Source organism: Sphingobacterium sp. UBA2480 (assembly GCF_002341965.1).
GTDB classification, from domain to species: domain Bacteria; phylum Bacteroidota; class Bacteroidia; order Sphingobacteriales; family Sphingobacteriaceae; genus Sphingobacterium; species Sphingobacterium multivorum.
The window spans coordinates 168,050-283,392 of the sequence record NZ_DDPA01000004.1 but is presented as its reverse complement, the minus strand read 5'-3'; the positions used below and the strand labels follow the sequence as shown (position 1 = coordinate 283,392).

General features: G+C 40.6%; 85 protein-coding genes (1 of these 85 cut by a window edge). 40 read left to right on the top strand and 45 right to left on the bottom strand.

The window, feature by feature from the left end; translation table 11 throughout:
* Nucleotides 1-730: the 3' portion of a hypothetical protein gene (locus B3600_RS08635; protein ID WP_046673687.1), read on the top strand. It extends 326 nt beyond the left edge of the window; only the last 730 of its 1,056 coding nucleotides appear in the window; its start codon lies beyond the left edge, outside the window; its stop codon occupies nt 728-730.
* A gap of 3 nt (nt 731-733) precedes the next feature.
* On the opposite strand, the gene B3600_RS08630 is transcribed toward B3600_RS08635, so the two are convergent.
* Both B3600_RS08630 and B3600_RS08625 read right to left on the bottom strand, forming a co-directional pair.
* On the bottom strand, nt 734-1,408 hold the full coding sequence (locus B3600_RS08630) for a response regulator transcription factor (RefSeq protein WP_046673688.1): 675 nt from the start codon (nt 1,406-1,408) through the stop codon (nt 734-736).
* A gap of 73 nt (nt 1,409-1,481) precedes the next feature.
* Nucleotides 1,482-2,825, bottom strand: a complete 1,344-nt coding sequence (locus tag B3600_RS08625; protein WP_286752703.1) for a sensor histidine kinase — start codon at nt 2,823-2,825, stop codon at nt 1,482-1,484.
* 239 nt (nt 2,826-3,064) lie between these two features.
* Between B3600_RS08625 and B3600_RS08620 the strand changes: the two genes are divergently transcribed.
* On the top strand, nt 3,065-5,437 hold the full coding sequence (locus B3600_RS08620; RefSeq protein WP_286752702.1) for an outer membrane beta-barrel family protein: 2,373 nt from the start codon (nt 3,065-3,067) through the stop codon (nt 5,435-5,437).
* Between the two features lie 355 nt (nt 5,438-5,792).
* Here B3600_RS08620 and B3600_RS08615 read toward each other — a convergent pair whose 3' ends face one another.
* The 4 genes from B3600_RS08615 to B3600_RS08600 form a co-directional block, all read right to left on the bottom strand.
* A complete protein-coding gene (locus tag B3600_RS08615) occupies nt 5,793-6,458 on the bottom strand; it encodes a hypothetical protein (protein ID WP_286752701.1) in 666 nt (221 codons plus the stop codon).
* Nucleotides 6,459-6,709: 251 nt separating this feature from the next.
* Nucleotides 6,710-7,126: an OsmC family protein gene (locus B3600_RS08610; RefSeq protein WP_046673691.1), complete on the bottom strand. Its 417-nt coding sequence runs from the start codon at nt 7,124-7,126 to the stop codon at nt 6,710-6,712.
* A 244-nt stretch (nt 7,127-7,370) separates the two neighbouring features.
* A complete protein-coding gene (locus tag B3600_RS08605; RefSeq protein ID WP_286752700.1) occupies nt 7,371-8,675 on the bottom strand; it encodes an SGNH/GDSL hydrolase family protein in 1,305 nt (434 codons plus the stop codon).
* Between the two features lie 22 nt (nt 8,676-8,697).
* Nucleotides 8,698-9,924, bottom strand: a complete 1,227-nt coding sequence (locus tag B3600_RS08600) for an OmpP1/FadL family transporter (protein ID WP_286752699.1) — start codon at nt 9,922-9,924, stop codon at nt 8,698-8,700.
* A gap of 148 nt (nt 9,925-10,072) precedes the next feature.
* Here B3600_RS08600 and tpx point away from each other — a divergent pair, with 148 nt between their 5' ends.
* Nucleotides 10,073-10,573, top strand: a complete 501-nt coding sequence (gene tpx / locus B3600_RS08595; RefSeq protein ID WP_046673694.1) for a thiol peroxidase — start codon at nt 10,073-10,075, stop codon at nt 10,571-10,573.
* Between the two features lie 89 nt (nt 10,574-10,662).
* Here tpx and B3600_RS08590 read toward each other — a convergent pair whose 3' ends face one another.
* Both B3600_RS08590 and B3600_RS08585 read right to left on the bottom strand, forming a co-directional pair.
* Nucleotides 10,663-11,835 (bottom strand): trans-sulfuration enzyme family protein, encoded by a 1,173-nt coding sequence (locus B3600_RS08590; protein WP_286752698.1) that lies wholly within the window; start codon nt 11,833-11,835, stop codon nt 10,663-10,665.
* Between the two features lie 225 nt (nt 11,836-12,060).
* Nucleotides 12,061-12,549, bottom strand: coding sequence for an META domain-containing protein (locus B3600_RS08585; RefSeq protein WP_046673701.1), 489 nt, complete (start codon nt 12,547-12,549; stop codon nt 12,061-12,063).
* A gap of 558 nt (nt 12,550-13,107) precedes the next feature.
* Between B3600_RS08585 and B3600_RS08580 the strand changes: the two genes are divergently transcribed.
* The 6 genes from B3600_RS08580 (at nt 13,108) to B3600_RS08555 (ending at nt 22,843) form a co-directional block, all read left to right on the top strand.
* Complete coding sequence (locus B3600_RS08580; RefSeq protein ID WP_286752697.1) at nt 13,108-14,991, top strand: alpha-L-fucosidase; 1,884 nt, start codon at nt 13,108-13,110, stop codon at nt 14,989-14,991.
* Nucleotides 14,981-17,320, top strand: a complete 2,340-nt coding sequence (locus tag B3600_RS08575) for a glycoside hydrolase family 95 protein (RefSeq protein ID WP_286752696.1) — start codon at nt 14,981-14,983, stop codon at nt 17,318-17,320. Before B3600_RS08580 ends, B3600_RS08575 begins: the two co-directional genes overlap by 11 nt.
* Nucleotides 17,307-18,509, top strand: a complete 1,203-nt coding sequence (locus tag B3600_RS08570; RefSeq protein ID WP_286752695.1) for a DUF4369 domain-containing protein — start codon at nt 17,307-17,309, stop codon at nt 18,507-18,509. Before B3600_RS08575 ends, B3600_RS08570 begins: the two co-directional genes overlap by 14 nt.
* A 65-nt stretch (nt 18,510-18,574) precedes the next feature.
* Entirely contained in the window at nt 18,575-19,435 is an 861-nt protein-coding gene (locus B3600_RS08565; RefSeq protein ID WP_112374998.1) for a helix-turn-helix domain-containing protein, read from the top strand.
* A 173-nt stretch (nt 19,436-19,608) separates the two neighbouring features.
* Nucleotides 19,609-21,327 carry a M64 family metallopeptidase gene (locus B3600_RS08560; RefSeq protein ID WP_286752694.1) on the top strand — a complete coding sequence of 573 codons (1,719 nt, stop codon included), beginning with the start codon at nt 19,609-19,611 and terminating at the stop codon, nt 21,325-21,327.
* A 76-nt stretch (nt 21,328-21,403) separates the two neighbouring features.
* Nucleotides 21,404-22,843: a hypothetical protein gene (locus tag B3600_RS08555; RefSeq protein ID WP_286752693.1), complete on the top strand. Its 1,440-nt coding sequence runs from the start codon at nt 21,404-21,406 to the stop codon at nt 22,841-22,843.
* Nucleotides 22,844-22,936: 93 nt separating this feature from the next.
* On the opposite strand, the gene B3600_RS08550 is transcribed toward B3600_RS08555, so the two are convergent.
* From B3600_RS08550 to B3600_RS08535, 4 genes are all read right to left on the bottom strand, one after another.
* A complete protein-coding gene (locus tag B3600_RS08550) occupies nt 22,937-24,406 on the bottom strand; it encodes a glycine--tRNA ligase (protein ID WP_201640057.1) in 1,470 nt (489 codons plus the stop codon).
* Nucleotides 24,407-24,470: 64 nt separating this feature from the next.
* Nucleotides 24,471-24,932: a thioredoxin-dependent thiol peroxidase gene (gene bcp, locus B3600_RS08545; protein WP_046673708.1), complete on the bottom strand. Its 462-nt coding sequence runs from the start codon at nt 24,930-24,932 to the stop codon at nt 24,471-24,473.
* Nucleotides 24,933-25,006: 74 nt separating this feature from the next.
* On the bottom strand, nt 25,007-26,731 hold the full coding sequence (locus tag B3600_RS08540; RefSeq protein WP_286752692.1) for a M23 family metallopeptidase: 1,725 nt from the start codon (nt 26,729-26,731) through the stop codon (nt 25,007-25,009).
* Between the two features lie 13 nt (nt 26,732-26,744).
* Nucleotides 26,745-27,356 (bottom strand): fumarylacetoacetate hydrolase family protein, encoded by a 612-nt coding sequence (locus tag B3600_RS08535; RefSeq protein ID WP_286752691.1) that lies wholly within the window; start codon nt 27,354-27,356, stop codon nt 26,745-26,747.
* Nucleotides 27,357-27,734: 378 nt separating this feature from the next.
* Between B3600_RS08535 and B3600_RS08530 the strand changes: the two genes are divergently transcribed.
* From B3600_RS08530 to B3600_RS08485, 10 genes are all read left to right on the top strand, one after another.
* Complete coding sequence (locus tag B3600_RS08530) at nt 27,735-28,052, top strand: hypothetical protein (RefSeq protein ID WP_286752690.1); 318 nt, start codon at nt 27,735-27,737, stop codon at nt 28,050-28,052.
* Between the two features lie 36 nt (nt 28,053-28,088).
* Nucleotides 28,089-28,748 carry an HAD family hydrolase gene (locus B3600_RS08525; RefSeq protein WP_046673710.1) on the top strand — a complete coding sequence of 220 codons (660 nt, stop codon included), beginning with the start codon at nt 28,089-28,091 and terminating at the stop codon, nt 28,746-28,748.
* 87 nt (nt 28,749-28,835) lie between these two features.
* A complete protein-coding gene (locus B3600_RS08520; protein ID WP_046673711.1) occupies nt 28,836-29,324 on the top strand; it encodes a gluconate 2-dehydrogenase subunit 3 family protein in 489 nt (162 codons plus the stop codon).
* Between the two features lie 7 nt (nt 29,325-29,331).
* On the top strand, nt 29,332-31,047 hold the full coding sequence (locus B3600_RS08515; protein ID WP_286752689.1) for a GMC oxidoreductase: 1,716 nt from the start codon (nt 29,332-29,334) through the stop codon (nt 31,045-31,047).
* A 410-nt stretch (nt 31,048-31,457) separates the two neighbouring features.
* Nucleotides 31,458-34,604: a SusC/RagA family TonB-linked outer membrane protein gene (locus tag B3600_RS08510; RefSeq protein ID WP_286752688.1), complete on the top strand. Its 3,147-nt coding sequence runs from the start codon at nt 31,458-31,460 to the stop codon at nt 34,602-34,604.
* Between the two features lie 18 nt (nt 34,605-34,622).
* Nucleotides 34,623-36,188 (top strand): RagB/SusD family nutrient uptake outer membrane protein, encoded by a 1,566-nt coding sequence (locus B3600_RS08505; RefSeq protein WP_286752687.1) that lies wholly within the window; start codon nt 34,623-34,625, stop codon nt 36,186-36,188.
* A 482-nt stretch (nt 36,189-36,670) separates the two neighbouring features.
* Nucleotides 36,671-39,727, top strand: a complete 3,057-nt coding sequence (locus B3600_RS08500) for a SusC/RagA family TonB-linked outer membrane protein (RefSeq protein WP_286752686.1) — start codon at nt 36,671-36,673, stop codon at nt 39,725-39,727.
* An 11-nt stretch (nt 39,728-39,738) separates the two neighbouring features.
* Nucleotides 39,739-41,385: a RagB/SusD family nutrient uptake outer membrane protein gene (locus B3600_RS08495; protein ID WP_286752685.1), complete on the top strand. Its 1,647-nt coding sequence runs from the start codon at nt 39,739-39,741 to the stop codon at nt 41,383-41,385.
* 56 nt (nt 41,386-41,441) lie between these two features.
* Entirely contained in the window at nt 41,442-42,608 is a 1,167-nt protein-coding gene (locus B3600_RS08490) for a glycoside hydrolase family 76 protein (RefSeq protein ID WP_286752684.1), read from the top strand.
* A 384-nt stretch (nt 42,609-42,992) separates the two neighbouring features.
* A complete protein-coding gene (locus B3600_RS08485; RefSeq protein WP_286752683.1) occupies nt 42,993-43,886 on the top strand; it encodes an alkaline phosphatase in 894 nt (297 codons plus the stop codon).
* Nucleotides 43,887-43,949: 63 nt separating this feature from the next.
* Here B3600_RS08485 and nrdF read toward each other — a convergent pair whose 3' ends face one another.
* From nrdF to B3600_RS08465, 4 genes are all read right to left on the bottom strand, one after another.
* Nucleotides 43,950-44,936: a class 1b ribonucleoside-diphosphate reductase subunit beta gene (gene nrdF / locus B3600_RS08480; protein WP_070570180.1), complete on the bottom strand. Its 987-nt coding sequence runs from the start codon at nt 44,934-44,936 to the stop codon at nt 43,950-43,952.
* Between the two features lie 132 nt (nt 44,937-45,068).
* Nucleotides 45,069-47,123 (bottom strand): class 1b ribonucleoside-diphosphate reductase subunit alpha, encoded by a 2,055-nt coding sequence (gene nrdE, locus B3600_RS08475; RefSeq protein WP_286752682.1) that lies wholly within the window; start codon nt 47,121-47,123, stop codon nt 45,069-45,071.
* A 10-nt stretch (nt 47,124-47,133) separates the two neighbouring features.
* Nucleotides 47,134-47,541 (bottom strand): class Ib ribonucleoside-diphosphate reductase assembly flavoprotein NrdI, encoded by a 408-nt coding sequence (nrdI, locus tag B3600_RS08470; RefSeq protein ID WP_053003630.1) that lies wholly within the window; start codon nt 47,539-47,541, stop codon nt 47,134-47,136.
* A 34-nt stretch (nt 47,542-47,575) separates the two neighbouring features.
* On the bottom strand, nt 47,576-47,809 hold the full coding sequence (locus B3600_RS08465) for a thioredoxin family protein (protein ID WP_046673718.1): 234 nt from the start codon (nt 47,807-47,809) through the stop codon (nt 47,576-47,578).
* Between the two features lie 461 nt (nt 47,810-48,270).
* Between B3600_RS08465 and B3600_RS08460 the strand changes: the two genes are divergently transcribed.
* The 9 genes from B3600_RS08460 (at nt 48,271) to B3600_RS08420 (ending at nt 63,698) form a co-directional block, all read left to right on the top strand.
* On the top strand, nt 48,271-50,673 hold the full coding sequence (locus B3600_RS08460) for a S9 family peptidase (protein WP_286752681.1): 2,403 nt from the start codon (nt 48,271-48,273) through the stop codon (nt 50,671-50,673).
* A gap of 293 nt (nt 50,674-50,966) precedes the next feature.
* Nucleotides 50,967-51,836 carry an AraC family transcriptional regulator gene (locus tag B3600_RS08455; RefSeq protein WP_286752680.1) on the top strand — a complete coding sequence of 290 codons (870 nt, stop codon included), beginning with the start codon at nt 50,967-50,969 and terminating at the stop codon, nt 51,834-51,836.
* A gap of 531 nt (nt 51,837-52,367) precedes the next feature.
* Entirely contained in the window at nt 52,368-55,385 is a 3,018-nt protein-coding gene (locus B3600_RS08450; RefSeq protein WP_286752679.1) for a SusC/RagA family TonB-linked outer membrane protein, read from the top strand.
* A gap of 42 nt (nt 55,386-55,427) precedes the next feature.
* Nucleotides 55,428-57,050: a RagB/SusD family nutrient uptake outer membrane protein gene (locus B3600_RS08445; protein WP_286752678.1), complete on the top strand. Its 1,623-nt coding sequence runs from the start codon at nt 55,428-55,430 to the stop codon at nt 57,048-57,050.
* Nucleotides 57,051-57,091: 41 nt separating this feature from the next.
* Nucleotides 57,092-57,565 (top strand): hypothetical protein, encoded by a 474-nt coding sequence (locus B3600_RS08440; protein ID WP_286752677.1) that lies wholly within the window; start codon nt 57,092-57,094, stop codon nt 57,563-57,565.
* A 122-nt stretch (nt 57,566-57,687) separates the two neighbouring features.
* Complete coding sequence (locus B3600_RS08435) at nt 57,688-59,508, top strand: aryl-sulfate sulfotransferase (RefSeq protein ID WP_286752676.1); 1,821 nt, start codon at nt 57,688-57,690, stop codon at nt 59,506-59,508.
* 31 nt (nt 59,509-59,539) lie between these two features.
* The gene (locus tag B3600_RS08430) at nt 59,540-60,754 is read left to right on the top strand and encodes a glycosidase (protein ID WP_286752675.1); all 1,215 of its coding nucleotides are present in this window, start codon (nt 59,540-59,542) and stop codon (nt 60,752-60,754) included.
* A 115-nt stretch (nt 60,755-60,869) separates the two neighbouring features.
* Nucleotides 60,870-61,769, top strand: coding sequence for an endonuclease/exonuclease/phosphatase family protein (locus B3600_RS08425; protein ID WP_286752674.1), 900 nt, complete (start codon nt 60,870-60,872; stop codon nt 61,767-61,769).
* 42 nt (nt 61,770-61,811) lie between these two features.
* Complete coding sequence (locus tag B3600_RS08420; RefSeq protein WP_286752673.1) at nt 61,812-63,698, top strand: sodium:solute symporter family protein; 1,887 nt, start codon at nt 61,812-61,814, stop codon at nt 63,696-63,698.
* 118 nt (nt 63,699-63,816) lie between these two features.
* On the opposite strand, the gene B3600_RS08415 is transcribed toward B3600_RS08420, so the two are convergent.
* The 17 genes from B3600_RS08415 to B3600_RS08335 form a co-directional block, all read right to left on the bottom strand.
* Entirely contained in the window at nt 63,817-64,332 is a 516-nt protein-coding gene (locus B3600_RS08415) for a DUF2911 domain-containing protein (protein ID WP_286752672.1), read from the bottom strand.
* Nucleotides 64,333-64,582: 250 nt separating this feature from the next.
* The gene (gene ilvA, locus B3600_RS08410) at nt 64,583-65,830 is read right to left on the bottom strand and encodes a threonine ammonia-lyase IlvA (protein ID WP_070570170.1); all 1,248 of its coding nucleotides are present in this window, start codon (nt 65,828-65,830) and stop codon (nt 64,583-64,585) included.
* Nucleotides 65,831-66,043: 213 nt separating this feature from the next.
* Nucleotides 66,044-67,207, bottom strand: coding sequence for a 2-isopropylmalate synthase (locus tag B3600_RS08405; RefSeq protein ID WP_083296124.1), 1,164 nt, complete (start codon nt 67,205-67,207; stop codon nt 66,044-66,046).
* 41 nt (nt 67,208-67,248) lie between these two features.
* Nucleotides 67,249-68,322 carry a 3-isopropylmalate dehydrogenase gene (leuB, locus tag B3600_RS08400; RefSeq protein WP_088163110.1) on the bottom strand — a complete coding sequence of 358 codons (1,074 nt, stop codon included), beginning with the start codon at nt 68,320-68,322 and terminating at the stop codon, nt 67,249-67,251.
* 172 nt (nt 68,323-68,494) lie between these two features.
* Nucleotides 68,495-69,973 carry an ATP-binding cassette domain-containing protein gene (locus B3600_RS08395; protein WP_286752671.1) on the bottom strand — a complete coding sequence of 493 codons (1,479 nt, stop codon included), beginning with the start codon at nt 69,971-69,973 and terminating at the stop codon, nt 68,495-68,497.
* Nucleotides 69,967-70,557 carry a 3-isopropylmalate dehydratase small subunit gene (gene leuD / locus B3600_RS08390; RefSeq protein WP_286752670.1) on the bottom strand — a complete coding sequence of 197 codons (591 nt, stop codon included), beginning with the start codon at nt 70,555-70,557 and terminating at the stop codon, nt 69,967-69,969. Before leuD ends, B3600_RS08395 begins: the two co-directional genes overlap by 7 nt.
* A 10-nt stretch (nt 70,558-70,567) precedes the next feature.
* Nucleotides 70,568-71,965 carry a 3-isopropylmalate dehydratase large subunit gene (gene leuC, locus B3600_RS08385; protein WP_104383784.1) on the bottom strand — a complete coding sequence of 466 codons (1,398 nt, stop codon included), beginning with the start codon at nt 71,963-71,965 and terminating at the stop codon, nt 70,568-70,570.
* 134 nt (nt 71,966-72,099) lie between these two features.
* Nucleotides 72,100-73,581, bottom strand: coding sequence for a ketol-acid reductoisomerase (gene ilvC / locus B3600_RS08380; RefSeq protein ID WP_075994367.1), 1,482 nt, complete (start codon nt 73,579-73,581; stop codon nt 72,100-72,102).
* A 45-nt stretch (nt 73,582-73,626) separates the two neighbouring features.
* A complete protein-coding gene (locus B3600_RS08375; RefSeq protein ID WP_286752669.1) occupies nt 73,627-74,091 on the bottom strand; it encodes a DinB family protein in 465 nt (154 codons plus the stop codon).
* A gap of 14 nt (nt 74,092-74,105) precedes the next feature.
* Nucleotides 74,106-74,696 (bottom strand): acetolactate synthase small subunit, encoded by a 591-nt coding sequence (gene ilvN / locus B3600_RS08370; RefSeq protein ID WP_070570155.1) that lies wholly within the window; start codon nt 74,694-74,696, stop codon nt 74,106-74,108.
* Between the two features lie 8 nt (nt 74,697-74,704).
* Nucleotides 74,705-76,447, bottom strand: coding sequence for a biosynthetic-type acetolactate synthase large subunit (gene ilvB, locus B3600_RS08365; protein WP_070570153.1), 1,743 nt, complete (start codon nt 76,445-76,447; stop codon nt 74,705-74,707).
* A 117-nt stretch (nt 76,448-76,564) separates the two neighbouring features.
* Nucleotides 76,565-78,265, bottom strand: coding sequence for a dihydroxy-acid dehydratase (ilvD, locus tag B3600_RS08360; protein WP_070570151.1), 1,701 nt, complete (start codon nt 78,263-78,265; stop codon nt 76,565-76,567).
* A complete protein-coding gene (locus tag B3600_RS08355; RefSeq protein WP_112374967.1) occupies nt 78,249-79,139 on the bottom strand; it encodes a branched-chain amino acid transaminase in 891 nt (296 codons plus the stop codon). Before B3600_RS08355 ends, ilvD begins: the two co-directional genes overlap by 17 nt.
* Nucleotides 79,140-79,537: 398 nt before the next feature.
* The gene (gene atpC / locus B3600_RS08350; RefSeq protein WP_145327530.1) at nt 79,538-79,786 is read right to left on the bottom strand and encodes an ATP synthase F1 subunit epsilon; all 249 of its coding nucleotides are present in this window, start codon (nt 79,784-79,786) and stop codon (nt 79,538-79,540) included.
* A gap of 21 nt (nt 79,787-79,807) precedes the next feature.
* Nucleotides 79,808-81,310: a F0F1 ATP synthase subunit beta gene (gene atpD, locus B3600_RS08345; protein ID WP_070570146.1), complete on the bottom strand. Its 1,503-nt coding sequence runs from the start codon at nt 81,308-81,310 to the stop codon at nt 79,808-79,810.
* A gap of 368 nt (nt 81,311-81,678) precedes the next feature.
* Nucleotides 81,679-82,329, bottom strand: coding sequence for a hypothetical protein (locus tag B3600_RS08340; RefSeq protein ID WP_070570144.1), 651 nt, complete (start codon nt 82,327-82,329; stop codon nt 81,679-81,681).
* A 145-nt stretch (nt 82,330-82,474) separates the two neighbouring features.
* Nucleotides 82,475-83,179: an NUDIX hydrolase gene (locus tag B3600_RS08335; RefSeq protein ID WP_070570142.1), complete on the bottom strand. Its 705-nt coding sequence runs from the start codon at nt 83,177-83,179 to the stop codon at nt 82,475-82,477.
* Nucleotides 83,180-83,508: 329 nt separating this feature from the next.
* Here B3600_RS08335 and B3600_RS08330 point away from each other — a divergent pair, with 329 nt between their 5' ends.
* The 8 genes from B3600_RS08330 (at nt 83,509) to B3600_RS08295 (ending at nt 95,136) form a co-directional block, all read left to right on the top strand.
* Nucleotides 83,509-85,197 (top strand): ribulokinase, encoded by a 1,689-nt coding sequence (locus B3600_RS08330; protein ID WP_286752847.1) that lies wholly within the window; start codon nt 83,509-83,511, stop codon nt 85,195-85,197.
* A 17-nt stretch (nt 85,198-85,214) separates the two neighbouring features.
* Nucleotides 85,215-85,907 (top strand): L-ribulose-5-phosphate 4-epimerase, encoded by a 693-nt coding sequence (locus B3600_RS08325; RefSeq protein WP_070570140.1) that lies wholly within the window; start codon nt 85,215-85,217, stop codon nt 85,905-85,907.
* Between the two features lie 37 nt (nt 85,908-85,944).
* Nucleotides 85,945-87,447 carry an L-arabinose isomerase gene (araA, locus tag B3600_RS08320; RefSeq protein ID WP_286752668.1) on the top strand — a complete coding sequence of 501 codons (1,503 nt, stop codon included), beginning with the start codon at nt 85,945-85,947 and terminating at the stop codon, nt 87,445-87,447.
* 69 nt (nt 87,448-87,516) lie between these two features.
* A complete protein-coding gene (locus B3600_RS08315) occupies nt 87,517-89,217 on the top strand; it encodes a sodium:solute symporter family transporter (RefSeq protein WP_112374965.1) in 1,701 nt (566 codons plus the stop codon).
* A 94-nt stretch (nt 89,218-89,311) separates the two neighbouring features.
* Nucleotides 89,312-90,460: an aldose epimerase family protein gene (locus B3600_RS08310; RefSeq protein ID WP_112374964.1), complete on the top strand. Its 1,149-nt coding sequence runs from the start codon at nt 89,312-89,314 to the stop codon at nt 90,458-90,460.
* Between the two features lie 10 nt (nt 90,461-90,470).
* Entirely contained in the window at nt 90,471-92,015 is a 1,545-nt protein-coding gene (locus B3600_RS08305) for an alpha-N-arabinofuranosidase (protein WP_236560294.1), read from the top strand.
* Nucleotides 92,016-92,120: 105 nt separating this feature from the next.
* Nucleotides 92,121-94,082, top strand: a complete 1,962-nt coding sequence (locus B3600_RS08300) for an alpha-L-arabinofuranosidase C-terminal domain-containing protein (protein WP_286752667.1) — start codon at nt 92,121-92,123, stop codon at nt 94,080-94,082.
* A 1-nt stretch (nt 94,083) separates the two neighbouring features.
* On the top strand, nt 94,084-95,136 hold the full coding sequence (locus tag B3600_RS08295) for a glycoside hydrolase family 43 protein (RefSeq protein ID WP_286752666.1): 1,053 nt from the start codon (nt 94,084-94,086) through the stop codon (nt 95,134-95,136).
* A 55-nt stretch (nt 95,137-95,191) separates the two neighbouring features.
* Here the strand turns inward: B3600_RS08295 and B3600_RS08290 are convergent, their stop codons facing one another.
* The 11 genes from B3600_RS08290 to panC form a co-directional block, all read right to left on the bottom strand.
* The gene (locus B3600_RS08290) at nt 95,192-97,105 is read right to left on the bottom strand and encodes a DUF294 nucleotidyltransferase-like domain-containing protein (protein WP_112375437.1); all 1,914 of its coding nucleotides are present in this window, start codon (nt 97,103-97,105) and stop codon (nt 95,192-95,194) included.
* A gap of 10 nt (nt 97,106-97,115) precedes the next feature.
* Nucleotides 97,116-97,736, bottom strand: a complete 621-nt coding sequence (locus B3600_RS08285; protein ID WP_172462409.1) for a 3'-5' exonuclease — start codon at nt 97,734-97,736, stop codon at nt 97,116-97,118.
* Nucleotides 97,737-97,915: 179 nt separating this feature from the next.
* Nucleotides 97,916-98,488, bottom strand: a complete 573-nt coding sequence (locus B3600_RS08280) for a DUF4136 domain-containing protein (RefSeq protein WP_112374943.1) — start codon at nt 98,486-98,488, stop codon at nt 97,916-97,918.
* Nucleotides 98,489-98,772: 284 nt separating this feature from the next.
* Nucleotides 98,773-100,416 carry an NAD+ synthase gene (locus tag B3600_RS08275; RefSeq protein WP_286752665.1) on the bottom strand — a complete coding sequence of 548 codons (1,644 nt, stop codon included), beginning with the start codon at nt 100,414-100,416 and terminating at the stop codon, nt 98,773-98,775.
* A gap of 1,150 nt (nt 100,417-101,566) precedes the next feature.
* Nucleotides 101,567-102,160 carry an FKBP-type peptidyl-prolyl cis-trans isomerase gene (locus B3600_RS08270; protein ID WP_286752664.1) on the bottom strand — a complete coding sequence of 198 codons (594 nt, stop codon included), beginning with the start codon at nt 102,158-102,160 and terminating at the stop codon, nt 101,567-101,569.
* A gap of 203 nt (nt 102,161-102,363) precedes the next feature.
* Nucleotides 102,364-103,035: a hypothetical protein gene (locus B3600_RS08265; RefSeq protein ID WP_286752663.1), complete on the bottom strand. Its 672-nt coding sequence runs from the start codon at nt 103,033-103,035 to the stop codon at nt 102,364-102,366.
* Nucleotides 103,036-103,110: 75 nt separating this feature from the next.
* The gene (locus B3600_RS08260) at nt 103,111-103,578 is read right to left on the bottom strand and encodes a thioredoxin family protein (RefSeq protein WP_286752662.1); all 468 of its coding nucleotides are present in this window, start codon (nt 103,576-103,578) and stop codon (nt 103,111-103,113) included.
* A 14-nt stretch (nt 103,579-103,592) separates the two neighbouring features.
* Nucleotides 103,593-105,929, bottom strand: coding sequence for a TonB-dependent receptor (locus B3600_RS08255; RefSeq protein WP_286752661.1), 2,337 nt, complete (start codon nt 105,927-105,929; stop codon nt 103,593-103,595).
* Between the two features lie 371 nt (nt 105,930-106,300).
* Nucleotides 106,301-106,663, bottom strand: a complete 363-nt coding sequence (locus tag B3600_RS08250; RefSeq protein WP_115046549.1) for a hypothetical protein — start codon at nt 106,661-106,663, stop codon at nt 106,301-106,303.
* Between the two features lie 120 nt (nt 106,664-106,783).
* Nucleotides 106,784-107,134: an aspartate 1-decarboxylase gene (gene panD / locus B3600_RS08245; protein ID WP_115046550.1), complete on the bottom strand. Its 351-nt coding sequence runs from the start codon at nt 107,132-107,134 to the stop codon at nt 106,784-106,786.
* A 44-nt stretch (nt 107,135-107,178) separates the two neighbouring features.
* Nucleotides 107,179-108,072, bottom strand: coding sequence for a pantoate--beta-alanine ligase (gene panC / locus B3600_RS08240; protein WP_312523616.1), 894 nt, complete (start codon nt 108,070-108,072; stop codon nt 107,179-107,181).
* Nucleotides 108,073-108,186: 114 nt separating this feature from the next.
* Here panC and B3600_RS08235 point away from each other — a divergent pair, with 114 nt between their 5' ends.
* The 4 genes from B3600_RS08235 (at nt 108,187) to uvrC (ending at nt 114,257) form a co-directional block, all read left to right on the top strand.
* Nucleotides 108,187-109,005, top strand: coding sequence for a glycogen/starch synthase (locus B3600_RS08235; protein WP_070570107.1), 819 nt, complete (start codon nt 108,187-108,189; stop codon nt 109,003-109,005).
* Between the two features lie 368 nt (nt 109,006-109,373).
* Complete coding sequence (gene ispF / locus B3600_RS08230) at nt 109,374-109,853, top strand: 2-C-methyl-D-erythritol 2,4-cyclodiphosphate synthase (protein WP_070570337.1); 480 nt, start codon at nt 109,374-109,376, stop codon at nt 109,851-109,853.
* Between the two features lie 240 nt (nt 109,854-110,093).
* Entirely contained in the window at nt 110,094-112,364 is a 2,271-nt protein-coding gene (locus tag B3600_RS08225; RefSeq protein WP_112374936.1) for a penicillin-binding protein 1A, read from the top strand.
* A gap of 93 nt (nt 112,365-112,457) precedes the next feature.
* Nucleotides 112,458-114,257, top strand: a complete 1,800-nt coding sequence (gene uvrC / locus B3600_RS08220; RefSeq protein ID WP_115046553.1) for an excinuclease ABC subunit UvrC — start codon at nt 112,458-112,460, stop codon at nt 114,255-114,257.
* A gap of 73 nt (nt 114,258-114,330) precedes the next feature.
* Here the strand turns inward: uvrC and era are convergent, their stop codons facing one another.
* On the bottom strand, nt 114,331-115,209 hold the full coding sequence (gene era, locus B3600_RS08215; RefSeq protein WP_070570335.1) for a GTPase Era: 879 nt from the start codon (nt 115,207-115,209) through the stop codon (nt 114,331-114,333).
* Nucleotides 115,210-115,343: the final 134 nt, after the last annotated feature.

The window sequence follows — 115,343 nt, the reverse complement described above, 5'->3', positions numbered from 1 at the left end:
ACGATATCCTTATAAAAATCTATCCACTGAAACGATGATGCTGATTGGGGTTTTTGGAACAGCAGCCTGCATCGGATTTATGGGTAAAGTATTGGATAAAGATACGATGCATTATTCCTTGTTATTTTTACTCTCTGTTGCAATTTATGGCTTTCTTGCTGTTAAGCTTGACAGTAAACTGATTTGGACCTTTATGCTTTTGGCTTTGGGGGTATGGTTTGCGACCGAGACGGCCTACCATAGCAATTGGGGCTTTAAGTTTTGGGGAATGAATTACCCACTTCGTTTTACCATCTTCGGAGCGCTGCTCACCGCTTTGGCCGTTTGGGTTCAACCGCGGTTCGAACGCCTGCAAATCTTTCAGCCTATCAGTTATATTGTAGGGTTGATCTACCTGATGGTCTCCTTGTGGACCCTATCTATTTTTGGGAATTATGCTGATTTCTATGAATGGACGACAGTACGTCAATACCATATGTTCTATTGGGGTATTTTATCCACTGCCGTGTCGGCATTCTTGGTTGTCTACGGCTTAAAGGCTAAAGATAATGTAAGCAGGGAAGTGGGATTTGTATTTTTAGTACTTAATATCTATACCCGATATGTGGAGTATCTCTGGGATAATATCAATAGAGCCGTATTCTTTTTAATTTTAGCGGTGTCCTTTTGGTTTGTCGGTCGTTGGGCAGAGAAATTATGGAACAAGCGGAAAGAAGAGATTGCCGGATAATCCTTAAAATTGAATCGTAAATCCGACTGCTCTATGTGAACTGATACTAAGCTTGGGATCCAGGCTTAAGTATTTTCGGATTCGGGTAATAAAGACATCCATACTCCTTCCGGTAAAGAAATCTGCGTTTCCCCAGACCTTTTCAAGAATTTCTTCGCGTGTGACAAGTTGACCATTGTGTTGCGACAGAAATAGGAGAAGTTGCGATTCACGTTCAGTAAGCTTATATTGTTTCGAAGCATGGCTTAATAATAACTGTTCGGGATAGAAAATATACGTACCTATGGCAATCGATTTTGGGGTACTATTTTTCTGATTTCGCTTTAATATATTCTGTATGCGAAGTAACAGTTCTTCAGGATCACAAGGTTTGGTGATATAATCATCGGCACCGATTTTTAGTCCCGTGAGCTTATCTATTTTTTGCTCCTTGGCTGTTAAAAAGATAAATGGCAACGTGGGGTATAGGGCGTTGATTTCTTTGGCAAGGCTAAAACCACTAATTTGAGGCAGCATAACATCCAGTATAACCAGATCATAATCGGCTAGCTGCTGGAAATTTTCCGTAAGATCATTGGGCTGCGCTATCCAGTCTATGTTAAATGTGGATAGCTCAAGGTATTGCTTGAGCATAAAACCAAAATCTGGGTCATCTTCCACGAGTAGTATTTTGTTCATATGCTATTTTCAGTCGTTAATGTATTGATTGTCTATTCCCTATTTTTTTTTCGCTGATCATCCCTGCTGCTGATTATGATGTCTGTGATTGAATAGCAACGAGGGGCAGCTGAATTTTAAACGTAGTGCCTACATCGGGCTTGCTGGTTACGGTAAGCTGTCCGTGATAACGATCCACGATTGTCTTAACAAGAAAAAGACCGATTCCCAAACCTTTGCTGTCGTGAATATTGTCTTTCTGGATGCGGTAAAACTTGTCGAAAATATAAGGTAACTCGGACTCCGCCATGCCGTAACCATTATCCTGTATATAAATCGAGAGTTTACCTTTCTGATCCTCAAAAGAGATATTAATCCAAGTTGCACCATATTTTACGGCATTGTTCATCAGGTTTTGAAATAGTGTTGTCGCATCATTTAGGCTCAGGCATAATTTACCGTCAGGCAAGGAGCTTAATTGGAATGCGATAGCCGGATTGGTCAATTGAAAGTCTTCGAAAATAGCGTGTAGTTCTCTGTTGGTAATAGGGCGCTGATCCCTTGTCTGAAGATTCTCGCTCAGTGGGTTGAGGGTTTGTTCGAGACGGTTTGCCTGACGTTCAATGACCGTTATGATATTGTCGTCTGTTGATTTCCGTAGTGTTTTAGCTGCAATCTTCAAGGTTGCGATTGGCGTTTTGAGCTCATGAGAAATATTGTCAACGACATCGTGTAGCACGCTGATCTGTTTCTGCTGTTTTCTGAGATTCTGAATGGTTCTATAAAAAAGCCAAAGGAAGGCGACAAGAATAAAAAGGGTGCTCAACAGAAGCGAAGTAAGTTCTTTGAATAATATCCAGTTGAGATTCGTCACCTCAAACGATGTCTTCCTATGTACAAGAAAGGTATATAAGACTTCTTTGCTCTGGATGCTGTTTTCGATTTTCTGTGTTTCTGTTTTTTCTGTTATCCACTCGCTTGAGGAAAGTTCAACGGGCTGCCGAAAAGCTCCAGACGTTGTGTAGATGGTAATGGGACCCGCTGCGATCTGTTTTTCTAAGCTCTTGAAATAGATGCCCAAAATTTCTTTTTTCAGGATGACATCCATTCCAAGTGGCTGAAATAGACTGTCGACATATTGCGTTAGCCTCTGGGATGTTTTATGTGCATTTGCACTGTAAAGTCCTTTCAGTTTTTCAGCCGTAATCTCATTTTTAACCAATTTGATATAATAGTCTCTGGCAATGTCCTTACTCATTAAATCATCATCAAAAAGCTTGTCATTGTCATGAAGCTTGCCAAGCTTACTCTTCACAGTGGCAAAAATATCACGCTGTTTGAGCTGATAGGTATTATACAATTGATACCCCTGTATGCCGATAAGTACAGCAAAAAACAGCGTAAAGAGGACGATATAACTTTTGGGCTTCAATTCCATACACAAATATAACTGCTGACGGCTAAGATAATATACCTTAACGCAGCATTAACCCTTTGTTAACTATCATTTGCTTCAACTATAGGCACTTTTGAAGCATAGAATATCAGCGTATTAAATGGCCGCGGTTGTCAAATACGGATGACCACAAACTGGCCTATGTGTTACAAAACATAAATTCTAACAAATAGAATAATGCGGATAAGCTATACTAGAATTAAAAGACTAATTATTTGTACATGAAATTGATCCTATTTTTTCTGGCTTTCCCCTTGTTGCTTTCGGCACAGACCAAACAAATCGGGGGGCAAGTACAGGATGCAAACAAAATTGTGCTGGCGGGAGCGACCGTTATGCTATTGGATAGCAACTATCAGGAGATCCGGAAAGTAAAGACGGACCATTTTGGAAAATTTATACTTCTGCTGGATCATCCTAGTGGCTACTATCTACGAACAACCTATCTAAACTTCAAGTCTCAGGAACTTTTTTTTCACAGCGATACCATTTCACGCCCTTTCTTGCTTGAACTTCTTCCCGAAGCAAAGGTACTCGAAGAAGCACAAGTCGTCGGTCGCGCTCCTAGATTGATCCGCAAGTTGGACCGCTTGGAATTTAACGTTCAGAATTCAAATCTTTCAGCGCTCAACAGCTGGGACATTTTGAAGCGTACGCCATTGGTGATGGTGAATGGTGCGGATTTAATGGTTCGTGGAAGCAAAAATATTGTTGTCCTCATTAATGAGCGAAAAGTGATGCTCACGGGGGATGAACTGAAAACCTATCTGGAGAATACAGCAGGTAGCGACGTGCAATCGATAGAGGTTATTACCAATCCACCAGCAAAATATGAGGCTGAGGGAAGTACGATTATCAATATTAAACTTTCTAAATCGAACCTATATGGCTACAGAGGCTCAGCGGTTGCATTGGCCGAAAAAAGCAGTACTTGGAAGCAACTGCTTGGACTGACCCAGTATTATAAAAATGAAAAAATCAATCTTCGTGGTACCTATAATTTCGGAAGAGGGACTTACGCCCGCTATGAAACGAATTATGTGTATTATCCGAACGAGCAAACCTCATGGGAAGGTGTAATGGATCGATTTGATACCAACAACAGTCAGAACAGTTATGTGTTTTCGATAGATTATACACCCGATACAACCTGGACAGTCAACGCCGGACTAAATGGATATTACGGACCGAAAACCTATGGTATCTATGAGGTACCCACGATCATATACGATAAAAATCATGTGCAGGAATCCTCTTATCTCACAACTAATGATCATCAACGATCGGCAAAAACGAATAACCTCTATCTTCAGGTAACTAAGAAAATTAATCCCAAATGGAGCATAAACTGGTCATCCTATTTTACAGATAACCATTCTACCAACGATCAGGATGTTTTGACGGCACTGCGATTTAAGGGGGAGGAACCTACAGACACTCGATTTATCAGTAATAATGAAAATAAAAACCGGCTTTTTTCTTCACAGATAGATTTCACCGGGAAAATAAAGAAACTGGGGCTGGAGTTTGGTGGAAAATTTAGTGATGTGAAAACAACAAGCACCCTTGCTTTTTCCGATGATGAATCCGGTACTCTTCAGCACCGGCCCGACAAGAGCAGTGTGTTTGATTACAAAGAACGGAATATAGCTGTATATACCTCATTCGATTATGCTTGGAAGAAATGGAGCTGGAAAGCTGGTTTAAGGGGTGAATATACCAATTTGGAAGGTATTATGTCCGAACCAGCTGATATCAATAAGCGTGATTATTTTGTGCTCTTCCCGACATTTTACATGCAATATGCCTTGGCTGACGATCAGCAGTTCGGCTTTTCTTATGGAAAGCGTATTAGTCGCCCAGCATACTCTTGGCTTAATCCGGCTAAGTCCTACTATAATCGCTTTTCCTATTTTCAGGGAGATCCACGTTTAAGGGCGACGATCGTCCATAACCTCAATCTGACCTGGACCAAAAACAACTGGAATATCGATCTATTTTACCGATTTGAGAAGTGGCCGAATATGGAAATTTCCCGTCAAGATAACAACAATCACCAGTTGATTTTCCAATATACCAATATCAAGAAAGGACAAGGGGCGGGTATAGACCTGGGTAAGAGTTTTCAGCTGACAGGACGCTGGGGATTGAACCTCCAGTTGGAAGGAATGTATAACGAGAATTACTTTGTAGGGACTGATGACGTATTGCACAAGAATGATGTGTATATCGGCAACGGAAACGTAAGTACCAACTATGTACTGCATAAAGATGCTGGCTGGAACCTTGAACTGGGTAACACATTTACATCCCCGACGATACAAGGGCCATTTAAAATAACAGGATATTCAAGTACCTATGTGACGACAAATCGAAAATTCTTTAAGAAGAAATTTGAAGTGAATCTATCATTTATGGACATTTTCAAAACGGAAAAAATGACGATATCATCCAAGTATGGCGACCAAAACAACTTTTATAAAGATTACCGCGATACTAGAAAGGTGAATCTGACGCTGCGGTATCATTTTGGAAACCAGAAGGTCAAGAGCAGCAATCAGCCAACAAGAACAGAAGAGCAGAATCGCTTGTAAATCAGTTGATCTATAAAAAAGGTCATTTAAAAGATTATTTCTACTTCTGTGAAACTCTTAGTTGCGAGAGTTATTTCTTCGATAAAGGTTAGATTGTTGCTGTAAACGATCTAACCTTTATTAAGCTTTTATTCTAAAGATAATTTTTCTCTAAACACGTTTAAAGCGATTACTTGATAAGAGATAGACTAAGCATCCCCAAAAAGGGATAAAGACTATTAATAACAATTTCCAAAGTTGAATCCTTTCTGAAGATTTACTTATCCTATATATTGTAAATATATATGTAAAGAGAATGAGTATGCCAGCGATTAAAAATAATATTTCCATAACATTTTTCTTTTGATTAAATTTTCTAATTGTAAATTGCGCACGCTGCCGCCGCTGCTGCTAACATACACCCTTCACAAGACGGTCCTGTTATATAACAAAGCAAATTACATTTGGGGTCTGCTTCACAAGCAGCCTTTGCTTGTTGAAATACTCTAGCAACGCAAGTTAAATAATCTTCATCTTTAGCTTTATTATTGGATGCAGAATATATCATTGAAAGATCTTTGGGTTTATACATAGATTCATTTGTACTATATACGTATTGGCTCTTTTCTGACCATATTATGAATCCTTGTGCAACCCCCTCATTGTTATATTTTATTTCTTGATAAAAAGATCTATAGCTTTTGTCTTTTTCAAAAACATAAAGATATCCCTTTCTCGTATTTTCTGAAATTACGGGAATAACTTCATATGAGATATTATCAGAAACTTCGGAACAGGCGGGTGTTTCTGCTGTTATATTGTATGAAGTCGTGATATTTAAGCCTTCTTGTATGGACTTTATTCTGTTTGTAATGAATAAGTCTCGTTCCTTATCTAAATGGTGCTTTGGCGAATTCGATGATTTTTTTACATCTATTGATAGTATTTGATTGTTTGGTTCGTTTTTGTGTAGTTCTTTTGAGCACGCGAAAAATAAGGCCAAGGTGATACTTAAGATAAGTAATTTTATTGTTTTTTTCATAATTAAGTAATATATTTTCTGTAAATATAGAATATTTTACTGAAATCGTAAAGGTTAATTATGTTAATTCTTTAATTAAGTGGGTTTTTATGAAACTAATATTCTTGTAAGTTATGGTAGTGGAATGAGTCAATAGTTATCATAAATGATGAAATTAGATTATATGATAAACTGGCGATATTTATTAAACTAAGTGAACTAATAATCCCCATACTAAATAGGGGCTTATTAGATCAAGTAAAGCCTATTTCTTAGTTTATTTTTAGTGAATACGTGATATTGATACCGCCAGCGGCAAGCATATCATGTACTGAGCAATATTTTTTAACGGCCAGTTCAGCCGCTTTAGCTGCTTTTAGCTCATCAATTTCGCCTTTTAGGAAAAAATTGATGTGGATATCTGTAAATACCTGCGGGATTTCTTCGCGTCGTTTCCCTTCCACTTCGACCTGGATATCGTCAATTTGCTGGCGTTGTTTTACCAGTATGCTATGGAGGTCAAAGACGCTACAAGAACCCAGTGCCATTAAAACCAATTCCATTGGACGAACACCTTTTCCTTCGCCGCCGATAGCTTCCGAGCCATCGATGTTGACTTTGACAGGAGATAATTCACTGCTGGCTTCGAAATGCACAGCTTGGTTGACACGGTTTAATTTGATTTTCATCTTATTTTATTTTATTCTTTTTTGCTCGTTTAGACTCCTTTTTCAATCCATACGAGGGTTTTGTTGTTCAATCTATACTAAACAAACTTAGATAAATTACCTTTTATATGCAATATAATTGCGTAGTATATAAAAGTAATTTATCGATCTCTCCTCTGCCTATTGAGGAACTTATTTATAGAGGAAATATACAAAAAAGGCAGACGATTATTCGTCTGCCTTTTGTCAGTATGTAGATCACTCTTTATTTTGTGACGGTATCGGGTAGTTTGACACCGCGATATTTCGCTACATCAACCTGTGGAATCTTTGAGCCATATTTAGAATTGATGGCGCTGATAAAGATGTTCGCCATTAGGGCGTTTCCAATTGGTGTTAAGTGAATACCATCTAAAGAGAATGCATTTCCGGTAATGTATTTTGCACTCACCGCTAGTCCGTTGATACGAACACCTCCCTTTACATTATTCAAGAATTCATGCACATCAGCTAAAGCTAGACCTTTTGAATTTGCAGCAGCTTTGATAGCAGCATTATACTCGTTGATACGTTGTACGACCGTTGCTGTTTCGCTTACATCAAGTACGTATTTGTCTTCGACGGGATTCAGCGGGTGTAAGCCGTATGGAATTTGTGCAGCATTTGGTTTTCCCAATAATCCTGTTGAGGAGAAAGGAAGGACAAAATAATCTTGATCGGTAGCTGCACGGGGGCCTGACTTGGTTGCTATGTAGATATTTGTTACCGGTGTCGGCGGATTTGTTGCATTGACAGCTGCCAATAACGCAGCACGGGTTACCGTTGTAAAATAGGGTGTTGCTGTTACATCTGGAATTGTTGCTAGTACTCCTTTTTGTCCGCCAGCGGTTAATGTCGTCACATAGTTGCCCAATAATGATGTGAATAGCGCAGTGGAGGTTAATGTTGATGTAGGTCCATCTTCTACGCCACCATTTGTAGCCCAGCCTAAGGCATCGTTGTTACCTAGGGCGAAACTAAAAAATGTGTGATTTTGCGCTGTGGAATAAGCAAAATACGTTTTCATCGCATCAGCATCAGGCAGCAAGCGTTCGAAATACATATTTCCAGCCTGTGATCCGATTCCAGCTACAAAAGCCATATCCATACGCATACCCGGTACACCAAGGTTGTTGATCGGGTCGGTGTATTTTGTCAATAATTTTGGTGAAGCTGAGCGGTAGGCCAGTTTATCCGTTACCTGTGCCGTTACAGGCTGGCCATTGACTAGCGCTGTAAGTGTAATATAACCAGACCCATTGGCTTGATCTTCACTGAAAAATGGCGATTTGAATTCACCACCACCGACTTGCTTTAACTGTTCGGCAATTAAATTGGGATAGGCTACCCTTTGACCTTCCAGATACAGTCCGCCATCCGCATACCCAGCAGTCAATGAATTACCGATGGCAACATATTTTGAAAAATTGAGCGATCCTGCCGAAGGCGTATATTCGTCCAATGTAGGTTTACATGAGGAGATCGCAAAAAGTGCTAACGCCGCAGCTATATAAAGTTTGTTTTTTTTCATCTTAGTCAAATTTGGCTGTTAATTACCATTTATAGCTTACACCAATACCGGGAGCAAAAATATTTGTCACATATGTACCTGAAAGATGGCTCTCCACATTAGTTGACGGACGAGCCACAATGCGTTGGTAAGCAAACGAACCTGTGACATCAATTTTTGGTGATGGTTTTACCGTAAAACCTCCAGATATCAAATATCTCGTGTTATCGGGTGTCTCAGGATAGACATAGGCGCTCTGTTGTACCGGTGTCGCTATCACACCGCCACCTATACGCAATTGCAGGCAGTCAGAAGCAATGTACTCCAATCCTGCTTTAATAGATCCTGCTTTATCGTATTTTTTTGGTGAATGGGTATCTTGCAATACAGGTGTGTTTTCTTTGTAATCGAAATCTAGGGCTTTATATATGTCGTAGTTGATGAGCGTTGCATCAAGAGCCATCTTTAATTTCTCCGAAATAGGGAAGGCGATGCCTGCGGCAAATGTCGAAGGAAGCGGTAGCTCAGCACTGAATTTGTTACCTGCAGGGAAATTGCTAGCCACCGATTCAGGCACGTCAAAAGTTGCATCACCATTTTTAAGTTTAGTGACAACTTTAGAACGGTAGCTTACCGATATTGCAAATTCGTCTTCTAGGTTATAATGGATACCAACGTTATAACCCGTACCAGTTCCGGTTCCTTTTAGGGTCGCCAATCCGGCGTGACCATCTGGGTAAAATACTGGAACAGAATTCTCGAGGTCTACCGTACCAATGTTGTATACAAAACCGCCACCGACACTAAAATTTTCAGTCAGTTTGAAACTTAATGTAGGCTGAATATAGATTGCACGAAGCGAAAGGCTAACCAAACTGAATTTACCTACCCAATCTTTTCCCCAATCGACGGCTCCACCATAAGGTGTGTAGACGCCAATACCCGCTTTCCACCAGGAGTTTTTAGGACCGAACGCGGCAAATAATGAAAAAGGAGTTGAAATCTGATTTCTAGTATGATAAACAACTGTACTCCCAACCTCTTGAAATGCAGATTTATACATGACGGCATTACCAGCAATCGAAATGGCATTATGATCCATTTTTGCTAAGGCGCCCGGACTATAGAAAATGGAAGATTCATCTAAAAAGTAAGCAGAGCCTGCTCCCCCCATTCCCACTGCCTTGGGACTTTGTAGATTCACTTGTGATCCTTGTGCAAACAGGAGTGACGGACTTGCACAAAGTATTGAGAATAGTAGTTTCTTCATACTAGTGTTTATTGTTTGGTTAACATTCCTCTATCAAATACAATGCTAACATAATAAATGTTTGACTAAAATTAATAAATGTTGTGTAATATTTTTTTTGCTCGTACCTTTAAGTGCAAGGATACTAAAAATTAAACGATCATATTATATGGCTACAATCACTTTTAAAGGCAATCCAGTAAACACAAAAGGCAGTTTACCACAAGTTGGCGAGCAAGCTCCTGATTTTAAATTAACTGCAGGCGATCTTTCCGATAAATCTCTAGCGGATTTCAAAGGAAAAAAAATTGTATTAAATATTTTCCCTAGTGTAGACACCGGAACTTGTGCCGCTTCCGTACGTGCATTTAATAAAGAAGCATCGCAGTTAGATAATACTGTTGTGTTATGTATATCGAAAGATCTACCTTTTGCACAAGGTCGTTTTTGTGCAGCAGAAGGTCTAAATAATGTGGTGACATTATCGGAGTATAAAGATTCAAACTTTTCAGATGCTTATCAACTGGCTATCGCCGATGGACCGTTGGCAGGTTTGTTGAGCCGTGTTGTCATTACATTGGATGAAACTGGAAAAGTGTTGTATGAAGAGCAAGTTGCAGAAATTGCTGACGAGCCAAACTATGCGGCAGCGATCGCATCTTTGAATTAAGAATAACTTTGGAATAATCTAAAAAGCCTTTGCTTATGCAAAGGCTTTTTTAGTTGATCTATATTCGCTAACTATAACAAAGCGAATGTTTATCTTGTTTTTTCTAATGCTTGTAAGATGTCGTTAATGATATCTTGTTGATCTTCCAAACCTACAGAGAGGCGGATGCTGCCCGGTTTGATGCCTAAGTTCAAGCGTTCATCTTCTGACAATTTTGAGTGGGTAGTAGAGGCTGGATGCGTCGCGATTGATCTTGAATCTCCTAGATTAGAGGTGTATAAAATCATTTCCAAATGATCCACAAAGGCTTTTGCTCGCTCAAAACCACCTTTGACAACAAAGGTTACAATACCGCCACCAGCTTTCATTTGTTTCTTGGCCAGCTCATATTGTGGGTGGCTTGGTAAAAATGGATATTTTACATCCTCAATTTCCGCATGATTTTCTAAGGCTTCGGCCAAAGCCAATGCGTTGGAACAATGGCGGTCCATACGAATGCCCAGCGTGTCTAAACTTTTTGATATGATCCATGCATTGAATGGGGAGAGTGCTGGACCTGTATGACGAATGAAGAACATCAATTTGTCGATTAGCTCTTGTTTTCCAACCACAATTCCACCTAAGACACGACCTTGCCCATCCATATATTTGGTGGCCGAATGGATAACTAGGTCAAATCCATATTGAATCGGTTTCTGAAGATAAGGCGTAGCAAAGCAGTTGTCGATCGACAGAATGATATGGGGATATTTCTCCTTGAATTTACCCAACCATTCCAAATCAACCAGTTCCAAACCAGGATTGGATGGCGATTCCAAAAAGATGATTTTTGTATTGGGTTGAATCGCTTTTTCCCATTCTTCAGGATTAGCAGCGTCTACGTAAGTTGTGGTAACACCCCAACGTGGGAAGAGTTCCGTAAATAACTGATGCGTAGAACCGAATATCGCGCGTGAAGAAACGATATGGTCTCCACTTTCGATAATGCCCGCAAAGGAGGCAAATACTGCTGCCATACCTGATGCAAAAGACAACCCTGCCTCTGCGCCTTCAAGAATACAAACTTTGTTGATGAATTCTGAAGTATTTGGATTGGCATAGCGGGAATAAATCATTGCATCCTCTTCGCCAGCAAAGACCGCCCGACCTTGTTCAGCGCTGTCGAAGATAAAACTTGATGTAAGGTATAAAGGAGTCGAATGTTCGCGAAGTGCTGAACGATCGACCTGTTCACGTATGATTTTAGATTGATCTTGTTTCATGATGTGTAAAGGTACGAGATGAAAATTTTATATTCATATAATTAGCAATGAAATAACCCCTTTTTATAAAAAAAAAGACTATCGCCCTCTATTATATTCCTTTTGCCTTATTTTTCCTATTCAAAGGACGTAGACACGATGCGAAGAGGAGGTGAAGAAGATAACAGGCTCTTGAACAAAAAAGGCCGGTACATGTACCGGCCTCCTCTTTTACCTTAAACTAACCTATTTTTTAACAAACTGCATGACGACGATGTCGCCAGAAATAAATGTTAATTCATTATCCCGTACATCGAAGTTTGTCGTAGACTTCAAACCATTCATAAATTCGTTGTAAGCTGCATTCTCACAGTGCATCATAGTTGAAACCAATTTATCACCAATTTTGATCGAATTGCCTTTTTCACTTTCGTAGGTTCCACCAATACCATTACAACCATTGTTACCATCTACTTTGTGGTCTTTCGTATTGAAAGTCAATGTTGGAATTTTGTCCTTAAATAAATCCTTAAGTTGTTTTCCTGCTGTCTCTGCTGTGGTCAGGGATTTAAGTTCCCAGGTGCCTTCCAAAGATGCATTGTCCACTGTGCTCGGTTTTTGGACGGTAGTAGCCGTGTCGCCGGAACCTGTTGCCTCAGCTTTTTTTCCAGTTGTGTTACATGCGATTGTTGAAAACGCCAATGCAACCGCTAAAATCATTAAATTTCCTCTCATAATCATTTTTAATAATATAAAACTTTTGTTATTTCGTCAGTATCTATATCCATGAAAGCAATCCGAAACTCCTTTCTGGTCAATACGCTAGCGTAGCAAGCTCATTGATACCTTAATGAAAAAATACAAATCCGTAAAGACAGATACGTTCAGAAAAAACATTCCTTTTTCTGCCCTATACTTATAATTATCATGCCAATCTCAAGGATAGCCTAAGCGAGCATCTAGTCGAACCCTGCTAACTACCTTATCCTCTATTAATAAAGGATGAATGATTTTTGTTTGATCAATAAGCGAAAGAATCCGATTTTTCAGGGAATTAGCGTGAAAAAAGGACGAAAAATTAAAAGATTGGCTGTAAAAAGCAGCATGGATAGATTGGAAGACTTATTTTAATCAATCGATTGATTTGATCAAAAAATACGATTTGCCCCAGGAATACATCCTAATGGAGCTGAGCATCGCTCGGTTTTGTACGCAAATGTTACATACAGCATTTTGCAAAACTTCTTATCTTAGGGCTTTACAACCTAATTTTCTAGCACATAAATATAGACTATGTTGACAATCTTGTTATCCTCCATTTTACTTTCCAGCGGGCCTGTAGCCAAATCAGATACTTTAAAAGCTTACGGGGCCTTGCCAACCGAGCGTCAATTAAAGTGGCAGGAGATGGAAACGTATTGTTTGATTCATTATACGCCGACGACTTTCCAAAATAAGGAGTGGGGCTATGGTGATGCACAACCCTCATTGTTTAACCCTTCGGCTTTTGATGCAAATCAAATTGCTAAGGCAGCTGCAGCAGGTGGTTTCAGGGGTTTAATTAGTGTAGCAAAGCACCATGACGGATTCTGTTTGTGGCCAACCAAGACAACATCCTATAGTATCGCTTCTTCACCGTGGGAAAACGGGAAAGGTGATATGGTCAAAGATTTTATGCAAGCGACCCATCGCAATGGGATGAAATTTGGTGTATATCTTTCTGCTTGGGACCGTCACGATGAGCGTTACGGCACACCGGCCTATGCCGATGCCTACAGACAGCAGCTGACCGAACTGATGAGCAATTATGGCCCATTGTTTACGTCATGGCACGACGGAGCAAATGGCGGTGATGGCTTTTATGGCGGACATGAAGGGAAGCGTATCATCGATCGAACAACATACTATGAGTGGCATGAGAAAACATGGCCTATTGTAAGAAAATTACAGCCTGAAGCCGTTATTTTCTCAGATATAGGTCCGGATATGCGTTGGGTGGGCAATGAAAAAGGATTTGCTGCTGAAACATCATGGGCAACATTTACGCCGATTGGCTTAAATGGAAAAATCGCTGTACCTGGAGCGACAGAATCACACAATGCCGAAACGGGCGACCGTAATGGTAAATATTGGATACCTGCTGAATGTGACGTACCACAACGTCCGGGATGGTTTTATCATGAAGAACAAGATAGCCGTGTAAAAACACCCAATCAGCTTTTTGAGATCTATTTAAAATCAGTGGGAAGGGGAGCATGTATGAATCTTGGCTTAGCACCGATGCCTCCTGGTACATTACATGAGAATGATGTGAAGTCGCTGCAGGCTTTTGGAAAAAAAGTGAAGGAAACTTTCCGTACCAATTTAGCCAAAGGAGCGACCATCACGGCATCCAATACCCGTAATAGTGATTCGAAATCCTATGGTACTTCCTTTATTACAGATAACGACCGCTATAGCTATTGGGCAACAGACGATTCCAAAACATCGGCTACATTGGAAATAAAATTAAAATCCCCTGCGAAATTTGATCTTATTCAGTTAAGAGAGAATATTAAGTTGGGACAACGTATAGATAGTGTCTCCATTGAACGTTGGGAAAATAACAGCTGGAAACCTTTGGCCAAAGCAACAAGTATCGGCGCAAACCGCCTCATCAAACTCGAGCAACCTCAAACTGCAAGTAAACTACGTCTTCATGTTTATGCTCCGGTAGCAATCACGCTCAGTGATTTTGGACTGTTCAAGGAGTACAACGAACCCTTTGCATTTAATACCAAAGAGGTGAAAAAGCTGACAGGGTTTAAGATTTCGACGGGAAGATCCAATAATAATGCTTATTTATCTGACGGAAAACCAAGTACTTTTGCGACTGTTGCCGATCAAGGTGTAATCGTTGTCGCTACAGATAAACCTGTTTCTGGTATCGGCTTCCTTCCTCGTCAGGATGGAAAGAACGTAGGGACACCAACACATTATAAAATATCAACTAGTACTGACGGGAAAACATGGACCCTTGTCAAAGAAGGTGAGTTTTCCAATATTAAGGCGAATCCGATTTTGCAACAGGTGTTTTTCGATACGAACAGCACAACCAAGTTTATCAAATTTGAACCAAAACAATTTATCGATGGCAATGAATTAGCCATAGCGGAATTTGAATTGTATGGTAAATAGATTTTTAATGCTTATCGTGGTATGTATATGTCATACCACGATACTTTTTGCTCAACAAAATCCACTCGTACTTTGGTATAATAAGCCCGCGAAGGTTTGGGAAGAGACCTTGCCATTAGGAAACGGACTTATCGGCATGATGCCAGATGGAAATCCTAGTCATGAAAAGATCGTACTCAACGAGATTAGTATGTGGTCGGGCAGTCCAGAGGATCCCAATAATTATGAAGCCTATAAAAATGTTGAAGCTATTCAGGCGCTGCTTAAGGCCGGTAAAAATGATGAAGCCGAAAAATTGGTCAATGAAACTTTTGTGACCAAAGGCAAGGGGTCGGGTTTTGGTAATGGGGCAACGGTTCCCTACGGCTGTTATCAGCTATTCGGCGACCTTATACTCGATTATAAATTGCCTGCTGGAACGATCGAAGGTTACAAGCGTTCCCTGGACTTAGCGACGGCCTCTGCACAAACTTCATTCAAGATCAATGGACAGCAAGTCCAACGCCGTTATTATACTTCTTTTGACAACAATGTCGGTGTTATCCAATTAAGCCAAGGCAAAGATGTGGTACAGCAGTTAGGCATATCATTCCAGCGCCAGGAAAATATTGACCGTTATACCTTGTTGGACGATGGGATTCTGGTTGAGGGATCTTTGCCTGATGGAAAAGGTGGTAAAAATCTGAAATTCGTTGGATTTATTCAGGTTAAAGGTAAAAGTCTGCAGATCAACAAAAAGGATAAAACCTTAGAGGTGTCGGCAAATGGTGGTCTTACGATCTATTTCTCAGCAAGTACTTCCTATTATGGAAAGGACCCCTTACCTGTTGTCAAAGCAGCGGTTACAGCAGCAAAAACTGCTGACGAACAAAAGGTATATCGGAATCATCTCGCTGCGTATCAAAAGGTCTTCGATCGGGTAAGTCTTAATCTGTATGGAAATACAGCGAATAACGCTATTCCGACCAATGAACGCATTGCTAATTTTTATAAAAATCCGGTTGCTGATCCCGATTTGGCAACGGTTTATTACCAATATGGAAGGTATTTGAATATTTCAAGTGCTGCCCCGAAAAATACAAAAGCGCTCCCGCCAAACCTTCAGGGACTATGGGCTAATCAGATCAATACGCCTTGGAATGGTGATTATCATCTCAACATCAATGCACAGATGAATCATTGGGGCGTGGAGGTTAATAATCTGAGCGAGTATCATAAGCCTTTCATCGAAATGATAAAACGGATTGCAAAGACAGGTGAGCAGACTGCAAAGGCATACTATAATGCACCGGGGTGGGTGGTCTATATGATGACGAATATCTGGGGCTATTCCGCTCCGGGTGAGCAGGCTTCCTGGGGAGCGAGTACGGCATCGGGCTGGCTATGTAATCATCTCTGGGAACATTATCAGTTTACTGAGGATAAAAATTATCTCAAGGAGATTTACCCGATACTCAAAGGAGCAGCAGAGTTTTACGATCATACGCTCGTGCAGGACCCTAAGACAGGATGGTGGGTCACTTCACCGTCGGTGTCGCCGGAAAATGCTTTCCGAATGGCCAATGGAAAAGTTGCTGCGGTTGTGATGGGACCTACCATTGACAATCAGATCGTACGGGAGTTGTATCAGGCAGTAATTCAAGCAGATTCTATCCTGGCGATGAACGATAGTTTTGCCGGTACCTTGAAAACAAAGCTGAAGGATATCCCTCCGCCTGTAGTCGTTAGCCCATCGGGGCGCGTGATGGAATGGCTCGAGGACTATCAGGAAGTTGAACCTAAACACCGACATGTATCACATTTATATGGTCTGTATCCCGCAGCATTTATCTCGCCACAGACCACACCTGAATGGGCTGACGCAGCACGTAAGACTTTAGCTGTACGTGGCGATGAAGGAACGGGCTGGTCTAGAGCCTGGAAAATATTGTTTTGGGCGAGATTACAGGACGGTGATCATGCACTCGAAATTCTAAGGCAGTTGCTTAAACCTGCTTTTACCAATGAAACAACCTATCAGGGAATCGGGGCAGGTACCTACCCTAATTTATTCTGTGCGCATCCGCCTTTTCAGATTGATGGAAACTTTGGCGGTGCAGCCGGGATTGCCGAGATGCTGATACAGAGCCACAATGGTTATATCCATCTATTACCTGCTCTACCCAAAGCTTGGTCAAAGGGTGAAGTTAAGGGACTTAAAACCCGTGGAAACTATACCGTAGACATCAAATGGGAAAATGGAAAGGTTTCCGCCTTGCAGATTAAAGGTAAAAAAGGAAAGCTTCGTCTATTTGAAAACGGAAACTATAAAGATTATGAAGTTCGTTAAATATTTTTGTTTGGTGTCTGTGCTGGCCTTGGGGACGACAGCTTGTACCCAAAAGTCCGAATCGGCGAGGACAGCCGCCTTGTTGAATAGCTTTAGCTATAAAATAACCGGAAAAACTACCGCCGGGGACGGGACTCAGGTGAGCCTCGTCGATCACGATAATAAATTGCAGCAATTTGTAAAAACACAGGTTGCCAATGGGCAATTTGTTCTGGAAGGTGAATTGGCTATGGCCGGATTTTATGATATTCAGATAAAGGGTATGGAGCCCTATACGTTATTTGTCGAAGGCGGGAGTGAATATGATTTGAGTGAAAATCAGGGCAAGTTTACCTTGACAACCTCTTCACAGAATGCGAACGATTTTGTGCAGTTCAATGCAGCCTACCAAAAGCGTGAACAGGAGGAAAAAAATAAAACGGCAAATAAAAGTCAAAGGGTAAGGCAACTGGAGAGCCAGTTGCCTTCGATGGCTGCAAGAAATGACGGTTCCTATGAAAAAACAGTAGATGAAATACAGCGCTTAAGTGGCAATACAGCATTTAATCCACGCACACTATACGCCGATTTTATTCTCGATAGTACCCATCGTTCATCCTTGGTATTGCCTTATTTTTTTAAATACATCTCCTTGGATCAGACGAACTATAAAAAATTCGATGCCGCATTGCTGAGTTTTAATGCAGATTTACAGAAACATCCTTATTTTAAGTTTGCACGTGAAAAGGTCGATAAGGTGAAAGACTTCTATGAAAATATGCCTGTATTTCCTGCTATTAGCCCCATGAATGTAGAACGGGATAGTTTGAATTTGAAGGATTTTTCAAAAGCTAAAATGCTGATTGCCGCGTTTTGGAGAACTTCCAATACAAATAGTAAGGCGGATATAGAGATGTTACGGAAAAAAGAATCTCAGTTGAACGCTATGGGGGTAAGGGTTATCTATTTTTCGCTGGATAAGGATCTGGATAAATGGATCAAATCAAGTAAAGAGCTTGCCCTGGGCAAGCAGAGCTATTTTTTGAATTATAACGACCAAGCAACGATGGAAAATGATTTTGGTATAGATCGTACGCCAAGTTATCTATGGATAAATCCACGGACTTTCCAAATTTTATCCTTGAGTGGTGAGGACCCAGCGATGCCACAGTTTTTAGGGAAGGTAAAGGAATTTCTTGCTAAAAATTAACGATTATTGTCTTAAAAAATCTTACATTTGAATTAACTGTTTAATATTTGTTATTTCAATACGTAATGAAAGTCGTTCAATTTACAGTTCCGGTAGTTTACCAAGGATCTATTTGTGTGCAGGAAGATATTCTGCCTTCATTCTATAGCAACTACCACCGACACAAGGAAATCCAGCTGACCTATATTTTGAAGGGGCGGGGAACCTTTATGATTGGCAACTTTACCCACAATTTTGAAGAGGACGAGATCTATATCGTTGATGCGGATGAACCGCATATGTTCAAAACAGGGGAGGATATAAAGGATGGCATTCATGCCATCCATATTTTTTTCGACTACGAGCATTTTAAACCTTTTCTGGATTTCCCTGAATTTGATGATGTTAAATATTTTCTGGAACACATCAACGTCAGTAAAAAATTGGATGCGGAGCACTCCGTTGCGTTGAAAGAGAAGTTTGTACAGATTAACGTGAGTGCGGGCATAGATCGCCTCCTCTCGTTTGTGAAGCTGATTAATTTTTTAAGTAAAAAAGTAGATCAATGGACTTCGCTGTATACAGGTATTCCACAAAAGAAGTTCTCCGATGCCGAAGGATTGCGAATCAATGAAATATTCCAATATACTTTCCAGCATTTTGGAGACAAGATTTCTTTAGAAGATATAGCAGCGGTGGCACACATGACCCCACACGCGTTTTGCAAGTATTTTAAGAAGCATACACGTAAAACCTATGTGACCTTCCTCAATGAAATCCGGATTGAACGCGCCTGTAAAATGTTGATTGACGAATCTTCAGAAAGTGTTTCTAATATCGCTTTTAAAACAGGGTTTAACAATGTTGTCAATTTCAATCGGGTGTTCAAAAAAATAACCAAGCTTTCGCCGAGTGAATATGTACAGGAACATCGTATGCGTGACTAAGCTGTTGGTCGGATGTTACGATGCGGGAACCTTATCCCATTGATTTTTGGTAGGCTCCCTGCGGAGATCTGAAGAAGGATTTTATTGACAATATCGGAGAAAGACTCGTCAATAAAATTTAAAGATAGCAGGTGCTAAAATGTTATTTTTGAGTTCTAACGATAACCATTCCGATGAATAAAAATCTATTTATTGCACTTATAGTTTTATGTATATCTGTGCTGCAGCTGCGGGCCCAAAATTCTCTTTTTAAGATCGATACACTGCAATACCAAGGGACGGATAAGCATATTGTCAATCTGGTGATTTTGGGGGACGGTTATACGAAAGCGCAACTGGATGATTACGCTGCCGATGCCAAGCAGTTTACCAACTATTTTTTCTCGATCGAACCCTTCAAACAATACAGCAGTTTTTTTAATGTGTTTGCAATCCGTACGATTTCCGAGGATTCTGGTGCAGCGCACGATTGCAAAGCGGGTGATTGTGTGCATGGTGAGACCGATTTAAGTAAATATCCACCACGTTACAACAAGTTTACACGAGATCATGCTGTTCCGGTTGCCCATCCAAACACGATTTTTGGAAGCAGCTTTGACAATGGTGGTTTACATCGTTTGGTTGTACCGCAAAAAAATGATCGTATTGAAGAGGTATTGAAAATGCATACCCCAAATTATACACAGGTCGTTGTATTGGTGAATTCCCCGTTTTATGGTGGTTCAGGAGGAAAATGGGCAACTTCTACGGTTAATTTTAAGAGCAATGATATCGCGGTACACGAAATTGGACATTCTTTTGCCCAGCTTGCTGATGAATATTGGGCTGGAAATCAATATGCCATTGAATCTGTAAACCGCTCACAATCGGCAGATGCAAAGCAGGTCCCCTGGAAATACTGGCTTGGAAAAGACGGAGTTGGTATTTACTCTTATGGTGGTAAAGGTTCGCCCTCTAACTGGTTTAGACCACATGAATATTGTAAAATGCAATATCTAGTAGCTCCATTTTGTCCCGTTTGTCAAGAGCAATTTGTTGCTTCCATCAAGAAAAAGTCAAGTCCATTTATTCAGGTAAAACCTGCACTCGATAAGCCGATTACTTTAGATAGTGTTCAGAAGTTTTCGCTACGTTTGGCAAAACCTTCTCCGAACACCTTTAAAATGTCCTGGTTGTTGAATGATCAAACAATTGCGACCGACATTGATTCGATTTACCTTGATCCAGGAATGCTAAGCGTTGGAGCAAATACGTTGAAGGTCATGATTCAAGATACGACAAATCTAGTGCGTAATCCATCCTATGTCAACCACCGGGACTCGGTTGTGTGGACCTTTAATCAGGTAAAATTGATTGATTTAGCGAAACCATCTACCACATGGGGCGATACATTGGAAACCTGTTATGGTGGTGCTCAGGTGCTCACGGTAAAGCATCCTGTTGCCGGACTTGAATATCGTTGGTATGATGCCGCTACAGGATTTTGGGAAGAGACAGGCAATAATATTGTGTTACAAAATATTGTGGAATCAAAAGTATACTTCGTCCGTGGTATTTGGGATGACCGCACCTCCGAGACGACAAAAATTCATATCCATACACTGGGTAAAATCGATAAACCAAAGCGTATTGAGGTAAAAATCGATAAGAAGAAGAATACAGTACAGTTGACGGTAAAGGATAAAGTCGATGGGCGTTATAACTACATCTGGTCGAATGAAGATGGCAGTCCGATCTATGAATGGGATGAATTTAATGGGGAGTATGTACGCCCAACGGGGGTAAATAATGTGCTCACAATGAAATTACCAACCTCCTCTGGAAAGATATATGTTCAAAAAATAGATAAAGAGACAACGTGTAAAAGCGAGAAAACAATTGTAACTTTTTAGTTGTATTCTTGGAATGAAATGATTTATAAGTTAATTTTAATCTGCCGGTTAATTAACTTATAAATCATTTATATTTATGAAACGAAAATCCAAGTCAACTTGGGGAATTCTTTCATGTGTATTCATCTTGGTTTTAGCCGCGATGCCTTCGTGCAAAAAGCATGCAAAACTTCCCGATGAAAACGATGAAACAATTCATGCTGTAAAATTCAAAGTCAAGGATTTTGAAGCGATTGTTACTCCGCTAAAAAAACAATCAACCAAAGCAAAACGGGCTGCGCTAAGCGGAGCTGCTTCCGAAAACGAATTGCTGTACCACTGGACATTTGATAACAGCAACACTATTCCTGATATGGCACTCGATGCTGCTGTTTTGATCGATTACAACAATGAAAAGACAGACTATGATTTCCTGGCCGGTTGGCCCGCAACGGGAAAAGCCTTAAGTTTTAAAGGCGGGAAAGAGATCCTAATCAAAATCCCCACCAAGGGTATTCAATCCTTAGGCAACTGGACGTTTGATGGCAATAGTTCGAGTTCAGGGCCAAGGGCGTTATTGTTGAGTTATTCTCTGGATAAAGGAAATAGCTTTTCGGTGCTCTCAGACACCATTAGGTATCCTCCAAATGTGTCAATTTCTGCTAAAATTCCCATGAGTACACCGCTAGCAGATATTTCTCTTGGCAACAGCAAAGAGTTATGGTTGAAAATCTCATTATTTGCCGGGAGCAGAGACGGTGGGATGGGCTACAGCCCAACGACAGGTACGTTTAAGATGGATAACTTGATGATTTATGGGCAAGTAAAGCCAGAGGCTTTACCCAGCAAGTTTTACTACCATGTGTTTGATGCGAAAACGAAGGCCATGATCAAATCGGGAGTGCTTAATTCGCAGGAAACTTTCGATGTTGAATTGCCGATTGGAACCTATTACCTGAGTCTGATTGCTAAAAATTCAACATTGCCGCTGATTATGGCAGAGGCTGTGGATTTTGAACACTTTTATGCTACGAATGCTTTTTCTGAACAATCTGCGGAGTTGTTTGCAGGTCGGGATACCTTTGAGGTTAAGGGCGCACTAGAACGGGTCCTAAACTTAAACCGGATCTACAGCGAGGTCAAGTTGACTTTTACAGACAGCGAAGATCTGAGCGCAATTGATAGTATTCAGGTGGAGCAACTTCATCCTGTATTTCATTATTATCCTTTTATGACGCGAAGTAGCGATCAGTTCGATAAAAGTGTGTTGACGGTTGTCCCACATTTTACGGTAGCTGATCAAAGTTTTTCGTTCAACCAATTTATGGGCTATTATCGCGATAACAAGGTTATTAGATATCAGTTCCGAGTTTTCAAAGGCGGCCAACTGTTGCGTACATTTGAACTGGGAAGCGAAATCCGAAATAATGTTCAAATACAGTTTAAGGGCAAATTGCTGGAGACCGCCAATGGGAATCTGGGATTTCAGGTCGTGAAGAACGAACAGTGGGACGACAATATTGTGATAGAATACTAGCACAGTTGTTGTACTTAGCATCTAGCCGCCCTACATCTATTAAAAACAAAAAGGTGTCCAGCAATGGACACCTTTTCTGTTATAGCGATTTGACTATATTAATTTTTTAAGTAGGGTGTTCCAACCAGCCAAGTCATTCAATATTTTTTCAAGATCGGCAATGGCAACACGTTCCTGTGCCATCGTATCACGGTGACGGATGGTAACGGTGTTGTCTTCTAGCGAATCGTAATCGACTGTGATACAGATTGGTGTTCCGATTGCGTCCTGACGACGGTAACGTTTTCCAATGGCATCTTTTTCGTCATATTGGACGTTGTAATCCAATTTTAGCGTATTTAGGATCTCGCGAGCTTTTTCTGGTAAACCATCTTTTTTGGTCAATGGTAAAATTGCCGCTTTTACCGGTGCCAACGCTGGTGGAAATTTCAATACAACACGAGAATCTTGTTTTTCTGCTGTAGAAAGATCTTCCGTTACCAGAGCGTTACATAATACAGTCAAGAAAAGTCGGTCCAATCCAATTGAAGTTTCAATTACATACGGAATATAGTTTTGATTGATTTCAGGATCAAAATATTGCATTTTCTTTTTAGAAAATTCCTGATGTTGTTTCAAGTCAAAATCTGTACGCGAGTGGATACCTTCAACTTCTTTGAATCCGAATGGAAAGTTGAATTCAATATCAACTGCAGCATTTGCGTAATGTGCTAATTTATCGTGGTCGTGGTAACGGTAGTTTGAAGGATCGAAACCCAATGCTAAATGCCATTTCAAGCGTGTCTCTTTCCATTTGTTATACCATTCCAATTCAGTACCCGGGCGGCAGAAAAATTGCATTTCCATTTGCTCGAATTCGCGCATACGCATGATAAACTGACGGGCAATTACTTCGTTACGGAAAGCTTTACCAATTTGGGCTATACCAAAAGGTATTTTCATGCGTCCTGTCTTTTGAACATTCAGAAAGTTGACGAAAATACCTTGTGCCGTTTCAGGACGAAGGTAAACCTGATCTGCTCCATCTGCCATAGCGCCCATCTGAGTGGCAAACATCAAATTAAATTGACGTACTTCAGTCCAATTTTTGGTACCTGAAACCGGACACACGATATTATGTTCTTCAATGATGGTTTTTAGGCCAGCTAAATCGTCAGCATTCAATGCGGTATTCAAAGCGTCTAATAGGGCAGCAGCTTCTGCTGTCTTACCGTCTGCTTCATAACGTGCAATCTTGTCTTCGATCAATTGATCGGCACGGTAACGTTTTTTTGAATCCTTATTGTCGATCATTGGATCATTAAAACCATCAACGTGACCCGATGCTTTCCATGTTGTCGGGTGCATGAAAATTGCTGCATCAATACCAACAATGTTTTCGTGCAATTGCACCATGGATTTCCACCAATAAGTCTTTAGGTTGTTTTTTAATTCCGAACCTAATTGACCGTAATCGTAGACGGCACTTAATCCGTCATATATTTCGCTCGATTGAAATACAAAACCGTATTCCTTCGCGTGTGATACTACACTTTTGAAAAAGTCGTCTGTCTGTTTGCTCATAAGTGGCAAATATAGATATTAGTATTTAGATTTTAGATATAAGATTCTTGATAAGAGGTATTCTTTAAATGCCTAAATCACGGATCTGCTGGGACGCATTTTTGTTATCTACTTTTTTGATGATATGTTGGATAATGCCATCTGCATCAATCACAAAAGTGGTGCGTGCTGTGCCCATATACTTTTTGCCATACATGTTTTTCTCAACCCATACGCCATAGGCCTCGACAAGGCTCTTGTCTTCATCTACAAGCAATTGAAAAGGTAGCTCATGCTTACTGATGAATTTTTGATGCGACGCCTCCCCATCTATACTTACACCGATGATTTCAAAACCATCTTTTTTCAAAGACTGATAGTTGTCCCTGAAATTGCAGGCCTCCGTGGTGCAGCCTGGTGTATTGTCTTTTGGATAAAAATATAAAATAACTTTTTTCCCTTTAAAATCTGAAAGATGGACTGTTTCACCATGTTGATTTTTTGCACTGAAATCCGGTGCTTTCTGTCCTATTTCTAGTGTTGCCATATTATCTTGTATTTAGTCGATTAAGATACGATTAATCTCTTGAAACCGCTGATTTATTGCCCAAAATCAGGTGTTTACCTTGTAAAAGAAGCTTCGTATGTCTTTAAATTTCCTTTGTTGTCTTTCACTTCGAGTTTAAACTCATGTCGGCCACTGCTTAAGTCGGGTTCGAAGTCATGCCAAATATGTCTTGTTTTCGGGTCATATTTCATCAAAGCCCATTTCCCATCAATGTAAGCATTAAAAGTATCTATTCCAGAGAGATTGTCGCTGATTGTAAAGTCAATGGATTGCTGTCCGCTCACATTCTTTCCGTCGGTCAGGTTACGTGCTACAATATTCGGTGCAATGGTGTCAACAGCAACATAAAAACCGCCAAATTCGCGTACATTGGCCACCACCCAACCGTTCTCATATTTACCGCCCTGTGCTCCACCATCGGAAGAAACAATCAAAGCTTTGTCATAAAGATTTTCAGATAAGCTGTAGTCTGGTTTGATCATGAGCTTGTAGTATCCGAAGACCGGTGTATAAGCATTGTGGATATAGTGCATTGCCGAGTAGCCTTTTGCAGGTTTTGCTCCTTGTGAATAATTGAAGTAAAGATCGTCGTACAATACATTTTTACCCATATAAACACGCGCATTCTCTGCTTCGTATTTGTTCTCGTCTGCGTAGTGGAACATTTTTAAGCCGGCAGCATTGGCGCGACTGATCGAAAGCGAAGGGTTATTTTGCACCTTAAAATTCAATTCGCTCGTATTCCCTTGAACATCCTTGACGACATATTTTACCTCATGGACCTCATTGTCTTTCAATTCGATTTTCCCCAGGTTGTCCAGGTGTTTATAGATGTTGATCGGATTGTTTGGATCTTTAAAACTTTTCTGAACCCGTACACCGGATTTTTTTAAGTAGGGGTAGTCTACGTAAGACTGGATCGCACGGGTCTGATCAAAAGGGATTGATTCAAACAGCACCGTACTGATGTTTTTGTTGTCCAAAAAAAGTTCGATCGAGTAGACACCATACGTAAATGAGATACCACTGCGTTTATCTACCGTGTTAATGCCTAATCCGAAGGTGCCGTTCACAGAGATAGGGGCGTTTGTTGCTAAACTATAATTGCCGCTACCAACGGACTTAATAGTTTGATGCCTGCGGGGTGTATTTTCATCAAACAGTTCGGAGCCTAAATCATAGACTGTCATGCCGCGAATGATCGGCTTGACACCATCCGGAAAGAGTAGTCCAAACAATTGGGGATTGAGTGGCAGTTGTGCCTTTGTATCACGGATTTCAAAATGAAGATGCGGACCGGCAGAGCCGCCGGTATTGCCCGAATTTGCAATAAACTCACCTTTTTTTACAGGAACCTGATTTGGTTTCAGGAATACATCTACATCAAAACGTTTTTGCTTGTACTGCTCATCTTTGACGATTTTAGCAAGGTCCGAATTGAAACTTTCCAAGTGCATGTACACCGAGGTGTAACCATTGGGGTGATCAATATAAGCATAATTACCACCACCGCCTATTTGTACCCTGACACGGGATACAAAACCTTCCGCGGCTGCATGCACCGGAATATTGATGCGTTGTTGTGTCCGATAATCGTCCCCACCATGGAAATGTGTTGCCCGCAATTCGCCGAATGATCCCGAAGCCTGTGGAGCAATGTCCATCGGACGTACAAAATAGTTTTGTGGATAACTGCGGCTTTTGATAATATCTTGTCCCTGGCTTAGACCTGTTATGCAGGTTAGCAGAGAGAGCAATGCTGTCGTTTTTTTTATCATGCTATTTCCCCTACTATTTAATTTTACAGCTAAACATTTTCTGGTCGCCGATGAAACCTTGCAATAAATCGCCGATGGCTACAGAGCCAACGCCAACAGGCGTGCCCGTGTAAATAAGATCCCCTTTGCGGAGGGTAATAAATTTGGAGGTATACACAATCAGATCTTCGTAGGAGAAAATCATGTCCTTGGTATTTCCCTGCTGAACTGTTTGCCCATTTTGCTGCAGGGAGAAATCAATCGAATTCACATCTGTTAGCTCCTCTTTAGGGATCAAGTTGCTGATTACTGCGGAATGGTCAAATGCTTTTGCCAATTCCCAGGGAAGGCTTTTTGCTTTTAGTTCTTGCTGTACATCCCGCGCTGTGAAATCAATTCCCAAACCGACGGCATCAAAGTATGTTGATGCAAATTTTGGTGTGACATGTTTTCCCTCTTTACAGATCCGGAGGACAACTTCGGTTTCGAACTGAATATTTTTGGAGAATTCCGGGTAGTAGAAATCTTTGTTATCCTTTAATACCGCAGTATCGGGTTTTAAAAATATAATGGGGTTTTCAGGGACTGGATTATTGAGTTCTTTCGCGTGGTCGATGTAATTGCGACCGATTGCAATTATTTTCATGATATAAATTTTTTAGGCAATGAAGCTTCCAGATTTCTTGCGAATTCATGAGCTCGGTTTTCATTGCGTGTACGTTTGAGGCGGTATTCGAAAGTACTATATGCTATTCGTGAGGGACCTACACTAGGCCGGAATGCGCTATCCTAACGAACGTCATGTGAGGAACGATATGGCTATCTTCTAAAAGCTTGTCGTGCATCCCTACTCGGTATACCCTAGTTTTCCTTTACCACAACAAACTTAATAAATGTCCAAGGCTTATCCAAAAATGAAGGAAAACAACAACATCTGTACCTACTACCAAAGCAAGCTTTTATATAGGGTTTAGTTTTCAAAAATGCCATTGATGTGGATGTCGAAAATAAACCAGTTATTAGTATGGAAAAAGTGCAGGTATTTGTCGGGGATCTCGTGTCTCCCGAAGGTGTTCAGGCTCGTTGGGAAGACGGTCTGCTGAAATTATCCTGGATACCGAATCCAAAATACAGGGATAGCATGTTTAAATTAAATCTGGCCTTAGTCAGTTTAGATAGGGAGGGCGACCTCAAAATGGCCGTAGCGGATGCGGCGCAAGGGGAATGTACGGTTGATATCGCGACATTTAGAAAGGATAAATTTGAATATCATGTCTACATCGGTTTTTGGGATACCTATCATGGTGCATTCTCAAATTCGACCTATTGCGGTGTCATTTAATAGGATAATTCAGTCTACTTGTGTATCTTTAACACTATGAATAAAATACAGGCGGTATTGTTCGATCTGGATGGTACGTTAATTGATTCGGAATATTTCTATTTCAAAAATTGGGCACCTATATTAAAACAGGAATTTAACCTTCTGATCAACTATGAAGATTGGATTCGCGATTTTGCTGGACATACTTTAGCACATAATGTTAAGCGTCTTACCGAGGACTATGGCTACGACGTGACGGAAGAACATATGTGGAAGCGTACACGTGCGGCTTATGCCGATTCTAACATGAGCGATATTGAATTAATGCCTGGAGCGCGAGAAATTTTAGCTTTTTTGAAAGCAGAAGATATCCGTATTGGGCTTGTGACCTCGAGTTATAGAAGCACAGTCGATACTGTTTTGGGCAAGCACGAGCTCTTGGATTATTTTGAGTTTTTTGTCACGCGAGAGTGTGTGGAGTTGCCAAAACCCAATCCGGAACCTTATCGTTTGGCATTGACAAATCTGGATCTACCAGCTGATTGCTGTGTGGCTATTGAGGATACATCGACAGGAAGTACATCGGCGTTGGGAGCAGGGACGCAGTTGATTGCAGTTACGAAACAGGAGGTGGAACGTGCTAGACTAACAGCTGTTGATAACATTGTGGAAAACTTGTCTGAGGCAAAAGCCCTGTTGGCGCAATGGATTTAAGGGTTGTAAAATAATTTAATCGTTTTAGCATTTGTATTTTTATTCGGATATATGTAATATTACCGAATTGTAAAGGGAACTCTGATTATGAACCGTAGAACCGCAATAAAGCAATTTTTCATAATAGCTGGCGGACTGACAATTTTGTCGTCCTGTCTGAATGATGGAGGTGCATCAATTGTATTGAATAAGCTGAAGATTTCGGCAGAAGATGAGCAATTTTTGGGCGATCTGGCTGACATCCTGATTCCGAAATCGGATACACCAGGAGGGAAGGATCTGAACTTACATCTTTTCGTCATTAAAATGGTCGATGACTGTGAGTCGCCAGAAAATCAGGCTAAATTTGTCGCTGGTTTCAATAAATTGAGAAAACAGTTGAATTTAAAAAATAGCAAAGAGACGGAGACCACTTTGGCGGGGTTAAAAGACAAAACCGACGAGAAGGCTTTTTTTGAGACCTTCAAATCGCGTGCAATTCAGGGGTATATGAACTCAGAATACGTGATGAAGAATAAGGTGATCTATAAACTTATTCCGGGTCCGTACAATGGTGCGGTAAAAGTTAAGGCATAAATAGCACATGGCAAATCTAAATATTGACAGTGAAAAAAACAGAACCTACGATGCAATCGTGATCGGTTCGGGAATTAGTGGCGGTTGGTCCGCAAAAGAGTTGTGCGAGAAGGGATTGAAAACATTGGTTTTGGAACGTGGACGTGATGTACAACATATCAAGGATTACCCGACCACCAATATGATGCCTTGGGAGTTTGAACATCGGAACGAAATGCCTTTCAAAGTAAAAGAAGAGAATCCGATTGTCAGCAAATGTTATGCATTCCATGAAGATGCGGCCCATTTTTTCGTAAAAGACAAGGAACATCCTTATATTCAGGAGAAACCTTTTGACTGGATCAGAGGCTATCAGGTTGGCGGCAAGTCGTTATTATGGGCGAGACAAACGCAACGTTGGTCTGACTTTGATTTCGAAGGGCCGGCTAGAGATGGTTTTGCAGTAGATTGGCCCATCCGTTATGCTGATTTAGCCCCTTGGTACGCTTATGTCGAAAAATTTGCCGGTATTGCAGGAAATCACGATGGACTTCCTGAATTGCCGGACGGCGAGTTTTTGCCAGGCTACCCATTAAATATTGTCGAGAAGTATTTTAAAGAAAGCGTCCAAAAGAAATTTCCGGAGCGGAAAGTTATTTCAGCACGTTGTGCCCACTTATCCAAACCAAATCAGATTCACATCGAACAAGGACGTGTACAGTGTCAGAATCGCGTACTTTGTCAACGAGGATGTCCTTTTGGTGGATATTTCAGTTCCAATGCAACGACAATCCCTTGGGCTGCGAAGACTGGGAATATGACCTTACGTCCATTTTCGGTTGTTCATTCAATCCTCTATGATGAACAAAAAGGAAAGGCAGTGGGTGTACGTGTTATTGATACCAATACAAAAGAGGAAATTGATTTTTATGCCAAGTTGATTTTTGTCAATGCGGCGGCAATCAATACGAATTTAATCTTATTGAATTCTAAATCCAACCGTTTTCCAAATGGTTTGGGCAATGATAGTGGTGTGTTAGGAAAATATGTTGCCTTTCACAACTATAGTGCACGCATTTACGCGGAGTATGAAGGGATGTTGGATTTTACGGCCGAAGGGCGGAATCCCGCAGGTGGAGGGTATATTCCACGCTTCAGAAACTTGCACAAACAGGAAACGGACTTTTTAAGAGGTTATGCCGCCGGTTTCGGTGCTTCACGTAGTAAAGAATCTGATCGTTCGGGTTTAGGGTTAGATCTGAAGAACAATTTGTTAAATCCTAAATTAGGTGTTTGGCAGGTTGGATCTCACATGATGGGTGAAACAATACCAAAAGAATCGGGAATGGTTTCATTGGATAGCAGTAAGGAAGATGACTGGGGTATTCCGTTGTTAAAAATTGCTGTCGATTATGATGAGAACGATGAAAAAATGAAAAAGGATTACATTGCCGTCATGACGGAGATGTTTACAGATGCTGGTTTCACAAACATTCGCCCGGATACACACTGGCAGGCTCCAGGTTTGGATATCCATGAAATGGGTGGTGCACGTATGGGCCACGATCCGAAAACTTCGGTATTGAATAAATGGAATCAGATGCATGCTGTGAAAAATGTTTTTGTCACAGATGGTGCAAGTATGACCTCCACATCAACACAAAATCCTTCATTGACCTATATGGCATTTTCGGCTCGGTCTGTCGATTATGCGATTAGCGAGATGAAGAAAGGAAATATTTAGTTTATTGGGGAAAGGTTTTGAAAATAAATCTTTCCCCAGTAAAATTAAAGTGCTATCTTTCCAAAGAATAGCACGTTAAAACCAAGAAATAATAACCGAAAAGGAAAGATAAAAAGTAATAAACAATTAAAAAACCAAAATAGGGAAACCAAAAAATTTTACAAAAAAAGCAAAAGCGATTTAGCTCAATTTATTATGAACCCTTTGGGTTAATGAGCCCGGAGGTAGTCTAAACCTACTGTTTTCTCTTTTATGTTAAATGAACGAATGAAAACAAAAAAGGAATTGGATGTACAAATTTTTAAGAGAGCGGATCGATTTTAAAAACATCAATTAAGGGAAACTAAATTAAACTAGACGTTTTAAGCATCTTTTGCTAAAACGTTTTTATAAACCAAATCACTATTAATATGAGCAAAGTTGACGTAAAATCATTTGCGCAGCTTGGGAAAAAATCAAAGTTATTTTTCTCATTGGCTGTCATTGCTGGTACTTTCCAACAAGTCAATGCCGCTGTCGGAACTTCAGTCAATTACGAAGGAAAATCCTTTGTAAAAGAAGTAAACCATGTGCAGCAGCAAGTTAAAGGAAAAGTATTGGATGCTGCTGGAAAACCAATTTCAGGAGTTAACATCGCTGTAAAAGGAACTTCGAAGGGCACACAATCTGATGCCTTGGGTAATTTTACTTTGGATGCTAAATCGGGGGATGTATTGGTGGTTTCTTCCATTGGTTACAAAGCCAAAGAAGTCACTGTTTCCGGTGCAACTGTTTCTGTACAATTGGACGATGATCAAAGCCAATTGGACGAAGTTGTCGTTGTTGGTTACGGTACCATGCGTAAATCGGATGTAACAGGTTCTATTGCGATGGTTAAAGGAGCCGACATGATCAAAGATCAGAATTTTAGTCCGCTGGATAACTTAAGAGGTAAGGCTTCTGGGGTGAATATCTTTTCCAACTCGAGCCAACCAGGTGCTTATGCGAACCGTGTGGTCATTCGTGGTGTGGCTACGATCAATTCATCATCCAATCCACTCTATGTTGTGGACGGGGTTGTGATGGAAGACTTTCAGTTGTTGAATCCGAATGATATCGAGAATATTGAGGTATTGAAAGACGCATCTTCGGCAGCGATCTACGGTGCACGTGGTGCAAACGGGGTTATCTTAGTAACGACAAAACGCGGAAATAAAGATGGGTCCAGAACAATTAACTACCAAGGTTCAGCGGGTGTAAGCTCCGTTCAACGTTATATGGATCTATTGAATGGGCAGGAATGGGTAGATGCCTTTATGATCGGCTTGGAAAACGAAAATAAATACCAGGGAAAATCTTGGTCCTTGGATAAAAAGACCTGGTTTAATGACCCCAACTATTTTGATGCCAGTGGTAACCCTTTGTATAATACAGATTGGCAGCGTGAAGCAACACGTACAGCTATTTCGCATAATCATCAGTTAAGTGTGCAACAAGGCGATGACAAATCATCTGTTGGGGCTTTCTTAAATTATACCGATCAGCAAGGTGTCGTTAATAATACCTGGAATAAACGGGTAAATGCAAAAATGGCCTACGACGCCAAACCAACTTCATGGCTTTCTACAGCAATTAACTTAACCGTTAATCATACTTGGGGACGTTATACACCAGAAGATGGTGGCGGACAGGAAGCACGTCGTACCATGATTGAAATGCTTCCTTGGTATCCTGTGTACGATAAAAATGGACAATATACATTTTCATCATCTTCGAATGTTTCGGACAAATTAGGGTTTGAAGGAATGGCAAATCCTGTGTCTATATTGGATTTACAAAAGAGGATGCGTTATAATACACAGATATTTGGTAATGCGGCCTTAACATTCCATTTGGCCGATGGTTTGGATCTTAAGACACAATTGGGTATAGATAATCATAAAAAAGCGTATAAAGGATATTCTTCCATTACCTTGAATAATATTTCTAGACCAAATGGCTGGGCTGAAATGAACAATACCAATACCCTGTATTGGCAAGAGGAGACTTATCTGACCTATAATAAGCAATTTGATAAACACCGCATTAATGCTATGGCAGGTTTATCATGGCAAGAAAGAACTTACGACTTCAATAGTTCTAGAACCGAAGGCTTTTTCGACGATGCTTATGAGTACAATAATATGGGAATTGGAATTACACCATCGACACCAGGATCTAGCTGGAACAAATGGGCCATGAATTCCTATTTCTTAAGAGCAGCTTACTCCTATAATGATCGTTACTCGGCGACAATTACAGGACGTTATGATGGATCATCCAAATTCGGTAAGAATAATAAATATGCTTTCTTCCCATCAGCAGGTTTTGCGTGGAATGTGTCGAATGAGGACTTTTTGAAAGATAATGCCACAGTTAGCAATTTAAAGGTGCATACTAGTTACGGATTAACAGGTAACTCGGAGATTGATCCATACAGGTCCTTGGCAATCGTAGATGCCGGAACGATATTGCTCAACAATTCAAGAGCTCCATATTCCTTTGTGAATTCTATTTCGAATCCAAATTTAAAATGGGAAAAAACCGCTCAGGTTGATGCTGGAGTTGAATTGGGCTTATTTCAAAATCGTTTAAATTTTGATGTGTCTTTCTATCATAAGAAAACGACAGACTTGCTCCTAGATGCGCCAATTCCAACTGCCTCAGGATTTAGTACTGTGATGAAAAATATCGGATCCGTGCAAAATCAAGGTTTGGACATTATGGTTAAGGGAACCATTATCAATAAAGAAGACTTTAGCTGGAATGCCTCACTTAATGCCAATTATAATAAAAATAAGGTGTTAAAATTAGGCGAGAACAATGCCGATATCCAAATGAATAGCTGGGTAGGCGGTGCTAATAGTGTTATCCGCGTTGGTGAGAACTTAAATAGTTTTTATGGTTACAGAAGATTAGGGGTATATACTCAAGCTGATGTGGATGCCGGAAATGCGACGGTAAGTCAAATCGGACGTGCAAAAAGAACGACTGAGAAAGAGATTATTGGTAAAGGATTGCCCGACTGGACAGGTAGTTTTATCAACAATTTGAAATATAAGAACTTCGATTTTACCTTGGATCTGCAATTTGTTAAAGGTGTCGATGTGATGCAACAATTTTTCCATTCGACTTATGACCGTTTTGGTATCACCAATGGTTTGAAAAATATCTTAACCGACGCGTATAATGGATCAAATCCGAATACCATGCAACAGGCTATATATTTGACAAATGGTGGGCATGCTGGACAAGATACCAATGTGGATGATGCTTGGGTAGCTGATGGTTCCTATTTACGGGTTAACTTAATTCAGCTGGGGTATACATTCAACCCAGAAGCTTTAAAGGGTATCGGTCTAAAACGTGTTAGAATCTACGCAAATGCAAATAATCCGTTTTTATTCACTTCAAAAGAATTTTTAGGATATGATCCTGAAAGTACTTCTCAAGGTGAAAGTAAGTTTGGACAAAACATGACGTTTTTCTCGTATCCAAGAGCGAAGACTTTTTCGTTGGGTCTGAATGTAACATTTTAAAAATTAGAAAATAAGGAAATGAAAAATAGATTTTTTATGTTGTTAATTCTTGGATTAGGTTTGACGACATCATGTAACAAATTTTTGGAAGAAGATCCGAAGTCTAATTTGTCTCTGGACGGATATTATCAAAATTCTGCTCAAGCACAGGCTACGGTGAATTCATTATATAGAAGGGGAGCTCCACAACGCTATTCGCTAGCAGGAAGTGCATATGTCGGGCCAGCTGCGTCGGTCAATACCATGTTGACAGGATATTTTTCAAATAGTTATGAGGGGCAGGAACGTGTTTGTTTATTCGCTAGGCAGTTAACTAGACAACAGAATACCAATTTGATCACCGGACAGATGAATACAATTTGGGATGAAAGCTACAAGGCTATTAATATTGCAAATGCCGGAGTAAAGTATATCCCTACCATTTCATTTGTTTCTCAAGATCAGCAAAAAGCGCTATTGGCCGAAGCAAAATTCTTTAGAGCTTATAATTATTTCTATCTGGTAAAAACCTTTGGTGCTATTCCTTTGAGTACAACACCAGTTGAAACGCTTGAAGATAACCTATATCTAGAAAGAACTGAGGTTGCAAAGGTGTATCAGTTAATTGAAACTGACCTGAAAGATGCAGTACAAGACCTGCCGGCAAAAACTTTTGCAGATAATGGACACAGAATTACCAAATATGTGGCTGCAATGACATTGGCTAACGTTTATTTACAAGAAGGTAAATATAGCGAAGCCGCTGAGATTGCTAAAATCGTTGTTAATTCTCCGCATCGAATGACAGACAATGTCGATCTTAAATTTAATAGTGCTTATAATAAATTGCGTACAACAGATGATTTAAGTGAAGTGATTTATGCACAGGAATATGATGCAACGATTAGTACCAGCAATTGGTGGACAACGTATGCATTTAATTCTTCAGCAACCACCGTTTTCGATAAATATTCTATTTTTGAGCGTGTTTTTGGTCCTACCAAGCAATTTCTTAATGTCTATGATACTAAAGATTTGCGTATTCAGCCAAATCAATTCTTTCATTGGAAATATACCAATCCAGTGAATAATAAGACTTGGGAATCTACAGACGCTGGAATATGGTATTATTTTGATGAGCAGGCAGCTACGGTTACTGGCCGAGGAACCAAAGACTGGAACTTCTACCGTTACCCTGAGGCGTTGCTTATCGCTGCAGAAGGAATTGCCAAAACATCTGGCGTGAGTGCCGAGGCTGCAGGTTATTTAGCACAGGTAAAAGCACGGGCAAATACCGAAGGGAAATCAGTTGCTGCTTATACGGCCGAATTACTAACATTATCAGCGGACAATTTTGTGAAAGAATGCTGGAAAGAGCGGCTACGTGAATTCCCATTGGAATTTAAAATGTGGGACGATATTGTTAGAACTAAAATGTTCCCTGTAATTTCAACGACTGAGGCTGGTAAAGTAGATTTCGTACCATTGATTGGAGCTAAGAACGGATCCGGTGCAACATTCAAAGAAACAGACTTATTATGGCCGATTTCTCCGGATGAAATTCAGCGAAACAACAAACTGACTCAGAATCCAGGATATCAATAGGCATACCTTATATAAGATAAAGGGTATTCAATCTACCCTTTATCTTGTCAATGTATAAAATAGGGCTTGTGAATATTCATGAGCTCTTTTTATGGGGTATAAGTTGCTTTTTAACTGAATTCCATAAAAGCAATAATTCTAAATTATTTTTGATTTAAAATTAAAAATACCTATCTTAACGATTGAATCATACACTTGAACTAAATAATAAACCAAGAAAGAAATCAACAACGTATATTTCTAAAATAGCTTCCATTTTTTTTAATTTTTTAGCAAAACCGATTTTGCTGATATAGGATGGCGATTTTGAATCACGTGCCGATACTCAATTAATATTTAATACTAAATGTTTCCGATAGAATGATGTGTATTGAATAAAACAATAATCACTGTTTTCGGCAACTATTATAAATAATAATAAATAAAAATGCCTTTACCAATAAGCTAAATCGTTTTATATACTTAATCACCATAATAAAAATATGAGCAAAATTGATTTAAAAACAGTTGTGCGATTAAAAGGAGAATCTAAGCTATTCTTATCTTTGATTTTTATCGCAGGAGCAATGCAGCATGCGCAGGCTACTGACACTTCGCAACGGATGTTAAGCAACTCTTTTCTAACGGAATCGAAAAAGCCCCAACAACAAGTTAAGGGAAAAGTCTTGAATGCTAATGGAAAGCCAATTTCAAGTGTAAACATCACTATTAAAGGAACATCGAAGGGAACACAGTCAGATGCGTCAGGTAATTTTTCTTTGGATGCTAAACAGGGAGACGTGTTGGTTGTCTCTTCAATTGGTTACAAAGCGAAAGAAGTTACAGTTTCTGGCGAGACCATTTCTGTTCAATTGGAAGAAGACCAAAGTCAGTTGGAAGAGGTTGTAGTTGTCGGTTATGGTACGCAAAAAATAAGGGAAGTTACTTCTTCAGTAGCCCACGTAAGTGCAGATCAATTTCGTCAAAGCGGCGCAAGAAACCCCTTGGATCTCATTCAAGGAAAGGTCGCGGGATTGCAGGTGTCTAGAAGTGGGTCGAATCCTAATTCAGGTGTAGCGACTCAATTACGGGGCGCAATTTCTGTTACGGGTAGTGCCAGCCCATTGTTTGTTATTGATGGGATACCTGGAGGCAATCCGGATCTATTACAACAAGATGATATTGAGTCTATAGATGTGCTGAAAGATGGATCTGGTGCTGCGATTTATGGAACAAGCGCCAATGCCGGTGTCATTCTGATTACGACAAAAAGGGGAAAACCGGGTAAATCAGTATTCAACTATTCCAGTTATTTTCGCAAAGACTTTGTCTATAATAGACCTGATTTTTTAACTCCACAAGAGTTTAGGGATAAGATTGCATCTGGTGAGCTAAAACAAACTGATTTTGGCCATTCTACCGATTTTTTTGATGAATTGATTAATAAAGATAATTTTTCACAGAATCATAACCTTTCACTGTCGGGAGGTAATGAATCAACTACCTATCGTGGAAGTGTCAATTTTCGAAACTTGGAAGGTATTGCAAAGGAAAATTCAAGAAAGGAATATACAGTGAGAACGAGTATAAACCAGAAGGGTTTTAACGATCGTTTGAATTTTCTACTCAACATCGCTACTAATACGAATAATGCAAACTTGCTAGGCGGTGGTGGCTGGGAAAGCGAAGCTACGAAAAATCCGACGCTCTCAAATTATAACGATGATGGATCTTTTCGTTACGACCGAACGAGTACAAATGAATTTGCTCGATTGTTTACTGAAACAAGTTATCGGAAACAACAGACATCTTCTTTAGACGGAAAAGCAGATTTAAACATAATTGAGGGATTAAAGGCCAGTGTTTTTGGGTCGGTACAACGTAATTCTTATACAGATGGTGCTTATAGAGCGCTCAATAGTGAAGCATCTTTAGAAGATCAAGACTATCCTGGTGGAGGATATGCTTCCAAATCCAATCTGTTGAATGAAAAATATGCATTTGAACCGACACTTCAATATAACACTACCGTTGCTGAAAAGCATGCAATCACAGCATTAGCAGGCTATAGTTATCGTTATGAGAAAGACGAGGGACAAAGTGCAGACAATAGGGGATTTATAAATAATAATTTCCATGAAGATAATTTGTCGGAAGGACAAGCGCTTCGGGATGGACGTGCTAATATGGACAGCTATAAGAATGATAATACTTTGATTGCCTTTTTTTGTCGGGTAAACTATACCTACGCGGATAAGTACATGGCTCAGTTTATTCTAAGGCGTGAAGGTTCGTCTAAATTTGGAGCAAATAACAAATGGGGAAGTTTTCCGGCAGTATCAGTGGGGTGGAACATCAGCAATGAAGACTTTATGAAAGATATCGATTTTATAAATAATTTAAAACTACGTGCTGGTTATGGAGAAACGGGAAATACAGGCTTTGCTAATAATGCCTCTCGATTAACTTTGGGCGGAGGAGGAAAATATCTTTTCCCTGATGAGTCCTACCGAGAAACCTACGGACCCGACCGTAATCCGAATCCAAACTTGCGGTGGGAGACGAAGAAAGAAACAAATATCGGTGTTGATTTCACAATGTTTAACAATAAGCTTTCAGGTTCAATTGATGTTTTTCAACGAAAGACTGTTGATCTTTTGGATACATATACTACCCCACAGCCTCCTTATATAAGAAATAATATATATTCCAACGTAGGTACACTTTCTTCAAAGGGTATTGAGCTAGCGCTTAGCTATCGTGCTATAGATCGTGCGAACTTTAAGTGGAACATGGATTTTACAGCTAGTACGCTAAAAAATGTTTTGGATAGTTATTCGAATGATATATTTAAAGTAAAATATAAAACATTTGGTGCAATCGGCGGAGCAGGAGCATTGGGCGATGCATTCACAACGTACGAAGGGCACAAGATCGGTGAATTTTTTGGTAAACGATTTGCTGGATTTGATGATGAAGGAAAATGGCTGTTTTATAACCGAAATGGCGAGGCTGTGCACAATGATGCGATTAATAATTCAAGAGATGATTTGAATTCCTCTGATTTAGCGGTAATAGGAAATGCAGTCCCCAAATATTATATTTCTTGGACGAATAATTTTTCCTATAAGAATTTTGATCTGAGAATTTTTATGCGGGGTAAATTTGATTATGATATCTTAAATACGACAGCACTTTCTTATGGCAATAAGGTCTGGTCAGAGAATCTCTTGAGAGATGCTTTCACCAAATATAAAGATATTAATGATACCTATATGTATTCTGATTACTATTTGGAAAGTGGTAGTCACTTAAAAATTGATGAAGTTACATTGGGGTATCGATTTAAATTGAAAAGTAATACTTGGGTAAATAATGTGCGTATATATTTGACGGCTCAAAATTTGGCAACAATAACAGGGTATTCAGGGAATGATCCTGATTTTGTATTGGATACGGGGCTTGGTAATGAAGTAAATGGACAACGTCTAGGTATTGATAGTAGAGGACCTTATCCCAATACGAGATCGTTTTTGTTTGGTGTAAATTTTGGTTTTTAATAGATAGTATTATGAAAAATATTGTTAAGATTTTATTTTTAGCTTGCGTAATCAATGCATCAAGTTGTACAAATTTAGATGAAAACGCTTATGATATCATTGTAGCGGATGATTTTTATAAAAATAAGAATGAAGTTATATCAGCTGTATTGCGTCCATACACCCATGCAAATGCGTGGATATCACCATCAGGGCAGGATGGTTGGTGGCGGTCAGCAGAATTATCCGCGGATCAATTGGCCTGGCCGACCAAAGGGCGGCATGGAGAAGATGGAGGCAAATGGAAAAGGTTACACTATCATACTTGGACAGTAGATGAAGGTGGGTTGAACAACGCATGGGTATTGATGTATTGGGGAGTAGGTTTGTGTAATAGCCCCATTGATATTCTCGAAAAATCTGACGTCGCTCGCATGGGAATAACAGATGCTGAAAAGAAAGAGTTTATTGCTGAACTAAAGCTTTTAAGGGCATTACATTATCTAAAGCTAATGGATCTATTTGGCAATATTCCAATAACTACCAAGGCCCCTAGTTCAGCAGAGGAGCCTTTACCTCTGCCTTCTTCCACAAAAGAGGTTTTTGCATTTATTGAAAAGGAAATTTTAAATAACATTGGTTCCGCTCCAAAATTAACAAAAAGTATGCTAGGAAGAGTCTCTCAGGCTTCAGGCTATGCAATGCTCGTTGAACTATATTTGAATGCTGAAAGATGGTCTGGTCAACCGCGATGGGACGATTGTATTGCGGCTGCTGATAAATTGATATCGGGTGCTGGAGGAGGTTTGAATGGTGCTATGGCATTAGATCCAAATTTAACAGATTCCTATGTGCCGACGAATGACATGTCTAAGGAAACTATTTTTTCCATTGCCTACGATTATCAGACAGCAGACTTTGAACCTGGATTTCCAGGTGAATTTTATCATTTTGTGCAAAGCGAGATCTATGGAGGCGGAAGAACTGGCAATAACGGTATTGTGTTAATACCAGGTGTTTTCGATCAATATAACGAAAAAGATTTGCGAAAAAAAGAATGGTTTTTAAGCGGACCGATGGTTAGGTTTGTGGATGGTAAAATCGTGCAAGGTTCCGAGGAATACAAGGGAGAACAGCTTGTTTTTGTTGATTATATTCGAAGGGCTAAGACTGGAGGTACATCTTCTACAATGAGCGACGGAGAAGAGAATAGTGGTATCCGATTTAATAAATATAAGCTTGGTAATTCTGTAGAGGGTACTGTCAACGGTGTTAAAATACCTGCGAATGCAAATTACAACAATACAGATTGGAACGTCTACCGTTTAAGCTGGATTTATTTTGCAAAAGCCGAGGCATTGATGCGAAAAAATGGAGGACGCCCGTCACAAGAAGCTGTGGATTTGATTAATAGTTGTAAAAAGAGAGCTTTTTCTGATGCTGACTGGAGTGAAGCAAAGTATACCACAAGCACACTGACACTTGACGAGCTTTTGGCAGAGCGAGGACGCGAATTTATTTTTGAAGGATTTAGAAGGGAGGATTTAATCCGTTTCGGCAAATTTCATACAGCAACTTGGTGGGATCATAAGCCTTCTTCTGACACCAAAACAGTGTATCCAATACCTCAGCAACAGATATCGATGAATCCCAATTTAAAACAAAACCCTGGATATTAATGTTCGGGAATAGTAGATGCCCATGCGGGTGTCTACTATTCCTTTACCTAAAACATATGAAAAGATATTTTACGTTGTTTCTTTTGAACTTTATCGGTGCTGCATTATTCGCGCAGAAAGGTAATTTTCAAAACTATGCTATCCAAACTTTAGATAGCATCTATAGCAAGTTTGGAAATACCAAGAATCAGCTTTTGGCTGAAAAATATCCCTTTGATGAAAACTTTAAAGCTGATTATCTGGATAATAATCAACAGGCCGAGCAGCAAAAGATATATGCTTATCTATGGCCTTTCTCAGGCAGTTTCTCAGCTGTAAATGCCTTGATGGAATTGCCAAAAACAAAAAAGGCATTTCAGTTCATACTTGACAAAAAAGTCCTGGTTGGGCTACAGGAATATAGGGATGAAAGTCGGTCGCCGGTTGGTTATGCTTCTTATTTAAATACAGCTCCTCCCTCGGATCGTTTTTATGACGATAATATCTGGTTGGGGATCGATTTTACCGATAGCTATATTCATACAAAAAAAACAAACTACCTCACTTCGGCCAAAGAGATCTGGAATTTTGTAAAGAGTGGGGAAGATGATAAATTAGGCGGCGGCGTTTATTGGTGTGAACAGAAAAAGGAATCTAAAAATACCTGTTCGAATGCACCAGCAAGTGTATTTGCACTTAAGTTATTTATGGCAACCAATGATAAGTCCTATCTGCAGGAAGGGGAACGTCTTTATGAATGGACAAAAAGAAATCTTCAGGATCCCGAAGATAAGTTATACTGGGACAATATGCAGCTCAATGGAAAGATTGGAAAAGCTAAGTTTTCGTACAACGCCGGACAAATGTTGCAGGCCGCTGCATTGCTTTATAAGTTAACGAAAAATAAACGGTACCTCGAAGATGCGCAACAGCTGGCTGAGGCCTGTTTAGGCTATTTTTTCGAAACGAAGGAGAAATTGGATTTTCCAAAATTGAAAAATAGCAATTTGTGGTTTCATGCTGTTATGATGCGTGGTTACATAGAGCTCGCTGTAGTGAATGGCGACCAAAAGTACCTCACCGTGTTTGCGAAAAACCTTGAATTTGCCTGGCAGCATATGCGCGATAAAGATGGACTTTTCAGTGCAGACTGGACCCTGAAAGATCAGCATAAATCGAAATGGCTGCTCGATCAATGTGCTTTTGTCGAAATGTACGCACGGTTGGCAAAAGCTGGGTATTAAAATCGATGTAAAACGGTATAAGGTTAAGACGCCGAAAATAATTTTTCAGCGTCTTTTTTTGTTCTGTAACATATTGGTTAGAGAGATTAAATAATGTTTACTTAACATAATAGATGCTGTAAAATTTCTATTTTTGAGTTAGGTCAACTTATTACAAGCGTGGCTTGTAAAATATGATCGATAAACCTTGATCTAGCATGTGAGCGATTCATTGGATAGGATGGACACCAGGTTATCTATTCTGGATACAAGAAAGCTTGAATAGGTTGCGTACTCATTGGATACCAAGTTATTTTATTATGAAACCATCATGATTTATCCAATCACATTAGGGAATGAATAAATCTGATAGCTTCATCGCAATTGAAAAACAAATTTATACAGATGAAAATTAAAAATCTATTATTACCATTGATCGTACTGGGGCTATCCACAAGTGCTGTGTCGGCACAGAGCAAAAAGATCAAACATGTTGTTTTAGTTGGTTTTGACGGTTTTGGAGCGTATGCTTTACCAAAAGCGGAAATGCCAAATCTTAAAAAAATAATGCAGGAGGGAACCTATAGTACGCATGTACGTACCGTTTTACCTTCTTCAAGTGCCGTGAATTGGGCTTCTATGCTCATGGGAGCTGGTCCTACAGCCCATGGATATACAGAGTGGGATAGTAAAACACCTGAGATTCCTTCTACAGCCAAAACAGCAAACGGCATGTTCCCTTCCTTATTTAATGCGGTTGCCAGCAAAAATCCTAAAGCACAGTTTGCAGTGGTACATAGCTGGCCAGGTATAGGTTATTTGATCGATAACAAAGTCGTTCAAAAGGTCATTAATACCAAAGATGATGATGAAGCGGCTTTGAATACCACCGTGGACATTATAAAGAAAGAGAAACCGACCATTACTTTTGTGCATTTCGATCAACCTGATGGTGTAGGGCACAATATTGGACATAATACCCCGGAATACTATGCCGAGCTAAAACAGGTCGACAGACGCATAGGCACTTTGCAGCAGGCGGTAAAAGATGCGGGAATAGCGGATGAAACAATTTTTGTTATTGCTGCGGATCACGGCGGTACCGGAAAAGGACACGGTGGTAAATCGCTGGCGGAGGTGGAGATTCCCTGGGTAATGACCGGACCTGGTGTACCCAAAGGGAAAGAAATTAAGGAAACTCTAATGATTTACGATATCGCACCTACGTTAACATGGTTGCTTGGTGCACCGCTCGATGCCGCTTGGCGCGGACAGGCGATCAAAGCGTTCCAACAATAGCCGTTGCCCGTCAAACAAAAAGCCCCAAANNTTTGGGGCTTTTTGTTTGACGAATCGTCAATATTATATGTCTACGACCACATCCATTTTGAAGTCGTCATCTTTTAGATGGACAATTTCCGTTGCTTTTTCGTAGTTAGTTGATTTCTTGGAGAAGAAGTCATGTTGTGTCGTTTCAGTATTCAATCCATTCAATACGATTGGGTTGACTTGTTTTACTTCGAAGATCGGATCAAAGCCCAAATTCATCAATGCTTTGTTGGCATTGTAACGAACATATTCTTTTACCTCTGCAGTTAAGCCAACTTCAGTATAGATCTCTTCTGTATATTTCAGCTCATTTTCATACAAATTGTAAAGCAAGGCCAAGAAACGAGCTTTTACCTGATCTTGATTTTTTAATTTTTTGAATTGATCTTGGGCTATTAATCCAACGAATACACCGTGAATAGATTCGTCTGCGATAATTTTCTTAATGATATCGGCAGAAGCAACCATTTCACCTTGTCCACATAACCATAATGGCAAGAAGAATCCAGAATAAAATAAGAATGACTCCAATAATACGGAGGCAGCCATCGCCATATAAATCTCCTCGTCCGAAGCATCTTCTTTATCGATTGCGCGGTAGTAGCCATCAATCGTTTCTGCTTTGTATTGAAGATATTTATTTTGTTGAACCCATTCGAAAATGTCGTTTATTTCTGCGGTTGTAGAAACTGTCGTGAAAATAGTGGAATACGATTTTGCGTGGATAGCTTCCATCATACACATATAGGACAATACAGCTTTATTCTGTAATGTATCGATATGATCGATGATTTTAGGCATACCAGTATGGCTTTGAAGGGTATCCAATAGGGTCAATCCTCCTAAAGCTTTTTTATACGCATCTTTCATTTCTGGGCTGATACGTTTCCAGCTATCGATATCTTTTGATGGAATGTATTCCGTATCGATCCAGAATTGACGGATATTTTGTTCCCAGAACATCAATACATAATCGTTCTCAGGGGTATTCCAGTTGACAGCTTTATATGTTTTACTCATTTTTAGTTTAAAGTATTAGGCATTTATTATCACGTATTTGGATTGTTGATTTTAGATAAGCCAAAAGCCGCCAATGGCGTAGGCAACTTTTGACTTTCTCCCATTATATATCCAAATACTAAAATCTCAAAATTAAGCTGAACAAGAAACACATTCGTCGATGGTCGATTTTCTTGTCCGTGTATAATAAAGGGATTTCAATCCCAATTTATGTGCATAGATATAATATCTAGACAAATCTCTCGTCGAATCCTTTGAGTTTGTATGCAAAATTGTAGATACACCCTGATCAATATGGCGTTGGATGACCGAAATCAATTTCAAGACTTTGAATTGATCCATGTCATAGGCCGATTTGAAATAGAAATAATTATCGTTTGTCAAGTATGGCATTGGATAGTAAGTTGTACTATCTCCATACTCACGCACTTCAATGATATCGACGATTGGCATAACTGATGCAGTTGCATTCATGATATACGAAGTCGATTGATTTGGAGCAATGGCCAAACGGTAAGCATGGTAAATACCATGTTCTTTGATTTTTGCTTTTAATTCCAACCAATCTTCTACCGTTGGGATATGTATCCCTTCAAATAACTCCGCTACCTTAGCAGTTTTAGGCATATAATCGCGGTTTACGTAATTGTTGAAATACGTACCATCGGCATAGGCTGATTTTTCAAATCCAACAAATGTTTTGCCACGTTCTTTGGCAATTTCCATCGATGCTTCCAATGAATAATAGTTCATCATCATAAAGAAGGTATTGGCAAAATCGAGCGCTTCGTTAGATTCATACATAATGAAGCTTTTTGCAAGGTAACCATGGAGGTTCATTGCACCTAGCCCTACAGAATGTAACTCACGGTTTGCTTTTGCAATAGATGGAACCATATCGATATTGGTCACGTCTGTAACGACAGTCAAAGCACGCATCGCCGTTTTTACGGTCTCTTTGATACGTTTGTTGTCCATTACAGTTGCAATATTTAAAGAGCCTAAGTTACAGGAAATACCATAACGGATCGTGTCCTGTTTGCCATAGATCTCAATATCGGATACTTGAGATACTTGCATGATTTCAGTACACAAGTTCGAGAATTTCACTTGACCGATTTCATTCAATGCATGGACACGGTTGGTGTTCTCTTTGAAGAAAATATAAGGATATCCTGATTCTTTTTGTGTCTGTGCAATTTTAACTAAGAGGTGACGGGCATTGATTTTTTTCTTTTTCACGTTTGGATTCGTGATCAATTCGTCGTACATCTTGTCCATATCCATTTCATCCAAGAATTGTCCATACTCTTGCATTACCGTATGTGGGTAGATCAAATAGCATGGTTCATCTTTTTCTGCCAATTCCATGAATTTATCCGGAACGATGATACCGATCGACAATGATTTGATACGTACTTTCTCGTCAACGTTGATTTTTTTACAATCCAAAAATTCTTCGATGTCAGAGTGGAAAATATTGAGGTATACTGCCCCAGCACCCGGACGTTGTCCCAACTGGTTCGCATATGAAAATGTATCTTCCATAATCTTCATGATTGGAAGCACACCGCCAGCACGGCCTTCAACACCTTTAATCGCTTCTCCGCGAGCACGGATTTTGGAGATATTGAACGATACACCACCACCGATAGAAGACAGCTTCATGGCGGAATCAACAGCATAACCGATACCATTTAAGTTGTCGCCGATTTCATCCAAGAAACAAGATACCAATTCACCCGAGCGTTTCTTTCCTGCATTCAAGAATGTAGGTGTCGCTGGCTGGTATTCTTGATTGATCATGATTTCAGCATATTCGATCGCTTTTTGAACACCCTCTTCTCTTGCCAAGAACAAGGAAACAGCAACTACACGGTCTTCATAACGCTCTAAAAACTTCTCGCCAGAATCGTCACGTAAAGCGTAGCTCTGGAAGAATTTGAATGCCGCCATAAAAGATTCGAAACGGAATTTCTTCGCATACACATAGTTGAAGACCGTTTCCATTTCTTCAAATGTAAACCATTGGTAAAAGTCAATGTAATAGTTGTTTTCTACCAAATAGTCTATTTTTTCTTTTAATGTATAAAAGAACACTGTGTTCTTATTTACATATTCCAAGAAATATGCACGAACCGCTTCCTTATCTTTATGTAAGCTGAATTCGTCATCATGCTTAATCATGATTTCATTATTAAGCAATATCCAGTTTTTTGCTACTTCGTTTGCTACCATCGCAAAAGTTCTTTAAGATGTCAATAAATTGATTAATATCTTCCATTGTTCCGGACAGTTCAAATTTGAACGCCAGTGGAATGTCGAAATCCTGTGAAATGCGATCAGCTGCTAGACCAAAATTCGGCCCCCAGTTGCGGTTGCCACTGGAAGTAACAGAATAAATATTTTTAGCTTCGCGTTTCATGAATTCTTTTGTGTTTTCGGGCACCTGACCAAAATTTGTGGTGAAAGTGACCAAATGACCGGGATCTTTTACCGTTAAATCGGCGGTGATTTTATGGATTTGCCAACCCGTTATCTGAGCTACTTTATCCATAAAACGTTGTACGTTCCCCGTTCTGGAATCATAATAAATGTGTATCATGTCACTGTTTAATTTTAATGATACGCTGAATTTATTAAAGTGCAATGGCAGCCAATTCCTCTGGTTTAAAGCCAATGATACGGTGTTGAATCTCTTCATTTTCCAACACAATTACCGTAGGAACAGTGCGGATTTTGAATCTTGCGGCCAAGTCTGGTTCATCAAAAGGATTAACCGTTTCATATTGGATACCTTTTTGATCCAAATAAGCCGATACTTGCGCACAAGGAGCACAATCGTTTTTCTCAAATTTGATAATTCTTGCCATGTTTACTTGTTTATTTTTTTACTCCAATCTTTATAGAAAAACCCGGTACGAAGTTAATGGTATCAATTTTAATCGGGGAGACTAGATTGAAGGTTAATCTAGCCATTTAAAATAGACAATTCGTCAAAAAGAAAAGTCTGTATTTCGATACTTAAAAACTTCGTTGAGTTGCCAATTCTTTCATTAGCTTAACAAATATCTTATATTTTCTTTCGATGCGGTAGTTTGACTTTTCCACATTTTGGGCAAAAGTTTGTCAGAGAATGCGTTTGCTGAAGATTCGTGTTTGTAAATTGCTGGTTTTCTGTATTTTGTGAATGTGGATAACTTTAAATTAGTAATTTTTACCGCTATTTTACAAATGATTTAAGTTTAATTTTAGTGTCATAAAAAAGCTACAAAGCTTGCTTTTTTATGAAATTTTTATTACCTTATTTTGCCCTAATTTGAAAAATAAATTTATGAAGAAACTATTCTATGGTCTCTTGCTTCTAGCATCGCTACAGACGCAAGCGCAGGAAAACATTACCTTTCAAAAACCCTCTACTGAAATTTTGGCCTTAGCCGATTACGTGCGCCCACCTCAGATAAAGATTTCAAGCGATAAAAATTGGATGTTATTTACGTTTCGACCTACGTATAAAAGCCTGACCGACTTAGGCCAGGAAGAAATGAAACTGGCTGGATTGCGGATTAATCCGAAGACGAACATGGAAAGTTCAACAATCTTTTTCGATAAGATTGCCTTGAAAAAAATAGGGCAAAATGTGGAATTTTCCGACTTCACGGGGATACCCGAAAAAGCGGCGATGGCCAATTTTGTATTCTCTCCAGACAATAAGCTTTTGGCATTTAGCAATACAAATGAAAGCGGAACGGCCTTATTTGTCATTGATCTTGCAACGCGAAATGTCAAACAGTTGACTGCCTACAATCTGAATGGAACATTAACAGCGCCATTTCAGTGGCTGAGAAATTCTTCCGGTTTACTGATTACAAGCCTGCCAAAGGATAGGGCTGCACTGTTGGATCCTTCAAAAGATTTGCCGACAGGACCTATTGTCTCAACAAGTGATGGGAAGGTGTCCCAATTGAGAACGTACCAAGATCTGCTTAAAAATCCGCAGGACGAAGCGAATTTCGAAACATTGGTGCAATCCAATCTTGAACTTGTGGACCTTGACGGTAAGATTTCTTCCTTTAAAGATAAAGCCATTTATACGGGAATCAGCTTCTCTCCGGATGGCGAGTACGTGATGATCACGACCATCACAAAACCTTATTCCTATGTAGTTCCCGTCTCGTCTTTTCCACAGCAGATTCGTATTTATGATCGATCGGGCAAGGAAATAGCGCTTGTGAATGAGACCCCCTTGACAGAGGTAATGCCAAAGGGTTTTTCGTCGACACGATCGGGAAAACGGGCCTGGCATTGGCGGAGTGATCAGCCAGCTACGTTGGCCTATGTAGAAGCTTTGGATGGTGGGGACGCGAATAAACCTGCTGAGTTTCGTGATGCCTTATATACTTTATCTTACCCTTACAACGGTGCGGGGAAACTTATTTTTAAAACCAAAGACCGTTATGCTGGTGTAACATGGGGAAATGATAAATATGCATTGATCAATTCGCAATGGTACGATACGAGAAATGCAAAAACTTTTGTGGTGAATCCTTCTACTGGAGAATCCAAACTGTTGCAAGAGCGGAACAGTCAGGATGTGTATAATGATCCAGGAGATGTGTACATGGAAAAAAATAGTTTAGGCACTTATTCGATGTATATAGATAAGGATAAGGTGTTGTTTGTAGGTAAGGGTTTTACTAAAAATGGTGAGTTTCCTTTTGTGGATGAGCTTGATCTGCATTCATTGAAGAAAAAACGCATCTACACTGCTCCAGCATCTGAAATGCAAGAACGTATCGCCCAACTAGTGAACCCTAAAACTGGTGATCTGTTGATTTCGCTTCAGTCAGCATCGATTTATCCGAATTATTTCATGAAAAATATGAAATCGGGGAAACAGGTGACGCTCACCACGTTGGAAAACCCGTTTAAATCGTTGGAAAAAGTCCATAAAGAGATTTTAAAATACAAGCGCAAGGATGGAGTCGAACTTTCCGGAACGTTATATTTACCTGCCGGTTATGATTTTACGAAGAAAGAGAAGTTGCCTCTGCTAATGTGGGCTTATCCACGGGAATATAAGGACAAGAATACAGCCGGACAAAGCACGGCCAATCCGAAGGAGTTTACCTTCCCAAGTTATGGCTCTTTTATCTACTGGGTATCGAAAGGCTATGCTGTATTGGATAATGCGGCCTTCCCTATTGTTGGAGAGGGAACTAAAGAACCGAATGATAACTTTATTGAACAACTTGTGTCCAATGCCGAAGCCGCAATTGATGCAGTAGATCATTTGGGTTATATCGATCGAAAAAAAGTTGCTGTGGGTGGACATTCCTATGGTGCGTTTATGACAGCACATCTGTTGTCCAATTCAAAATTGTTTGCCGCAGGAATAGCGCGTTCTGGAGCATACAATCGGACCTTAACACCATTTGGTTTTCAGAGTGAGCAACGTAATTTCTGGGATGATCCTGCCTTGTATATGACCATGTCTCCATTTGTGAGTGCTGATCGGATGAAAACCCCTCTTTTGTTGGTTCATGGCGGAGCCGATAATAATCCCGGAACATTCACCCTGCAGACAGAACGCTATTTCCAGGCCCTGAAAAACTTGGGAGCTCCTGTGCGTATGGTCATTTTACCACGTGAAGCGCATGGATATGTCGCCAAAGAAAATATCTTCCACTTACTTTGGGAACAGGATCAATTTTTGGAGAAATACCTTAAAAATTAAGGTGAACATCGAAAAAAATAACAAAAGGTTGCAAAAATGAATTGCAGCCAAAAAGTTGGACAAAGTTAGAAATTAATTGTTCAGGTGATGAGCTCGATATTTTATCGGGCTCATTCGTTTTTGATGGGCAACAGCCCCCATTGGATTTGCATTAACTTGATGCGGGAACCATGAAGTAAGGGGTCACCTCTGGAAAGCTTCTGCTTGACCGCGCGCAAATGTGCTGAAGCACCAATGGATTATACATATTATTTTTTAAGTTTGGGTAATTTACTGGAGGGGAAAATCCAATTATGAGACCTGATATATTTAGAGAGAAATCGCCATTATCTTCCGATGACTGCTTTGTGGTCTTCGATCGGAGAAAGTCTTCCTTTACGTTTCCTGTACATATTCACCCTGAATATGAGCTCAATTATGTTGAGGGGGCAGTGGGGGCACAACGTATTATTGGCAATTCGATAGAGTCTATTGGAGAGCGGGATTTGGTACTCATTGCAAGCCCCGAGCTTGAACACGCCTGGAAAGATGGCGATTGCCAATCGAATGATATCCATGAGATCACCATTCAATTTCATCCTTCCTTGATTGAACAATATCTGGATAAAAAGCAGTTTGCAAGTATACAGCAATTATTATCCAAAGCTTCACGTGGTGTAGTTTTTGGGAAAGACACAGTAGATCGGGTATTACCGCTATTACGCATACTGACTTTGGAAAGGGATGGATTCTATTCGGTTATGAAACTCCTGGTGTTATTGTATGAATTGTCCAAGGGTGAAGATATCCGTGTCTTATCTACTGCGACCAATACGGTGCTGAGCAATAGCGAATTGATGATGGGACGATTGCAGGAATATATCGTTGCCCATGTAAACCGGGAACTGAGTCTTCCAATGGTTGCCGCGGTGATGAACATGAGCAAATCAACATTTTCCCGTTTTCTGAAATCGACTACAGGGATGAATTTTACCGATTATCTGCTCGACTTTAGGATCAATATGGCGGTGCGATTACTGAAAGAAGAAACACTGATTGCCGATATCGTCGAACAATGTGGCTTTAACAGCGTTTCGTATTTCTACCGTGTATTTAAAAGGAAAAAAGACCTCACTCCAGTCGAGTACAGGAATAGCTTACGTAAACAGCAAATGATTATTTAGTTTTTTCCTTTTTTCATTTCCCATTTCGCTTTTCCAGCAAGCGGAAAGATCTCCTATGTCTATTTTTTCTGAAAGTGTTTGTTTCAATTGGCCAGAAAGAACGTTCAGTTTGCTTTCATTGCTGTTGGTGTCTGCGAAGTCATGAAGGTTTTTTCAGGATACGAAGATATTCGATAAAATCCTGTCTATCCGCTATATGATAATTCAATACAAGTGAGTCCAAAGTTCAATAAAATAACTTAATATATTATTTAATTAGCTGTTTTACAGTTGTTTATTGTTTCGGTTTAATGCAATGCTATTTTTTCTATTTTGTAGTCATTTCTAGTTTACGCAATCGTTTGTGCTAGCTTTTTTCTGATTTTTCCGACAGAAATATGAATGAAAAGTACAATACAAATGAGTTGATTTTGCTATTTACGGCTTCTCCTTTTCTCTAATTTCGTCAGACAAACCAATATTAGAATACCAATTAAGTATAGACATATTATACAAATCATCTATTTATTGTAAACCTTAAATACACAAAATATGAGAAAAACAGCTTTACTACTCTTACTTTCCACTTGTGGGAGCTTAGCTTTTGCACAGCAATCCCAAAAGGTGAGAGGCAAAGTCCTCGATGCGGATAATAAGCCAGTGGCAGGAGCTACGGTCAATATCAAGGGCAGTGCCAACGGAACTAAAACCGATGCCGATGGTTCTTTTATACTTGATGTTGCGAAAGGCAAAACCTTAAAAATTACCTATGTAGGAATGAAAGAGCAAGAGGTTGTTGTGAATGATGCTTCAACCTATAGTATTGTACTTCAATCGGGCAATGAGTTGGATGAAGTCGTGGTGATTGGTTATGGTACGGTGAAAAAAAGTGATTTGACTGGTGCGGTTGCATCTGTAACTGGAAAAGATCTACAATCCAATTTAGCAAAAAGTACTGCGGGTGCCTTGCAGGGGCGTGTTGCCGGGGTTAGTGTTTCAAATGCCGGCGGGTCGCCAGGTGCAGGGATGAACATTAATATACGGGGTATAGGCTCGATGGGCAGCACGAATCCTTTATATGTAATTGATGGTGTATTTGGCGATATCAATACAGTAGACCCAAACGATATCGCTTCATTGGAAGTGTTAAAAGATGCATCAGCAGCAGCTATTTATGGTTCTCGTGCTGCTAATGGGGTGGTGATTATTACAACGAAAGGTGGTAAAAGGGCAAGCCCAGCCACTTTGAGTTTAAATGCCTATACTGGAGTGCAAAGTCTTCCAAAAAAAATAGATTTGATGGATGGACCGCAATGGAAAGAATTTATGCGGAATCAGAAAGAGCTACCACCTCAAGCGGAGAGTTTTAATGCAAATACCAACTGGCAAGACGAGGTGTTTGAAACAGCTCCAGTCAATAAGATCAATTTGGACATCGCTGGCGGTGGAGAAAAATCTACTTATAGCGTGTCGGCTGGTTATCTGAATCAGAAAGGTATCTTGAAAACAACGGGGTATGAATCGTTCAATGTACGCAGCAAAAATACGTTTAATTTTTTCAACGACCATGTTCGCGTCGGGAATACCTTCTTAATTAAATCAGGTGACCGAAAATACGCTAATTTGGTCATTACGGATATCCTACGTCAAAATCCACTGTTACCGATCTATGACGAAAATGTTGTGGGAGGGTACTCTACTTGGGCCCCTTGGATGAAAAATTTGGATAACCCTGTAGGTAATTTGAACTTGAATAATAACCATGTCTACCAAACAGACATTATGTTGAATGGATATGCGGAAGCAGATTTATTTATTAAAGGGTTGAAATATCGATTAAATGTTGGTATTAACCGAACAACAGGAAGAAATTATAATAAAGCTGACCGACGCCCCGACGGTACTGCAGTACTGAAATCTTCGCTCAATGAAAGTGCTTTCTTCAATAATCAATGGTTGATCGAGAATACCTTGCATTATGACAATACTTTCGATAAGCATACTATTTCCTTATTAGCGGGCTACTCTTCGCAAGAAAATTCCAATAGAGGTTTTGGAGCCAAAAGACTTGATATTCCACCAGGAACGGATGCTATTGATGCAGCTTCACCAGCGGAACAATCGACTTCAGGTAGCCTGCAGGAAGCAGCCATGATATCACAATTCGGCCGCGCAATGTATAGCTATGATAATCGATATTTGTTTACTGCAACAGTACGTCGAGATGGATCTTCAAAGTTTGGAAATGGACATCGTTACGGGGTATTTCCTTCTATCGCATTAGGCTGGAATGTAATGAATGAAGGATTTTTTGAAAAGGCAAAAAATACAGTCAATGAACTGAAGATACGTGCGTCATACGGTCGTTTGGGTAATCAAGAAATTGCCAATTATACGACCCAAAACGTTACTCAATACGGAATTAATTATATCCAAGGCGGAGCATGGTGGCAAGGGGCAATTCCTGGAACGAGTTGGGTTTCACCATCTAATTTAACCTGGGAAGAGACAGAGACGAGCAATATTGGTGTAGACCTTGCCTTCTTGGAAAGTAAGCTGCGTATTAGTGCAGATTATTACGTACGAAATACGAAAGATATTTTGTTATCGATCAACCAACCTCCTTCTGCAGGGAAATCGGGTTCACCTGTAATGAATGCAGGTACCATTCAAAATAAAGGCTTTGAGTTTTTAGCGAGCTATCGTGATGCCATTGGCGAAGTAAATTATAATATTGGGGTGAATGCCTCTGCCGTTAAGAATAAAATGAATGCGATTACGGTGGGAAATACGCAAGAGTTTGGTGGTTATAATCCGCAAGGTGAAGGTGTGATCAGCTGGGCTAAAGTTGGTTATCCGATAGGCGGTTTTTGGCTGATCCAAACGGAGGGGTTGTTCCAGTCAGATGCCGAAGTACAGGCCTATAAATCGGCAAAAGGTACCGTAATCCAACCGACAGCGAAAGCAGGGGATATCAAATTTATAGATTACAATGGGGATGGGCAGATTGACAATAACGATCGTCAATATATGGGGAGTCCTTTTCCTTCGCTAGCTTACGGTATTCGTGGTGGATTGGATTACAAAGGCGTCGATTTTGCCTTCTTCTTTGATGGTATGTATGGTAATAAAATTTATAATTATACCCGTGCTCGGATGGAGACTACCGGTGATATAAATAATTATTCTATTGATCTTTTAAATTCTTGGACACCAACAAATAACAATACCGAGATCCCACGTTATACTCGAACAGATCCAAATAGTAACGGACGTCGGGTAAGTGATCGCTGGTTGGAAAGCGGTGCGTTCTTCCGTTTAAAAACAATAGAATTGGGTTATACGCTACCCAATACTTGGTTGAACAAGGTGACTTTGAAAAACGCACGGATCTATTTGGCCGCTGACAACCTGTTTACTGTAACGAAATACAAAGGTTATAGTCCTGATTTAGGCCCTAGCAATAACGATAATGGAGTCGGTCAAACGGGTGTAATGACAGCAGGTACAGATCATGGACGATATCCGCTGGCCCGCACGATTATGTTTGGTTTGCAGGCAAATTTCTAATGGGTTGCAGGGGTTTTACAATTAAAATTTAAAATGACAAAAATGAAGATTTCAATTAAAAAATATACAGCGGCCGCAGCAGTTCTTTTGTTAATGGGAAGCTGTAGCAAGGATTTTCTCGACCGCATCAATCCCAATAAGCCGGTGTCGGAGATTTTTTGGTCAAATGAAGGCGAAGTACAGGCTGCAATGGCTACAGTCTATTCACCCATTCGCGGACAAATGTATGGTTATTATGGTGCTTACACAGGTTATCAGACGATGAACCGTGCAGATGATGTTTGGTTTCTGGTTGGTGAAGAAAGACATACATGGGAATATGTTACCTTTCTCAATACACCTGGAACAGCTGAAAGTGATTTTGGAAGTTTATATAGTGGAATCAATCGGGCTAATGTGCTTCTTTACAATATCGGAAAAGTTCCGATGGATGAAAATAAAAAGAAGGAACTGATTTCTGAGGCAAGTTTTTTACGGGGAGTATATTACTTCTTACTTGCTTCCAATTATGGCGACGTCCCGCTGTTGTTGATTCCTGCAGATGTTGATCCCGAAAACAAGCCATCAACACCAGAAGCAGATATCTGGAAACAGGTGATCGCAGATTTCAAGGCTGCAAAAGAGAATTTACCTGTTACTCGGCCGGCAGCAGAGGCAGGACGCGTTACTAAAGGGGCTGCAATAGCTTTTTTGGGAAAATCCTTGGTATATACCAAACAATATGGAGAAGCTGAAACTGAGTTAAAGGCACTCTTAACCGCACCCTATAATTATGATTTGGTCGAAAATTTTGAAGATAATTTCAAGGACAATACGAAATTAAACAAGGAGTCTGTGTGGGAATTAGTATACGATGGTAAATATGGTTCGGACGGTATCTGGGGATCAGAGAGTCCTAATAGTCGCCAAGGATTTATTATCCCCAATTTTGCAGGTCCTGCTGGAACGGGTGCTTGGTTTAAATTAGTACCAGGTATTTCTGTAGTTCGTGACTTTATTTCGGAAGAGCGTCCAACAGGATCAGATACCCGTTTTGATAAACGTATGTATACGAGTTTTTACTGGAAATATTCAGACTACGAAACTGGTTTGACCGATGGTGCTTGGTATGGTAATCTTTCTTTCGATAAGTTGTGGACAGAATCCTTAGCTAAAATTTCCGTAAACCCTGGACTTGTCTATCCAACTATTAATGGTAAAGAAGGCCGTTTTTTGATTAAGAAATACACTAACTTCTTTAGAAATGTAAGCGGTGCAAACAGTATGTATGATGCTGCAAATACTAATAATAACTTCCGTTTGTTGCGCTTTGCCGAAGTATTGCTACTGCATGCCGAGGCATGTGCTAAGAATGGTAACACTGCTGGGGCAGCTTCTAGTTTAAAACGCGTTCGTGATCGTGCAGGATTAGCCAATAAAACTTGGACTAATGCGGATGATTTGATGAAAGAGATTATTCACCAGAACGAACTTGAGTTTTTCTTTGAAGGTCATCGTTTCTTTGATTTAAAACGCTGGTATCAGTATGCTGACATGAAAAAAATCTTTGTGGACAATAAAAAACAAGGTGCTGAAAATTTTCAAGCTAAGCATTATTACCTCCCATTGCCTGAAAGTGAAATCAATACCAATACAAAGATTCAGCAAAATCCGTTGTGGAGGTAGGGTAATATGGAGGGCGCGTTCCCATTAAATTGTATAGAATTATGAAGAATTATTTAACATTATGTTTGTTGTGCTGTATGGCCTTTGTTGCCAGTAGCTATTCTGTTTCTGAACCAACTGAAACTAAAATAAATCCAAATAGTAAGGGTTATGAAAAAGCGAAGAAAGTCGTGTTTGCTAATACCGTTTCTATAAATCTCAATAATTCAACAGGTGGGGCATTACCTAGTTCTGGCGTTTATCTTAAACAAAACGGAAGTATTGTAATGACTCTATATTATCCTACTTTACCAGGAGTAAATTTTTATACGAATATTCCTGCGGGGACTTATGAAGTTGAAGGTTTCTTTTCAGGCTCGAATTCTGGTAATTATATTTATGGATTGCCTATGAAGGGATCTAAATGCGGGGGGCCAGAATCAAATTTTGGAACTTATAAACTGAACGATTATGATCAATTTTCTATAATATGTGCGCTGGCCAGTGAAGGTTTTTTCTTCTGTACAAATCATTAATATCTTGATACACAGATAAAAATTTATTCTCGATTCCACAGTTGAGTGTTAGTTTTTTCCGGTAGGGGAGTAGATGCCTCTGCCGGAATACTTTTTAAAAATTCTTTTAAACAATAGTAAGTATGATTGCAGTACAACGAATGTGCAGATTTTTCACCACTTCCATTTTACCGGGGGTATGCCTGGTGTTGTTGTTATTTTCCTGTAAGAAAGATCGGGAAACTGCGAATCAATTGCCCTCCAAACTGGCGTTAACATCGAAGATCGATGCCGGAGAATTGTTGCTTGACGTCAAGCAGAATTCACAGGATTATGTCTTCAACTTTGAGAAAGGAACCGTAAATATTCCTGTTCCGGATATTGTAAAGGTAACGCCCAACTTGGATCGGTGGGTCACTAATCTGATATTCAGTGATGGTTCGGAGTTGATCGTGCCCACAAAAGGAACTTCACTCGATTTCATGGTCGAAGGAATAAAGCTTGATCCTTCAGGTTACAATCCACTGGCAGCATTGGTGAATGTTGTGCTACCCACTTATGGACGTGTTCGTGTAACTGTGCGTGGCAAGCATGGCCAATTTGGTACGATCACGCATCTATGCAGTGATGAGACACCACGTCAAAGTGTGCCCATATTAGGCTTGTATGCTGATTATGATAATGTAGTCGATCTCGCTTTTACTGATCTTGAAGGCAAAGAACGCGGAAGTACAACTATTCATATCCGTACGCAGGCAGTGACTGTGCAAGACTTTCCCAAATGGAAGATCGTCAAAGGACAAACCGACAAAATGGAATTTGGAGTTAATTTGGTGAGTTATCCCGGTCAGAGTGAGATAGATACTTCTCTACCTTATATGATTGATAACGAGGGTGAATTGCGTTGGTTGTTGCTATTGAAGAAATCACCTGATTTACAGAAGTTTTCAGGATCGATAGGTCTTAAACGAACAAAAAAAGGAACTTTTATTTCTGGTGATCAATCGCAGCAACGTGTGGTTGAAATGGACATGTTTGGTAATTTGATTAATCAATGGGATCTGGCCAAACTGGGGTACGGATTTCATCATGAAATTACCGAGGCTGCCAATGGTAATTTCTTGATCAATGTAACCAAAGCTGCGGCCCGTTTAAACAATGGCCAACCGCGTATTAACGACTTTATCATCGAATTGAATCCGCAGACGGGCGTTTTGGCTAATGAGTGGGATCTTGCCAAGCAACTCGATACAACGCGTTATATCAAGCCTGATGGCGTAACACCGCCCGCCTTTTCGCAAAGCCCAAATAACTGGGCTCACAACAATTCCATTACAGAAATTGGCGAAGATTTATTGGCTACGGCACGTTATCAGGGGATTTTTAGCTTCAACCATTCGGGAATAACACAATGGATTATATCGCCCCATAAAAATTGGGGAGCCAAATATCAGCCCTTGTTGTTAAAGCCAATTGCCGAAGATGGTACAGCAATTACGGACCCAGCAGTGATCAATGGAGATGCTGCGCTGGCAGGCTTTGATTGGCCCTGGGGTCCACATACACCTGTCGCCTTGAGCAAGGATCGGATTTTGGTTTTTGACAATGGGTATAATCGGCAATGGAAATCAAATTTTGCTCCCGGGGTGAACAGCTATAGCAGGGTAGTGGAATATAAAATTGACATGGCCAATAGAACGGTGCAGCAAGTTTGGTCTTATGGAAAAGATCGCGGAACGCAAGGCTTTTCACAAGCCATATCGGGCGTGCAATACTTGGGGCAAACGGGACATGTCTTATTTTGTCCAGGGATGGGTGTAGCAACCTCTATTGGTTCGGGCGGACGTGTTGTGGAGATTGATCCCAAAACAAAGGAAGTGATATTCGACCTTGAGGTCGCTACGGGTAGCGGCACTGCATTCCATCGTGTGACGCGTATGCCGCTTTATCCTGAAAACATGTAAAGTAACTATTTTTTTGAACTGAACTAAATTTATGGCCGAATCATTTGAATGTCAGCAAGCTTATATTATCGAATCACAACGCTTATTATTGGAAAGAGCCAATGTTGAACTGTCTAATCCAGGAAAAATTGTTAAGCGTTATTTATATCCTGTTGTTACCAAAGAGCATATCCCCTTGACCTGGCGTTATGATTTTAATCCATTAACAAACCCTCTTTTTCTAGAGCGAATCACCTTCAATTCAACAATGAATGCAGGGGCACTCTACTGGCAAGGAAAGTATCTGTTGTTCGTTCGTGTTGAAGGGGCTGACCGGAAATCTTTTTTTGCGATAGCGGAAAGTGAAAATGGGGTGGATAATTTCCGCTTTTGGGATCAGCCATTGGCTCTCCCGGAATTAGATGAGGAGGAAACAAATGTATATGATATCCGTCTAACTGCGCATGAAGACGGTTGGGTATATGGTATTTTTTGCAGTGAAAAACGCGATGCAGCTGCTGCTCCTGGAGATCTCTCCAGTGCCGTTGCCGCAGCAGGCATCATTCGATCAAAAGATTTGAAGCACTGGGAGCGATTACCCAATTTGAAAGCGAGTAGTCAACAGCGGAATGTCGTATTGCACCCCGAATTCGTTCAGGGGAAATATGCTTTGTATACACGGCCACAGGATGATTTTATCCTGGCAAAACGTGGTGGCGGAATTGGATGGTCATTGATTGATGATATTAAAAATGCTGTTGTTGTTGAAGAACAAATTATCAACAAACGTTTTTATCATACCATTAAAGAACTGAAAAATGGTGAGGGACCTGCGCCCTTAAAAACAGCGAAAGGTTGGCTACACCTCGCCCATGGCGTGCGTGGCACTGCTGCTGGCTTACGTTATGTGCTCTATATTTATCTGACCAGTCTGGATGATCCAAGTCAATTGATCGCCGAGCCGGCAGGTTATCTGATGGCGCCAGAGGGAGAAGAACGGATCGGTGATGTTTCCAATGTGTTGTTTTCCAACGGTTGGATCATGAATGCCAACGGTATGGTTTATATCTATTACGCATCGAGTGACACACGAATGCATGTTGCTGTATCTCCAGTCGACCGACTTTTGGATTACTGTCTAAATACAGCACCCGACGGCCTTCTCTCGTCAACCTCGGTAGACAATATCCTCCAGCTTATTAGCCGCAATGCGCTATATGCCACGGAATCTGGAATTTGTTTACCTAATGATGTGAAAAGAGCCTGACAGTAGGAGGTGAAAATTGAAAGCCGGTCTCCTATTTTAAATCGCATAGCCCGGCTTGTTGTTCGTTATATAAGGCTTACTGTTCGTTTTAAAATCGATATTTAGGAGTATACAAATGAAAAATCTGATCAAGTTTTATGGGGTGATCGCTTTACTTTCTCTGTGTTTGACAGTGAAATCTCAGGCCGATCAACCGCTAAAGATAATATCTTATAATATCTGGAATGGGTTTGAGCGTACGAAAGCAAGATCGGATAAATTTGTCCATTGGATGGAACGACAACAACCGGATATTGTTGCTTTAGAAGAACTGGTCGATTTTAAACAGGCCGATCTTCAACAGCTTGCCAAATCCTATGGACATCATTATAGCATTTTACTCAAAGAGAAGGGCTATCCGGTAGGAATCACGTCTCGCTATCCGATTACGCTAATCAAAGCCCAGGTGGATGAGTTCTGGCATGGCATGCTGCATGTTAAAATTAAAGATATTGATATTATAGTCACACATCTCAGCCCTTTTTCCTGGAAGTATCGATTAAAAGAAGCGCAACAGATTGTGGATTATATCAAAAGTAATTCCTTGAATAACTGTATGATCATGGGAGATCTCAATGCGTATTCTCCATTGGATGCAATTTGGCTGGAACACAAAGCACCATTGAGAAAGAATTTATCGAATTGGGATCAAGCGCATCCCGAGTATGGCAATATGCGTGGCCAGCATTTTGACTATAGTGTGCTGTCGACTTTTATTGCTGCAGGTTTTGATGATTGTATCGGACGTACCGTATTTCCGGAAAATAAGCGAGTCAGTTTTCCAACAGCCACGCTTTATGGCTGGAATTGGGGCGACAGCCGATTAGCTGAAGTGTCGGAGAGACTTGATTATATCTTATTGTCGGAGCGATTGTCGCCCTTGGTTCAGCAGGTCGAAGTGCACAATGGTCCTGATCTCGAAGGAATATCAGATCATTATCCAGTTTCGGTCGTGATTGGCCAATTGGAGAAGTAGAAATATAATTGTAGATTGCGGTTGACCACGAGAAGAATATTCATGGAACTTTCCGTAATAGATATAGTTATCATTGTCTGTTATTTGCTGACGATGATTGTCATTGGCCTGATTCTTAAAAAGCGAGCTTCTAAGGATCTCGACTCTTATTTCTTGGGAGGGAAGTCACTTCCTTACTATATGCTTGGTATTTCTGATGCTTCGGGGATGTTCGATATTTCGGGCACGATGTGGATGGTTTATCTTGCCTTTGTTTATGGCCTCAAGAGCATGTGGATTCCTTGGTTATGGCCTGTCTTCAATCAGATTTTTTTGATGGTTTACCTTTCGGTATGGCTGCGGCGTTCAAATGTCTTGACGGGAGCTGAATGGATCCGAACCCGTTTTGGACATGGTAAGGGTGCAGATGGAGCTTACACCATGGTCATTTTATACGCCATTGTAGCGGTATTGGGTTTTCTATGTTATGGATTTATCGGAATCGGTAAATTTATGGAGGTATTCTTCCCCTGGGAACAGCTGTCGCGCTTTATTCCATTGACCATTGACCCGATGCATGTTCCCCAGCTCTATGGCATATTTTTCACGGCAATCACGACTTTTTATGTGATGCTTGGCGGCATGCATAGTATTGTGTGGGCCGATATGGTGAAGTTCGGAATCATGATTGTATCTGGTATTGCAATTGCCGTGATTGCCATGCAGCAGGTAAGTCCCGAATTGTTGGCCGCCAATACACCTGAGGGTTGGGACTCTCCCTTCTTTGGCTGGCACCTGGATATGGATTGGAGCAATTTACTCCCTTCTATTATGGACCGAATAGCCGATGATCAATACAACCTGTTTACCGTATTTGTGATGATGATGCTTTTCAAAGGTATTTTCATGAGCATGGCTGGGCCCGCGGCCAACTATGACATGCAAAAGATTCTGGCTTGTAGATCTCCAAAAGAGGCCGCATTAATGAGCGGATCGGTATCTGTTATCTTGCTTATCCCACGTTATCTGATGATCATGGGCTTTACGGTATTGGCTCTTGTATTCTTTCGGGACGAGTTTACAGCAATGGGAAGCCATATGGATTTTGAGATCATCTTGCCCAAGGCAATTAGTCGGTTTGGGAAGGTTGGATTGACAGGTTTATTGTTGGCGGGACTTCTGGCTGCTTTTATGTCTTCTTTTGCTTCAACGATAAATGCGGCGCAAGCATACTTGGTCAATGATGTCTTGCTGAAATATTTTTATCGTTCGGCTTCGCCAAAAAAACAGATTCGGTTGAGCTATATTGTTTCTGTTTCTGTGGTTGTCTGCAGCACGATCATCGGATTGTATGTTCAAAACATCAATTCGGTGCTGCAGTGGATCGTTTCAGCACTCTATGGCGGGTATATTGCCGCGAATGTGCTCAAATGGCATTGGTGGCGATTTAACGGGGCTGGATTTTTCTGGGGGATGTTGACCGGTATATTCGGGGCGATTATTCTGCCCCAGTTTTTCCCGCATACTTTGCCGCTATATTATTTCCCATTTTTGTTTGTCCTATCGCTGCTAGGCTGTCTGATGGGGACCTGGCTGTCCAAACCTACTGAAGAGGATGTGCTTGTCGATTTTTATGTCCGTGTTCGTCCATGGGGCTTTTGGGGACCAATTCACCAGAAAGCGTTGCAGAAATACCCTGATCTTAAAAGAAACAATCACTTTAAGCGCGATTTATTTAATGTTGGCGTGGGAATTATATGGCAATGTTGTTTGACATTGATCCCGATGTATATCGTTATTCAACAGGGACAGGGCTTACTGACTAGTATATTGATCTTAGGGATTACAACACTGATTCTTAAAAAGAACTGGTACGACAAGATGTGTCGCGATGAGGCTGAATACGACGCTTTTATGACAAAATATAGAATGAATAAAGCGGATCGATAAACAAATAAGTTTTTAAAATGGGGCTGAGAGAAGAGAAGAATCAGGTAATCGAACGGCCTGTTGTTTGATTAAAAAACCGATCGTACCGTACCGATTACCGTGATAATGTGTTTTGCGTTTAGTTGCTCGCTTTTACCGTAAAAGGAACGACATACTGTCCCCACTCCAAGGAAACGGTTCCTTGCGGCGTTGCATTGATCTTAAACTGTTCCTGCGAATTGCTTGCTGTGGCATTGTTGACTGAAACACGTAAAGCATCTTCGTTGGCATCATATTTTGTTCCCCACTGATTCCACACTTTATTGAACATAATTGTTGTTTCGTGTTCTCCAGGGATGCTGTAAAGGCCATATTTACCAGCAGCTAATTTCTTGCCTTCAACCAATACATCTTTATTAAATTCGATGGTGGTCGCTTCATTTGCTCCAGTACGCCATACAATACCGATAGGGGCGATATCAACACCAAGCTGACGACCTTTCAATGAAGGGCGGCTATAATTAATGTCAATCGTGACACCATCGGTGGTGGTTACCTTCGTGTTGTCTGGAGGACTTGGGCGTTTACTTTTGTCGGTCTGAGCAAAAGTAAGTTGACCTATTAAGGTCAGAATCGTTAAAATTAGTACTCTCATTTTTCGTATAGTATTGATTAAACAATTAAACTTAGATAAATTACTTTTTATATGCAATATGCCTTTGGTCAAATTAAAATAATTTATCGCTCTCTCCTAAGCTATTGAATATCTTTTAATAACGGAAATATACGATTTTTTAGGTTATGGAATTGTTCGTTTTTTGAAGGCTTTGAGTGGGATATTTTGGTTATATAAACGAGAAAAGCCAGTGATTCATATCCTGGCTTTTCTCGTTTATACCTATTATTTATACAAGATATTCAAATAGTGTCTGGTCTTTGTTGATTTCAATGACATCAAACTTATATTCTTTCATGCGTTCAATCAGTGTTTCGTAATCCTCAGGCTTGTTGAGCTCAATGCCGACTAGCGCTGGACCTCTTTCGCGTTCTGTTTTTTTGATAAACTCAAAACGGGTAATATCATCCTTAGGCCCCAATACTTCGGAAACGAAGAGTTTTAAGGCGCCTGGACGTTGTGGGAAACGAACGATAAAATAATGCTTGTACCCTTCGTAAAGTAGAGACAATTCTTTGATTTCACTCATGCGGTCGATATCGTTGTTTCCACCGGATATGATGCAGACGACTTTCTTACCTTTAATTTCATCTTTGTGAAATTCAAGAGCGGCCACGGATAGAGCGCCTGCAGGCTCAACGACAATTGCATCCTTATTGTACAGCTCTAGGATACAGGTACAGATCTTTCCTTCGGGAATAGAGCGTGTATCATCCAACAATTGTTTGGCAATTTCAAATGTCGTTGCACCGATTTTTTTAACAGCTGCCCCATCAACAAATTTGTTGATATGCTCGAGCTCGATCGGTGCGCCGTGAGTCAAGGCCGCTTGCATGGAGGGGGCTCCTTCGGGTTCAACACCATAGCATTTGATTGCGTTGTTTTTACTTTTTAGGTAATAGCTCGCTCCCGCGGCAAGTCCACCGCCACCAATTGGGATAAATATGGCGTCCATATCGGGAAGATCTTGTAAAGCTTCAACGGCTACAGTACCCTGTCCTTCCACAACTTTGAGATCATCAAATGGCGGAATGAAAGTCATGCCATGCTCTGCTGTATAAGCCAGCGCTGCTTTTTGGCAGTCATCAAAAGTGTCTCCGGTCAAGATAATTTCTACATTGCCGTTACCCCACATTTCCGTTTGTGAAATCTTTTGGCGTGGTGTCGGACCCGGCATAAATATCACGCCTTTGATGTCGAGTTTATTGCAGGAGAAAGCAACGCCCTGAGCGTGGTTGCCTGCGCTGGCACATACAACGCCACGTTGTCGCTCTTCCGCTGTTAAGGAAATAATTTTATTGTAGGCACCGCGTAATTTATAGGAACGTACGACTTGTAAATCTTCCCGTTTGAGATAGACTTCAGCGCCATATTTTTCGGATAGATGCCGATTATATTGAAGCGGTGTTCTGTTGACCACAGACTTGATGCGGTCAAGTGTAGCTTCTGAATTGATGTTTAAGGTTGATAGATTCATTGTTAGATGATTGCCTAGTTAAGGTAGCAAATAAAACGCAGATATTCGCTGTTATATGAGAGATTCTACCTATACAGTATTTAAATTTAGTTGATTTTAAATGGAAGATCGTTTGTACGTATGATAAAATAATAATTAGCAACGTATCATTTGGATCCTTTTAAAAAAATGTATTTATGATAAAAAAAGGCTGCATCTGCAGCCTTCCTTTTTTTATATTTTTTCTTGGATGAGGCTTTTTAGGTCATCATCACAAATATTTTTCTTTTCGTCGGCCAAAACCAAGAAACGTTGATAGCAATCAGCTAAATCATCTTTTTCAAGATGGAACCCTAAACGCTCCAAATGGTGCTTAAGGGCATGTCTTCCTGAACGTGCAGTTAAGATAATATCAGCTTCAACCAAACCAACATCTTCTGGTCTGATGATCTCATAGTTCTCACGGTGTTTTAGGAAACCATCTTGGTGAATCCCCGAGCTGTGTGCGAAGGCGTTGCGACCAACGATCGCTTTATTCGGTTGTACAGGCATGTTCATCATTTCACTTACCTTGCGCGATAAGTACGTAAACATGCGGCTATCGATGTTTGATGTCAAGCTTCCAAACGACTGGTTGTGCACTTTAAGGATCATGGCTACTTCTTCAAGTGACGTGTTTCCGGCACGCTCACCGATACCGTTGATGGTACATTCCACCTGACGGGCTCCATTTTGAATCGCAGCGATAGAATTTGCTGTTGCAAGTCCCAAGTCATTGTGACAATGTGCCGAAATAATGGCCTGATCGATATTGCGTACATTCTCCTTGAGGTAATTGATTTTTGAGCCATATTGGTCTGGCAGACAATAACCGTTTGTATCGGGGATATTGACTACCGTAGCACCGGCAGCAATCACCGATTCAACCATTTTAGCTAGAAATGCCAAGTCTGCGCGACCCGCATCTTCTGCATAAAACTCGACATCTTCCACATAGGATTTGGCATGTTTTACAGCCGCAACGGCACGTTCTAAAATTTCTTCTCTTGTGCTGTTGAATTTATATTTGATATGCATGTCCGAAGAACCAATACCCGTATGGATACGTGGGCGTTTGGCATATTTTAATGCCTCGGCAGCTACGTCAATATCGTTTTGATTGGCACGGGTCAATGCACATATAATGACATCGTTTACCGCTTTAGATAATTCGACGACCGATTGAAAATCACCAGGGCTAGACACTGGGAAACCGGCTTCGATAATATCCACCCCTAGTTTTTCCAGGTCTTTAGCAATCTCAATTTTCTCTGGAGTAGTTAATTGGCAGCCTGGTACCTGTTCGCCATCACGTAAAGTGGTGTCGAAAATGTAAAGATGATTAGGATCGTGTAACATAATTTCTTAATTCAAAAGATTTACAAATTAAAAAGGGTATACTATTTAATAAACTCCAATACTTTTTCACCCATTTCCTGAGTACCTAAGATTTTTGAAGCTTCTGTGCTGCTGTTGGCAATATCACCGGTTCTCCAACCAGCTTTTAATGTTTCAGCAACAGCATTGGTAACCGCTTTAGCTTCCTCCTGTAGACCAAAGCTAATATCAAGCATCAAGGCAGCAGATAAAATTGAAGCCAATGGATTTGCTTTATTTTGACCAGCGATATCGTGTGCAGAGCCGTGGATAGGTTCGAAGAAGCCTGTGCCATCACCTACGGAAGCAGAAGCCAACATACCCATCGAGCCTGCGATCTGTGACGCTTCGTCTGTCAGGATATCACCAAAAAGATTGGCTGTCAATACCACATCGAATTTCTTTGGGTTTTTCACCAATTGCATGGCCGCATTATCGATAAACATGTGCTCGGTTTCAACATCCGGATATTCTTTTGCGATTTCCTGGACAACTTCTCTCCACAGACGGGATGTTTCCAATACATTGGCTTTATCAACAGAGCATAGTCTTTTGTTACGCGTGCGTGCTGCATCATAAGCTTTACGTGCGATACGCTCAACCTCGTAACGGTGATAATTCATCAAGTCTGAAGCAAAGGTATTATCCTCATTGCGATTTTTCTCACCAAAATAGACATCACCTGTCAGTTCACGGAAGAAAAGAATATCTGTACCTTGAAGAATTTCGGGCTTTAAACTCGAAGCATCCAATAACTCATCGAATAAAAGGATTGGACGAAGATTTGCGTAAAGACCTAGTTCTTTACGGATTTTCAACAAGCCTTGTTCAGGTCTTACCTTAGCAGAAGGATCATTATCATACTTAATATGGCCAATGGCGCCGAAAAGGATCGCATCAGAAGCTTTTGCTTTAGCTAATGTCTCATCAGGAAGCGGGTTGCCTGTCGCTTCAATTGCAGTATGGCCCATGATAGCTTCATCAAAGCTGAACTCATGACCATAATTTTCACCTATTTTTTCTAAAACTTTTTTACCCCAAGTTGTTACTTCTTGGCCGATGCCATCTCCAGGTATGATTAAAATATTTTTCTTCATTGTATTTTTAATATTGAGCTATCAGAGATAGGTCTAATGAAACTTTGGAAAATAGGCCTAAAACCTAGTTATCTTTATTTTTGACTTTTGATTTCCAGTGTTTTCCGATATCTTGATTCTCTTTTTATTTTTTTGTTCTTATTTTCGAATTAATTGAAGTTTTCCACAATTTTTATGTTGATAAAGTTTCTTTTTTGTGGATAACTTCGGATATAGCCTTTACTTCTCCCTTTTCCAACACGATTTTATTGTCAATGCACGTTGGTAGCTGGGTTTGGAAGTGACCTACATAAATGAGCGTCTGGCCACTTTTACTGAGGTCATCGATGACGTCGTTGAAATACTGGGTCTGCTCTTGGTCTAAACCCTGACAAGGTTCGTCCAAAATCAGCAATTCTGGATGTTTCACGATCGTGCGGGCCAATAGGACCAAACGTTGTTGACCTAAAGGCAATGATCCCAATGTTTTGTGTTTAACCTCTTTGAGGTCAAAAAAATGGAGAATTTGCTCGAGCTTTTGCTGTTGTTCAAATCCTAAGCGTTGGTATAGGCTCATGGAGTCAAAAAATCCAGAAGCAATCGTCTGCCCAACGTTGGCATTCATATCATAGTACCAATGTAATTCCGGAGATATAATACCCAAATGTTCTTTGATATCCCAAATACTTTCTCCAGATCCTCTTTTTTTGCCAAAAAGATGGATGTCATTGGCGTAAGCCTGTGGATGATCGCCGTTGATGAGACTAAGCAAAGTTGATTTTCCTGAACCATTATGCCCTTGTAGCAACCATTTTTCACCGGCTTTTACTTCCCAGTCAATATTCTTTAAGACTTGTTTTTCGCCGTATGAAATATTGATTTTGTTCATTTTTACCATGACCTGGGCAGATACCTGAGGTGCCTGTTGTAGAAAATAAGGCAGCGCCTTTCTTGTTCGGGGCAAGCCTTTGGATAGCTCTTCACTCCGTTGGCGAATCCTGATTTTACCTTCCTGAATTTCCGCAAAACGATTGATACAATCCGGTTGTTCGTCATCATTACTGATCAACAACAAGGTGACCCCTTTATCCGCAAGCTGATCGAAAATCTGATTGAGATCTTTTCTGGACTGTGCATCCAGTCCTGTATAAGGCTGGTCGATAATGAGCACCTGAGGTTGAAGCCACAAGGCCTTGATCAATTGCAGTCTTTTGTGTTCGCCACTCGAAAGTTCAATCAACTGCTGATCTTTGAAATTCTCGAATCCAAAAATGTTCAGGTAAGAACGTACGTTTTCAAAAGAAAGCTGTTCTTCTTTTGCAAAATGTTTCAACTCGGCAAAAACCGTTAATGTATCGTTTTTTGCAAATTTATTGTAGCGCTGTTGGTAATAGAAATTGCGATCGCCTTCAAGATTGGTAAACTGAAACCAATTGGAAACGTAATGAATTTTTGCCGGCAATAGGCTCGTTGGGTCAAGATGGAATGTAATCTGGCCTTCATACTTCAATTGCCCGGCAATCGCTTTTGCCAGCGTGGTTTTTCCTGTACCGCTCGGACCGCCTAAGATCCATTGCTCGCCAGGAAAAATTTGCCAATTTAAGTCTTGCAGTACGGTATCTTTACCGTACTGAATGGTTAAATTGGCAATATGGACGACAGGATCTACCATTGTCTGTTTGCTTCAAATGCTTCGATTGAATCTTTCTGGTTAAGGATAAAATCAATGTCATCATAGCCATTGATCAAACATGATTTTTTGTATGGATTGATTTCAAACTCAAATTGATCACCCGTCTCTGTCAACATGACTGTTTGTTTTTCAAGATCAACGATAATCGCCGTTGCCGGATTTTGGTGCACCAATTCGAAAATTTTCGCCAAAAACTCTTCGGGTACCTGAATCGGTAATACACCATTGTTAAGGGCATTTCCTTTGAATATATCGGCAAAGAATGAGCTGATAACCACATCAAAACCATAGTCTTGAATAGCCCAAGCGGCATGTTCGCGGCTTGAACCACAACCAAAGTTTTTACCGGCAACCAATATTTTTCCAGTATAGGTCGGGTTGTTCAACACAAAATCAGTTTTAGGCTGATTGTCTGTGTCAAAACGCCAGTCGCGGAATAAATTATCACCAAAACCTTCACGCGTGGTCGCTTTTAGAAAGCGTGCGGGAATAATTTGATCAGTATCAATATTTTCGATAGGTAGTGGGACTACCTGTGACGTTAAAGTTTCAAATTTTTTCATTTTTTTCTGCTTAGATCAACTCTCTTACATCTGTTACTTTACCTGTTACTGCCGCAGCTGCTGCTGTCAAAGGAGATACCAGCATGGTGCGGGCATTCGGTCCCTGACGGCCTTCGAAATTTCTATTTGAAGTCGAAACACAATATTTACCAGCAGGGATTTTATCTTCGTTCATCCCTAAACATGCCGAACATCCTGGTTCACGTAGCTGGAATCCTGCCGCTTCAAATATTTTATCCAAGCCTTCTTCTTTCGCTTGTTTTTCTACTTGTTTTGAGCCCGGTACAATCCATACTTCAACGTCTTGTGCTTTTTGCTTGCCTTTAACGAATGAAGCTACTTCACGTAAATCTTCAATACGGGAATTGGTACAACTTCCGATAAACACATAATCAACACGGTTGCCTAAGACTGTTGAATCATCTTTAAAACCCATGTAATCCAATGCTTTTTGGTACGATGGCCGTTCTGATTCTGGTTGTGCGTTAGTTGCTGGAATATGTTCCGCGATACCCATACCCATGCCTGGGTTGGTGCCATAAGTAATCATTGGTGCAATATCTGCAGCATCAAAAGTCAACACTTTATCAAAGATGGCATCTTCGTCAGAATATAATGTTTTCCAGTATGCTAGGGCTTGATCCCATTCCTCACCTTTCGGTGCGAATTCACGGCCTTCTACGTAGTCGAAAGTGATCTGATCTGGAGCAATTAAGCCTCCACGTGCACCCATTTCTATACTCATATTACAAATGGTCATACGTGCTTCCATGCTTAAAGAACGGATTGCTGAACCAGCATATTCAATAAAGTAACCTGTACCGCCCGCAGCAGAGATTTTAGAGATGATATATAGGATGATATCTTTTGCTCCAACACCTTTTTGAAGGGTACCGTTGACTTCAATTTTCATTGTTTTTGGCTTCGACTGCAACAAACATTGTGTTGCGAAGACCTGTTCAACCTGAGAGGTTCCAATACCAAAAGCAATAGCTCCAAAAGCACCATGTGTTGAGGTATGACTATCGCCACAGACCATCGTTTTACCTGGTAGGGTGATACCCAGCTCCGGACCAATAACGTGTACAATCCCTTGGTATGGATGCCCTAAACCATATAATTCAATACCAAATTCAGCACAATTTTTGGTGAGCATATCAACTTGATAACGGGATAGCTCTTCTTTGATCGGTAAATGTTGATTGAGTGTCGGTACGTTGTGGTCGGCAGTAGCTACCGTTTGCTTTGGACGAAAAACTGGGATTCCTCTTTTACGCAAGCCATCGAAAGCTTGAGGTGAAGTAACTTCATGAATCAAGTGGGTGTCGATATATATAATATCCGGAAACCCTTCTTCACGCTTGACGACGTGCGCATCCCAAATCTTTTCTACTAATGTTTTTGACATTTTTTAATCTCTCTTATGTTATTTTTATATGAACCAAGGTGATATTGCAAATGTCTCAATATCACCTTGATTTCGATATACTAAATTACGAAATATTCATGATTTTTGGAGCATGTATAATTTCGTATGGACTTTTAAACAGTTTTGATTGCTTTCATTGCAGTCATCGCTTTGCGCAATTTGCGACCGACGATTTCTACAGGGTGATCGCGTAGAATTTCATTGATGACAACTAATTGTGCGTTATCAACTGCAGCATCTCTACCTTCATTGAAGTTTTTACCTACGAGATCAGTATCAACAGTTTTCATGAAGTCGGCCAACAAAGGTTTACAAGCTTGGTCGAATAGGTAACAACCGTATTCTGCTGTATCAGAGATAACACGGTTCATTTCGAACAATTTCTTGCGAGCGATTGTGTTAGCGATCAATGGTGTTTCGTGCAATGATTCATAATATGCTGATTCTGGTTTGATACCTGCTTCAACCATTGTTTCAAATGCCAATTCAACACCTGCACGGATGAAAGCAACCATCAGTGTATAGTTGTCGAAGTATTCTTGTTCGTTGATTTTAACATCACCAGCAGGTGTCTTTTCGAATGCAGTTTCACCTGTTTCGGCCCTCCATTTCAATAAATTCGCATCACCATTTGCCCAGTCTTCCATCATGGTCTTGCTAAAGTGACCTGACATGATATCATCTTGGTGTTTTTGGAATAAAGGACGCATAATATCCTTCAATTCTTCAGAGATCTCAAAGGCTTTTACTTTTGCTGGATTGCTCAAACGGTCCATCATTCCGCTCACACCACCATGTTTCAAGGCTTCCGTGATCACTTCTACACCGTACTGTACCAATTTGGATGCGTAACCAGCTTCGATACCTTTCTCGATCATTTTGTCGAAAGATAAGATCGAACCTGTTTGCAACAATCCACAAAGAATCGTTTGCTCACCCATTAAATCTGATTTTACCTCGGCTACGAATGAAGATTTCAATACACCGGCTTTATGTCCACCTGTTCCTACGCAGTATGCTTTTGCTTCAGCCCAGCCTTTTCCTTGTGGATCATTTTCTGGGTGAACAGCGATTAAGGTAGGAACACCAAAACCACGAAGGTACTCTGCGCGAACCTCAGAACCTGGACATTTTGGAGCAACCATGATGACAGTGATATCTTTACGGATTTGCATACCTTCTTCAACGATGTTGAAACCGTGTGAGTACGATAATGTAGCACCTTCTTTCATTAACGGCATGACAGCGTTGATTACTGACGTATGTTGTTTATCTGGAGTCAAGTTGATAACTAAATCCGCAGATGGGATCAATTCTTCGTAAGTGCCTACGTTAAAGTTATTGTCCGTAGCGTTTTTCCAAGAATCTCTTTTTTGTTCAATAGCTTCTTTACGCAAAGCATAAGAAACGTCCAGTCCGCTATCTCTTAGGTTTAAACCTTGGTTCAAGCCTTGCGCACCACATCCTACGATTACGATTTTTTTACCTTTTAAAGCATTTACACCATCTGTGAATTCAGTGTTGTCCATGAATTCAGCGTGACTTAATTGTTCTAACTGCTCTCTAAGCGGTAAGGTGTTGAAATAATTTGCCATTGTTTTACTTTCTTTCTGTTATGGGTTGTTGATTATTTATTTTAATTATTGTACTAATCTGCGTTGCGCCATGGCGTAACCGAAATGAACGTTATCGTGACCTGATGTCAGGGCAATAACTTCTTCGATAGTATCCATTGGATAGCCATAGGTTGCTGTTGAAAAGGAGGTGATTTCTCCGAAAACACCGTGTCCATAGTCAGCAGCAATTTGCTCAATACTGCGGATTGCGATTTCTTTCAATTCATCAACCTCTGCTTGTTCAACAAAGCGGGTTGGCTTGGTGTCTTTTTTATAATCTTCATTATATTTTACCCAGGTCGTGTCGGCTTTAATACCTGTACGGACATAGACTAAGGTCTGTGTACTGACGACAATGTGGGCAAAATTCCAGATGATATTATTGTTAAATCCCGTGGGAATTTTGTTAAGCTGTTCAATGGAAAGACCGTCAAGTAATTCAATGAATTTTTGACGTGACTTTAAGATAAATTTAAATGTCTCTTGCATAATACTTTTAAAGCTTACATTGTAAATACATCATCTCTTTTGTCGAGATACTCGTTCTCTACAATTTCTATCGATGGTTCCTTGGCTTCAAACTGAACCAATTTGGAGTGGAAACCTGCGCTATCTTTAATGATGGCGATACGTGCGCCACGGACAAATTCGATCAAACCATATTTGGTCAATTCTTCTGTCAACTTATCGATCTCCTCACGGTGACCTGCAGTTTCAAAGACGATATAGTCGTTGCGGATCACAACAACATTGGCACCATATTGACGCAATAAACGTTCTACATATACCTTTTCATTCACAACATCCGCAGGCACTTTATAGAGCGCCTGTTCTTGCCAGATCACTTCATCATTGGTATTGTAATAGGCCTTGAGGATATCAATCTGTTTTTCCAGTTGACGACAAAGCTTACGCAGAACATCTTCAGCCTCCGTGATGACGATGGTAAAACGATGTATCCCTTCTACTTCAGAAGGGGAAGTATTCAAGCTTTCAATATTAATTTTTCTTCTTGAAAAAATTGTTGAGATTCGACCGATAAGACCGATTGAATTCTCTGTATATAGGGTGATGGTATATTCTTGTTTTTCCATGTCAAATTCTACTTTAAACGTATCTCAGATACCGATGTTCCTTGTGCAACCATTGGAAATACATTGTTTTCCTTACCTACCATCACTTCCAATAGATATGCTCCGTCGTGATCAATCATGGTTTTCAGTGCATTACGTAAGTCTTTACGTTCCGAAATCTTCTGACCGTCGATGTAATAGCCTTTCGCAACAGCAACAAAGTCAGGACTCGTGATATTCACGAATGAATAACGTTTGTCATGAAACAATTGCTGCCACTGGCGTACCATGCCCAAGAACTCATTGTTGAGGATCATGATTTTGACTTTTGCACCAAATTGCATAATTGTTCCCAGCTCCTGGATCGTCATTTGTATACCACCATCACCGATGATTGCTACGACAGTTTTCTCTGGCGCGCCATACCAGGCACCGATTGCTGCCGGAAGACCAAAGCCCATCGTTCCTAAACCCCCGGAGGTTACATTCGATTTGCTGTTGTTGAACTTAGCATAGCGACAAGTGACCATTTGATGTTGACCGACGTCCGTTGTAATGATCGCATCACCGCCTGTCAATTCATTCAACACATGGATGACCTCACCCATGGTCATAATATCGGTTTGTGGGTGAAGTTCGTTTTGGATGACTTCCTTGATTTCTTCTTTTTCAAGTTCACGGAATTGTTCCAACCAAGCGGAGTGATCTGCGGCATTTACCAATTCCGTCAGCATGGGAAGTGATTCCTTACAATCGCCCCATACAGGTACGGTTGTTTGTACGTTTTTGTCAATCTCTGCGGGATCTATATCCAAATGGATTACTTTTGCCTGTTTGGCATATTTGTCCAAACGACCTGTCACACGGTCATCGAAACGCATGCCGATGGCTATTAAAACATCACATTCATTGGTCATGACATTTGGCGCATAGTTGCCATGCATACCCAGCATCCCGACGTGAAGTTTATGATCCGTTGGAAGTGCACTTAACCCCATGACAGTCGATGCCGAAGGAATGCCAGTTTTCTCGATAAAAGCTTTAAATTCTTCCTCTGCTTTTCCAAGAATGATGCCTTGTCCAAAAAGAACAAATGGTTTTTTTGCATCGTTGATTAACGCTGCAGCTTGCTCAACATATTCTTTACGAACTTGTGGTGCAGGTCTGTAACTGCGTACATGGCTGCATTTTTCGTAACCGAAGTAATCGAACAATTGTAGCTGTGCATTTTTGGTAATATCGATCAATACCGGTCCTGGACGACCTGTGCTGGCAATATAAAATGCTTTTGCGAGTGCGGCTGGAATTTCAGTTGCGTCGGTGACTTGGTAGTTCCATTTGGTGACAGGTGCCGTGATATTGATGACATCTGTTTCCTGAAAAGCATCCGTTCCCAAAAGTGAAGCAAAGACCTGGCCTGTGACACAGACGATAGGGTTACTATCGATCATGGCATCAGCCAGTCCAGTAACTAGGTTTGTTGCTCCAGGGCCACTTGTCGCAAAGACGACGCCTGTACGACCTGAAGTTCTTGCATAACCTTGCGCCGCGTGGATTCCACCTTGTTCATGGCGCACTAAAATATGCTTCAGACGATCCGTATAATCATAAAGGGCATCATAGATCGGCATAATTGCGCCTCCAGGATAACCAAATACGGTATCAACTCCTTCGCTCAATAAGGCCTCCAATACAGCTTTCGATCCCGAAATTTGTGTCGGAGTTTGCTGCGCTGTAGCGGCCTTATTTTCTGTTATTTCCAGTGTACTCATTACGTTGATTTTTTTATTGTTGATTATTCAGTCTTTTAGTATTTAGATATTAGATCTGAGACATTAAGCGTCGATTGTTTAGGTCTGTATTTGCTTAATGTCTCTGTTTTTTATTTTCTACTGATCCGTTACACAGCCTTCTGATGCATCGGCAACAGTTTTAGCGTATTTGTATAAAACTCCTTTGCTAACTTTTAACGCTGGCTGTACCCAAGCGGCACGACGCTGCGCAATCTCTTCATCGGAAAGTAGCACATTGATGCTGTTATTCACTGCATCGATCTCGATAATGTCATCATCATTTACAAGACCGATTAATCCGCCTTTGTAAGATTCTGGAGTGATATGCCCTACGACAAAACCATGTGTTCCACCCGAGAAACGGCCATCGGTGATTAAAGCAACAGATTTACCAAGACCGGCACCGATAATCAAGGAAGTTGGTTTAAGCATTTCAGGCATGCCTGGCGCTCCAACAGGACCTTCATTTTTGATCACCACTACATCTCCTGGTTTGATTCTACCAGATGCGATACCCGCTACTAAATCATGCTCGCCATCGAATACGCGTGCAGGACCAGTGAATTTTTCACCTTCTTTGCCGGAGATCTTGGCAACAGAACCTTTCTCTGCTAAGTTCCCGTAAAGAATTTGCAAGTGTCCTGTAGCTTTGATTGGATCGCTCAAGGGTTTGATAATCGGTTGATCATATTCCATGATTGATTTAACATCCGCCAAGTTCTCAGCGACCGTTTTTCCTGTTACCGTGATACAGTCACCATGCAATAAACCTTCATTTAAAAGATATTTCATGACAGCAGGTGTTCCTCCAAATTGCTGAAGATCTTGCATCAAGTATTTACCAGACGGTTTAAAGTCAGCTAATACCGGGGTTTCATCACTCATGCGTTGGAAGTCGTCTTGCGTGATGTCTACGCCTACGGCTTTGCCTATTGCAATAAAGTGAAGTACAGCATTGGTACTACCACCCAAGATAACGATGGTACGTAGCGCGTTCTCAAATGCTTTACGTGTCATGATATCAGAGGGCTTGATATCTTTCTCAAGCAGCGTACGGATATGTCGACCTGCTTCTAAACATTCATTTTTCTTTTCTTCCGAGATCGCTGGATTGGAAGATGAGTAGGGTAAGCTCATTCCCAAAGCTTCAATTGCCGAAGCCATGGTATTTGCGGTATACATTCCGCCACAAGCACCAGCACCTGGGCAGGTATGTTTGATAATGCCTTCATAGTCTTCATCGGAAAGATTTCCGCAGATGCGTTGTCCCAATGCTTCAAATGCAGACACAATGTTTAATTCTTCACCTTTATAGTGTCCTGGAGCGATGGTACCGCCATATACCATTAGAGAAGGACGGTCCAAACGGGCCATGGCCATAATAGCACCAGGCATGTTTTTGTCACAGCCAGGAATAGAGATCAAGCCATCATAATATTGTCCGCCACAGATCGTTTCGATACTATCAGCGATCACATCACGGCTTACCAACGAATAACGCATTCCATCGGTACCATTGCTCATACCGTCACTGACGCCAATAGTTCCAAAGGTCAAACCCACTAACTCATTGTTCCAAACGCCCTTCTTGACGATTTGTGCCAAATCATTTAAGTGCATATTACACGTATTACCATCATATCCCATGCTGGCAATACCGACCTGTGCTTTGTCCATGTCGGCATCTGTAAGACCGATACCATAAAGCATTGCTTTTGCAGCAGGTTGCGTTTCGTCTTGTGTAAATGTACGGCTGTATTTGTTCATTGTGTTTTCGCCGTTAGATGATGACTTCATAATTTTCGTTCTCTAATACTAAATTTTTATATCTTCTTTGGATTGATGCACCTATGCTGTGTTCCCAGGCTTCTTTGTAGATGACATCATCGACTTGTTTGATTCCGATAATTTCTGCCGCAGTTCCACATAAGAAAGCGCTGTCAGCAGTGTAAATATCCTCTACCGTCAATTGCTTTTCAATGACTTCGAAGTTTAATTTTTTACAAATGTTTTTTACCGTCTGGCGTGTAATGCCCGGAAAGATATTCTTCGCTGGCGGCGTATAGATTTTGAAATCCTTTTCGATGAAAATATTTTCACTGGATGCTTGGGCAACGTAGCCTTCGTGGTCGAGCATCAAAGCTTCGTCGTAGCCTTTCCTGATGGCTTCTGTTGTCGCAAGGATGGAGTTAACATACTGCCCAGAGATCTTCGAGTCAATTTTAAAGGATTTTGGATTGGGTCTTTTGATATCAGAGATACATACCTTTAATAGGTTTTGACCAAGATATGGACCCCATTCCCATGCTGCCATCATGAGGGTTGCTTCGGTTGATGAGGTTAGATGCATATTTGAACCAGTCAATACCAAAGGACGTATATAAGCTTCTCTTAGGTTGTTGTTGGCCAAGAGCTCATAACAGATGTCGATCAGCTCTCGGTTGCTCCAGCGATAGGGGATATTAACGGCTTCACATGATCTCTTTAAGCGATCGAAATGCTTGTCAGCTTTAAAGATACGTGGTCCATTGTGGGTGTTATACGCACGTAAACCATCGAACACCGCATACCCATAATGCAATGACTGTGCAAAGGGATCCAATGCAGCCTCGGAAGCTTTTACAAAAGCTCCATCTAAATAGATCAATGTGTTTTTATCGTAATATTTCATAACCCAAAATTTACCTGATGATAGTAGTTCCCTTTGTTGTAATATTGGTGGTAAATCATGCTATCTCGAGCTTCTATAAAAACTTTCGATTTTCATTTCCTCAAGGTAGCAGGAATTACAATAATTGGCAATAGGTAAAGTGCTAATTTTGTATTTAGAATAAAATTTCATTAAATGTGTTTTTGTGAAATTTTATTTTTTAATAATGCCTTTTATTCGGTTTTATATTTTGTTAGTCGCATACCATATTTAAAATTGGTCTACACGGTTGAAAAATTATTTTTTGTTACAATGATTGATTTTCTTCCTAAAATGAAGAAAATGTCAAAAAAACTTTAAAAAAAAAGCTTCCGATATTTCTATCGGAAGCTTTTTAGATTTTATAAAATCGATTTGATTTAATCTCCGATAATTCCTTCAGCAAGCACGGTAATGACATTGTTTTTTGCTTCCACAACACCACCTTTAATGAACACTTCCTGTTCACCTTTACCTTGTTGAATAATTACTTTTCCATCTTCCAAAGTAGAAACAATGGCAGCGTGATCTTTTAAAATTTGAAAAGAACCCGCAGAGCCCGGTACAGTAACTGAAGTTACTTCGCCTTCGAATGCTAATTTGTCTGGAGTGATAATTGTTAACTTCATTATTCTTAGATATAATCTAGATTAAACTGCTTCTGCTAATAATTTTTTACCTTTTTCGATAGCATCATCAATGTTACCGACTAAGTTGAAGGCAGCTTCAGGGTACTCATCTACTTCACCGTCAATGATCATATTGAAACCTTTGATGGTATCTTTGATGTCTACCAATACACCTTTTAAACCTGTAAATTGTTCTGCAACGTGGAAAGGTTGAGATAAGAAACGTTGTACACGACGTGCGCGGTGTACTGTTAATTTATCTTCTTCCGATAATTCGTCCATACCTAAAATGGCGATGATATCTTGTAATTCTTTATAACGTTGAAGAATTTCTTTTACACGTTGTGCAGTATTATAGTGTTCGTTACCTAAAACGGCAGGAGAAAGGATACGTGATGTAGAATCCAAAGGATCCACAGCAGGGTAGATACCTAACTCAGCAATTTTACGAGACAATACTGTCGTTGCATCCAAGTGAGCGAAAGTTGTCGCTGGAGCAGGGTCAGTTAAGTCATCGGCAGGTACATATACGGCTTGAACCGAAGTGATTGAACCGTTTTTAGTTGAAGTGATGCGCTCTTGCATTAAACCCATCTCAGTTGCCAATGTTGGTTGGTAACCTACGGCTGAAGGCATACGACCCAATAGGGCAGATACTTCAGAACCTGCTTGTGTAAAACGGAAGATGTTATCAATGAAGAATAATACGTCACGGCCTTGACCTTCGCCATCACCGTCACGGAAGTATTCCGCTACTGTCAAACCTGATAAAGCAACACGTGCACGTGCCCCAGGAGGCTCGTTCATTTGACCGAATACGAAAGTACATTTTGAATCTTTCATCAGTTCGTGGTCAACAGTTTCCAAAGGCCATTCGCCTTTTTCCATGCCTTCCATAAAGTGCTCACCATATTTGATGATACCAGACTCCAACATCTCGCGCAATAAGTCATTACCCTCACGTGTACGTTCACCTACACCGGCGAATACAGAAAGACCACCGTGACCTTTTGCGATATTGTTGATTAATTCTTGGATTAATACAGTTTTACCTACACCGGCACCACCGAATAAACCAATTTTACCACCTTTAGCATATGGCTCTAAAAGGTCAATAACTTTGATACCAGTAAAAAGTACTTCGGATTCAGTTGACAAATCTTCGAATTTAGGAGGTACGTTGTGGATAGGACGACCATTCTCTTTATTCAAATTTTGGATCCCGTCTATGGCATCACCAACTACATTGAATACACGACCTTTGATTTCTTCACCAACAGGCATTTTGATAGGAGCACCAGTATCGACAACTTCCATTCCGCGAACTAAACCTTCAGTTGCGTCCATGGCAATTGTACGTACACGATCCTGACCTAAGTGTTGTTGAACTTCTAATACAACACGTTGTCCATTTTCTTTTTGAATGTACAATGCATCGTAAATTTTAGGTAGATTTTCACTGTCGGCGAAGTTGACGTCAACAACTGGGCCGATAATCTGCGCTATTTTACCAATCTTGGGCATATTATAGGGACTAAATATTTATTAATCAATTTTATATAAGAGACATAAAAGGCCTCTTTTTTGGTCAGCAAAAATAAGGTTATTCGTTTTTAAAAACAAATAGAATTTGCAATTAAATTACAATTTTATTAATGTAGGTCAAAATGTTATCTATTGTAATTCTGTATGTTTCGATTTCTATACCTGCAAATATAGTTTTTCTCTTTTATTCGGCTAGGTATTTTTGAAGTTTACTGCATTACTTCGTTGAATCTTTTGTTTGTTTTGAGGAATGGTACCTGATGAAATAAAATCGACCTGTAACGGAGTACCTCAAGGAGTCGTTACAGGTCGATCAAAATAAATATGCTATTTTATGAGAAGCAGGACTATATTTTTTTATTTAGTTCGTCCTGCAACTGGCGCTTGAGCAGCTGTTCCTTTTCCATGGATTTTTTACGGAACGTAGCGAATTCTTCTTGCGATTGCTCCGCTGTCTTTTGGAATTCCACCGTGTCCACTTTCGCTTTCCGATAAGAAAATAAAAAGATAAATGCTGCTACGGCCAATACCGCAATGATCGTCCAAACAACTGTATTGTAAAAAGTTTTAGAGGTATTGATGCCCAAGAAAGAAAAACTTTCTGTTTTTTCCTTCTCCTGCGCCAGCTGATCTTTTAAAACCTGAATAGAATCTTGCAAAGTTTTGGTATTGGATGTATAGTTGCTTGAAGATGATTTTAAAGAGCTGATTTCCTTGTGGAGTTTTGCTACGGTATCTATGACATTTCGTTTCACAATATCCAGATTGGTTTTTCGCACCATCTTGAAATCATAGTTGTTTTTCGAAATATAATTCAGGTGGTCAAATTGATTTGCCAAACTTCCTTTTTTTAATCCATCCGGACTGTACTTGAAAGCATTATCCTGTTGTGCTGCTGTAGTGGCGGGAGCCGCAGTAGGAGTTTGTGCCTCCAGTAATGTATGTGATGAAATAAATAAAATTGTAAAGAATATAAATGCTAATCTCAATTTGCTCATGTTGTTTATTTTATAAAATGCGTTAATCCAGCCTATCCAAATTGCAAAACCAGGATATACCTGTGATAAATATAAGGAATTATTGAAAAAACGAAAATGTTAAGTGAAATATATTCCAATACATACCTGATTTTCCGTCACTTTATTATGATTCGATCGACCAACTTGGCAAATACCGTAAAAAGGACATGATCTTTTCCTTATAGATCGCCGTGTTTAGTTTGAAATAGTAGGCTCCTTTTTTTGAATTTTCCTTATCCTTTTCCTCCAGTTTGATGATGAGGTCTGAGGAAAGCAGTTTTCGGCTGAAATTCCGCTTGTCCAACTCAATATTGTAAACACCCTCATAAAGTGCTGCAATTTGGGGAATCGTGAATTTCTCGGGCAGCAGTTCAAATAATATCGGATACAAAGCCGCTTTCATGCGTAGACGGTGTTGTGCCGAAGCGATCATTTGATCATGATCGAAGATCAGTGTTGGGTGCTCCCGCAATGGAAACCATTGGGCTTCGTAATCGTCGCTTAGGATATGTTTATATTGCTGTGTGTCAATCAATGCAAAATAACAGATACTGACAACCCGGTCGCTAGGCTCCCGATTAGGTTCGCCGAATACACTACATTGCTCCATATATACATTTTCAAGTCCTGTTAGCTGTTTGAGTACTCGGCTCGCGGCCTCTTCCGGACTTTCGTCGGATTGAACGAAACCACCCATCAGACTCCATTTATTTCTTTCTGGTTCGAAATCACGTTTAATTAAAAGTACTTCAAGGGATTCGCCGTTAAATCCAAATATGATGCAGTCTACTGCCAAAAGGATCCCTGAATCTTTTTTATAATATTCCATCGTCTATCGTTTTATCTTTTTATCTGACACCACCCCATTTATTCCACGAGCAAAACTATGTAAAAAAGTAAATAGCTAAAAATAAGTATAATAATTGTCTGATACATCCCTTTAAAAGGCATTTATACCCCTATATCAGGAATTCGGGTTAACCATAATTTGCTGCTATGAAGTTAGCTCTATTTTTTAAATATGAAAATTTTCTTTCATATTTAAAAAAATAAATGTTTATTTGACACTAATTATTTTCCATGGCTAACTTCGAAAGGGAGGTATTGGAAAGTAAGGCATTAGAGACAATTATAAGTTATAAACCAAATTCAGCAAAAATGAATAAATCGTATGTCATTGGGGTGGACTATGGAAGTGATTCGGTCCGTTCGGTATTGGTTGATGCTAACAATGGCGAGGAAATAGCTGCTTCTGTATTTTACTACCCCCGTTGGAAAAGGGGGGCGTATTGTGATGCGGCTTTAAGCCAGTTTAGGCAACACCCTTTGGACTATATCGAAGGCTTGGAGGCGACAATTAAAGATTGTTTGCTCAAATCGGGAGTCGACAATATAGCAGCGGCCGTAAAAGCAATTTCCGTGGATACAACGGGGTCTACTCCAGTTGCCGTCAACGCCGCTGGGGTTCCATTGGCGTTGTTGGACGAGTTTAAAGACAACCCCAATGCCATGTTTGTCTTATGGAAAGATCATACAGCCGTTAGAGAGGCCAAAGAAATTAACCTGCACAATCAAAATAGTCCAGTGGATTATCTAAAGTATGTGGGCGGCGTATACTCTTCGGAATGGTTCTGGGCCAAATTACTTCATGTTTTTAGGACTGATGAAAAGGTCCGTGCAGCTACAGTTAGCTGGGTAGAGCATTGTGACTATATTCCTTTTCTATTGACTGGCGGAACACAGGTATCTGCTATGAAGCGTGGAGTTTGCTCCGCAGGCCATAAATCGCTTTGGGCCGAAGAATTTGACGGTCTACCCCCAAATTCTTTCTTTTCAACGCTTGATCCACTGTTGGATGGTCTGGTTGATCGCTTGTTTTCCCAAACATACACTGCTGATCAATCTGCTGGTCTGCTTTCGGAAGAATGGGCGCAACGTTTAGGTCTTACAACATCAGTCGTTGTTGGTGTAGGTGCATTTGATTGTCATATGGGCGCAGTCGGAGGACAAATTGAGCCCTATTATCTGAGTAAGGTGATGGGTACATCAACCTGTGATATGTTAGTTGCTCCAAAGGAGGAGGTTCAGCATACCTTGGTCAGGGGAATCTGTGGTCAGGTAGACGGTTCCATTATTCCGGGAATGATTGGTATGGAAGCTGGGCAGTCTGCATTTGGTGATGCTTACGCCTGGCTGAAACAGGTGTTACTGTGGCCAACGAAAAATTTGATACAAGATGTTGAAGGGATCGAAGCACATACGCGCGAACAGTTAATCGCAACGTTGGAAGATAAACTATTGGTCAGTTTAAGTGAGCAGGCTGCATTACTTCCCGTAACTGCAACATCCGAATTAGCTTTGGATTGGCTCAATGGCCGCCGAACTCCGGATGCGGATCAATCCTTGAAAGGAGCGATCACAGGCTTACACCTCGGAACAGATGCGCCGCGGATCTTCAGAGCGATTGTCGAAGCAACCTGTTTCGGTGCAAAGGCTATTGTTGACCGTTTCGTTGAGCAGGGTATTCCTGTAAAAGGCTTGATCGGTTTAGGCGGTGTTGCAAAAAAATCACCTTTTATTATGCAAATGATGGCCAATGTGATGAATATGCCTATTCGTATTCATAAGAGTGAACAGACTTGTGCCATTGGCGCAGCCATGTTTGCCGCAACAGCAGCTGGTTTATATAACCAGGTCGAGGATGCCATGAAGGCAATGGGGCAAGGTTTTGAACGAACCTATATCCCTGAGGAAAAATGGGTGTCCATTTATGCCGAGCGTTATGAACATTACAAAGCGCTGGGAGCTTTTGTCGAAGGAAAGGAATCGCTCGCCATTACTGTTTAACCATTCAAATTTTAATCATGTATAATTCAATTAAAGAAGAAGCCTACCATTGCAATATGCAATTGCCCCAGCTGGGATTGGTGCTTTTTACATTTGGAAATGTGAGTGTTGTTGACCGTCACCATGAAGTTTTTGCCATTAAACCCAGTGGGGTCCCTTATGAGGAGCTTACACCGGAACATATGGTGATTGTAGATTTTGATGGTCATGTGGTTGAGGGTAATCTTCGGCCATCATCAGATACGAAAACCCATGCCCTATTGTATAAACAGTGGAAAGAGATTGGCGGTATAACACATACACACTCCACCTATGCGACAGCATGGGCACAGGCACAGCGGGATATTCCCATTTTTGGAACGACACATGCCGATCATTTGACCGTCGATATTCCTTGTGCCCCACCAATGCACGATGAGATGATCGCCGGAAACTACGAACATGAAACGGGGTTTCAAATTATCAATCACTTTGTCGAAAATAAGCTGGACTATAAAGAAGTGGAAATGATTCTGGTTGGCAACCACGCGCCGTTTGCTTGGGGTAAAACCGGAATAAAGTCTGTCTATAACAGTGCGGTGTTGGAACAGGTGGCGAAAATGGCTTGGTTGACAGAACAGATCAACCCGAATGCACCTCGATTAAAGTCTGCGCTGGTCAAAAAGCATTACGAGCGGAAGCATGGGGCCAATGCCTATTATGGTCAATAATTTTAATAAAAAATCTATAGCAAAAACTACAATTTACATGAATATCAATTTAAAAGAGCTTGAAGTCTGGTTTGTCGTGGGAAGCCAAGACCTTTATGGTGAAGAGACCTTGCGACAAGTGGCCCTACATGCTGAAGAAATAGCCCATTATTTAGATACCCAAGCGGTGATTCCGGTAGCGGTAAAATATAAACCGATCGTAAAAAATACAGACGAGATTTATGCAACATTGGCAGCCGCCAATAGTGAAAAAAATTGTATTGGGGTCATTACTTGGATGCATACCTTTTCACCTGCAAAGATGTGGATCCGAGGATTAAAAGCGTTGCAAAAGCCATTGTTGCATCTGCATACGCAGTACAACCAGGATATACCGTGGCATAGTATCGATATGGATTTTATGAACCTTAACCAAAGTGCGCATGGGGATCGTGAATTTGGACATATCGTTAGCCGCTTAAAAATAGCGCGTAAAGTCGTCACTGGCCATTGGCAAGATGCGGAAGTATTGGAACGGATTAATGTTTGGGCGCGTGCAGCCGCAGGCTGGCATGACTGGCAGGGAGCTAAGTTCGCACGGTTCGGCGATAATATGCGTTATGTGGCTGTTACAGATGGCGATAAAGTGGAGGCAGAGTCGCAATTTGGTTTCGCTGTAAACACCTATGCCATTGGGGATCTAGTGGAGGTGATTAATGCGAGCACTGAAGCGGAAATCGCGGCATTATTAGTAGAGTACGAAGCAACTTATGAGCTGGCGGAAAATGTGAAAGCTGGCGGTGAATATCGTGCTAACCTCATCGAAGCTGCTAAGATAGAAATTGGCCTACGGAAGTATTTGGAACAAGGAGACTTTAAAGGTTTTACGGATACTTTTGAGGATCTGCATGGCATGGTACAACTTCCGGGCCTGGCGGTACAGCGTTTAATGGCTGAGGGTTATGGTTTTGCCGGTGAAGGGGATTGGAAGACGCCGGCTTTGGTGCGTGCTTGCAAAGTAATGGGAGCAGGATTACCGGGTACGACGGCATTTATGGAAGACTACACCTATCATTTTGATCCGCAGAATCCCATGGTACTTGGCTCACACATGTTGGAAGTGGACCCCGCATTGGCAATTGGAAAACCACGAATAGAAGTGCATCCACTAGGCATTGGCGGCAAGGCAGATCCTGCTCGCTTGGTTTTTAATGGCCAAAGTGGTGATGCATTGAATGCTTCTTTGGTCGATATGGGAACGCGTTTCCGTTTGATCGTGAACAAAGTACAAGGTGTTGCTGTAGAAGAAGAACTCCCTAAGCTTCCTGTCGCACGGGTGTTATGGAAACCGCTGCCCGATATGAAAACAGGTTGCAGTGCCTGGATTGTGGCTGGGGGTGCGCACCATACTGCCTACAGTTTGAGCTTAACACCCGAATACCTGGAAGATTTTGCACGTATGGCGGGTTTAGAATATGTATTGATCGACGAGGACACTACGGTAGCAAGACTCGAAGACCAATTGAAATGGAATGAACTCTATTATTTACTGGGTAAATAATAACCTAAGCCATTTATACCTGTTCTTCGCGGTATAAATGGCTTATTGATAATAACCAATTTGGGAAATATGGAAAAATTTGCAACGGTAGATTACATCATCTTCGTAATTTACTTCTTTATTGTAGCCGGCTATGGCTATTGGATTTATCGTAAAAAGACGAATAGTTTAAGCAGCAGCAAGGACTACTTTCTGGCGGAAGGATCACTGACCTGGTGGGCCATAGGCTCTTCATTGATCGCATCGAATATTTCTGCCGAACAGTTTATTGGCATGAGCGGCAATGGATTTGAGGTCGGTATTGCTGTAGCTGCTTACGAGCTCATTGCTGCGGTAGCGTTAATTATTGTTGCGGTTTGGTTTATTCCGGTCTATCTGAAAAACAAGATTTTCACGATGCCTCAGTTTTTGAACAACCGATACAATGAAACGACGAGTCTCATCATGGCAATCTTCTGGTTGTTTTTGTATGTTTTTGTCAATCTGACATCTATCCTGTATCTCGGGGCAATTGCCATTTCGAGTATGGCCGGAGGTGGCGACAGCTTCCACACCATTACAGTTGCTTTAGCCGTATTTGCCGTCATCATTACGCTGGGGGGAATGCGTGTTATTGGTTTTACAGATGTTATTCAGGTTGTTGTATTAATTATTGGCGGTATAGCGACGACGTATGTGGCATTGACCTTGGTCAGTGAACATTTTGGTTTGGGACAAGACGCCTTGGCTGGATTCAATAAATTGATGGAAGATTCGCCGGAGCATTTTAACCTATTTGTCGATAAACCAGGGCCAGGAGCTAGTCAGGAAGATATCAATAAGTATCTGATGCTGCCTGGAATAGGAATGTACCTTGCTGGAATCTGGATTGTCAACCTAAATTACTGGGGTTGTAATCAATACATCACACAACGCGCTTTGGGAGCCGATCTAAAGACTGCACGCACAGGGATTCTTTTTGCGGGATTTCTAAAATTGTTTATGCCAATTATCGTTATGCTTCCAGGGATAGCCGCTTATGTGCTATACAAAAATGGTGCGTTACAACACGAAATGGCTCCTGGAGGAGTGTTTCACGCCGATAATGCATATTCAGCGATATTGGGCTATCTGCCCAATGGAATGAAAGGGCTTGCGCTGGCGGCGCTTACAGCGGCTATTGTGGCCGGATTGGCCGGAAAGGCCAATAGTATCGCAACGATCTTTACATTGGATATCTTTAAAAAATACATCAATAAAGATGCGAGCGAAGCAAAAATGGTGTGGGTTGGAAAGATAACCATCGTGATCTCTATTCTACTTTCTGTTTTGTTTACCTGGAATGATGCGCTGGGCATCGGTGGTGCCGGCGGATTTACTTTTATCCAAAAATATACAGGCTTCATCAGCCCCGGTGTTTTTGCGATGTTTTTGCTAGGGATGTTTTGGAAAAGGACGACAGGTGCAGCCGCCATTACAGGCCTTGTTACGGGATTTGCGTTGTCTATATTTTTCAATGAGTTTGCAACAAAGGTTTTCGGACCAGAGACATGGATCTATACGGCATATCTCAACAAAGCGGGCGTTTATGAAATACCATTCCAGATATGTATGGGACTCGCATTTGTATTTACAATGATTGCTATGATTGCTGTGAGCTTATTTGGACCAAAGGTTAATCCAAAAGCTTTTGTATTGGATCGGTCGATGTTTAAAGTAGAACCATCCGTATTGGCATTAATTGTTGTGACTTTATTGTTGGTGACCGCTATCTACGTGCGTTTTTGGTAGAATGTTGCCATTTGAATAATTAAAAAATTATGAACCATTCCTAATGAAAATTAGGAAGCCTCCATCAGACCGATGGGGTAAAACTTAATTACAGATGAATAAGAAAATTATTATTGGTTTGTTGACTTGTGCTTCATTGGCCTATGGCTGCCAATCTTCATCAACTCAAAATAAGCAAGCAGCAACGATGGCTGATTCTACTTCCAGCCCGGCTTTCGACAGTCAGATTGATGGTAAAGAAGTTAAACTGTTCCAGCTCAAGAACGACAAACTCGCCATTACGTTGACAAATTATGGTGCACGTCTGGTGAGTTTAAAAGTCCCGGATAAGAACGGTAAAGCGACTGATGTTATTTTGGGCTATGATTCGGCCAAAGAATACAAGGATAACTATAATAATTTTTACGGCGCCATTGTAGGGCGTTATGGTAACCGGATCGGGAAAGCATCATTTAAACTGAATGGTGAGGTGTATACGTTGGAAAAGAATGATGGCGAGAACTCACTTCATGGCGGTACCAATGGCGTTTACAATAAGGTGTGGGATGTCGTTAGTAGCACTAATACATCAATCACATTAGCCTATACCTCACCTGATAAAGAAGCGGGGTATCCAGGAACGGTCAAGATGGAGGTTACCTACACCCTGGAGGACAATGGTGCTTTGGCCATAGCCTATCAGGCGACAACAGATAAAGAGACGGTCTTAAATCTGACCAACCATGCGTATTTTAACCTCAATGGAGCCGGAGATTCTTCTATTTTGGATCATGAACTTCAGATTGATGCAAAGGCAATTACCGAAGTTGATAATACCTTGATCCCAACAGGAAAGAGCTTGCCTGTCGCGGGCACCGCATTCGATTTTACCAAACCGACACGCATTGGCGCTCGTATTGAAGATCAAAATGCTCAACTGAAGATTGGAAAGGGCTATGACCATAATTTTGAACTCAACAAGAAGGATGGTTTCCAGAAGGTCGCACAGGTGTATGCTACCAAGACAGGTATTGAAATGGACATCTACACAACCGAACCAGGCTTGCAGTTTTACAGCGGTAATTTTATGAAGGATTCGGATCCTAAAGGGAAAGAGGGAAAAGTGTATCCATTCCGTTCTGCCTTCTGCTTGGAGACACAACATTTTCCAGATGCACCAAATCACCCCAGTTTTGCGTCAACGGTGTTAAAACCTGGCGAAAAATATAGTTCAAAGACAACCTATCAATTCAGTGTGAAATAATAAAATCGATATGATGAAGCTAAGATTAAAATTAGGCGTTGTTTTTACGCTGGCCACTGGATTACTGTATGGACAGAGTAGTGTAAGATTGGAAACACCACAGCAGGAGCAGATTATAAGTCGACATATCTATGGACATTTTGCCGAACATTTGGGACGCTGTATTTATGATGGATTTTATGTCGGTGAGAAAAATGATTCGATTCCCCATGCTGACGGCGTCCGGAAAGATATCATCGAAGCTCTTAAGAAGTTGAATATTCCCAATTTGCGTTGGCCAGGAGGATGTTTTGCCGATACGTATCATTGGAAGGATGGCGTTGGCCCCAAAGCCCAGCGTCCTGCTATCGTAAACAATTGGTGGGGCGGCGTGACAGAGGATAACTCTTTTGGTACACACGATTTTCTCAATATGTGTGAATTGTTGGGTGCAGAGCCTTATCTGGCGGGAAATGTGGGGAGCGGTGAGGTGCAGGAACTTGCCGACTGGGTTCAATATGTGAATTTTAAAGGCGAGAGCCCCATGTCGGATTGGCGACGAAAAAATGGTCGGCAAGAGCCTTGGAAGGTGAAATTCTGGGGCGTAGGAAATGAAGCCTGGGGCTGTGGCGGAAATATGACTGCCGATTACTATACAGACATCTACCGCAAATACGCCACGTTTATGTCGGACTGGACCAATGGAAGCGGTTTGTATCGAATCGCCTCGGGAGCCAATAGTGCCGATTATAATTGGACGGAGACTTTGATGAAGAAAATTCCAAGTGGTTTGATGAAAGGCATGGGACTTCATCACTATGCCGTGATCAACTGGGACGACAAAGGCTCTGCAACGCAATATTCGGAGGAGGAGTATTTTAAAACCATGAAATCAGCTTGGTTTATGAATGAGCTCGTGGAAAAGAATATCGCCATCATGGACAAATATGATCCGAAAGGACTGGTGGATCTGATCGTAGACGAATGGGGCGGCTGGTATGCGGTAGAACCTGGCACGAATCCGGGCTTTCTCTACCAACAAAATACCATGCGTGATGCCATGATTGCAGGAATGACACTCAATATCTTTAACAATCATGCTCGCCGGGTGAAGATGGCCAATCTTGCCCAAGCCGTGAATGTATTGCAAGCTGTTATCCTGACAGAAGGAAAGAATATGATTTTGACGCCGACTTATCATGTGATGGAAATGTATAAGGTACATCAGGATGCCAAGTTAATTCCTATTTCCCTTCAATCAACGGATTTTGAATTTAACCAAGAAAAAATTCCGGCCGTGTCGGTTTCAGCCTCTCAAGATCAGCAAGGTCGTACACATATCTCCTTAGTAAATATTGATCCGAAAAAGAATAATAAGGTAAAGGTAGATTTGGGTTCGGTGAAAGCTGGAAAAGTAACAGGTCGAATTCTTACCGCGGACAACCTACGCGATTATAATTCCTTTAAGAAACCCGCAACAATTGCACCTGTTGTGTACAATAAGGCAAAGGTTGTAAATGGTACCATTGAAGTGGACATTCCTGCATTTTCAGTTATTGTATTGGAATTAATATAACAGCTAATTTTGATAGGGTTGTCATGTCGTGTTACCCTATTTGTGCTGTTAAAGCTGGTGTAAAACCTGAAATAATAAATTATTGTTGAAAAAATAAATATAGGGATGAAAAGAGTACTGTCAACACTTCTACTGTTAGCGAGCTTGGGCTCTTCAGCAATGGCGCAGTCACCGATAACATTAAATGTTGCGTTGGATAAACCTACAGGCAACATATCGCCGCATATGTGGGGCGTCTTTTTTGAAGATATCAATCTTGGTGCCGATGGGGGGATCTATGCAGAATTGGTAAAGAATAGATCATTTGAGTTTGATCAGCCTTGGATGGGCTGGAAAAAGCTCGAAAATGGTCCTGAGGGAAGCTACCTGCTACTAAACGATGGCAAACGTAAAGGGAACAAACGTTATTTAAGGATACATAGTGCAGCTAACCTGAAATTAGGTCTACAAAATGAAGGCTTTAGAGGAATGGGAGTGAAAGCGGGTGCAGCATATGAGTTCTCAGTACAATACCAAAGTGCAGCTAAAGGGATGAAAATCCATGTTGAACTGCTCGATCAACAGAATAAGGTTATTGGAACAGCTGAACTTCCGCTTGAATCCGTCGGATCATGGTCTGAAGCCGCAGTCAAATTTCCTGCCAACCAAACGACAGATAAAGCCAAATTAAATGTGTGGTTTACAGGGACAGGTACGTTAGACGTCGATATGCTTTCGTTATTTCCAGTAGACACCTGGAAAGGTAGACCGAAGGGTTTACGTAAAGATATGGTTCAGATGCTTGCCGATATGAAACCCGGCTTTATCCGTTTTCCTGGCGGCTGTATTGTTGAAGGGAGAGATTTGGCCAATCGGTTTCAATGGAAAAAAACGGTTGGACCAATAACGGAAAGGGAATTGATTATCAACCGCTGGAATACCGAGTTTAGCCATCGTCTGACACCTGATTATTTTCAGACCTTCGGTTTAGGATTTTATGAATACTTTTTGCTGGCGGAAGATATTGGCGCATCTCCGGTGCCAATTCTCAATTGCGGTATGGCCTGCCAATTTAATACCGGTGAAGTGGTACCCTTAGATGAGTTAGATACATATGTTCAAGACGCTTTGGATCTGATTGAATTTGCTAACGGCACAACAGCTACAAAATGGGGAAAATTACGAGCGGATATGGGGCATCCTGAGCCTTTCCACCTTAGCATGTTGGGCGTTGGAAATGAAAATTGGGGCCCGCAATATATCGAGCGGTTAACCGTCTTCAAGAAAGCGTTAAACGAGAAACATCCGGAGATCAAAATTATCGCCAGTTCGGGTACCGATCCCGAAGGAGATCGTTTTGACTTCTTAGATGATAAACTGCGGGCGATGAATATCGATATCATTGATGAACATTATTACCGCCCACCATCCTGGTTTCTGTCGAGCGCCAATCGTTATGATAATTACCCTAGAAATGGGGTGAAAATCTTCGCAGGGGAATACGCTTCGCATACCACACGACCAAACGGTCCTGGCAAAAGTACCTGGGAGGCGGCCCTCTCGGAAGCCGCTTTCATGACGGGCCTGGAACGAAATGGCGACGTAGTGGAAATGGCATCTTACGCGCCATTATTCGGCCATGTCGATGGCTGGCAGTGGTCACCTGATTTAATTTGGGTGGATAACTTGCAGGTATATGGAACACCGAGCTACCAAGTGCAAAAATTATATGCGACCAATAAAGGGACAAGCATTGTTCCGATCAAACGGGATGGTGAAATCGTAGCGGGCAAAGATAGCCTATATGCTTCTGCAGTATTTGATGCCGTTGCGCAACAGCTTATCGTGAAAGTCGTCAATTACAATAGTAAGCCGATGAAAGTGAACCTTGCCATAAATTCGAAGAAAAAGCCTGCTGCGACAGCAGAGAAAATCACCTTGGCCAACGCCAACTTAAACCAGAGTAACAGTATCGAGGAACCATTGAACATCCGTCCAAAGCAAAATACAATAACTTATAAGGGGAAGACAATTGTTGAAACATTTGAACCTTACTCCTTGACCTTGATAAAATTGACCGTAAAATAAGATGAATATCCGCATACTCATTTTTACAACCCTGATGCTATTTGTGCAGAACTTGTTTGCACAGGTGAAGGAATCGGATCTGGCTGCTTACCTCATGGTTTATTTTAAGGATGAAAGCCATGGTCTGTATGTTGCTGTCAGTCAGGATGGCTATTCTTTCACCGATATCAATAAAGGAAAACCGATCATTGCTGGTGATAGCATTGCACAGCAGAAAGGTATTCGCGATCCCTATATCATGCGTGGAAAAGATGGTTATTTTTATATGGTCATGACGGATCTACATATCTACGGACAAAAGCAAGGGTATAGAAATACGGAATGGGAGCGCGACGGAGTCGCATTTGGATGGGGTAACAACCGCGGTATTGTCTTAATGAAATCGGCTGATTTAATTCAGTGGACCCATACGGAGCTATACTTGGAAAAAGCCTTTAAAGGCTGGGAAAATGTTGGCGCCTTTTGGGCTCCCGAACTCATCTATGATGATCGTACTGGTAAGATGATGATCTATTTTACCATGCGGTTTGGCAATGGACTGAATCAGCTCTACTATGCCTACTTAAATAAGGAGTTCACAGCATTTGAATCAGAACCACAGCTCTTGTTTCAATACCCCAAATCAAATAAAAATTATATCGATGGCGATATGACGAAGGTGGGGAATAAATACCATCTTTTTTATGTTGCCCATGATGGTGTTCCAGGCATTAAGCAAGCTGTTTCAGACCACCCGAATGGACCCTATCAGTATGATGATCGGTTCTATGACCCTGAGCCAGAAGCCTGTGAAGCTCCGAATGTGTGGAAAAGGATAGGGGAAGAAAAATGGGTGTTAATGTATGATATCTATGGGATATCACCACATAATTTTGGCTTCAGTGAAACCACAGATTTTAAAAATTTTGTTGATCTGGGACACTTTAATGCAGGTAAAATGAAATCTACTAATTTCACTTCGCCCAAACATGGTGCTGTCATCCCAATAACAAAGCAAGAGTTGCAGCGATTAGCAAAGCATTGGCAGTTTGATTTGTCTTTCCCAAAAAAATAGAAGCGCGTTAGCGCTGATCTTCGTACCTTATTGCCTTTGTATGGCAATAAGGTACTTAACCAAATAAATTGCTAGTGAATTTCAGCTTAATACCGAGTTGAAAATTATGGATTGTTTTGAAGATCTCTTTAATTGTCGCCTTTTCGATATTGGTTAAGCTATCGATAGGTACGTAATTGTTGGGCGCCAGTTTAGCGATACGGATCTGGTTGGCCTGATTTTTTAAACGGATCGACATCAGGTAATAATAGGATTGATTTAATTCCTCGTACTGTTCTTGTGTGAAGATGCCCAATTCAAGGAGCTGTTTTAACCTACCACCGGTATTTTCTTCATAAATTCTGTTTTGCAGTGCGTAAACCCGGACTAAGTCAACAATGGGTGTCATCGCTTTCTTGATATTGAAGACTTCAGAAGAACCTATTGTTTGCGTTTTTATTGCCTTGAAAAATGTGAGCGGCGGTTCATATTGTAGCGCATTCTTTGCAATGAACGTAAAAAAACGCTCGTTGGGTTTTTGTAGCTCAATATTGAGAAATTCTTTGAGTTGATCAATAATGCCCTGGTCACCATATAATCGCCTACAGTCGAAGAAGGTCGAAAATTTAATCGCATTCTCGGGGATGCTCTCTTCAATCCATTTCTTGTAATTTTTCTTCCAATGCGACAGCGAATGTGTCCATTCGGGATTACTGGCCATATATCCACCGGTACAGTAGCTAAAACCGATGGTATTGAGATGATCCGACACACGACTGGCAAAATTGAGGAAATACGCGCGTACGAGCTCCCGTTGTTCGTTTGCTTTATCTTCATAAATAATGGCGTTATCTTGGTCGGTCATTAGCGTTTGTTCTTTCCTTCCTTCGCTGCCCGTTACCATAAACACAAATTTGGCGGGTGGCTCGCCCATTTCCCCGATCACTTTTTCAATTACTTTAAGGGCAATACTGTCGGCAACGGTCGTGATGACCTGGTTCGCAATCTCGGCATTTACACCCCTACCGAGCAATTGGTGGATAATCTCGGGAACATTATTCCATTTTTCACGCAACTCATCCAGCGTTTCGGCGAGTTTAACCGATTGAATGAATACGAGCGGAGACTGCCCCTGTTCACTCAATAGCCGATTTCGACTAAGGAAACCGATATAATTGCCCGCCTTCTCGACAAGGAGATACCTCGATTTCGTGCGGAACATCATCAGTACCGCCTCGTAAAGATAGGCCTGATCGGAAATACTGACAATGGGGTTATCCATAACCTGAGCGATAGATTGCGTTGCCGGAATCTGCTGGGCCACGACATTGTCTCTTAAGGTAATATCGGTTGCATAGCCGAGAATCTGCTCCTCCTTTTTAATAAATATGCAGCTTACCTTGTGTTTCGCCATGGTCTGTGCAGCCTCAAAGATGGGGGTATCGGGTGTACAGGATACGATATCTTTATAGGTAATATGCTCAATTTTGCGCGAATAGAGTTGGTCTGCCGCAAAGTAGCTTTCCTCAAAGGAAGCTGGCGACTTCACAAAATGAGAAAACTCCTCATCTAACATTCTTTTTCCAAAGGAATTGGTGAAAAAATGGAAAAACTCTTCATTCGCATTACACAACTCAATAAAGTCTTTTCGGGGTAAACGATAAATAATTGTACCTTTTTTGGCGATAACAGACTTGAGTGCTTTTGTTCGGTTTAATAAGACCGATATTCCACCAAAACAATACGGCTTATGGTGTATCTCGACCAATCGTTTATTATCAGAAACATCCAGAAAGAACGTTTCATATTCACCTTCGAGGATTAAATCAACACCATCCATGTCGGTAATGTTCTGCCGATAAACTAAGGTATCTTTGGAAAAACGATGTTCATTGAATCTGTCGACGATACTCAATTGTAGGGTTTCGGGCAGAATTTGAAATGGCTGAGTCGATTTCAGTAGGCGTAGTATAGCGTCGGGGTTTTTCATGGAAGTTACATTAACAGATGTTTTCGAATTCAGCTTGCTGATTTTGTATGTCCTGCTCGGATAATTCATCTTTTCGAATCATTTCAAAATAACATTTAGCGGTAATCTCGGCATCTTTTTCTGCATTATGCATTTCGGTCGCTGGACTCGAAAATAGCGTTTCATGTAGCGATGAAAGTGGAAGATGTACCATATTTGGATTCCGAACGTATTTTTTGCTATGCAACAAGGTGCAAAAATATGCTAAGTTATGAAATGGAATAGCCAAGTTGGATCGATAGAATTCGGCTGCTAATACCTGCAGGTCGAATGATAGAAAATGGCCGATTAACTGCGGCTTATATTTTTTGATGTCATGACTGAATTTCCGTAATACGTCTTTTTTCTTCTCACCATATTTCATTAGAAAAGGTGGTGTCAATCCATGAATCTGTTCGGATGCAGGGCTAATTGGTATTAACGGCTCGTAAATATATTTATTGGTTCGTTTAACTTCCTGTTGGTCTTCGTCATAGATGATCCAGGCCAATTGTAAAATATGGGGCCAATTGTCACTGTCCATATAACTCTTGTTCCATTTTTTCGGTAAACCAGATGTTTCCGTATCTAAGAATAGCAAATATTTTTTCAATGAATTGTCGGTAATTAATAATTAAAAATAGTCAAAATTTGCCGAGGAAAGATGGTAAATCAGCTTATATTTTTGCTGTGGGAGCGCAGGGAAGGCACTGATGCTATCTAATAATTTTAGTTACACTAAAAAGGCTGATTTATTTTGTAAACCAGCCTTTTTTAAAATGAGAATATCTCTTATTTCTTTAAAGTTTTTACAGGAAATAGGTCAATAACACCTTTTGCAACTTTGCTGATGTTATTAATTGCCTTTTCAGGATTATCAACATCGCCAGAACCACGTGCCTGCCAGATTACTGCGTTTGTTTTGCGATCGATGGCTTCAATAATCAAATGGCCATATCGATAGCGTTCTTTTGCAACGGGGTAATAGCCGCCGCCATAGTAATAAGGTGAAAACCATGGACGGTACCAGCCCCAGGGACCACCCCAGCCGTAATAACCGCCGCCACCATAAATTAAACGGCTTTTATTGTTGACAATGGTAATATACCGAAATAGTAGATCAGGATTATCTTTAGAATATTGCAGGCCCTTTGCCTCCAACGCCGTATTCGCGGCATCCAAGATATTGGCTTTGGCGATATCGTTGTCAAAATAAGACTTCGAAAGCGAGTCTACCGGAGGTAACCAAGCATAGGTCTTGAAAGGAGTAAAATCCATCTTTTCTACCCGAGTGGTATTGTATTGATAAGACGAACATGATGCGAGTGCAACGCAAAGCACCAAAAATAATAGAATCTTTTTCATCGTAGTAATTTATTTATCAACTGTGATGAATCTACCATGAGTATTTTGTCGCCGTATTGGACAACCACACTCATGATGGTTCATGGCCTATATGGAACTTATATTTATTTAACTAATTTGTTTTTATTCTTTATCCGCATACCTTTCAATTGTAAAAATAGTACAGTTGACGGTCTTTATGGCAATTGTTTTTTTACCGTCCGGGATGCTACCATCCTTTTAGGTTTTACAATCTATTACTTTAGACAAAAAACTAGAAATATGGTTTAATCCGAATTGTAAAATTAATAAGGATATTTTGCCACCAACGGAATCTGTCTTCCTGGACCAAAAGCTTTTGGACTAACACGCAGGATAGGAGGAGCTTGAAAACGTTTGAATTCCGCATTATTAACCAATTTACATACCTTTTCTACTAACGATTTTTCAAAGCCCATTGCTACAACTTCAGATCCTGCTTTCTCATTTTCGATAAGCTCAAAAAGGATTTGATCCAATAAGTCGTATTCCGGTAAGGAGTCCGAATCTTTTTGATCTGGTCGAAGTTCCGCAGAAGGTGCCTTTTCAATGGTATTGATTGGAATGATCTCCCGTTCTCGATTGATATAGCGTGCTAAATCATAGGCTTTGGATTTGTAAACATCACCGATCACGGAGATGGAACCTGCCATATCACCATAGAGTGTACCATATCCGACAGCAGCCTCACTTTTGTTGGATGTATTGAGTAAAATATTGCCGAATTTATTGGAAGCGGCCATCAGAATTACCGCACGCGCACGCGCTTGAATATTCTCTTCAGTCGTATCTGGCTGTAGCCCTTCAAAAAGAGGAGCTAAACTATGTTCGAAAGCATTGGCAATATCTTTTATCGGAACGATATAATGTTTACAGCCGGTATTATTGACGAGATCCATCGCATCTTTTATCGAATGGTCGGAAGAGTAGACCGATGGCATCAGTATGGCTAACACATTATCGGCGCCCAAAGCCTCACAGGCCAAGGCGGCGACTAAGGCCGAATCGAGCCCCCCGGACAGACCTAAAACCGCCTTTTTGAAACCAGATTTTTGAAAATAATCACGGAGGCCAAGGATCAATGCATCATGTATAAGAGCCATCTCAGCTATAGACTCCTTTGAAGAAGCCGTGGTGGACGTTATATTTTGTTGATGGTAGGTGACAAATTGAAGGTCTTCTTCAAAGCTTTTTAGTTCTGCAATTTTTGTTCCTTCATTATTCAGGGCGATTGAGCGTCCATCAAAGATAATATCCATGTGAGCGCCAATTTGATTGACATAAATGAGCGGTCTACCAGCCTTTGCTACCTGTTGGCTGAGGACCTTGATCCGTTCATCAAAATGGGTATAGGAAAAAGGGGAGGCCGCAATGTTGATGAGGAGGTCTGGATTTTCATTTCTCAATTCCGCCATGGGATCACCAACGTAAGAATTGCCCCCGTCGTCATCATCCCACAAATCTTCGCAAATGGTTAAGGCGATTTTTACGCCGTTCAACTCGATACAATCAAAACGTCTGCTGGGCTCAAAATAACGATATTCATCAAATACATCATAATCGGGCAAAAGGCCTTTTTTAACAATGTTTCGGACTGCCCCATGCTCAATAAATACAGCAGTATTATAAAGCTCTTTGCCCTCAGGATCACTGTTTTTGACTGGTGCCCCAATGATACAGGCGATATCCTGACAATGGGCTGCGATTTGATGAATAGCTTCATCGGATTGACGTTTAAAGGCCTTACTTCGCAAAAGATCCTTGGCAGGGTAACCACCAATTGCGAGTTCGGCAAAAATAATAAGATCGGCCGTTGCTTCTTTGGCCTGTTGGATCGCGTTAATTATTTTTTTAGTATTTGCTTCAAAATTACCGATATGGTAATTCAATTGTGCTAAAGCTATTTTCATATGCTATTAATCGTCTAACTAAATAGGATACCAATTGATGTTGGATCTTCTCACAAATTTATTTCTTTTTTTTGATACTCTGCCCGCCCTTATGCGAATAAAAGTGCTAAGATTTTATTGCCTCTTTCGGCTCGCAAGCGGAGTGCGTGCACATTGAGTCCACGTTGGGTCCACCTTTTAAACTGCTGTCATTGTAGATGCACGCTTTTTACAAGTTGGGAGCAAATCGACGTTAGGAATAACTTTTTTATATGCTATTTACAAGGAGCAGTATGGGAAATTGCAAATGAGCACCGATTGGTTATACAGCTCTTTGGCTGAAGATTTTGTTATTGAAAGTCGAAAGGTTAGTAGACTCCCTTTTTAAGACACAAGGAGTGCTAAATTGTTTTAACATAATTTTAACAACGTTAAATGCTGTTAAATTTCTTGACATGAAAGCAGATCTGTAGTACCTTTGATATATCAAAAGAAACGAAAGATATTAAAAATAATATATAAAGAACTTTTCATAATTTAGGTTAATAATTGGTTAGGTAAAGCTCGGAGTTCCCCACTTCGAGCTTTTATTTTTTCTAAAATCCTGTTTCGAGTGGTGTTTCAATTTCCTCCTTGGTTTAATTAATTTAAAGTGTTGTTTTCGGATCATACCATTACCGCACGGCAGCGATCCTTTTGTTACTTAAGTATAGCGCCTTTCTTTTTTCTCTTTCATTTTTTCTACAGAAAAATTAGAATTAGATAGTGACCAAATTAACTCTTTAGACAGTGCTTGTTCAGTGATCGTTCAGTGCTTGTTCAGTGATTGCTCAGTGAGCACTGAATTACTAGTGACTGATCACTGTTTAAAAATTGATTAAAAATTATTATTAGGTATAAGTAGGTATCAAGATATATCAGTATTAATATCTATCTTACTTTTGAGTTTTTGGATAATTTTGGAAACACTAAAACTATCGTCCAATAAACAGATCAATCCTTATTTCTTAGTTTGAAGAGATTGTGGGAGCATATTTCCCTGTAGAGAGGGGTCGATATGAGGCAATGATGCTGTGAAGGTTTATGTTGAAAACCTCTTTGAACTAAAAAGCTCCTAAAATGAGATCATTTTAGGAGCTTTTATGCTTTATTGCTTCAGAAGGGGCGATAATTATTTGATATCTGTAACTTCAATGACAAAATCCAATGGTGAGTTTGCCGGAATAGTTCCGACAGCCTGGTTTTGGTATCCATAAAGGGAAGGTGCCATGATGTGAATTTTACTGCCTTTTTGTAGACCTTTTTCGGTTAAGCCGCCCAATTTCATGTCACCGATTTTTTGTGGTGCAAATGCGAAGGTCCAAGCAGGAATAATGGTGCTATAAAATGGATATTGATACCCCGTGTTTGTGATGATTTCAAATTCTTTGGCCGTATCAGTTTTATCAAATACACTTCCACTCAATAACTTTCCAACATATTTTACAGTCGGTTTAAATTTTAAGTATTTGCCATTTAATGTGTCAACCACTTTATATTCATAGTTCCCTGTTCCTTCGGCAAGAATTTCATACCAAATTCCCGTTTCGCTGTTGTATTGTGCATCGGGGTAATTTTGGCTAACGTAATTTTTAAGTGTTACAGAATCCGTTTTAAATTGTGCATTCGCATCATAAACAGGTGCATCGTCACTTTTGTTACAGCTTACAATAAGGAAAGCGATTGCTGCAATTCCCATGAATAGTGGTGATAACAGTTTTTTCATTGTATTTTTTTATTGGTTTTTCAAGGAAAAGCTATTTTCTTTATGAAAGTAGCTTTGCAAATGTATATTATTTTTTCTTCGTTAAAAGTTTTCACTGTAAGAATTAACATTTTGATACAGTAATTTACACTTCTGGACGCGGTGTCACAAAAAAGCCATTCTCACGAGGAAAATGGCTTCGATGAATGCATTGTTTTTATTTTTTATTTAACAGCACCAACAGCTTTTAGGTCGATGGTGTATACTACTGGTGTATTTTTAGGAACAGTTACCTTTTCGCTTCCTGTTGTATATTCTACTTGATCAAAAGAATAGTAAGAAGGAGCAATAAAGCTAATTTTATCCCCTTTTTGTAATCCTTTTTGTAATAAACCTTCAAATCTTACATCTTGACCTTGGATATTAATAATGGTAGGAATAAATGCTTGTACCCATGCTTGTCCATAAGTTTTTATGGCAACGCGAATGTCGTCGTAAACTTTAGGAACACCATCGGTATTTTTGTCAAATACAGTTCCATTCATCAGTTCACCTTTGAAGTTTAAGGTTGCAGACCACGCGTTTGCTTGTGGACCATAATAGCCAACACTTCCTGTGTAACTATATGGTGTTGAATTATCTGTTGCAAGCTCTACTTTGTACCAAATTCCTGTGGAGTCGGAAAACCGTGCGTTTTCTTTCCAATTGGTTTTGGCGTATTGCTCTAAAAGAGGAGCTTGTATTCTGAGTAGAGAATCCCTGCGTGCTTTTTCTTTTCTAGCAGCCTCTATTTGTTGTCTATTCAATGCATCATAATCGATATTATCTTTATTACAAGCCGTAAAAAGAACCCCCAGACACAAGAACGCCATTAATAATTTCGTGATATTTTTCATAATTTCTTAAAGTGTGTATTAATTATAAAATCCAAAACGCAGGAATAACGGAGTTCGCTACAAGTAAATGTTAAATTATTCTAAAAAAGCAACTAACTCCTTTGAATTCAGGTATTTTTGCTGTATATCTTTTAGACGAAATTCGCCGTCAAAACGTAGGAGAGTTGGAAAGATCATTTTTCGTCCCTGCAGCAGCTGTAATGCTAACGGATGGTATTGCCCCGTTTTCTTTCTGTTGCTTTGGGGCTTCCAGATACTGTTGTCAAAAGCAATGTCTTGAATAGATTCGGCATCGAGCTTCACCGCGTAGTAGCGTTTGTTGATTAATTGGACAATCTCCTTTTTTGTAAAGATTTCCTGTTCCATTTTCCGGCAATAGCTGCACCAATCTGTATGAATAAAGAGCAGTGTTTCGCGTGGTGAAACGGCCAGGAGTGAATCCAATTGTGCAAAATCAATCCAATTTATCCGCTCTTGTCCATAGTGACAGAGCGGATTAAAGAATAGGATTAAGAGCACATATATTTTTTGGAAATGCTTCATATCCCAAATTTATGTTAATGAAAATGACCAACACGAAGTCCAAACGTGTAAGTACGGGGGCGTGTTGGACCATAGATATAGTCTGAATCACGTAGCGCTCCCTTGTCGAAGTCCTTCTGAAAAGCATTGAACATGTTTTGTACGCCCCCAAAAATTTCAATGCTGAAATCCTTATGTATTGGAAAGGTGTACCCTAAACGGAGATTTAATTCCACAAAGTCCCGGGCATTTTTAAGAGTCATCACATCACGTTGAATATGCGGAACAATCATTTTTCCCGTGTACACTCCGGTCAGATCGATCGCAAATTGTTTGGTCGCTTTCAGGTTGCTATTCAAATAACCATAGATATTGGGTGTACGGACATATTTCTTGGTGAGGATATCCTGCCCATCTTCTTTTCCGGTATAGATGAGTTGGTCTTTCTTGTAGCGTGAGCGCTGGATCGTTCCGCCGGTTTGGAAAGAAAACCAGGAGGATGGCGCGATGTTGATTTCAATATTGGAACCATACACCCGGGCTCCTTCACCATTTTGCATTTCCTGGATAATCAATCCATCTTTTTCAGACGCCATGACGTTGACAAACTGATTGTTTAGATCCGTGTAAAATCCCTCTACCAGCAAACTTGTTTGTACATTTCCAAAATTTTTGTTGTAGCTAAAGGAACCTGTGTAGGCATTGGAATATTCTGTTTTCAGATTTTCACCGATCAATACAAATACTTGGTTTCCACCAATGGAAGTGACGTGCATGTCCTCATTGAATGCCTGCGGTGCACGGAAGCCACGTGCATAGCCCCCTCTAAATTGAAGGTCTTTTGTGATATCGTATAAGATCGTCAACCGTGGGCTAAAGGTGCCGAAGCGCTGATCTGAGTTTCGGTTTATACCTGCAAGACTATATTTACCGTCTACATAGGTATAATCATATCGCGCTCCAATTAACGTTTTAAAATTACTTAAAGGTTTCCATTCGTATTGGGCATAACTGCCTAGTCCTTTATTCTGCTGATCGATGGTTCGTTTATACCCCGGTATTTCATCCTGGGTATCGTTGTATGAAAACTCCACTCCGGCAGTAAATACATCTCTTTCAAAGTTGTAGGTATATTGTCCCCCGGCAACCAGCGCGATATCATTTGTTTTTCCATAGGCATTTGCGGCTAATGTGCTGTCGGCAAGTGTTGTTCCGCCCCCAAGACCGCCATAGTAGCTGTCGCGAACAGTTTTCTGCACAGAGCCATATAGGGACATTTTTTGCTTATAATCTGTGGAATAATGATCGTAGGTGATTCCGCCAACAAGCGAACTGGTTTCCAATTGCTCGGTGATTTGCGTCAGATGGGGTACTTTATCAAGTTGATCGCCACCGCGGCGGAACTCATTCACGGTGCTAAAATCTACCGTTATCTTATCCAGGTCAGTCGGTTTGTAAAATAATTTTGTGCCAAAAGTGGTGTTACGAAGTTTGGTTATTTCCGAAAAACCATCACCATTTGCATCGTAAGCTTCCCGATTACGGTGCATACCGTAGAATGTGGCTCCTCTTTTGAGGTCTTCCGAAACTGTTGAGGTATTAAAATCAACGGTATTATCCCAGCTTTTGCCACCAATAAGTGAGTTGGTGGATTTGACCTGCCAGTCGTTCTCTACCGGATCTTTTGTAATAATATTGATGGTCCCTGCAATGGCATTGGCACCAAATAAAGCCGAACCGCCGCTACGCACAACCTCAATACGATCGATCATACTGGTTGGAATCTGATCCAAACCGTATACGCTATTTAGTGCGGAAAATACCGCCCTACTATTGATCAATATTTGTGAATAGGGGCCCTCGAGACCATTAAGCCGGACTTGTGAAAAACCGCAATTCTGGCAATTGTTTTCTACCCGTACCCCCGGTTGATAATTCAATGTTTCCGACATAGCGACAGATTGTGTCGCATTAAATAATTTGGGACCAATGACATTGACCACTACAGGAGCGTCCTTACGTTTTACGCCATAGCGTGTAGCTGAAACCACAACCTCATCCAAATTGAGGTTGTCTTCCTCCAGTTGGATTTGCAATGGTGCCTTCAACGTGTCTAAAGAGATGACTTTGCTGAAGGAACGATAGCCCACTGCAGATATATTCAAGGTTACTTTTTGCGTTGATATTGCAGACAGCTTAAAGTAGCCATCGGCATCGGATGTTGTCGCGAGCTTGCTGTTTTTTAAGGTCAGGGTACCGGAAGGAACCGCTTCATGATTTTTATTGAACAAGTAGCCTTCAAGTTTTGACTGGGCGTATATAGTGGATGTACCAGCCAGTAATGTGGCCAATAATGTGTATTGCTTTAGCATCGTAATTTGATAAAAATTTAAAACATTTAAGCCTCGTATAGCGAGGTCTATTCCTATTGCATAAATGGCGATCGAGGTATTGCAAACTTCTCGAAAACAGGCGAATGGCTTGTTTTTTAGTAAGGTGCTTTATACCAGGCAACGTACTGAACTCCCGCCAAGGTTATTCAGCAAACGTTTTCGCCATTGTGAAAAGACAATGCTCGAAAAGGAGGCAACGAAAAGATGGTATCAAAAGATACTTATCGATAGGTACTACATTCCATAGCAACTGGACCAATCAATTGAGCGCATGGCTAACATATTGTTTTTTGCACAACACGAGTTTGGCCACCCTGGACTGCAGACCTTCGAAATCTTTGATTTTTGATTTATGCTAAGCTGGGGGGACCACGTAAGTGGTAATGATCGACGGTTGTGGTGAATGCTTCCGGACAAAATAAATGATAGCGTTCCTCTTTTACTTCACGCGGAATAGGAAGCTCAAGGACGGTAAATTCAGTTTGTACGTAGGTATTGTGATAGATGACATTGAGGTATTCGATTTGGTCATCTGTTTCTTGCGGCTTTTGTTTCTTGGTAAAATCATAAGGGTGGGTGTGCATGACAATCTCACCGGTTGATTTTACCTCTTTGTGCATAAAAACAACACCCGAAATAATAATCAGCGACATTAATACCAATTGGCAAAATGCGATAAGCTGACGTGGGGATTTCGTTGTTTTTCGGTACATAAAAAAGCGTTACTTTTTAGGGTAACGCTTCAAAAATACGATTTTATTTTGTGAGTATTCGTGATCCACTCATTAAAAAATTATAAAGTTTCTATGTGCTAAGCTTAACTTGCTTCCTGACTATTTAATCAGATGATTGTTGTCGTCTGGAAATACAACGGAAGGTTTAAACTTCTTAGCTTCCTCAAAATCCATGTTTGCGTAGGAAATGATGATGACGATGTCGCCGACCTGAACCAGGCGAGCAGCAGCACCATTCAAACAGATAATGCCTGATCCACGTTGCCCTGGGATGACGTATGTTTCAAGACGGGCTCCATTATTGTTGTTTACGATTTGAACTTTCTCGTTAGCGATGATATTTGCGGCATCCATCAAATCTTCATCTATCGTGATACTACCCACATAATTCAATTCCGCTTGTGTGACTTTAACGCGGTGAATCTTGGATTTCATTACTTCTATTACCATGGCGCAAAGGTAGGGCTTTCTACTGAATTTGAAAGATTTGTCAATTAATTTGACAAATTATTCAGAATCATATTATCAATCAAACGAACACCTTCAACCCAGGCAGCGACAAGTGCGACATGCTGCTTACTGAAATCGATGTGATTGACTTCTTTTAAGGTCGAACTCTCACATAGGGCAAAATATTCAACGGTTAGTCCTTCGGTGTCTGTTAAAATCTGCAAGGCTTTGTCCTTTATTTCCGCTAGCGGGATAGCGTCATGTATATGATCTTTTACATATTGCAGGGAGCGGGAGAGCGCCAAAGCTGTTCTTTTTCCAGCGTCGCTTAAGCGCGCGTTTCTAGAGCTCAGTGCTAGGCCGTCTTGATCTCGAATGATAGGACATATCGCCAATTGAATCGCGAGATCCTTCATGGCTATCATGCGTTTGATGACCATGACCTGTTGAAAATCTTTTTGCCCGAAACAAGCAATATCCGGTTGTACTAAGGTAAATAATTTATAGACCACCTGGGTGACACCTTGGAAATGCCCGGGGCGTTTTTCACCTTCCCAAATCTGATCCAGTTCGCCAAGGTCAAGATGCCAGGCTTCATTTTTATCGGGATACATTTCATCGACACTTGGTAAAAAGAGAATGTCGCAATCGACGGATTCCAGTAATCTAATGTCGTTTTCAATGGGCCGTGGATATTTTTCGAGATCTTTCGGATCGTTAAATTGTGTGGGGTTAACAAAAATGCTGCAAACACGAATATCGCTGATTGGTTTTGCATAATTTAATAGGGATAAATGTCCTTCATGTAAAGCGCCCATCGTAGGGATTAGAGCGATTTTTTGACCTGTTGATCGGGCTTGTTGCAGGTATGCTTGGAGAGATGCTTTCGTTTTGAAAATTTCCACTTTGCTATTTAGTTTTTGTTGGCAAAGTTGCATAATATTTTGGGAATATAAAACGATGATTAATAGTAAATTGCATAGTAAGTATTTTTTTCGTACCTTTGTAGACCGATTTTACTGTTCGAAAATAATAAATAAAAATAACTGGAGATGGCAAAAACGAAGATATTGTTTATTACTCACGAGATGTCGCCTTTCCTCGAATTAACTAAAATTTCTGAAATTACACGTCAACTTCCGCAAGCGATGCAAGAAAAGGGTTTTGAGATCCGGATCTTAATGCCGCGTTTTGGGAATATCAATGAGCGTCGAAATAGATTACATGAGGTTATTCGTCTTTCAGGCTTGAACATTGTTGTGGATAATAATGATAATCCGCTAATTATTAAAGTTGCTTCATTACCTGCGGCCCGTATGCAGGTATATTTCTTGGATAATGAAGACTACTTTCAGCGTAAAAAAGTTTTTAGTGATGAGCATGGCGAATTCTTTGCAGACAATAATGAGCGTTCGGTGTTCTTCTGTAAAGGAGCATTGGAAACTGTGAAGAAATTAGGTTGGTCCCCTGATGTAGTACACTGTCATGGATGGTTCTCTGCTTTGGTACCGGCTTACGTGAAGACAACGTATAAAGACGATCCTACATTCAAGGATGCAAAAGTGATGTACTCTTTGTTCAATGAAGAATTTAAAGGTACATTAGGTACAAAGTATGCTGAAATGGCGCCCGAGGGCTCCTTTAAGGCTGCGGATGCGCAGGTGTACGGCGATGGTAGTTATGAGGCGATCTACAAAGGTGCTTTGCATTTTACCGATATGGTGGTTGTCGCTGACGAAAATGTCAACACGGAAATAGTTGATTTTGCTCGATCAAAAGATATTCAGGTTTTTGAGCCTAATGGCGATCAGGACTACGATGCTTTTGGAGAAGTATATGATCAGTTTGCGCCAGAAGAAGTAGAAGCTTAAGCTTTACCTTTCGAAGCGTTTCGAAAAACAAACAGACAATAATATAGAAAAAGGCTATTCTCAAGGATAGCCTTTTTTTTATGCGACTCTTTTTCTTCTGGTCGAACCGTTATTTCAATGATTTTCGTTGCGCTACCTGCCAGAAACCTTTTGTCGCAATAAATATAGCTGCGAATTGCTATCTTCGCAGTAATCTGTCAATGATTTTAGATGTTCATACCAGGGAATCTCAGCGAAGATGAATCGGTTTTGATCTATACCTATGCTAGCTTATCAAATAGCATACATTGGCCGATTTAGTGTATATAAACCGCGTGTTTGGGCATATCTTAAGGATGTGAACAGACAGCATAGCTATAATTCGTGTAATGAAAATTAAGGTAGGATTTGGATTTGATGTCCATCAGATGAAAGAAGGTCATCCGTTTATTGTTGGTGGAGTGCAACTGGAGCATCATGCTGGAGCCTTTGGGCATTCTGATGCCGATGTATTGGTTCATGCGATATGTGATGCCATTTTAGGCGCCGCCAATTTGGAAGATATTGGCTACCACTTCCCAAATACAGATATGCGCTGGAAAGGCATTAGCAGTTTATTGTTATTAAAAGAATGTATGGCGCTGATTGCTGCGAAGGGATATACGCTTGGCAATATTGATGCGATGCTGTGCCTGGAAGCTCCTAAGATAAAACCCTACATTCCACAAATGAAGGTTAAACTGGCTGAAGCAACGGGTTTGGATATCGATGACATCTCTATTAAAGCAACAACAAATGAAACGATGGGATTTATCGGTCGTCAGGAAGGGGTGGTTGCCTATGCGGTTTGCTTGATTGAACGCGCGTAGTTCGCCACAATATTTTCACGTTTAAATTCTTGCTTTTGGCCCAATTAGTAATACCTTTGCCAAAGTAGGGATTCTTGGCACACTATCTGATAGAGTGTGCATTAATGTCTTAATTGAAGTCTTTAAAGATCAAAATGATGCCCTATCCAAGTTTGCAAAATGCAACTGCGGTTGGAAAAATGGTCTCTGCATTGCGGTCTTTACAATGAATAATATTTACGTTTGAAATTTAGTAAATAGATGAAACGAGTATCAAAAAAAAATCAACTTACTGAGGCTGATGTCAAGCGGTATACGTTCAATTTTTGGAAAATTATCGTCGGGATTGTCGCGATAGGTTTTCTCTTTATATTGAGTATACGTCTTGGCCTATTTGGAAAATTACCCTCCTTCAGTGATTTGGAAAACCCCAAAAGTAATTTAGCGTCTGAAGTTATCACGGAAGATCATAAGGTATTGGGAACGTATTATGTCCAAAACCGTTCCAATGTAAAGTATAGTGAATTGTCACCTTATTTGGTCAAAGCATTGGTTTCTACAGAGGATAAACGCTTTTATGATCACTCCGGGATAGACTACTCACGGACATTTACAGTTATCTTTCACACCTTGACAGGTAACAAACAGGGGGGAAGTACCATTACACAGCAGCTTGCTCTGAATCTATTTTCGGATGGACGGCAAAAGAATTTTCTAAAGCGTGTCATCCAAAAATTTCAGGAATGGATTACCGCTGTTCGTTTGGAAAGAAATTATACCAAAGATGAGATTATTACCATGTATTTTAATACGGTAGACTTTGGTGCTTATAATACCTACGGAATCAAATCCGCTGCGCGGACTTATTTCAATACGACTCCGGATAAACTGACGGCGGAACAAGCAGCCCTTTTGGTAGGAATGCTTAAAGGCCCGGGAGCATATTCTCCTGTGCGGTACCCCGAAAAATCACGTACGCGCCGTAATACAGTATTGAACAATATGGTTGCCGCTAATTTTATTTCGGCAGAGGAGGCTACCAAAGCGAAGGAGAAACCACTTGGTTTAGAACTGAAGATTGCAAATTACGGTGAAGGTTTGGCACCCTATTTTAGAGCGGTATTAAAGGATGAAATCAAAAAAGAATTCGCAAAATTGTCCATCACCAAACCAGATGGTACGCCGTATGACCTCGATCGTGATGGATTGAAAATCTATACGACGATCAATATGTCGATGCAGCAATATGCAGAGGATTCGCAAAAAGAATGGATGAAGCAATTGCAGTCTAAATTTTCCGCACAATGGAAAAATAGGGATCCTTTTAAAGGCGACAAAGCCAAACTGCTCATGAGTGGAATGAAGCGCTCTGACCGTTACCGTATTTTGAAAGAAGAGGGCTTGAATGAAGACGCAATCAAAAAGGCTTTCAATGTAAAGGTTCCGATGAATATTTTTACGTGGAAGGGAAGTGTTGATACGATGATGACGCCAATGGATTCCATTAAGTACAATAAACTCATGTTGCGCAATGCGATGATGTCTATGGAGCCGAAGACCGGACACATCAAAGCTTGGGTTGGTGGTATTGATTTTGACCACTTCAAATATGATCAGGTAAAAATGGGTACACGTCAAGTCGGATCGACGGCGAAACCATTTACGTACGCGGTTGCGATCGACAATGGCTATTCACCATGTTACAGTATTCCCAATTACCAACAAACCTATAATGGATGGACGCCAAGAGGAAATGCACAAGGTGGGAACCCGATTACTTTAGCGAAGGCATTGGCTTATTCGCAAAACTATGCGACGGCCTATTTGGTACACGAAGTTGGTGCTGCAGAAGTGGCCGCATTGACTAAACGGATGGGTATAACAAGTGATGTGCCTAATTATCCTTCGATCTCATTAGGTGCTTATGAAGCGTCGGTCTTTGATATGGTGGGTGCTTATTCGGCATTTGTGAATCAAGGAACCTGGATTGAGCCAACTGCGATCTTACGTATTGAAGATAAAAATGGTACACCGATCTATGATAAAGCACCAAAGGTCGTAAAAGCCCTAAATAGTGAATCTGCTTATATTATTGTTGATATGTTGAAAAAGGTGGTATCCCAAGGTACGGCGAGACGTATTCAATGGATGTATAAGCTCACCAATCCAATTGGTGGTAAAACAGGTACAACCAACGATAACTCAGATGCCTGGTTTATCGGTATCACACCGGAACTGGTTACAGGGGTTTGGACCGGTGCAGAAGATCGAGGTATTAGTTTCGACAGGATGGAGTACGGACAGGGGGCCGCAGCAGCGATGCCTGTATTTGCGTACTATATGCAGAAAGTATATAAAGATTCAAATCTGAAGTATACCAAGGGCGATTTTGAGCAACCGCAGGGTGGGCTTACCCGTGTCATTGACTGTAATCAGTATTGGGGCGGTGGTGGCTCTGATGTCGAAGATGGATCTACGGATTCAAGCGGTAAAGATGCGACTAAACTAAAAGATGATCGCTTAGGTTTCTAAGTTATTTTGACGAATACCATTGGGCCAGATAATAAATTTTTTCGAGATTTGTTGTCTGGCCTTTTTGCTGAACATGTTTGATATTGGAACGTAATGGACGTATTTGATTATAGAGAAGAATTAAAAAAGATACCACATCGACCGGGAGTCTATCAGTATTTTGATAAAAATAGTGAGCTGATCTATATCGGTAAAGCGAAGGATCTGCGTAATCGGGTTGGTTCGTATTTCGTGAATGAAAATCAGCTGAATGGCAAAACCCGTGTTTTGGTTCGCAAGATCAACCGTATATCTTTTACTATAGTTGATACAGAGATTGATGCTTGGTTGCTTGAGAATTCATTAATCAAGAAACACAAGCCCAAGTATAATGTTCTGTTGAAGGATGATAAAACCTATCCATGGATTGTCATCAAGAACGAACCTTTTCCGCGGGTTTTTTGGACCAGACAATATATCAAGGATGGGTCTCGTTATTATGGCCCCTATCCTTCGGTGGGGATGATGCATATTGTACTGGATCTGATCCGTGAATTGTTTCCCCTACGTACCTGCAATTTGGCCCTCACACAGGAAAATATACGGAAAGGCAAGTTTAAGATCTGTCTTGAATATCAAATTGGAAATTGTAAGGGGCCCTGCGAAGGGTATCAGTCCGAAGACGACTACGATCAGAACCTGAGCGATATCAAGGATATTCTGAACGGAAAGATTGCTGTGGTGACCAATCGTTTAAAGGAAAGTATTGGGACAGCAGCAGCGGCTTTGGATTTTGAAAGAGCGCAGTTAATGAAGGCCAAGTTGGATAAGCTGGACAATTACCAGAGCAAGTCGACGGTGGTCAACTCATCCATTACCAATGTGGATGTATTTAGTATTGCTTCAGACGAGGGTTACGCTTTTGTCAATTACCTGAAAGTCATGAATGGTGTTATTATTCAGACACAGACCCTCGAAATGAAAAGGCGTTTGGACGAGAGTGAACAGGAGCTTTTGGCCTTGGCGATACCGGAGATTCGGGAGCGCTTCAAAAGCCTCTCGCGGGAAATTATCGTACCTTTTGAATTGGATATTGAAGAGAACGAACGGATTCGATTTACGATTCCGAAGCTGGGGGAAAAGAAAAAATTGCTGGAGCTTTCCCAAAAGAATGTGGCATTTTTTAGAAAAGAGCGTCTGTTGCAATATGAAAAGCTTAATCCGGATATTCGGACGGAGCGCATCTTAAAGCAGATGCAAAAAGATCTGCGCATGAATGTGCTCCCGCAACATATTGAATGTTTCGATAACTCGAATATTCAGGGGAATTATCCCGTATCGGCTATTGTTGTCTTTAAGGATGCAAAACCTTCGAAGAAAGATTACCGCCATTTTAATGTGAAAACCGTGGAGGGGCCCAATGATTTTGCCACGATGGAGGAGGCTGTTTTTAGACGCTATAGGCGATTATTGGATGAAGATCAGCCTTTGCCGCAATTGATCATTATCGATGGGGGAAAAGGGCAGCTGGGCGCAGCCTTAAAGAGTCTGCGCTTGTTGGGGATAGAACGGAAAGTCACGGTCATCGGCATTGCCAAAAGACTGGAGGAGCTATTCTATCCGGGTGATCAATATCCACTTTATCTGGATAAGAAGTCTGAAACCCTCAAGGTCATTCAACATCTCCGGGATGAAGCACACCGTTTCGGAATCACCTTCCACAGAAATCAACGGAGCCGCAAAACCTTCGTTTCAGAGCTGGAAAATGTTCCGGGTATTGGAAAAACAACGGTTGAGAAAGTGTTAACTGAGTTTAAATCGGTAAAAAAAGTGAAGGAAGCCTCCGATGAAGAACTAAAAAAAGTGCTTAATCTGAAACAGATTAAAGCACTTCGTGAATATTTTGCAACGTAAAAATTTAAAAGAAGAATAGTTCGTGCAGTAGAGGTCGGTAAAAAAGGTCTCCGTACGAACTTTTCAAAGCGAATTAATCATCGTAACCAAAACGTTTAAGGTAGTTCTTTTTACTTCTCCAGTCAGGAATCACCTTAACAAAAAGTTCGAGGAATACTTTTCCATCGATAAACTCTTCAATATCCTGGCGGGCATAGGTACCGACTTTTTTGATCATGGCACCTGCTTTTCCGATGATAATATTTTTTTGAGAGTCGCGCTCTACAATAATTTCGGCAGCAATACGAGTGATATTTGCTTCTTCTTTGTATGATGTGACGATTACTTCTGTACTGTAGGGGATTTCCTTATCGTATAGTTTGAATACTTTTTCACGGATCATCTCAGAGACGAAGAAACGCATGGATTTATCCGTTAGCTCATCTTTCTCATAATAGGCTTCGTGAATCGGTAACTTGTCCTTGATGTAGTGCATCACGGCGGCGACATTATGATTTAATTTTGCTGAAATCGCAAAAACGGTATCTGGGTTTAATTTTTCCTGCCAAAATTCAATCTTAGCCTTGACCTCTTCTTCCGAAGATTTATCAATTTTGTTGATAAGCACGGCAACAGGGGAATTTGTTTTACGCAATTTCTCCAGGACATCGTTCTCATCGTATTTTTCGTGGATATCTGTCACAAATAAAATAATGTCTGCATCGATCAACGATCCTTGGACAAAATTCATCATCGATTCTTGCAAAGAATAGTTTGGTTTGATAACACCAGGGGTGTCCGAAAACACAATTTGATGGTCTTCATCGTTTACAATACCGATAATGCGGTGTCTTGTCGTTTGCGCTTTGGGTGTAATGATAGACATTTTTTCACCCACTAAAGCGTTCATTAGGGTGGACTTACCAGCATTTGGCTTTCCGATGATACTTACGAATCCTGCTTTATGTGACATTTTTCTAAATTTTATTAGGATTACAAAGAAACAAAATATATCTTTGTACTCCAATTCGGAAGGATCATAATCTTGTTTTTTCAAAAGAAAAAAGCAATTTTGTTCAAAAATATATTGCGGGGTGGAGCAGTTGG

Coding starts and splice junctions, on each gene's coding strand:
- B3600_RS08630 (WP_046673688.1), bottom strand. CDS start 1,408: ATGAACAAAATACTACTCGTGGAAGATGACCCAGATTTTGGTTTTATG.
- B3600_RS08625 (WP_286752703.1), bottom strand. CDS start 2,825: ATGGAATTGAAGCCCAAAAGTTATATCGTCCTCTTTACGCTGTTTTTT.
- B3600_RS08620 (WP_286752702.1), top strand. CDS start 3,065: ATGAAATTGATCCTATTTTTTCTGGCTTTCCCCTTGTTGCTTTCGGCA.
- B3600_RS08615 (WP_286752701.1), bottom strand. CDS start 6,458: ATGAAAAAAACAATAAAATTACTTATCTTAAGTATCACCTTGGCCTTA.
- B3600_RS08610 (WP_046673691.1), bottom strand. CDS start 7,126: ATGAAAATCAAATTAAACCGTGTCAACCAAGCTGTGCATTTCGAAGCC.
- B3600_RS08605 (WP_286752700.1), bottom strand. CDS start 8,675: ATGAAAAAAAACAAACTTTATATAGCTGCGGCGTTAGCACTTTTTGCG.
- B3600_RS08600 (WP_286752699.1), bottom strand. CDS start 9,924: ATGAAGAAACTACTATTCTCAATACTTTGTGCAAGTCCGTCACTCCTG.
- tpx (WP_046673694.1), top strand. CDS start 10,073: ATGGCTACAATCACTTTTAAAGGCAATCCAGTAAACACAAAAGGCAGT.
- B3600_RS08590 (WP_286752698.1), bottom strand. CDS start 11,835: ATGAAACAAGATCAATCTAAAATCATACGTGAACAGGTCGATCGTTCA.
- B3600_RS08585 (WP_046673701.1), bottom strand. CDS start 12,549: ATGAGAGGAAATTTAATGATTTTAGCGGTTGCATTGGCGTTTTCAACA.
- B3600_RS08580 (WP_286752697.1), top strand. CDS start 13,108: ATGTTGACAATCTTGTTATCCTCCATTTTACTTTCCAGCGGGCCTGTA.
- B3600_RS08575 (WP_286752696.1), top strand. CDS start 14,981: ATGGTAAATAGATTTTTAATGCTTATCGTGGTATGTATATGTCATACC.
- B3600_RS08570 (WP_286752695.1), top strand. CDS start 17,307: ATGAAGTTCGTTAAATATTTTTGTTTGGTGTCTGTGCTGGCCTTGGGG.
- B3600_RS08565 (WP_112374998.1), top strand. CDS start 18,575: ATGAAAGTCGTTCAATTTACAGTTCCGGTAGTTTACCAAGGATCTATT.
- B3600_RS08560 (WP_286752694.1), top strand. CDS start 19,609: ATGAATAAAAATCTATTTATTGCACTTATAGTTTTATGTATATCTGTG.
- B3600_RS08555 (WP_286752693.1), top strand. CDS start 21,404: ATGAAACGAAAATCCAAGTCAACTTGGGGAATTCTTTCATGTGTATTC.
- B3600_RS08550 (WP_201640057.1), bottom strand. CDS start 24,406: ATGAGCAAACAGACAGACGACTTTTTCAAAAGTGTAGTATCACACGCG.
- bcp (WP_046673708.1), bottom strand. CDS start 24,932: ATGGCAACACTAGAAATAGGACAGAAAGCACCGGATTTCAGTGCAAAA.
- B3600_RS08540 (WP_286752692.1), bottom strand. CDS start 26,731: ATGATAAAAAAAACGACAGCATTGCTCTCTCTGCTAACCTGCATAACA.
- B3600_RS08535 (WP_286752691.1), bottom strand. CDS start 27,356: ATGAAAATAATTGCAATCGGTCGCAATTACATCGACCACGCGAAAGAA.
- B3600_RS08530 (WP_286752690.1), top strand. CDS start 27,735: ATGGAAAAAGTGCAGGTATTTGTCGGGGATCTCGTGTCTCCCGAAGGT.
- B3600_RS08525 (WP_046673710.1), top strand. CDS start 28,089: ATGAATAAAATACAGGCGGTATTGTTCGATCTGGATGGTACGTTAATT.
- B3600_RS08520 (WP_046673711.1), top strand. CDS start 28,836: ATGAACCGTAGAACCGCAATAAAGCAATTTTTCATAATAGCTGGCGGA.
- B3600_RS08515 (WP_286752689.1), top strand. CDS start 29,332: ATGGCAAATCTAAATATTGACAGTGAAAAAAACAGAACCTACGATGCA.
- B3600_RS08510 (WP_286752688.1), top strand. CDS start 31,458: ATGAGCAAAGTTGACGTAAAATCATTTGCGCAGCTTGGGAAAAAATCA.
- B3600_RS08505 (WP_286752687.1), top strand. CDS start 34,623: ATGAAAAATAGATTTTTTATGTTGTTAATTCTTGGATTAGGTTTGACG.
- B3600_RS08500 (WP_286752686.1), top strand. CDS start 36,671: ATGAGCAAAATTGATTTAAAAACAGTTGTGCGATTAAAAGGAGAATCT.
- B3600_RS08495 (WP_286752685.1), top strand. CDS start 39,739: ATGAAAAATATTGTTAAGATTTTATTTTTAGCTTGCGTAATCAATGCA.
- B3600_RS08490 (WP_286752684.1), top strand. CDS start 41,442: ATGAAAAGATATTTTACGTTGTTTCTTTTGAACTTTATCGGTGCTGCA.
- B3600_RS08485 (WP_286752683.1), top strand. CDS start 42,993: ATGAAAATTAAAAATCTATTATTACCATTGATCGTACTGGGGCTATCC.
- nrdF (WP_070570180.1), bottom strand. CDS start 44,936: ATGAGTAAAACATATAAAGCTGTCAACTGGAATACCCCTGAGAACGAT.
- nrdE (WP_286752682.1), bottom strand. CDS start 47,123: ATGATTAAGCATGATGACGAATTCAGCTTACATAAAGATAAGGAAGCG.
- nrdI (WP_053003630.1), bottom strand. CDS start 47,541: ATGATACACATTTATTATGATTCCAGAACGGGGAACGTACAACGTTTT.
- B3600_RS08465 (WP_046673718.1), bottom strand. CDS start 47,809: ATGGCAAGAATTATCAAATTTGAGAAAAACGATTGTGCTCCTTGTGCG.
- B3600_RS08460 (WP_286752681.1), top strand. CDS start 48,271: ATGAAGAAACTATTCTATGGTCTCTTGCTTCTAGCATCGCTACAGACG.
- B3600_RS08455 (WP_286752680.1), top strand. CDS start 50,967: ATGAGACCTGATATATTTAGAGAGAAATCGCCATTATCTTCCGATGAC.
- B3600_RS08450 (WP_286752679.1), top strand. CDS start 52,368: ATGAGAAAAACAGCTTTACTACTCTTACTTTCCACTTGTGGGAGCTTA.
- B3600_RS08445 (WP_286752678.1), top strand. CDS start 55,428: ATGAAGATTTCAATTAAAAAATATACAGCGGCCGCAGCAGTTCTTTTG.
- B3600_RS08440 (WP_286752677.1), top strand. CDS start 57,092: ATGAAGAATTATTTAACATTATGTTTGTTGTGCTGTATGGCCTTTGTT.
- B3600_RS08435 (WP_286752676.1), top strand. CDS start 57,688: ATGATTGCAGTACAACGAATGTGCAGATTTTTCACCACTTCCATTTTA.
- B3600_RS08430 (WP_286752675.1), top strand. CDS start 59,540: ATGGCCGAATCATTTGAATGTCAGCAAGCTTATATTATCGAATCACAA.
- B3600_RS08425 (WP_286752674.1), top strand. CDS start 60,870: ATGAAAAATCTGATCAAGTTTTATGGGGTGATCGCTTTACTTTCTCTG.
- B3600_RS08420 (WP_286752673.1), top strand. CDS start 61,812: ATGGAACTTTCCGTAATAGATATAGTTATCATTGTCTGTTATTTGCTG.
- B3600_RS08415 (WP_286752672.1), bottom strand. CDS start 64,332: ATGAGAGTACTAATTTTAACGATTCTGACCTTAATAGGTCAACTTACT.
- ilvA (WP_070570170.1), bottom strand. CDS start 65,830: ATGAATCTATCAACCTTAAACATCAATTCAGAAGCTACACTTGACCGC.
- B3600_RS08405 (WP_083296124.1), bottom strand. CDS start 67,207: ATGTTACACGATCCTAATCATCTTTACATTTTCGACACCACTTTACGT.
- leuB (WP_088163110.1), bottom strand. CDS start 68,322: ATGAAGAAAAATATTTTAATCATACCTGGAGATGGCATCGGCCAAGAA.
- B3600_RS08395 (WP_286752671.1), bottom strand. CDS start 69,973: ATGGTAGATCCTGTCGTCCATATTGCCAATTTAACCATTCAGTACGGT.
- leuD (WP_286752670.1), bottom strand. CDS start 70,557: ATGAAAAAATTTGAAACTTTAACGTCACAGGTAGTCCCACTACCTATC.
- leuC (WP_104383784.1), bottom strand. CDS start 71,965: ATGTCAAAAACATTAGTAGAAAAGATTTGGGATGCGCACGTCGTCAAG.
- ilvC (WP_075994367.1), bottom strand. CDS start 73,581: ATGGCAAATTATTTCAACACCTTACCGCTTAGAGAGCAGTTAGAACAA.
- B3600_RS08375 (WP_286752669.1), bottom strand. CDS start 74,091: ATGCAAGAGACATTTAAATTTATCTTAAAGTCACGTCAAAAATTCATT.
- ilvN (WP_070570155.1), bottom strand. CDS start 74,696: ATGGAAAAACAAGAATATACCATCACCCTATATACAGAGAATTCAATC.
- ilvB (WP_070570153.1), bottom strand. CDS start 76,447: ATGAGTACACTGGAAATAACAGAAAATAAGGCCGCTACAGCGCAGCAA.
- ilvD (WP_070570151.1), bottom strand. CDS start 78,265: ATGAAGTCATCATCTAACGGCGAAAACACAATGAACAAATACAGCCGT.
- B3600_RS08355 (WP_112374967.1), bottom strand. CDS start 79,139: ATGAAATATTACGATAAAAACACATTGATCTATTTAGATGGAGCTTTT.
- atpC (WP_145327530.1), bottom strand. CDS start 79,786: ATGAAGTTAACAATTATCACTCCAGACAAATTAGCATTCGAAGGCGAA.
- atpD (WP_070570146.1), bottom strand. CDS start 81,310: ATGCCCAAGATTGGTAAAATAGCGCAGATTATCGGCCCAGTTGTTGAC.
- B3600_RS08340 (WP_070570144.1), bottom strand. CDS start 82,329: ATGAGCAAATTGAGATTAGCATTTATATTCTTTACAATTTTATTTATT.
- B3600_RS08335 (WP_070570142.1), bottom strand. CDS start 83,179: ATGGAATATTATAAAAAAGATTCAGGGATCCTTTTGGCAGTAGACTGC.
- B3600_RS08330 (WP_286752847.1), top strand. CDS start 83,509: ATGAATAAATCGTATGTCATTGGGGTGGACTATGGAAGTGATTCGGTC.
- B3600_RS08325 (WP_070570140.1), top strand. CDS start 85,215: ATGTATAATTCAATTAAAGAAGAAGCCTACCATTGCAATATGCAATTG.
- araA (WP_286752668.1), top strand. CDS start 85,945: ATGAATATCAATTTAAAAGAGCTTGAAGTCTGGTTTGTCGTGGGAAGC.
- B3600_RS08315 (WP_112374965.1), top strand. CDS start 87,517: ATGGAAAAATTTGCAACGGTAGATTACATCATCTTCGTAATTTACTTC.
- B3600_RS08310 (WP_112374964.1), top strand. CDS start 89,312: ATGAATAAGAAAATTATTATTGGTTTGTTGACTTGTGCTTCATTGGCC.
- B3600_RS08305 (WP_236560294.1), top strand. CDS start 90,471: ATGATGAAGCTAAGATTAAAATTAGGCGTTGTTTTTACGCTGGCCACT.
- B3600_RS08300 (WP_286752667.1), top strand. CDS start 92,121: ATGAAAAGAGTACTGTCAACACTTCTACTGTTAGCGAGCTTGGGCTCT.
- B3600_RS08295 (WP_286752666.1), top strand. CDS start 94,084: ATGAATATCCGCATACTCATTTTTACAACCCTGATGCTATTTGTGCAG.
- B3600_RS08290 (WP_112375437.1), bottom strand. CDS start 97,105: ATGAAAAACCCCGACGCTATACTACGCCTACTGAAATCGACTCAGCCA.
- B3600_RS08280 (WP_112374943.1), bottom strand. CDS start 98,488: ATGAAAAAGATTCTATTATTTTTGGTGCTTTGCGTTGCACTCGCATCA.
- B3600_RS08275 (WP_286752665.1), bottom strand. CDS start 100,416: ATGAAAATAGCTTTAGCACAATTGAATTACCATATCGGTAATTTTGAA.
- B3600_RS08270 (WP_286752664.1), bottom strand. CDS start 102,160: ATGAAAAAACTGTTATCACCACTATTCATGGGAATTGCAGCAATCGCT.
- B3600_RS08265 (WP_286752663.1), bottom strand. CDS start 103,035: ATGAAAAATATCACGAAATTATTAATGGCGTTCTTGTGTCTGGGGGTT.
- B3600_RS08260 (WP_286752662.1), bottom strand. CDS start 103,578: ATGAAGCATTTCCAAAAAATATATGTGCTCTTAATCCTATTCTTTAAT.
- B3600_RS08255 (WP_286752661.1), bottom strand. CDS start 105,929: ATGCTAAAGCAATACACATTATTGGCCACATTACTGGCTGGTACATCC.
- B3600_RS08250 (WP_115046549.1), bottom strand. CDS start 106,663: ATGTACCGAAAAACAACGAAATCCCCACGTCAGCTTATCGCATTTTGC.
- panD (WP_115046550.1), bottom strand. CDS start 107,134: ATGGTAATAGAAGTAATGAAATCCAAGATTCACCGCGTTAAAGTCACA.
- panC (WP_312523616.1), bottom strand. CDS start 108,072: ATGCAACTTTGCCAACAAAAACTAAATAGCAAAGTGGAAATTTTCAAA.
- B3600_RS08235 (WP_070570107.1), top strand. CDS start 108,187: ATGGCAAAAACGAAGATATTGTTTATTACTCACGAGATGTCGCCTTTC.
- ispF (WP_070570337.1), top strand. CDS start 109,374: ATGAAAATTAAGGTAGGATTTGGATTTGATGTCCATCAGATGAAAGAA.
- B3600_RS08225 (WP_112374936.1), top strand. CDS start 110,094: ATGAAACGAGTATCAAAAAAAAATCAACTTACTGAGGCTGATGTCAAG.
- uvrC (WP_115046553.1), top strand. CDS start 112,458: ATGGACGTATTTGATTATAGAGAAGAATTAAAAAAGATACCACATCGA.
- era (WP_070570335.1), bottom strand. CDS start 115,209: ATGTCACATAAAGCAGGATTCGTAAGTATCATCGGAAAGCCAAATGCT.